Here is a 113,486-nt window from a genome sequence, read left to right as displayed (position 1 = left end):
GCCGCCGAACTGCGCCTTGCCACCGAGCGGCTGCTGGGTGACCAGCGAGTACGGACCGATCGAACGCGCGTGGATCTTGTCGTCCACGAGGTGGTTCAGCTTGATCATGTACATGTAGCCAACAGTCACCTTGCGGTCGAACTGTTCGCCGGTACGACCGTCGTAGAGAACGGACTGACCGGACGGATCCAGGCCCGCCTTGGTCAGCATCGCTGCGACGTCCGGCTCATGCGCACCGTCGAAGACCGGCGTTGCGATCGACAGACCACGCTTGGACTGCTCGGCCAGACGAACGAGGGAATCGTCGTCGAAGCTGGCAACTTCAGCGTTTGCCTCACTCTGATAGGCTTCGGTCAGCTCTTTCTTCAAGTCGGTGATATCGTTCGACTTGCGGTACTCTTCGAGCATAGCCCCGATGCGCTTGCCCATGCCGGCGCAAGCCCATGCCAGGTGGGTCTCGAGGATCTGGCCGACGTTCATGCGCGAAGGCACGCCGAGCGGGTTCAGAACGATATCGACATGCGTGCCGTCTTCGAGGAACGGCATGTCCTCGACCGGTACGATGCGCGACACGACGCCCTTGTTGCCGTGACGGCCGGCCATCTTGTCGCCCGGCTGGATCTTGCGCTTCACAGCGACGAAGACCTTGACCATCTTCATGACGCCCGGAGGCATTTCGTCGCCGCGCTGGACCTTTTCGACCTTGTCCATGAAGCGCTGTTCAAGGCGCGACTTGGATTCGTCGTACTGGCCGCGCAGAGCTTCGATCTCGCCCTGAACCTTCTCGTCCTCGACTGCGAACATCCACCACTGCGAGCGGGGATATTCGGAGATGACGGCGTTGGTGAGCTCGACGCCCTTCTTGAAGCCCTTCGGACCGGCAACCGACATCTGGCCGCGCAGCATGTCCGTCAGACGGCCATAGACGTTGCGGTCAAGAATTGCCTGTTCGTCGTCGCGGTCCTTGGCGAGGCGTTCGATTTCCTCACGCTCGATCGCCATGGCGCGTTCGTCCTTCTCCACGCCGTGGCGGTTGAAGACGCGAACTTCGACGATGGTGCCGAAGGTGCCCGGAGGCATGCGCATGGAGGTGTCGCGAACGTCGGACGCCTTTTCACCGAAGATGGCGCGCAGAAGCTTTTCTTCCGGCGTCATCGGGCTTTCGCCCTTCGGGGTGATCTTGCCGACGAGGATGTCGCCCGGCTGGACTTCGGCGCCGATGTAGACGATGCCGGCTTCGTCGAGGTTCTTCAGCGCTTCTTCCGAAACGTTCGGAATGTCGCGGGTGATTTCTTCCGGACCAAGCTTGGTGTCGCGCGCCATCACTTCGAATTCCTCGATGTGGATGGAGGTGAACACGTCGTCGGCAACGATACGCTCGGAGAGCAGGATCGAGTCTTCGTAGTTGTAGCCGTTCCAGGGCATGAACGCGACGAGCGCGTTGCGGCCGAGCGCCAGGTCACCGAGGTCCGTGGACGGGCCGTCGGCGATGATGTCGCCCTTGTTCAGAATGTCACCGACGGAAACCAGCGGACGCTGGTTGACGCAGGTGTTCTGGTTCGAACGCTGGAACTTCATCAGGCGGTAGATATCGACGCCAGACTTCGACGGATCGAGGTCTTCGGTGGCGCGGATAACGATACGGGTCGCGTCGACCTGGTCGACCACACCGCCGCGGCGGGCAGCAATCGCTGCGCCGGAGTCGCGGGCGACGACCGGTTCCATGCCGGTGCCGACGAACGGAGCCTCAGCCCGTACCAGCGGCACGGCCTGACGCTGCATGTTCGAGCCCATGAGGGCGCGGTTGGCGTCGTCGTTTTCCAGGAACGGGATCAGAGCGGCCGCGACCGAGACAAGCTGCTTCGGCGAGACGTCCATCAGGTTGATGGTGTCGCGCGGGGACAGCATGACTTCGCCGGCATGACGGCAGACAACGAACTCTTCGACGAAAGCACCTTCCGGCGTCAGTTCGGAATTCGCCTGCGCGACGTAATACTTCGCCTCTTCCATGGCGGAAAGGTAAAGCACTTCCTTCGTCACGATGCCGTCGACGATCTTGCGGTACGGGCTTTCGATGAAGCCGTACTTGTTGACGCGGGCGAAGGTCGCAAGCGAGTTGATCAGACCGATGTTCGGGCCTTCCGGCGTTTCGATCGGGCAGATACGGCCGTAATGGGTCGGGTGAACGTCGCGGACTTCGAAGCCGGCGCGCTCACGGGTCAGACCACCCGGGCCAAGTGCCGAAAGACGGCGCTTGTGGGTGATTTCCGAAAGCGGGTTCACCTGGTCCATGAACTGCGACAGCTGCGAGGAACCGAAGAATTCGCGAACCGCGGCGGCAGCCGGCTTCGCGTTGATCAGGTCCTGCGGCATGACGGTGTCGATCTCGATCGACGACATGCGTTCCTTGATGGCGCGCTCCATGCGGAGCAGGCCGAGGCGATACTGATTTTCCATCAGTTCGCCGACGGAACGGACACGGCGGTTGCCGAGGTTGTCGATGTCGTCGATCTCGCCCTTGCCGTCGCGCAGTTCGACGAGCATCTTGACCACGGCCAAGATGTCGTCCTTGCGGAGCGTGCGGACGGTGTCGGCGACTTCGAGGTCGAGACGCATGTTCATCTTGACGCGGCCAACGGCGGAGAGGTCGTAACGCTCCGCATCGAAGAACAGCGAGTTGAACATGGCTTCGGCCGATTCCATGGTCGGCGGCTCACCCGGACGCATGACGCGGTAGATGTCGAACAGAGCGTCCTGACGGTTCTCGTTCTTGTCGGCTGACAGCGTGTTGCGGATATAGGCGCCGACATTGATATGGTCGATGCCGAGAACCGGAATCTCGTCGAAGCCTGCATTGAGGATGATCGGCAGGGTTTTTTCGTCGATCTCGTCGCCGGCTTCCAGATAGATCTCACCGGTCTGGAAGTTGACGATATCTTCGGCCAGATAGTTGCCGTAGAGGTCGTCATTGGTCGCCTTCAGGGCCTTCAGGCCCTTGTCCGTCAGCTGACGGAGAATGCGCGGCGTGAGCTTCTTGCCGGATTCGACGACCACTTCGCCGGTATCGGCGTCGACCATGTCGGAAAGGGTCTTTGCGCCCTTGAGGGTTTCCGGCTGGAACGGAATCCGCCAGCCATCGCCGTCGCGCTGATAGGACGACTTCGTGTAGAAGGTCGACAGGATTTCTTCGCCGTCCATGCCCAGCGCCATCAGCAGCGAGGTCACGGGAATCTTGCGGCGGCGGTCGATACGGGCGTAGACGATATCCTTGGCGTCGAACTCGATGTCGAGCCAGGAACCGCGATACGGAATGACGCGGGCTGCGAAGAGCAGCTTGCCGGAAGAGTGGCTCTTGCCCTTGTCATGGTCGAAGAAGACGCCCGGCGAACGGTGCATCTGGGAGACGATGACGCGTTCGGTGCCGTTGACGATGAACGTACCGTTGTCTGTCATGAGCGGCATGTCGCCCATGTAGACGGACTGTTCCTTGATGTCCTTGATCGACTTTGCGCCCGTATCCTCGTCGATATCGAACACGATGAGACGCAGCGTCACCTTCAGCGGCGCTGCATAGGTCAGATCGCGCTGACGGCATTCTTCCACGTCGAACTTAGGCAGTTCGAATTCGTAGGACACGAATTCGAGCATGGAGGCGCCGGAAAAATCGGTGATCGGGAAGACCGACCGGAAGACAGCGTTCAGACCTTCGTCCGGACGACCGCCCTTCGGCTCATCGACCATCAGGAACTGGTCATAGGATGCCTTCTGGACCTCGATGAGGTTCGGCATTTCCGTGACTTCGGGGATTTTTCCAAAAAACTTGCGTACGCGCCTGCGACCATTAAAGGAAAGGGTCTGAGCCATCGTCGCTCCTTCAAACTTGCATCCGGGCCTGCAACGGACGGGGTTCGCTGGCCAGTCGATCCCGTCGATCAATGGGTATTCTCAATCTCGTCCCACCTCTCGAACACGCCAGGCCGGATTGCCTTTTCGGTTCGATTCGGGACCATCCTCTTGAGAACCCATTACCCAGGAACCGTTTTGACGGTTCCTGGGTAATATGTTCGGAGGAAACCGGCGGGAGAGGAGACCTCTCCCGCCGCATTCCGATATTACTTAACGTCGACCTTGGCGCCGGCGTCCTCAAGCTTCTTCTTGAGGTCAGCGGCTTCAGCCTTGTTGACGCCTTCCTTGACAGCCTTCGGAGCGGCTTCAACGAGATCCTTGGCTTCCTTGAGGCCCAGGCCGGTGATGGCGCGGACTTCCTTGATGACGTTGATCTTGTTGGCGCCGGCATCAGCGAGGATGACGTCGAACTCGGTCTTTTCTTCTTCAGCCGGAGCAGCAGCACCAGCAGCGCCACCAGCAGCAGCAACAGCTACCGGAGCAGCTGCGGATACGCCCCACTTCTCTTCGAGCAGCTTGGAAAGCTCAGCAGCTTCCAGAACGGTCAGAGCAGAGAGGTCTTCAACGATCTTTGCGAGATCAGCCATTTTACTAGTTCCTTATATTCGGTTCGAACTTGATTTGGGTATGAACAGCGAAAAACCGCCTTAAGCGGCTTCCTCGTCCTTCTTGGCGTAGGCCGCGAACACGCGGGCAAGCTGGCTTGCCGGTGCTGCAACAACCGTAGCGACGCGGGTGGCCGGGGCATTCAAGAGGCCCAGCAGCTTGCCGCGAAGCTCGTCCAGCGAAGGCAGGGTCGCAAGCGACTTGACCGCATCCGCAGTGAGCGTGGTTGCACCCATGGAACCACCCAGAACAATGATCTTGTCATTGGTCTTGGCGAAATCCATGACGACCTTCGGAGCCGTTACCGGGTCTTCGCTGAATGCGATCAGCGTCTGACCCTTGAAGAGATTTGACATCCCTTCCGACTCCGTACCCTGAAGAGCGATCTTGGCCAGACGGTTCTTCGCGACTTTGACGGTGCCGCCAGCAGCGCGCATCTTCGAACGAAAATCGTTCATCTGCGCAACTGTGACACCAGCATAGTGGGCCACGACAACCGAACCAGAAGCCTTGAAGACTTCGTTCAGCTCCGTGACAAATTCGCGCTTTTCCGCTCTTTCCACTGTCTGTCTCCAGTTGACGGGACCGCAATCCTGCAGGCCCCATCGGGTTGCCTTTGCCTCAAGGGATCCCTTGATTAGGACCCCAAGCGACGCTTGAGGATCCTGTCCCCTCGCTCTGTCGCCGTAAGGCTCCAGGCACAAGGCACACTAGGCTCGAACCGATTTTACGAGGCGCATGGCACCTCAAAAATCTCGGGTCTTACCCGTCTCATGCAGGCATCAAGTGATTAAGGTCGAAACCACCCGCAATCTCGGACAGGAATTCCCAGGTTTCCCTGGGAAATTCCCGGCCCCGAAGGACCGGGAATTCATGCGACCGGAGCCCGAAAGCTCCGGCAAATCTTTAAGCCGTGACCGTCGACGGGTCGATCTTCACGCCCGGGCCCATGGTCGAAGAAATGGCTACGCGCTTGACGTAGTTGCCCTTGGCGCCAGCCGGCTTGGCCTTGATGACGGCATCGGCGAAAGCCTTGATGTTCTCTTCGAGAGCCTTGGCTTCGAACGAGGCCTTGCCGATGCCGGCATGGATGATACCAGCCTTCTCGACGCGGAACTCGACGGCACCGCCCTTGGAAGCCTTGACGGCGCCCGCGACGTCCATGGTCACGGTTCCGACCTTCGGGTTCGGCATCATGCCGCGCGGGCCGAGGACCTTACCGAGACGGCCGACGAGCGGCATCATGTCCGGGGTGGCGATGCAGCGATCGAAGTCGATCTTGCCGCCCTGGACGATTTCGACGAGGTCTTCGGCGCCGACGATGTCCGCACCGGCAGCTTTCGCTTCGTCAGCCTTGGCGCCACGTGCGAAGACTGCGACGCGAACGTCACGGCCGGTGCCGTTCGGCAGGTTGACCACACCCCGGACCATCTGGTCTGCGTGACGCGGATCAACGCCGAGGTTCATGGAGATTTCGACGGTTTCGTCGAACTTCGCCGTGGCACGAACCTTGACCATCGAGATGGCTTCCGTCAGGGCGACCAGCTTGGTGGGGTCGACGCCTTCGCGGATCTTCTGAATACGCTTTGCAAGCTTTGCCATGTTAAGCCACCACTTCCAGGCCCATGGCGCGGGCGGAGCCCTCGATCATGGCCATTGCGCCTTCGAGATCGGCCGCGTTCAGATCCTTCATCTTCGCCTGGGCGATGGTCTGGATCTGAGCCTTGGTCAGGGTGCCAGCCTTGGCGCCCTTGCCCGGGGTCTTGGAACCCGAGGTGATCTTCGCTTCCTTCTTCAGCCAGTAGCTGACCGGAGGCTGCTTCATCGCGAAGGTGAAGGACTTGTCCTGGAAATAGGTGATGACGACCGGGATCGGCATGCCCTTTTCCATTTCCTGCGTGGCGGCGTTGAATGCCTTGCAGAATTCCATGATGTTGATGCCGCGCTGACCAAGTGCAGGACCGATCGGCGGGGACGGATTGGCCGACCCTGCCTTTACCTGCAACTTGAGCTGGCCCATAACTTTCTTAGCCATTACTCTCTGCCTTTCGTTAGAGACCGGTTTCCCGATCCGACATGCCGGTCTTCGCCGGCGGCTGCGGTTGCGTGGTTCGGCCAAAGTGCCCGGCTAAGGCACCGCTCCTCCCACGCGCTTGCGGCAAACGCCGCACGAGGCCCGCTGAACAAACAGCAGGCCCCATTTCGAAACTCATCAGACCTTTTCGACCTGAGCGTATTCCAGCTCGACCGGGGTCGCACGGCCGAAGATCGAGACTTCGACCTTGAGGCGCGAACGCTCCTCGTCGACATCCTGAACGGTGCCATTGAAGGACGCGAACGGACCGTCCGATACACGAACCTGCTCGCCGATCTCGAAAGTGATCGAGGACTTCGGCCGCTCGACGCCTTCCTGGACCTGGCCGAGGATGCGCTCGGCCTCGAAGTCCGGGATCGGAACCGGCTTGTTGTCGGAGCCAAGAAAGCCGGTGACCTTCGGCGTGTTCTTGATCAGGTGATAGGCTTCGTCGGTCAGATTTGCCCGGACCATGACGTAACCCGGAAAGAACTTGCGCTCGGAATCGACCTTGCGGCCGCGGCGCACCTCGACGACCTTCTCGGTCGGAACCAGGATCTTCTCAAACAGATGCTCAAGCCCCTTCTGGCGAGCCTTGTTCTCGATGTCCTCAGCCACCTTCTTCTCAAAATTGGAATATGCGTGGACGATGTACCAACGCGCCGCCATCTTTTTTATTCTCCAGAAATCAAACGCTGACGTTCAGTACGAGACGGAGCAACCATCCCATGAGCTGGTCTGCAGCGAAGAAAAACAGCGCAGCGAACACAACCATAACCAGAACCATGGCCGTAGAAATCATGGTCTCGCGACGCGAGGGCCAATGGATTTTCGACGCTTCGGATCGCACCTGGCGCAGAAACGTAACTGGATTGGTCTTGGATGCCATTGATTGCCCACGCAATTACGGCGCGTAAAGCTGAACTTGCTCAGCCCCACGCACCGCGTGTCTGTTTTGACCTACATAAACACCCCTTCCCCTTTACACAAGAGGGAAAACAGTGTTCGATGAAATTTCGCCGTTTTGCACGGCAGCCATTTCCCGACAATTCCGCTGCGGATAATTTCGCGCCAATCATCTGAAAATGGCAGGGGCGGCCGGGCTTGAACCGACGACCTGCGGTTTTGGAGACCGCCGCTCTACCAACTGAGCTACACCCCTTCAACCCTGGCGGAACCGAAAACCGGAAACTCCGGCTCGCCGCCAACTGGCTAGGCGCTCCCTTTAAGGGGATGCGCTGCGCTTTGCAAGAGCATTTTTGAATATCGGGACCGTTCTACCTGAGCTTTCGGCCGGACCGGTCGGATGCCTCTACAAAGCGAAGGGTCGGAAGCGCCGACTCGGCGCCGTCTGCGGGGATTTTCTTGCCCGCCAGCCGATCCGCAATGGCTTCGATTGATCGGCAGAGACTCCCGCAAGAGGTCTGGCCGGGAGGCGATTCGCAAGGGGAAGCAATCGTTTGCCCGGCGCTTCCACCAGTAGAAGTGATCGCCGACGGGCATTTACGCTTGCTCCCCACCCGGTCACCGGGCGGCGACTTGCCGACTCGGGTGGATGTCTGCCCGCCTCCCCTGCCGGCATCCGACAATTCCAAGGTCGGTCTGACAGCACCTAGCCTAGCTGCAGCGGGCCTGTCACCGCCTAAGGCTCGGCAGTCTGCGATGTGCCAGGCCGCGACAAGGTTCATTTCCGTTACGAGAGCAAGCTTTCCCACGAACCGACTCTGGGTGAGCCGCCTGGCTGACTCAGCGTCAGGGCCCAAAAGCGAAAGGCCCCGCCGTTGCCGGCAGGGCCTTTGCTATTTCGATGTCGCTATCGATTACTCGATGATCGAGGCGACGATGCCGGCGCCGACGGTGCGGCCGCCTTCGCGGATCGCGAAGCGCAGCTTTTCTTCCATCGCGATCGGAACGATCAGCTCGACGGCAACCGTGACGTTGTCGCCCGGCATGACCATTTCGGTGCCTTCCGGCAGCGACACGATGCCCGTCACGTCCGTCGTGCGGAAGTAGAACTGCGGACGGTAGTTGGTGAAGAACGGCGTATGACGGCCGCCTTCTTCCTTCGTCAGGATGTAGGCTTCGGCCATGAACTTCTTGTGCGGCTTGACCGAACCCGGCTTGCAGAGAATCTGGCCACGCTCGACGCCGTCACGGTTCACGCCGCGAACCAGTGCGCCGATGTTGTCGCCGGCCTGGCCCTGGTCGAGCAGCTTGCGGAACATTTCAACGCCGGTCACCGTCGTCTTCGAGGTCGGGCGGATGCCGACGATCTCGACTTCTTCGCCGACCTTGACGATGCCGCGCTCGACGCGGCCGGTCACGACCGTACCACGACCCGAGATCGAGAACACGTCTTCGATCGGCATCAGGAACGGCATGTTGATCGGACGCTCAGGCGTCGGGATGTAGGCGTCGACAGCGGCCATCAGCTCGCGGATCGAATCCTCGCCGATCTTCTTGTCCGAATCTTCAAGAGCGGCAAGCGCCGAACCCTTGATGATCGGGATGTCGTCGCCCGGGAAGTCGTAGGACGACAGAAGTTCGCGCACTTCCAGCTCGACGAGCTCGAGAAGCTCGGCGTCGTCGACCTGGTCGACCTTGTTCAGGAACACAACGATCGCCGGAACGCCGACCTGACGGGCGAGCAGGATGTGCTCGCGGGTCTGCGGCATCGGTCCGTCGGCTGCCGAGCAGACCAGGATCGCGCCGTCCATCTGCGCCGCACCGGTGATCATGTTCTTGACGTAGTCGGCGTGGCCGGGGCAGTCGACGTGCGCATAATGGCGGGCCGGCGTCTCATATTCGACGTGTGCCGTCGAAATGGTGATGCCGCGAGCCTTCTCTTCAGGAGCCGCGTCGATCTGGTCATAGGCCTTGTACTCGCCGAAGTACTTCGTGATCGCGGCCGTCAGCGACGTCTTGCCATGGTCAACGTGACCGATCGTGCCAATGTTGACGTGCGGCTTGTTGCGCTCAAACTTGCTCTTTGCCATTGAATGCTTCCTGTGAACATAAGGGTGGACCCGGCGACCGGGTTTGGTGTCGCCGTTTAAGGCTTTCCACTAGAATGCGCAAGACATAATTACGACGCGCGCCAGGACAAGGGGAGCAGGCGAAATCGGCCGGAAAATGCCCGAGGACGGCCCGGTTCAGCACGTACTGACTTCAAGATCCAGAACGGCTCTTAACTTCGGGCTTCAGCGAGTTTGCGAGCGCCAGTAGCGCAAATAGCCCCCCGGCAGGCCCGCTTCGACAGGGAGCCGGGGAGCGTTGCACCGACCGGCACGCATCTGTGTAAATCGCTGGAGATTATGGAGCGGGTAGCGGGAATCGAACCCGCGTATTCAGCTTGGAAGGCTGCTGCTCTACCATTGAGCTATACCCGCGGTGTGGTGTCCGATCAGAGACGAATGGTGGAGAGAGTTGGATTTGAACCAACGTAGGCTGAGCCAACGGATTTACAGTCCGTCCCCTTTAACCACTCGGGCATCTCTCCAGTTTTTCGTCCGGATCGTGAGACCAAGTTCGTCAGACCTTGAAGCTTGCCGCCCCTCGATCTGCGCCGCGTATATGACCGCCTCGTTCTCGTCTGTCAACACGAGGAAGAAGCAAAAATGACGAAAATAAATCAGTCGCTCTTTCGATCCGCCTCCCCGTCGAGGGCTTTGCCCGGAGAGCGAGGATGGCTATAAGGCCTGATGAGCAAGGACGACAAACAAGACAAATCCACCCGCGACACCCATTACGCAACGCTTCGGCGCGCCGTGCGCGATGCCAGGCGCGAACGCGGAGAAATTCCGACGCCGCCGCTGAAGCGGCCGAAATCCAACAAGGACTGGAAGCCGCCGCAGCTGCAGGCGGAACAGGTCTTCCTTTATGGCCTGCACACGGTGCGGGCGGCTCTCGACAACCCCGAGCGCAAGCTCATCAAACTGTCGGTGACGCAGAACGCCTTTGCAAGGCTCGAGATCGGCGAACCGGAGACGCTGTCCTTTCCGGTCGAATTCGTCTCGCCCCAGGATATCGACAAGGTGCTTGGCCCCGAGGCCATCCACCAGGGCGTGATGCTGGAAACACGGCCCCTGCCCATCCGCCGGCTGGAAGGCTTGAAAGAAAGTCCGCTGCTGCTGGTTCTCGACCAGGTGACCGACCCGCACAATGTCGGCGCGATCATGCGCTCGGCCGTCGCGTTCGGCGCCGGCGCCATCATCACCACCCAGAGACATAGCCCGACCGAATCCGGCGTGCTCGCCAAATCGGCCTCCGGGGCGCTGGAACTCATACCTTATATACAGATTACCAACCTCGCTGACGCGATCGAGGAATTGCACCGGCTCGGCTTCCAGACGATCGGGCTCGATTCGGAAGGCCCCGCCCCGCTCGAAGGCACGTTTGCCAGCGGCCGGATTGCACTGGTGCTCGGTTCGGAAGGCAAGGGCCTGCGCCAGAAGACCCGCGAGACGGTCACCGCGCTTGCCCGCCTCGACATGCCGGGCGCGATCAAATCGCTCAATGTCTCGAACGCCGCCGCGATCGCGCTTTACGCGACACGGCAACATCTCGCCAAGGCCGGTTGAGCCGAGCCGTTTTAGACTCCCATGCGCGGGGCAAACGTGTCATGGGAAGTCCAAGCAACCGACGTGACCAGCCGCCATGGAATTCATGCTCGCCACATTCGAAAAAGCCGCGCTGCTAGCGGGCAAGGCCATCCTGGACATCTACTGGGCCGGACCCAACACCAGCTACAAGGCCGATCGGTCCCCGGTCACGGAGGCGGACGAGCGGGCTGAAGAGATCATTCTTGCCGAACTCGCCAAAGCCTTCCCGGAGATTCCCGTCATCGCGGAAGAATCGGTGGCGATGGGGCGCATCCCGTCGATCGAAGGGCGTTCTTTCATCCTTGTCGATCCGCTCGACGGCACCAAGGAGTTCATAAACAACCGCGAGGATTTCACGGTCAACATCGCGCTGATCGAGAACGGCGCGCCGATCCTCGGCGCCGTTTATGCCCCCGCCCTCAAGGTCGCCTACCTCGGCGGCGGCGGACGGGCGGAAAAACTCGTCGTCGATGACCATTTCGTGGTGACGAGCCGGGAACAGATCGTCGCAAGGCCGGTCGGGAGCCGGCCGATCTGTGTCGCGAGCCGCTCCCACAATTCCGCAGAGACCGAGGCCTTCCTCGAGAAATCTGGCGCCACCGATATCCGCTCGATCGGTTCCTCGCTGAAATTCTGCCTGCTGGCGGAGGGTGTCGCCGATCTCTATCCCCGCTTCGGCCGTACCATGGAATGGGACACGGCCGCCGGAGACGCCGTATTGCGCGCTGCGGGCGGCAGCACGGTCACGCTCGACGGGGCGCCGCTGACCTACGGAAAGACCGGCCGCGCAGACATGCTGGATTTCGCCAACCCGGATTTTATCGCCTGGGGATCGCGGCCTGGAAAGGCGTAGCGTCGTCCTGTTGTCATCGCCCGGTAATATTGGCCAGTCAGGGCGACCGGCTGGGGTAACGCCTGGCCCGAGCCTGATACGGACAGCCAAGCCGACGCGTTGCATTCCCTTTCGGATGCGCTTAGGAAACCGCTGCGCGTGAGATTGCCGGACAAGGATGAGGATTATTGATGCGTATCGTGATGGTTGGATCGGGTTATGTCGGCCTCGTGTCGGGAGCCTGCTTTGCGGATTTCGGACATGACGTGATCTGCGTCGACAAGGCCGCCGAAAAGATCGAGGCCCTGAAAAAGGGCGTCATTCCGATCTTCGAGCCGGGCCTCGAGGCGCTGGTCGAATCAAACGTCAGATCCCGTCGCCTTTCCTTCACCACGGATCTCGGCCCGGCCGTGGCCGATGCCGATGTCGTCTTCATCGCGGTCGGTACGCCGTCGCGCCGTGGCGACGGCCATGCCGATCTCGGCTATGTCCATGCCGCAGCACGCGAAATCGCCGAAGCGCTGACCGGCTTCACCGTCATCGTCACCAAGTCGACCGTTCCTGTCGGCACGGGCGACGAGGTGGAGCGGATCATCCGCGAAACCAATCCGGATGCAGATTTCGCCGTCGTCTCCAACCCCGAATTCCTGCGCGAAGGTGCTGCGATCGAGGACTTCAAGCGTCCGGACCGGATCGTCGTCGGCCTTTCCGACGAGCGCGCCCGCGGGGTGATGACGGAAGTCTACCGTCCGCTCTATCTCAACCAGTCGCCGCTCCTCTTCACCAGCCGCCGCACGTCCGAACTGATCAAATACGCCGCAAACGCCTTCCTGGCGATGAAGATCACCTTCATCAACGAGATGGCCGACCTCTGCGAGCGTGTCGGCGCCGACGTCCAGGACGTTTCGCGCGGTATCGGCCTCGACGGTCGCATCGGCTCGAAATTCCTGCATGCCGGCCCCGGTTATGGCGGCTCCTGCTTCCCGAAGGACACGCTGGCGCTCGCAAAGACCGCCCAGGACTATGACAGCCCTGTCCGCCTGATCGAAACCACCATCGCCGTCAACGATACCCGCAAGCGTGCCATGGGCCGCAAGGTGATCGCAGCTGCCGGCGGCGACGTGCGCGGCAAGAAGGTCGCCGTGTTCGGGCTGACCTTCAAGCCGAACACCGACGACATGCGCGACAGCCCGGCGATCGCCGTCATCCAGACGCTGCAGGATGCAGGCGCGATCGTCTCCGGCTACGATCCGGAAGGCATGGCAAACGCCAGGCAGATGATGGATATCGAATTCGCCAGCGGCCCCTACCAGGCAGCGGAGGGCGCGGATGTCGCGGTTCTGGTCACCGAGTGGAACGAGTTTCGCGCACTCGATCTCGAACGGCTGAAGTCGGTCATGAAGAGCCCTGTCCTCGTTGATCTGCGCAACGTCTATCGCGCCCGGGAAGTCGAAGCGCACGGCTTTGCCTATTCCGGCGTCGGAAAACTGCGCTAAAGTCCTCCGGAAAACGCCGGGCCGGCGGCAACCTCGGGCTCGGCCCCAGGGTTGTGCCGCGCCGGGCCTGCCGATCTCTTCTGGAGCGATCCGGGCGATAGGCATTCCGGCCGCCTGTTCTTGTCGCGAAGGCTTTCAAGCCGGGACTTGATTAGGCATACTGCATGTCGATGATGTTTCGCCGTCTCATGCAGACAGGCTTCTGCTTGTCCTTGGCCGTTCTGCCCTTTGGCGGGAACATCGTTGCTGCGGACGAGCCCACCGCTCCGAAATGCCGATACGAGCGTGCGGTGTCGGACGGGAATGGCCGATTGTGCATCCGCCCCGAAACCTACAATGAGGATCTCTGCCACGTCATGGAGCGGCTGGCGGTCATGAACGGGCTGCCACCGGAATTCTTCGGGCGCCTGATCTGGCGCGAGAGCCTGTTCCGGCCGAACGCAGTGAGCCCGAAAGGCGCCGAAGGCATCGCGCAGTTCATGCCGGCGACCGCGAAGATCCGCGGCCTGCAAAACAGCTTCGATGTCATAGAAGCCCTTGCCGCGTCCTCGCTCTATCTGAGGGAGCTGCGCGACCGTTTCGGCAATCTCGGCCTCGCTGCCGCGGCTTATAATGCCGGCGAAGCCGGGCTGGAAACATTCCTGAAGGTCGGACGGCTGCCGATCGAGACGCGCGACTACGTGTTTGCGATCACCGGTCACCCGGCGGAGACATGGAGGGACAATCCGCCGAAGACGGCGGCTCAGGCCCTCGCCCCGCAAAAGAACTTCATCGACGGATGCCTACAGCTCGCCGCGACGAGGCGTCTCAACGAGACCGTTCTGATCGCATCGGCGGATTGGGCGCCATGGGGCGTGCAGCTTTCCGCGCACTACAATCCGAATATTGCCAGCCAGCTGTTTGCCAACACGATCGGCCGGCTGCCGGCGCCGCTCAACGCGGAACGGGCGCTCGTCGTGCGGCAGAAACGGGGCAATTTCGGCTATCGCCCGCGTTATGCGGCGCGGATCGGCCGCGCAACCAGAGCCGAGGCGACCGACTTGTGCAACAGGATCAGGGCACACGCCGTGCCCTGCACGGTTTTCAAGAACTGAGGCGGGATGCGGCAAGCGAAGGCAGGCCTTCCGCTTGCCGCACATGGTTCTCGGTCAGCAGTTCTGTGCCTGCCCAGGTGCAAGAGTTCCGTCCGCATTGGGCATCGCGGAGCCCGAACCCTGCGGCAAATTGTTGGTCGTGGCGGAGCCGGTACCCTGCGACAGATTGCCGGGCGGGCATTTGGAACCGCCGGAATTGCCGATCGTGCTGCCGGTCGTATTGGAATCAAGCGCACCGCTTCCAGCTCCATTCAGCGGAGTCGTGGTAGTGCCGTTGAGCGTGCCGGAGCCGCTGGCGCCCGAACCCGAAACGGATCCGCTGGTTCCTGCAGAACCTGAGCCAGAAGCGCCGCCGGATCCTGATCCGGTTCCCGAGCCCGACTGGGCGACCGCAGCAGTGGCGAGACCTAGCGACAGTGCGCCAATTGTGAGTATCTTTACAAACATTGGGTTTCCTCTCGTGGGACTTTGCAGACATGCCCTACAGCCATCTAACCCCGCCGACCGCAGAAGGTTTCCGAGGTTCGACCGCTTCCACCGAATAACGGCGGCGCGGGGTCAGTGCGGCCAGGTCCCGAAACTCGTGGGTCGCCAACCGGTCCGGCAAAGACGGAGCGGGAACAGGCGAGTAGGAACGCCGTCGGAATACGTTGGAACGTCTACTTGATTAAGCGATTGATTTTAATGGTGCCCCCGCCAGGGTTCGAACCCGGGACCCCCTGATTACAAATCAGGTGCTCTACCAACTGAGCTACAAGGGCACTTTCGAGTGGGGAGTTACCAGATTTTCCCCTCCTGTAAAGAGAAAATCGCTTTAACATCATACACCATGTATTCGACTTGCGTTGTTTCCCCCACCGGCGATGGCGCAAGGCGCTTGTCCAAAAGCCTGTTTTTCCTGTACTTAATGCCGTCCCGCCGGCATGGTCCTGTCACAGGCTCGTGTTAGCTCAACTGGTTACAGCGTCCCTTGCGCGGCCCCTCGGGCGGCGGCACCCTCAAAGGCCCGTTCATGTCGTCCCAGACGAACAAGCTCTCCATCATCGCCTCGACAGCCCCGGAAGCACAATCCGCACTGGAGGAACTTGTGCGGCTCTACGGCAACGTGCCGACCGCGGAGGCCGACGTGATCGTCGCGCTCGGCGGCGACGGTTTCATGCTGCAGACGCTGCACGATACGATCCATACGGGCAAAAGCGTCTACGGGATGAATTGCGGCTCGGTCGGCTTCCTGATGAACGATTTTCGCGCCGAGCGACTTCGTGAACGGGTGGCCGAATCGGTCGAAAACGAATTCCATCCGCTGAAGATGACCACGGAAAACGAGGATGGCTCGACGTCGGCGGCACTCGCCATCAACGAGGTCTATCTCTTCCGGCAATCCTACCAGGCGGCCAAGCTCCGGGTGGAGATCGACGGCCATGTGCGGCTGGAGGAGCTGATCTGCGACGGACTGATGATCGCGACGCCGGCCGGCTCGACCGCCTACAATTTGTCGGCACACGGGCCGATCCTGCCACTGGAAGCGCCGCTGCTCGCCATGACGCCGGTCTCGGCCTTCCGTCCGCGGCGCTGGCGCGGCGCGCTGCTGCCGAACCACGTCTGCGTCGATATCCACATCCTCGAACCGGAAAAGCGGCCGGTCAACGCGGTTGCCGACAATACCGAGGTGAAGTCGGTGCTGAAGGTGCGGGTGGCGCAATCGACCGAAATCACTGCGCGCATCCTCTCCGATCCGAACCACTCCTGGTCCGACCGGATTCTTGCCGAGCAGTTCAACAACTGACTCAGCGTCAGCGCGCCCAAATAGAGCCTCTTGCCCTTGCGTGAAGCTCAGCGCTTCGGGGTGAAGGCGCGCAAAAAAGTGCGGGTGGCGTTCGCCGCCATCTGGTCGATCTCCGATTCCGGCGTCTGGCGGCCAAGCTGCTGGTCGTAACGCAGGTCGGTTGCGAGAAGTGCCATATATTGGCGGGCCGCGAGCGCCGGATCTTCGATTTCGAGATAACCGCCATGGGCGAGCTGCGCCAGCCGCGCGGCGATGGCCGGATATTTCTTGCCCGGCCCGTATTCCTTCCAGGTTTCGAAAAGCTCAGGGAATCGTGCACCCTCGGTTTCGACCACCTTGCGCAGCCAGCGGCCGTTCGGGTCGCAGATCGCCTTGCGCAGGAGCTGGGCCGAGAAATGCGTCAGTTCCGCCTCGATATCCTGCGGCGCCACCGGGAAAGTATCGAGGACGCGGAAGAAACCGGCGCTGGAGCGATCGGTGATTTCGGCGACCACGACCTTGAAAAGATTATCCTTGTCGCCCAGCTGATTGTAGATCGTCTGGCGCGATACCCCTGCCCTTGCCGCGATCGCATCGATGCTGGCGCCGCCGAAGCCTTCCTGGGCAAAAACGTCGGCTGCAGCGTTGAGGATAGCCTGGCGCTTGCTCTGCGCCGGCGGCCAGGTGTCGTAATCGCGTGGAAGTTCGGCAGACGAATTTTTCATGACATCACTATAGCGGGGCTTGACGGATTGGACAATTGTGTCCAGAATATTTTACATGATTGTTTAGGCCTATCCTCCCAAACGCGGCCGGCTCTCATATTCTTCTCCCATAATCGTCCTCGCCCTGCCGTTACCACGGCAGATGTGGTGACGGGAAAGGTTTTTTCCAAATGCAAAGCAGAGCTCCTTCGCATGCCCTGTCGCTCGGGCTGCTCTCCGCTATCGGGCTTTTCGCCCTCGACATGTACCTCCCGGCATTGCCGACCATCAGCGCAAACTTGCAGGCCGACAGCCACGAGGTGCAGGCGAGCCTGATCTCCTTCTTCGTCGCCATGGCGGTTTCGCAGATCGCCTATGGTCCGCTCTCCGACATGTTCGGCCGCAAGCGGCCGCTCTATGTGGGCCTTGCCCTTTATGCCATCGGTGCGGTCGGCTGCGCCCTGTCGCCGTCGATCGAATGGCTGATCGCCTTCCGGTTCCTGCAGGGCATGGGCGCCTGCGCCGGCGTCGTCATCTCCCGCGCCATCGTCCGCGACCTGCATACCGGTCCGGCGGCGGCCCAGCTGATGTCGCGGCTGATGCTGGTGTTCAGCGTCTCGCCGATCCTCGCACCGCTTGCCGGCAGCATCGTCACGGTGTTCGGCGACTGGCGGCTGATCTTCTGGGTGATGGTCGGCGCCGGTGCCGTCGGCGCCGTCGTCGCGGTCTTCTTCCTGGAGGAAACCCGGCTGCCGGCTGCGCGCAGTGAAAGCAGCCTCGCCGGCGCGCTCAACTCCTATGGCACGCTGCTCCGGGATCCTTACTATCTCGGACTGGTGCTGATCGCGTCCTTCGGCATGTCGAGCTACATGATCTATGTGGCGAACTCGTCCTTCGTGCTGATCCAGCATTACGGCCTGTCACCGACCTTCTACAGCATCGTCTTCTCGTGCAATGCGGTCGCCTTCATCGGCATGTCGCAGCTGAACGGCTGGCTCTCCCGCAAGATCGGGCTGCGCAAAGTGATCCGCGGCGCGGTGTTCGGGTATTCCACGATGATGGTCCTTCTGGCACTCGTCACCTCGCTCGGCATCGATCGTCTCGACGTCATGGCGGCCTTCCTGTTCGGCGGCTACGGCTTCCTGGGCATGATCATCCCGACGGCGGCGGTGCTGGCGCTCGAACACCACGGCCGGATCGCCGGCACGGCGTCGGCGATGATGGGCACGATCCAGTTCGTGACGTCTGCGGTCGTGATCGGCCTCGGCGGCATGTTCGTCGACGGCACGTCGCTGCCGATGGTCACGGTCATCGCGGTGTGCTCGGTCGTGGTTTTCCTGCTGTCGCTGGTCGTGCTGCGCAGCCCGCGCGGTGCAATGGCGGCTGCGGCGGAATAATCTCCGCCTTACCTGACAAAAAGAAGCGGCCGGGCTTTGCAATCCGGCCGCTTTCGTTCGTGCTTCGTTAAAATCCTCAGTCGACGTCGGCGACGTCCACATCCGGCTTGCCGCTGATGCGGTGCGCCAGGGCCGCTTCCATGAACGGATTGATATCCCCGTCCAGCACGTCGTCGGGCGCCGTGCTGGTCACGCCTGTCCGCAGGTCCTTGACCATCTGGTAGGGCTGGAGCACATAGGAGCGGATCTGGTGGCCCCAACCGATATCGGATTTCGAAGCTGCTTCGGCATTTGCCGCTTCCTCGCGCTTCTTCAGCTCGGCCTCGTAAAGACGTGCACGCAGCATGTCCCACGCCTTGGCGCGGTTCTTGTGCTGCGAACGCTCCTGCTGGCATTGCACGACGATGCCCGACGGAATGTGCGTGATGCGCACCGCCGAGTCGGTCGTGTTGACGTGCTGGCCGCCGGCACCCGACGAACGGTAGGTGTCGATGCGGCAATCGCTTTCGTTGATCTCGATGTTGATCGAGTCGTCGATGACCGGATAGACCCAGATGGACGAAAACGAGGTGTGGCGGCGGGCGTTGCTGTCATAGGGCGAAATGCGGACCAGGCGATGGACGCCCGATTCGGTCTTCAGCCAGCCATAGGCATTGTGGCCCTTGACGAGGATGGTCGCCGACTTGATGCCCGCTTCTTCGCCGTCATGCACTTCCAGAAGCTCGACCTTGAAACGTTGGCGTTCGGCCCAGCGGGTGTACATGCGCAACAGCATGTTCGCCCAGTCCTGGCTTTCCGTGCCACCGGCGCCGGAATGGACTTCGACATAGGTGTCGTTGCCATCCGCCTCGCCCGAGAGCATGGCTTCGACCTGGCGCCGGCCGGATTCCGCCTTCAGCGCCTTCAGCGCATCCTCGGCTTCCTTGACGATCGCTTCGTCGCCCTCTTCCTCGCCAAGCTCGATCAGCTCGATATTGTCGTTGAGCTGTTGCTCCATCGCCTTGACGCCATTGATGCCGTCATCGAGCTGCTGGCGTTCGCGCATCAGCTTCTGCGCTTCGGCGGCATCGTTCCAGAGGTTGGGATCCTCCGACTTGTTGTTCAACCAGTCCAGTCGTCTTACCGCCTGATCCCAGTCAAAGATGCCTCCTCAGCAGGCTTATGGCCTGCTTGATTTCGTCGACTACATTGATGATTTCCGCACGCATGGCGCTTGTTCTTCGCTCTTTGTGTTGGGGTTTTAGGTGCCGTGGACATAGTTGCAGCGAGCCCGGATGTAAAGCCCGGGCCGGCCGCAAGCCATTCGCGTCCAACAGGATCAGAACAGGCCCGGCATGCCCGAGGTCACAGCCTGCTGCGCCTGGGGCGAATTGGTGAAGATCTGGTCCTGGGTCATGTATTCGCCGTCGCCGATGACCTGGAAGACGTCTGCCGGGCCGGTACCCGGCTTGAAGGCTTCGACGATCGTGTCCGGCTGGCCTTCCATGGCCGCCATGCCGGTCTTGCGGTTGACCGCGACGAGTTGCATGCCGTCCGGCACGTGGAATTTTTCGGCCGGCGTCAGCTTGGCTGCCTGCGCGAGGAACTCGCCAAAAATAGGTGCGGCAAGGCCGCTGCCGGTGCCGGCACGGCCGAGCGGGGCCGGCGTGTCGAAGCCGATATAAAGACCCGCGACCAGGTTCGGCGTGAAGCCGACGAACCAGGCGTCCTTTTCATCGTTCGTGGTGCCGGTCTTGCCGGCGACGTCGCGGTCCTTGACCGGAATCTTGCCGGCTGCCGTGCCGCGCTGGACCACGCCCTGCATCATCGAAGTAATCTGGTAGGCGGTCATCGGGTCGAGAACCTGCTCGCGATTGTCGACGATGCTCGGTTCTTCCTGGTTGGCCCAGTCATTGAAGTTGCAGCCGTCGCAGGCGCGCTCCTCGTGACGGAAGATCGTCTTGCCGTAACGGTCCTGGATGCGGTCGATGACGGTCGGCTTGATCTGCTTGCCGCCGTTGGCGATGACCGCATAGGCCGAGACCATTCGCATGACCGTCGTCTCGCCCGAACCGAGCGACATGGCAAGCACAGGCAGCATCTTGTCGTAGATGCCGAAACGCTCGGCATATTCGGCAACCAGTTCCATGCCCATGTCCTGCGCCAGGCGCACAGTCATCTGGTTGCGGGATTTTTCGATGCCGGTGCGCAGTGTCGACGGGCCGCCTGAATCACCGCCGTAGTTTTCCGGCCGCCAGACCTGACCGCCGGAGACGATCTCGATCGGGGCGTCCAGGATGACCGAGGCCGGCGTATAACCGTTATCGAGCGCAGCCGAGTAGACAAACGGCTTGAACGACGAACCGGGCTGGCGCATTGCCTGGGTGGCGCGGTTGAATTCCGATTGCGAATAGGAGAAGCCGCCGGCCATCGCAAGAACGCGGCCCGTGTTCGGATCCATGGCAACGAGGCCGCCCTGGACCTTCGGCGGCTGGCGCAGCCTGTAGGTCCTGGCCTGCGGATTGATCGGCTCTACGTAAACGACATCGCCCGGCTTCAGCACGCCGTCGGGCGATTTTGCCGGCTTGCGGGTATTGGTCGAGTCCCGATAGGCCCATTTCATGTCGTCGCCGTTGATCGTGCCAGTCTCGCGAGCCGGGTCGACCTTGCCGGCCGCATCCGCCGAGGGTTGCAGACCGATCGTGGCCGACTTCGCCGAAACCTCGGTGACGACCGCAAGCTTCCATTCCGGCACGTCCGCAAGCGACTTCTGCTTGGCGAGTTCCAGGCCCCAGTCGCCAATCATGGCGATCTGTGCAATCGGCCCATGGAAACCACGGCGCTCGTCATATTCCACCAGACCGTTCTGCAGGGCGGTGCGGGCGATAACCTGAAGGTCGGGATCGAGCGAGGTGCGGACCGAAAGACCGCCCTCATAGAGCGCCTTGTCGCCGTAACGGTCGATGATCTGGCGGCGCACCTCTTCCGAGAAATAGTCCGATGCGAAGAGATGGGTGCCGATGCGGCGCTGCTTGACGCCGAGCGGCTGCTTCTTGGCGTCGTCGGCATCAGGCTGGGTGATGTAACCATTCTCGGCCATGCGGTCGATGACCCAATTGCGGCGCTCGAGCGCCGCCTTTTCGCGGCGGAATGGATGGTAGTTCGCCGGCCCTTTCGGAAGGGCAGCAAGATAGGCGGCCTCGGCCGTCGTCAACTCCGTCACCGACTTGTCGAAATAGGTAAGTGCCGCGCCGGCGATGCCGTAGGAATTCAGGCCGAAGAAGATCTCGTTCAGGTAGAGTTCGAGGATCTTGTCCTTCGAATAGGTCTGCTCGATGCGGAAGGAGAGGATTGCTTCCTTGACCTTGCGGTCGATCGTCTGGTCGGCAGAGAGAAGGAAGTTCTTCGCCACCTGCTGGGTGATGGTCGAGGCTCCTTCGGGGCGACGGCCGGAACCGAGGTTCTGGAGGTTCGAGAGGACGGCTCGCCCAAGACCCGTGATGTCGATGCCGGGATGGCTGTAGAAATTCTTGTCTTCAGCGGACAGGAAGGCCGCCTTGACCCGATCCGGCACCGCCTGAATGGGCAGGAAGAGGCGCCGTTCGCGGGCATATTCCGCCATCAAGGCACCGTTGCCGGCATGAACGCGGGTGGCAACCGGGGGCTCGTAGGAGGCAAGCACCTCGTAGTTCGGCAGGTCCTTGGTCATCCCGGTGAGGTAAATACCCACGCCGGCAGCCACGACCAGAAACAGGACGCAGGCCAAACCAAAGAGATAACCAATCAATCTTACCATATCGGAGCTACCGTTCAGCTTTCATTCGGCGCGTGAAACACACCATCGCATGGTTAGAGGCGTTTTGCACGGTGATTGCACCAGCGCAAGGCGAAAACGGATCAATCGTCCGCCGTCCATTGCATCTGACAGATTATCGAGTAACCGCCTGAATGTGAGTAAAATAGGGCTCTTAGATCCGATTTCCGGCGTCCGCCCTCCCTCACGCGATATTCCCGATGCCTGTGGCACACGCGCCACGCGCGGCAGGCAGAATCAGCCGCCGTTCGCCATCGCGCGGTCACGATAGCGCTTGATAGCATCGACCATGCGGTCGATCACCTTCGAGCGCCACGACTCATCCAGCAGCAGCTTCTCATCTTCGACATTGGACAGGAAGCCGAGTTCGAGGAGCACCGACGGAATGTCCGGGGCGCGCAGAACTTGGAAGCCCGCATAACGGTGGGGATTGTTGATGAGCCCGATCTGCCCTTCGAAGGACTGGACGACATTGGTGGCGAGCGCGATCGAAAACGCCTGGGTCTCGCGCCGGGTCAGGTCGAGCAGGATATCGGCGACCTCGGGCGGGCCGCTCTGGAGTGTGTAGCCCGCAAGCTCGTCGGACAGGTTTTCGCGCGCCGCGAGGTTTTCGGCCATGCGGTCGGACGCCTTGTCGGACAGGGTATAGACGGTCGCGCCGCGAATGTCCTTCTGGCCGAGCGTATCGGCATGCAGGGATACGAAGAGATCGGCGTGGCCCTGGCGGGCAAGCGTCACGCGCTCGGAGAGCGACAGGAACGTGTCGTCGTCGCGGGTCAACAAGACCTTGATCCCCTCGACCCTCTTCAATCGTTCGGCAAGCGTCCTGGCGAACGCAAGCGTGATGGTCTTCTCCGGCGTCTTGGTGCCCGCCCCCGTCGCGCCGGCATCGATCCCACCATGCCCGGCATCGACAGCAACCGTAAAGACATTGTCCTTCTCGGCCATCGCCAGCGCGTCCGGAGCCGCCGCCGTCGGCGTCGCCCAGTTCTGGGTCTTCACCAGGTCGGCAAAAACCTCCTTGGAGGCCATTTCCGCATCCAGGACCAGCCTGTAGCTGCCGTTGTCGTTCGACTGAACCTCGGCGATCGACAGTTTCACCGGCCTCTTGGCGGTCAGCACGATGCGGGCGCTCGACTCACCCATCGCGCCGTAGCGGATGTCCCTGAAGAGACCACGTGCGGCCAGATCCTCGGCGGGGAAACCGAAGGCGGTCGCCGGCAGGTCGACGACTACCCGTTCCGGCGCAGCGACGTAATGGACGGAGAATTCCGGCTTTTTCTCGAACTCGATGACGATCCGGGTGCGCGCATCATCGCCGGCGACCCGCGCGCTGAAGGCGAGAAGCGGCGGCGGCGACGTAGCGCGGGCGGAACTCAGGGGAGGTGTCGCGACGAAGGCTACCAAGAGAAGAACCGCGCAAGCGATTCGCGCAAAAAAACGCTGCCGACTTCCGCCGCAGGCCGTCGCTGCGCTTGCCTTTAAATCCGCCCTCAAAACGCTACCCGCATTCAAAGCCCCGCCGCCTGTCGGGCAACCCGCATCAAAGTGCCCATTCTAGAAGGCATTTGCACGTCAAAAGATGCGAATCATCCGCCCGTTCCCTGCCATCCATAAGGGGTCTAATTCCATCGAGAATATGGCAAACTTGGCTTTTCCCTTGCTATTGTGACAGATAAACCATACAACGCCCGTGAGGGTTAAAGTGTTGACGGGATAGTCTGCCGATAGGCTGGCCAGCCTTTTCGGGACCTGGCGCCGACGACCGACAGTCATCCGCCGTCGCTACACTTTTTCCTGATACACGATCCAACCGGCGGTGGCCGGAATAGTACCGGGTGGCGTGCCACCCACCGCTCATGCGGAGCACATTCATCGGGCCCATGCGGGCCTATGGTATCGTCATTCTCGTTTGGTTTTTGATGTCGCGGCACAATTTGCAGAACCTGGAGAGACTGAGGGAGCAACGCTCCCCATCATCTTTCCGGTTGCCGTCACAACCGTGCCTGACGGGAACATCTTTATCCGGCGCAACGACCGCATTGCATGACGGGCCTGTCCTTGTGGCAGGCTTTTCTGCATTCTCCCGGCGGCGCCGAGGAGCAGAATTTCAATGGCAGACAAAATGCTTATCGACGCGTCTCACGAAGAGGAGACGCGCGTAGTTGTCGTTCGCGGTAACCGGATCGAGGAGTTCGATTTCGAATCGCAGCATAAAAAACAGATACGCGGCAATATCTATCTGGCGAAGGTGACGAGGGTCGAACCCTCACTGCAGGCCGCCTTCGTCGACTACGGCGGAAACCGTCACGGCTTCCTCGCCTTTGCCGAAATCCATCCCGACTATTATCAGATCCCGCTTGCCGACCGTCAGGCGCTGATGCAGCAGGAAGCCGAGGATCAGCGCAAGATCGCCGAGGCGGAAGCCGCTGATCCGGTGGTCGACCTTGCCCACCAGGAACAGCCGGATATCGGCATCGCTGCCCCGGCAGCCGCTGTCGAGCCCGCAAGCGAAGCCGGTGCGGAAGCAACTGAAGCAAGCCCGGTCGAGGCTGTCGCCACCGAAGAGGCTGAAAAGCCGAAAGCCAAGCCGCGCCGCAGCCGCGCCCGCAAGAAGCCGGCAGAAGAAGCAGCGGCTCTTGAAGCCGGAGCATCCGAGGGTGAAGGGGCTCCTTCCTCCGAAAACAATGACGACGACGGCTCGACGCCCGGCGAAATGGCCGCGATGGTCGAGACCGATTCGATCTCGGAAGACGTCGACGCCCGCCGCGGCGGCCGCAACGACGATTTCGACGACGACGACGATGACGATCACGGCGAGAAGGAAGTGATCGAGTCGGTCGGCGCCGAAGACGCCATGGAAGAAGTTCCGGACCGCGTCGTGCGCAAGCCGCGCAAGCAGTATCGCATCCAGGAAGTCATCAAGCGCCGCCAGATCCTGCTGGTTCAGGTCGCCAAGGAAGAGCGCGGCAACAAGGGCGCTGCCCTTACCACCTATCTTTCGCTCGCCGGCCGCTACTCGGTTCTGATGCCGAACACGGCGCGTGGCGGCGGCATTTCCCGCAAGATCACCCAGCCGCAGGACCGCAAGCGCCTCAAGGAAATCGCCCGCGAGCTCGACGTGCCGCAGGGCATGGGCGTCATCCTGCGCACCGCCGGTGCGAACCGCACCCGCGTCGAAGTCAAGCGCGATTTCGAATACCTGATGCGCCTGTGGGAAAACGTCCGCACGCTGACCCTGAGCTCGACCGCCCCTACCCTCGTCTACGAGGAAGGCTCGCTGATCAAGCGTTCGATCCGCGACCTTTATAACAAGGACATTTCCGAGATCATCGTGTCCGGCGAAGAAGGCTATCGTGAAGCGAAAGACTTCATGAAGATGCTGATGCCGAGCCATGCCAAGGTGGTCCAACCCTATCGCGACCTGCATCCGATCTTCGCCCGTTCCGGCATCGAGGCGCAACTCGACCGCATGCTGCAGCCGCAGGTGACGCTGAAGTCCGGCGGCTACCTGATCATGAACCAGACGGAAGCACTGGTTGCCATCGACGTCAACTCCGGCCGTTCGACCCGCGAACACTCGATCGAGGAAACCGCGCTCCAGACCAACCTGGAAGCGGCGGAAGAAGTCGCCCGCCAGCTTCGCCTGCGCGACCTTGCCGGCCTGATCGTCATCGATTTCATCGACATGGAAGAGAAGCGCAACAACCGCGCTGTCGAGAAGAAGCTGAAGGATTGCCTGAAGAACGACCGCGCCCGCATCCAGGTCGGCCGCATCTCGCATTTCGGCCTGCTCGAAATGTCGCGCCAGCGCATCCGCGCTTCGGTTCTCGAATCGACAACGCAGATCTGCACCCATTGCGGCGGCACCGGCCACGTGCGCTCGCAGTCGTCGGTCGCCCTGCACGTGCTGCGCGGCGTCGAGGAATATCTGCTCAAGAACACCACGCATGACATCACCGTGCGCACCACGCCGGAGATCGCGCTCTATCTCCTCAACCACAAGCGTTCCAGCATCGTCGACTACGAGAACCGCTTCGGCGTCTCGATCTTCATCGAATCGGATGTCAGCATCGGCTCCAGCCATTTCGCGATCGATCGCGGCGAGCCGGTCGAAAACCCGGTCAAGATCGAAAGCCTGATGCAGTTCGCGGCCATCCCCGTCGAAGAGGACGATGACGACATCATCATCGAGGCCGACGAGGAGGAAGAAGAAGAGACCGTCGCAGCGGCAGCGCAGCCGGCAGCTGCCAATGCCGAGCGCGCCCAGCAGCAGGGTGATGACCCGAACGGCCGCAAGCGCAAGCGCCGCCGGCGTCGTCGCAACCGTGGCGGAGAAAAGGGCGGAGACGTCCAGACCGCCCAGGGCGGCAACGACGACATGGCCGACGGCGACGAGGATGGCGATGAAGGCGAGGACGACGTTTCCGAAACCGGTGAAGCATCCGGCTCAACGGTTGCCGCCGATTCGGACTCGGAAGAAAACCGCCGCAAGCGCCGTCGCCGCGGCAAGCGCGGTGGTCGTCGCAATCGCAACGGTGAGGACGGACAGGAACTGAGTGCTTCGGAGGACGGCGAAGCGGCCGACGAAGACGCATCCGGCGAAGACGTCGCCGCCGTGCTGGTAGCGGCCGTAGCGGAAGCCTCTGAGGAGATCGCCGCCGAGGCTGTGTCGGCGCCCGCCGAGGCGGAAGCCGCATCTGGCGGCAAACCGGAAGCCAAACCGCGTCGTTCGCGTCGCGGCAAGGCAGCGACTGCGGCCGACGCACCGGCTGCGGAAGAGGTCCCGGCTGCAGAAGACGTTCAGGTGACTGTCGCCGCTCCGGCTCCGGTGGAAACCGTCGTCGAGCAGGTCGAGGCAGCACTCGGCGAAGAGCCGCAGGCTCCCGAGACAGCTCCGGTCGCAGAAACTCCCGTCGAGGAAGCTCCCGCCGCAGCAGCCGAGCAGGCAGATGCCGGCGAAGCGAAGCCGGCCCGAGCTAACCGCGCGTCCAACATCTCCTCCTCAGCCGAGGCGGTGGTGAAGAGTTCCGACCCGGTGGCAGCGCCCGAGGCCGAAAACGACCCGTCGAAGCCGAAGAAGGCCGGCTGGTGGCAGCGCCGCGGCTTCTTCTGAGCCGACTGACAATCCATGAAAAACGGCCGCGTTCGACGCGGCCGTTTTTGTTTTTACCCGCCTTCACACTGAGAAACTGCATCAACTTCCTGCCGAAGCGATTCCGGAAATGCCGTCAACCTGTTGAAACCAGACTCCATTCCACCATCCTGCCAAGCCTCATACGCAGTTGTGAACTGGCGGGAACCGCGCGGAAATGATTTTGAGGTTTTTTGGAAAGCCCGACTGGCTTACTTTGGGCACAAATCGCAACAATGGTGCGCGGGGATTCGTGTGCCCGACCCAAGAGGATATGGATGACCCGCCTGTTCAAGACGCTCATTTTCAAGACATTGGCCGCCGGCTCGATGCTGGCCCTGGCACTTTCCGCGGCCGCCCCGGCCGTCGCGCTCGACGACCAGCAGAAAAAGGAAATGGGCCAGTTCATCCGCGAATACCTGATCCAGAATCCGGAAGTGCTGGTCGAGGTTCAGAACGCGCTGGAAGCCAAGCAGCAGACACAGCGCGTCGAGCAGTCGACAAAAGCGATCGCGGACAACAAGCAGGAGATCTTCTCGTCGCCGACCGACATCACGCTCGGCAATCCGAAGGGCGACGTCACCGTCGTCGAGTTCTTCGATTACAATTGCGGTTACTGCAAGCGGGCGCTTTCCGACATGGACGACATCCTTTCCAAGGACAAGAACGTCCGCTTCATCCTGAAGGAATTCCCGATCCTCGGTCCGGACTCGGTCGCCGCCCACCGGGTCGCCAACGCCGTGCGTCTGGTCGCGCCGGATAAATATGCAGAGTTCCACCGCGAACTGCTCGGCGGCAAGCCTCACGCCTCGGAGGCGGCGGCCATCGCGGTCGCCAGCGCGCTCGGCGTCAAGGAGGCGGCGATCCGCAAGTCCATGGCCGACCAGCCGAACGACGACTTGGTGCGCGACGCCTACCGGCTCGCCAACGCGATCGGCATCACCGGCACCCCGACCTATGTGGTCGGCGACGAAGCCGTGTTCGGTGCCGTCGGCCTCGAGGCGATCGAGCAGAAGGTCGCCAACGTGCGTGCCTGCGGCAAGGCGACCTGCTGACAGGGTAAGCCCTGACCAATAGATGTTCCATCGCAGTGGACTCACGGGCTTTCGGCACGGCGGGGGCTTTCCCTTGCCGCCTCGCCGGTCTATAGGTGGCCCCTGAATTTCAGTGTGGAACAATAGAATAGTGATGAGCAAGACGGTCTTCGTCCTCAACGGCCCCAATCTCAACATGCTGGGCAAGCGCGAGCCGGGCATCTATGGCGCAGCCACGCTGAAGGACGTCGAGAACGACTGCATCGCAGCCGGCAAGGAACTCGGCTTTACGGTTGATTTCCGCCAGAGCAATCATGAAGGCGTGCTGATCGACTGGATCCACGAAGCCAATGAAAAAGCCGTCGGCGTCGCCATCAACGCAGGCGCCTATACACATACCTCGATCGCATTGCACGACGCCATCAAGGCGATTTCCGTGCCGGTGATCGAGCTTCATATCTCGAATGTCCACGCGCGGGAGGAATTCCGCCATCATTCGATGATCGCACCGGCGGTAAAGGGCGTGATCTGCGGTTTTGGCACCGCGAGCTACATTCTGGCGCTGCACGCCTTGAAATCCATTACCGCCTGACAAGATAAACAGAACAATAGGGTTTGCCATGTCTGACAAGAAGAACGGTATCGACAAGGGACTGATCCGCGACCTCGCGAACATCCTCAACGATACCGACCTCACCGAGATCGAAGTCGAACAGGACGATGTGCGTATTCGTGTATCGCGCGTCGGTACGACTCAATATGTCCAGGCCCCGGTCGCAGCGCCCGCCTATGCCCCGGCTGCAGCTCCCGTAGCCGCAGCAGCGCCCGCAATCCAGGACAACAAGAACGCGGTCACTGCGCCGATGGTCGGCACCATCTACCTCTCCCCGGCCCCGGGTTCGCGCGCCTTCGTCGAAGTCGGCGCCACCGTCAAGGAAGGCCAGACGCTGCTGATCATCGAGGCCATGAAGACGATGAACCAGATCCCGTCGCCGCGCTCCGGCAAGGTCACGGAAATCCTGGTCAACGACGCTCAGCCCGTCGAGTATGGCCAGCCGCTCGTCGTCATCGAGTAAGGCGCATCCATGATTTCCAAGATCCTCATAGCCAACCGCGGTGAAATCGCGCTTCGCGTGCTTCGCGCCTGCAAGGAACTCGGCATCGCGACCGTCGCGGTCCATTCCACTGCGGACGCCGACGCCATGCATGTCCGGCTCGCCGACGAAAGCGTGTGCATCGGCCCGCCGCCGTCGCGCGACAGCTATCTGAACATCCACCAGATCGTCGCCGCCTGCGAGATCACCGGCGCCGACGCCGTGCACCCGGGCTACGGCTTCCTGTCGGAAAACGCCAAGTTCGCGGATATCCTCGACGCGCACGGCATCACCTTCATCGGCCCGACCGCCGACCATATTCGCATCATGGGCGACAAGATCACCGCCAAACAGACCGCGCAGGAACTCGGCATTCCCGTCGTTCCCGGCTCCGATGGCGAGGTGAAGCCCGAGAACGCGATGGAAATCGCCCGCCAGATCGGTTTCCCGGTGCTGATCAAGGCGACCGCCGGCGGCGGCGGACGCGGCATGAAGGTCGCCAAGACCGAGGCCGACCTGGATGAGGCCGTGTCGACGGCCCGTTCCGAAGCGCTCGCCGCTTTCGGCAACGATGCCGTCTACATGGAAAAATATCTCGGCAAGCCGCGCCATATCGAAATTCAGGTGGTCGGCGACGGGGAAGGCAATGCCATCCATCTCGGCGAGCGCGACTGCTCGCTGCAGCGCCGCCACCAGAAGGTCTGGGAAGAAGCCAATTCCCCTGCCCTCAACGTCGAACAGCGGATGAAGATCGGCGAGATCTGCGCCGATGCCATGCGCAAGCTGAAATATCGCGGCGCCGGCACGATCGAATTCCTCTACGAGAACGGCGAGTTCTATTTCATCGAGATGAACACCCGTCTGCAGGTCGAGCACCCGATCACCGAAGCGATCACCGGTATCGACCTCGTGCACGAACAGATCCGCGTCGCCTCCGGCGCCGGCCTGTCCGTCCGCCAGGAAGACATCGTGTTCTCCGGCCATGCCATCGAATGCCGCATCAATGCCGAGGACCCGCGCACCTTCGTGCCGTCGCCCGGCACGATCACGCATTTCCATGCGCCCGGCGGGCTTGGTGTGCGCGTCGATTCCGGTGCCTATGCGGGCTACCGCATCCCGCCCTATTACGACAGCCTGATCGGCAAGCTGATCGTGCACGGACGCACCCGCGTCGAGTGCATGATGCGGCTGCGCCGCGTGCTGGACGAGTTCGTCGTTGACGGCATCAAGACAACGCTTCCCCTCTTCCAGGATCTCGTCGATAATCCGGATATCGCCAATGGCGATTACGACATTCACTGGCTGGAAAACTACCTCGCCGGCGACAAGACGCATTAGGGAGATCGATGGCAGGGCGACGCGGCAGATATTACCCGGCGATAACCCCGGAAATCCTGTTGCGCGCCTATTCTATCGGCCTTTTCCCGATGGCCGAATCCGCCGACGACCCGGAAATCTTCTGGGTCGAGCCGGAAATGCGCGGCATCCTGCCGCTCGACGGCTTCCATATTTCGAAAAGCCTCGCTAAGGCGGTCCGCAAGAGCCCGCTCGACATCCGCGTCGATACGGCATTCGAACGGGTGATGGCTTTCTGTGCCGAGCCCGCCGGCGACCGGCCAAGCACTTGGATCAACTCCACGATCCGCAAGCTCTACAACGAATTGCACCGCATGGGCCACGCGCACAGCGTCGAGGCCTTCGAGGGCGATGAACTGGTCGGCGGTCTCTATGGTGTTTCGCTCGGTTCGGCCTTTTTCGGCGAGAGCATGTTTTCCAGGCGCACGAACGCCTCCAAGATCTGCCTCGTGCATCTTGTCGAGCGGCTCCGAAAAAACGGTTTTACCCTGCTCGACACACAGTTCACGACCGAACATCTGAAGACGTTCGGCGCAATCGACGTCCCCAAGGACGACTATCTCAAGCTCCTGAGAATCGCGGTCGATTCACCGCACCTGAAATTCTAAGGGAAAATCAGTTGGTCGCCTTTGGCGGCGGCACGTCGGACTTCTGTTTGCAGCCGGTCAGCCAGACGTCGTAGATCGGATGCTCGACGGCGTTGAGGCCGGGGCTGTCGGCGAACATCCAGCCGGTGAATATCCGGCGGATCTTGCGGTCGAGGGTGATCTCGTCCACTTCCACGAAACCGTCGATCTTCTGGGCTTCCGTCTCGTCGCGGGAATAACAGACCTTTGGCGTCACCTGCAGCGCGCCGTATTGGACGGTCTCGTTGACATAGACGTCGAACGTGGTGATGCGGCCGGTGATCTTGTCGATGCCGGCGAAAACCGCGACCGGGTTGTTCAGCCGCGCCGCAGATACACCATCCGCCGCAAGCACGGATGCCAGCGCGATCAACGCACCGATCATTTGCTTGCGTGGAGAAACCGTCATCAATCCCATATGCTTCCCGTCCCGGCGATCCCGTCGGCGTCGAGACCTAGAGTGCGATTGTGGCCAAAACAGGTGTCAGTTTCCAGGCGTCCAGGCGTCGTAATCGCCGGTAACGCGAGGGCGCTCGCCGGTCGCGGCAAGCGAGCCCTGCGGACGATAGGCGAACGGCGTGCCCGTGCCGTTCAACTTGTGCGCCTTTTCCCATTCGCGGGCCTTGTAGTCTTCCTGCGAGGGAGCGATGTCGGTGCGGTAATGCATCCAGCCGTGCCAGCCGGGCGTGATCGCGGAGGCTTCGGCGTAATCCTTGTAGATCACCCAACGCTTCGGCTTGCCCCAGGAGGTCATCGGGCCTTCGTAATAGACATTGCCGAGTTCGTCTTCGCCGACCTTCTTGCCGAAACGCCAGGTGAAGAACCTGGTGCCCATGGTCTGTCCGTTCCACCAGGTAAAGATCTGCAGCAGGAGGTTTTTCATGGATGTTCCGTCGGCTTGGCAAACAGGATGACGATCGAAGTCGCTGATCCGCTTATGCCGCTTGGCGCCTTCGATGTCCAGTGATTCCAAATGTCGCGCACGGTCATTTGAGCTTCATCTTGAAGCCGAAATGGCTTTTGGCGAAGCCTAGCCGTTCATAGAAACGATGGGCATCGGTGCGCGCCATATTCGAGGTGAGCTGGACAATCCGGCAGTCGCGGCGCCTGGCTTCCTCGATCGCATGATGGATCATTTGACCACCGATACCCTTGCCGCGCATGTCGCTGCGCGTCTGTACCGCCTCCAGGATCATCGACAGCGATCCCCTGCCGGTCAGGGTCCGGTTGAAGAGGATCTGGAACGTGCCGACCACCTCGCCTTCCAGTTCGGCGACGAAGAGCTGCTCGTTCTGCGAGGCATCGATGACGTTGAAGGCCCGCAGGTAGTCTTCATAAGCGTCGTCGTCCGTCGTGTCGCCGTGACCACCCGTCTCGTCGGCGGCAAAAAGTTCAATGAGCGCCACAAGATCCGTTTCGCGAGCTCGGCGGATAATAAGGTTGTCCGTCATCTCTTTCCTTTCAACGCAGAATCGGCATGATCCCGGCCGAACCTTAGAAGGGCTGAGGCGATGACACAAAGACTTGGGATGATTTTATTGGCAGCCGTCTTGGCGGTATGGCCAATGGCGGTCTTTGCGGAAGGCCGCGGAGCGGTCGGTTTCTCTCAGGCGCCGGAAATGAGCAGCGGCGTATGCTTTGCATCCTCGATCCGCAAGGCACTCGACTGCGCCAAGAACAAATGCATCAAGGAAGGTGGGACGGCCGAGGACTGCCTTGAGACCACTGCCTGTTTCCCGGCCGGCTGGAGCATCGACATTTTTGCGCAGTCGAAGGAGGGGCCGCATTGGCACGAGACCTTCTGCGGCTTCGACAGCAAGGAGGCCGCCATCCAGGCGTCCAAATCCGTTTGCAACACGAAGCGCCGCAAGGACCTGATGGAGTGCAGCCTAGTGGCGATCTACGACGAGGGCGGCAAGAAATTCGAGCCTGCGCAGTGACGGCGGCCGTCAGACGGGTAGCCGCTTCTCCATGATGATCGCCGGCAGGCCGGAATTGGGGGCACCCCATTCCTCCATCCGATCGACCTCGGAAAACCCGAGCCGCTCGTAGAAGGACATGGCGCGCACGTTCGGCAGCGCCACTTCGACCCGCATGATCTCGGCATCCGGAAAACAGGTTTCGAGTTCGGCGAAGATATCCCGCCCGATGCCCTCGTTCTGGCAGGACGGCTTGACGTAGAGCTGGTGCAGCATCGCCGTCTTCACCATTTTCGGATACATGGCGGCATAACCGATGCCGCCGATGTTCCTGCCGTCGTCAGCGACCAGGAACTCGCCGCCGCGCTTCTGGATGCGCGCCTTGACGGCGCCAGCAGAATGCCAGCCGTCGACCATTCTCCTGACCTTGTCGGCCCCGTAGAACGGATCATAGGTATCGTGAAAGGTCGCCGCCAGCAGGGCGCGGATCTGCTCCACGTCAGCTTCACCGGCAGTGCGGACGAAGTAGACCATCGGGCCTACTCCTCTTCGATCCCGAGCTTCGCCTTGACGAGCGCCTGGACCGCCTGCGGGTTGGCCTTGCCGCCGGTCGACTTCATGACCTGGCCGACGAACCAGCCGGCAAGCGTGGGCTTCGCCTTGACCTTGGCGACCTGGTCCGGGTTGGCGGCGATGATCTCGTCGACGGCGGCCTCGATCGCGCCGGTATCGGTGACCTGCTTCATGCCGCGTGCCTCGACGATTTCCGCCGGATCACCGCCCTCGTTGAGGACGATCTCGAACAGGTCCTTGGCGATCTTGCCGGAAATCGTCCCGGCCTTGATGAGGTCGATGATGGCGCCGAGCTGAGCGGGAGAAACCGGAGTCTCTTCAATGTCTTTGCCGGTTCTGTTCAAGGCGCCCAGCAGGTCGTTGATCACCCAGTTGGCAGCAATCTTGCCGTCGCGGCCTTCGGCAACCGCCTCAAAATAATCGGCGATCGCCTTTTCCGACACCAGCACCGAGGCGTCGTAGATCGACAGGCCGAGCTCGCGCACGAAACGCGCCTTCTTGTCGTCCGGCAGCTCAGTTAGGCCCGCACGCAGCTCCTCGATGAAGGCATCGTCAAATTCGAGCGGCAACAGGTCCGGATCGGGGAAGTAACGGTAGTCGTGCGCGTCTTCCTTGGAGCGCATCGAACGCGTCTCGCCCTTGTTCGGGTCGAACAGCCGAGTTTCCTGGTCGATCGTGCCGCCGTCCTCCAGGATGCCGATCTGGCGGCGGGCTTCGTATTCGATCGCCTGCCCGATGAAGCGGATCGAGTTGACGTTCTTGATCTCGCAGCGCGTGCCGAATTCGGCGCCCGGACGGCGCACCGAGACGTTGACGTCGGCGCGCATCGAGCCTTCGTCCATGTTGCCGTCGCAGGTGCCGAGGTAACGCACGATCGAGCGCAGCTTGGTCATATAGGCCTTGGCTTCGTCGGAAGAGCGCATGTCGGGCTTGGAGACGATCTCCATCAGCGCCACGCCGGAGCGGTTGAGATCCACATAGGACATGGTCGGATGCTGGTCGTGCATCAACTTGCCGGCATCCTGTTCGAGATGCAGGCGTTCGATGCCGATCTCGATATCCTCGAACTGGCCCTGGCGGTCCGGACCGAGCGAGATGACGATCTTGCCTTCGCCGACGATCGGATCCTTGTACTGGGAGATCTGGTAGCCCTGCGGCAGGTCCGGATAGAAATAGTTCTTGCGGTCGAACAGCGAACGCTTGTTGATCTGCGCCTTCAGGCCGAGCCCGGTGCGCACCGCCTGCTTGATGCATTCCTCGTTGATAACCGGCAGCATGCCGGGCATGGCGGCATCAACGAGAGAGACGTTGGAATTGGCCGGCTTGCCGAACTCGGTCGAGGCGCCGGAGAAGAGCTTGGAATTGGAGAGAACCTGGGCGTGCACCTCCATGCCGATGATGACTTCCCAGTCGCCGGTGGCGCCGGGAATGAAGCGTTTCGGATCGGGCGTGCGGACGTCGACAAGGGTCATCTGATGCTCGTGAAATGGTCTCGATTGGGTTTTCTGGAGGTAGAGCAATTGGCGTTGCGGTGCAAGGCTGGTGCGCGAAAGCATCGCTGTAGAATGCTGTCGTTCATTCAGCCGGTTTTAACCGGACTCTGGTGAAATTACGGAATGGAGCTTTCAATCCCACTCACGCTGTTTATCCTATATCTACTCCTGAACGTCATCGTATTCTGCGTTTATTGGTGGGACAAGCAGGCGGCCATCGATGGCACATGGCGGATCAGCGAGCGCACGCTCCTGAGCGTAGCCTTCATCGGCGGCAGTCTGGGCGCGGTGGCCGCGCAGCAGATGCTGCGACACAAGACCCGCAAGGAACCTTTCCGCACGTTGCTGATGATTATAGTCGCCCTCCACACGCTCGGCGCAGCGTCATGGCTGCTTGCTCCGGACTTGACGCGGCGGGTGATCGCGGTCATCGCCGGGGCGATTTAGAAGCTCGGTCCGTAAGTGTCCGGCGCTTCCGCGACGAGGCGCTTCGACAGGCCGACCGATTGCACGTCCCGGTCGATCTTGGGCGAATAGATGGTCGAGAGCCAGTTGATGGAATAGCCCTGCTTTTCGAAGAAGCCGACCGCCTCGGCATTACGGGCGTGGGTCTCGATGCGGGCGACTTCGAACCCCTGGTGGACGATCTCTGCCTCGATCTCGAGGAGAAGCGCCCGGCCGAAGCCGTGGCCCTGGAAGGCCGGATCGATCCAGAAGTCGGAGATCAGCTCGTCGAGCTTTTCGCGCGCCGCCCAGCCGGCGAGATTGCCGCCTTGTTCGACGACGGTGATGGTGAGCCAGGTGGAGCGCGTGAAATTCTGGAAGGCAGTGCGGGCGCTGGAACGCATATCGGTCATCTCGCCGATAGAAATCATGGCCTTCTCCCAGGAGCGGAAGCCGATTTCCGCCAGGATATCCACCTCGTCCTCGCGCGCATTGCGAATATGGGCCATAGTTTCCCCTGTTGCAGTTGCAGTAGACCACTGAGTCCGCGCTTTGACCAGTGCAACAAATAGGGCGTTTCCGTCCGGCGCTTGACGGTTAGGGAAAACCCGCCTAGTGCGGATTTCGCATTGATGGAGTTTTGATGTTCTCCTCCGTAGAGACCCGCTAAGGGGCCGGCCCCGCGTCAAGCCGCGCCGGCCCAGACAAAAACGAGAGCCCCGACGTTTCGCGACGCCGGCAACGTTTTTGCGCGCTCGTCTCCGAGCGCTTCTCCGGACATCAAGACAATGGATATTTCCCGCGCCGAACAGCGCATCCTCCACCTGCTCGCCCAAGGCGGCAGGATCGAGATCACCCGCGACGACAACAGAAAAATCGAGAAACTGCAGCTCGTCACCCGCGAAGGCTGGGCCTTCTCGGGGCTGGACCTCGTCACCTTCCGCAAGCTCAAGCAGAAAGGAGCGATCAAATCCCAGGGCGGCAAACCCTACCGCATCACAGAACGGGGATTGGTACTGGTGAGGGCCGAGCAGGACAATCGATAAAATCAAATGACGGATGCGCGTCGCAATGGCGCGCGTCCGGGCCTGTCAGAGGAGTGCTTCAAGCTCCGCGCGCATGGCTGGCCATTCTTCGGCAACGCCCCCTGCCGAGCGCCGTTTGCCCGCACGGCGATACCAGTAGTCAGCGTTCCAGTCGTCGCCTTCGATGCGGTGGCAAAGCGCGTGGCCCCAGTCGAACGGCGGTTCTCCCTCATGGGCCTGGCAGATGTTATGGGCCGCCTCCCATTCGGCGCCCATGGTGAAGCCGGAGGTTGCGAGGCGGTCAAACGCCTCGATCAAACGTGCGAGATCCGGCTTATCCATGAACCACCTCCCCGGCGACCGCCTGAGATCGGCGGCCGTCATCGTATGGATTGCAATTACCTTACCACCACTTCGCCGGCGTGAACCGGCCGGCGGCCTGTTCGATGACATGGGCGGTGCGGAACAGCGTTTCTTCCTCGAACGGCTTGCCGATCAGCTGCAGGCCGAGCGGCAGGCCCTTGGCGTCGAGGCCGGCGGGAACCGCGATGCCCGGCAGGCCGGCCATGTTGACCGTTACCGTGAAGATGTCGTTCAGGTACATCTTGACCGGATCGGAAGCGAGGTCCTCGTCGGCGATGCCGAAGGCGGACGACGGCGTGGCCGGCGTCAGGATCGCATCGACGCCGGCGTCGAAGACGATCTCGAAGTCGCGCTTGATCAGCGTGCGGACCTTCTGGGCCTGCAGGTAATAGGCGTCGTAATAACCGGCCGACAGAACGTAGGTGCCGATCATGATGCGGCGCTTGACCTCGGTGCCGAAGCCGGCGGCGCGGGTCTTCTCGTACATGTCGACGATATCCTTGCCATCGACGCGCAGGCCGTAGCGAACGCCATCGTAACGGGCGAGGTTCGACGAAGCTTCGGCGGGGGCGACGATATAATAGGCCGGCAGCGCGTATTTGGTGTGCGGCAGGGTGATGTCGACGATCTCGGCGCCGGCATCCTTCAGCCAGGCGATACCCTGAGCCCAAAGCTTCTCGATCTCTTCCGGCATGCCCTCTACGCGGTATTCCTTCGGAATGCCGATCTTCATGCCCTTGAGAGACTGGCCGAGCGAGGCCTCGTAATCCGGCACCGGCAGATCGACGGAGGTGGTGTCCTTCGCATCGACCGACGCCATCGACCTCAGCATGATCGCCGCATCGCGCACGTCGCGGGCGATCGGGCCTGCCTGGTCGAGAGATGAGGCAAAGGCGACCGTTCCCCAGCGCGAGCAGCGGCCATAGGTCGGCTTGATGCCGACGGTGCCGGTGAAGGCGGCCGGCTGGCGGATGGAGCCGCCGGTATCGGTGGCGGTGGCGCCGGCGCAGAGGAAGGCGGAGACGGCCGCGGCCGAACCGCCGGAGGAACCACCCGGAACGAGCTGCTGGTTGGAACCGTTCGCCCGCCACGGGTTGACCACCGCGCCGTAATGGGAGGTCTCGTTGGAGGAGCCCATGGCGAACTCGTCCATGTTGAGCTTGCCGAGCATGACAGCGCCATCGTTCCAAAGGTTCTGGGTGACGGTCGATTCGTATTTCGGCTTGAAGCCGTCGAGGATGTGGCTGCAGGCCTGGGTATGAACGTCGCGGGTGGCGAACAGATCCTTGATGCCGAGCGGAATGCCTTCCAAGGCACCGACCTGACCGCTGGCGCGGCGCGCGTCAGAGGCCTTCGCCATGTCGAGCGCCTTTTCCGGGGTCACGGCCACATAGGCGTTGAACACCGAGTTGGCGGCATCGATCGCGGAAAGATAGGCCTCGGTCAGCTCGACCGAGGTGAACTCCCCGGCTTCGAGCTTTTCGCGGGCTTCGGCAATGGTAAGGCTGGTGAGTTCGGTCATGGTCTCTTCAAACGGTTCGAATGCGAGCAGAGGAAGTTCGGCGGGGGCGCTATGCAGCGCTCACTCGACGACCTTCGGCACCAGGAAGAAATTGTGGTCGGTCGACGGCGCATTGACGACGATATCCGCGGCCTTGTCGCCGTCGGTGACATTGTCGGCGCGCTTGCGCATGTCCATCGGGGTGACCGAGGTCATCGGCTCGACGCCGGTGACATCGACTTCGGAAAGCTGCTCGACGAAATTGATGATGCCATTCAGCTCGCCGACCATGCGATTGGCATCTTCCTCGGTGACCGCAATGCGGGCAAGGCGCGCGACGCGCTTGACGGTGGCGAGATCGACGGACATGGCATGACTCCGGGCAAGAAAATTCCTACCCGCTATAATCGCCGCGTCCGCCCTTCGCAACAGGGAGCACGCCTCAATTTGAAGAGGCGCACCGCCCGGTGCCGGTGACGATCAATAGTTCAGGCCACCACCTACAGGTGGGATCTCGACGCGGGTGCGCGAGCCTTCCATGCCCCTGACGAACTTTTCCGGGGTCTGGTCGACGATCGGGAAGCCGCCGTAATGACACGGAATCACATGTTTGAAATCGAAGAAACGCTGGCAGGCAAGCGCGGCGACTGCGCCGCCCATGGTGAAGCGGTCGCCGATCGGAACAAGACCGATATCCGGTTGATGTAATTCGTTGATCAGCGCCATGTCGCCGAAGATATCCGTATCGCCCATATGCAGCACGGAAGGCTCGTCGTCGAAATGAAGCATCAGGCCGTTGGCACTACCGAGACTATGGGAAACGCCATCATCGGTGATCTGGGCCGAACCGTGATGCGCCTGGGTCAGCGTCACGGTAAATCCCGGCAAGGCTACCGTGCCGCCGGTGCCAGCAACGTCCACCTTCGCGACGCCCTTTTTCATCAACCACATTCCAAGATCATAGTTGGCGAAAACCGTGGCTCCGGTGTCCTGGGCGATCTGGATGGTGTCGCCCACGTGATCTCCATGGCCGTGTGTCAGGAGAATATGCGTCAGACCTTCGGTGGCCGCTTTGACATCATGGCCTGCAAAAGCCGGGTTTCCTGTGAGCATCGGATCGATCAAGATCTTGGCGTGGGCGGTCTCGATGCGGAAGGCGGCATGGCCGAGCCAGGTGATCTTCATGGAAAACTCTCCTTCAATATGATGCGGGATGGTAACGACACATAGCCGATATGGGTCTAAAGGGAAGTGGGACAGAAGATGGGACAAAACCCTCTCCGACCACCCTATTGGATCCCCGGGATGAAGAACGCATGACAGTGATGACCATCGAGGAACTGGCTGAGGCCCTTAAACCTGGACAGGCGATTGCCGGGCTCGACCTTGGCACCAAGACGATCGGGCTCGCCATGTCGGATCTCGGCCGAAAGTTTGCCTCTCCCCGTCCGGTCATCAAGCGGGTGAAATTCACCAAGGATGCCGAAGTGCTGCTCGCCTTTGCCGGGAAGGAAAAAGTGGCGGGCTTCGTCATCGGCCTGCCGACGAACATGGACGGCTCGGCCGGTCCACGCGTGCAGGCGACGAGGGCGTTCGTGCGCTCGATGTCGGAAAAGACCGCCCTGCCCTTCGTCTACTGGGACGAACGGCTGTCGACGGTTGCCGCCGAGCGGGCGCTTCTGGAAATGGACGTATCGCGCGCCAAACGTGCCGAGCGGATCGATTCCGCTGCGGCAAGCTTCATTCTTCAAGGCGCTCTGGACAGGCTCTCGTCGCTCGGCAGGGAGACGGATTTCGCCAGCTGACGCTTCCCCCACCAGGCGGCGATCTCGCGGCGCTTGCGGAAGGCGACAATCGCAAACACGACTAGGCTGTCGAATGCGATGGCGCGCGCCACCAATGGCGGAATGGTTTCCGGCGGGATACCGAGGATATTGCCGTAGATCTGAAAGACCAGATCATGTGTCTGGCGGGTCAGCATGAAGAAGCCGAAGCTCATGTCGTAGTAGGAAAGCCCGTACCAGCTGGACAGCAGCAGGACCGGACCGGCCCACAAAATCAGGAACCACTTCATGCAGTTCTCCCCCTCGGCTCTACCGGATACAGTTCCAGAGACACGAGCCATCTCGATAGAGCCATAAGGCTCAAGGCCACGGCAGGGATGGCAATGTCCATAGCTAGCGCCGCGAAGATCGTCGTCATGACGATCAGCAATGCTATATTCCGGATTTCAGTTCCCATACGCGGATACTCGGCGAACGTCGTAGTTAACAGTGCGTTAACGCCGAACTTAAGCCCGCAGGGATTTACCGCAACGGAAACCGGGGGAGATGGTTAATTTCGCAAGGCCGCCTGTGGATAAAGCAGGTCAGGCTGCCGGCGACTTCGGTTTCCTCGGAATATAGGGACCGCCGGTTTCGCCCCATCCCCATTGCGGCATCGGCGCATGTTCGTAAACCTTGGCTCCGGGCTGCGAATTGGCGACCGCAAGCCGCGTTCCCCATTCGAGATAACCGACCAGCGCGGATGTGAACTCCGGGTCTGCCGGAAGTTCCAGATCCGTATAGGTATCCAGCAGGATATTGATCCATCGCCGACGCATCGGCTCGGTCAGGTGCCTTTCAAGATGATGGCGTACCATCGCCGGATGACCGCCACGCTGCTCCGAGTAGAGCTTTGGTCCGCCAATGACCTCGGCGATGAACATGGCAACGTGCCGTGGATGTTCCTGGTCCATCCCGGAAAAGACCGGACCGAGCAGTTCATCTGCCGGAACGCGCCGATAAAATTCGGTCGTGAGACGCAAGAGTGCGTCGAAGCCGCCGATCCATTCATAAAGCGTTGGCACCGTCATGGCGCTCCCTCCCGTATCTCTACAAAAGATACTGAGCGCCGCTCACCGCTTCAATCCCTGACTTCCAGCAGGACGAACGTCTGCGGCGAAAAGGTCAGCCGTAGATGGCGCGGACCAGGCGGCGGAGCGCGTTGCCGACCTTGTCCCAGTCCTTCTCGGTCTTCAGCGCCAATCCGGCGAACTGGCCGCTGACCGCGGCTGATATAACCAGGTGCTGGATGGCTGCAAACAGCAGCGCATTGGTGGTCGCGGCATCGACGCCCTTGGGCGGCGTCAGCGAGCCGCGCATCTTTTCGAGCCATTTGCCGAGCGCCTTTGTGCGCGCTTCCGATAACCGGCGGACCTGCGGCGTATCCTGCGAGACCTCCCAGGCGACGATCTTGCAGACCAGCGGGTCGTCGCGCAGCGCTTCCATGAAATAGATGGAGAGCTTTTCCATCAGGTCGCCATAGGTGAGCAGGAACATGCCGCCCGTATCTTCGGGAATGCGATCCTTGACCCAGGTACCGAGATCGGCGCCGATCGCCTCGATCAGCCCGTCGAGGCCGCCATAATAGCGGTAGATGAGTTGCTTGTCGCAGCCGGCCCGGCGCGCCACCGCGTTGATGCCGAAACCCTGGAACCCCTGTTCCGCAAGCAGATCGCGGGCCGCCAGGAAGATCGCCCGCTCGGTGCCGGCGCGGCTGCGCACTTTGGCGACCGAACCTTCTTGCGCTGTGACTTCAGGGATCTGGAGCATTTTCCGCCTGTTTCGGTTTCGTCTTGACCCACCGCGATAGTCCGAGCCATCCGCCGCCGCAAGCGGTCTCAGCCGCCATGCACAGGATTGCACACCCTGCACCTGAATTCGGGGGGCCGCGCATTGCACTCTCGGGATGGGAGGACTAACGAGATCGTATTCTCCCACCGACGTGTCCTCCCTAATGCTCATCGTATTCCAAAGCGTTCTGCCGATTTTCCTGCTGGTTCTTCTCGGCATGGGATTGAAACGCGCACCGATCATCAATGCCGATTTCTGGGACGGGCTCGAACAGTGCAGTTATTGGGTCATGTTTCCCGCCCTGTTGTTTTCGACCATGGCGAAGGCGGATTTTTCGAATACCGAGAACCTGACAGTCAGTTTTGCGGCGATCATCTCCGTGCTCGTCATGTCGGGCGGGTTGCTGCTGGCATGGCCGCTGCTGCGGAACCTGCGCGTCGGCGGGCCGGCCTATACCTCGCTCTTTCAGACCGCGACGCGCTGGAACGCGTTCATGGCGCTGGCGATCGCCGCCAAGACCTACGGCCAGCAGGGGCTGACCATGGTCGGCCTGGTGATGGCTGCGATCATCATCCCGCTCAACTTCATCAATGTGACCGTGCTGCTGTGGTTCTCCGGCCATGACCGGAACTACAGGGCGATCCTCTATAGGGTCTGCACCAATCCGCTGATCCTCTCGACGGCGCTCGGCATCGTCGTCAACGTTGCCGGCATTCCGATCTACGAACCGGTGATGGTGGCGGTCGACCTGTTGTCGCAGGCGTCGCTCAGCCTCGGCCTGATCACGGTCGGCGCGGGCCTGCGGATCATGGACGCACTCAAACCGAGGCCGATCACGCTCCTCGCCGTCTTTTTAAAGCTGATCGCCTTTCCGATCGTCGCCGTCGGTGTCGGAGCCCTGTGCGGAATCCAGGGCAACGCGCTTGTCCTTCTGGCACTGAGCGCCGCGGTGCCGACCGCGATGAACGGCTATCTGTTGGCGAAGCAGTTGAACGGCGATGCGGACATGTATGCCGCGGCGGCGACCCTGCAGGTCGTCGCCTCGTTCCTCACCATTCCGGTCGTGATGACGGCTGTCGCCTACGCGGCTGCAGGATAGAGCAGATCGACGATATAGCGCGCGTCGAACCGGGCATCGAGCATGCCATAGGTCGAGCGCCAGCCGCCGGCGAGCCGCGTTTCCAGGAAGGCATCGGCGATCTTTCCGGCTCCGAGCCGCACCAGTTCGGATGCCGCTGCCGCAAGTGCCAGCTGCTCGACCAGAAGGCGGGCTGCGCCCTCGTCGGTTTCGCAGAGCGCCATCGCGGCGCGCAGAACCTCGACCGTCTTGCGGCCCGCGGGACCGAGATCCCGTTCGAAACCGGCAAGCACCGTGTCGAACAGGTCCTTACCGCGTGAGAGGACCCGGAGCACGTCGAGCGCCATCACATTGCCCGAGCCTTCCCAGATCGCGTTGACCGGCGCCTCGCGGTAATGCCGGGCGATCGGCCGTTCCTCGATATAGCCGTTGCCGCCGATGCACTCCATCGCCTCGTAGATCAGCGCAGGTGCGATCTTGCAGTTCCAGTATTTGATGACCGGCGTCATGACGCGGGCAAAAGCGGCGTCGGCCGGGCTGCTGGCGGCCCTGTCGAAGGAATCGGCCAGCCGGAAGCTCAGCGCCGTCGCCGCGGCAACATCGAGCGCCATGTCAGCGAGCACCCGAGTCATGAGCGGCTGATCGACGAGCTTCTTGCCGAACACGCTGCGGCCGCGGGTGTGGTGGACCGCCTCGGCAAGCGAGGCACGCATGATGCCGGCGGAGGCGAGCGCGCAATCGAGGCGCGTCAGGGTGACCATGTCGAGGATGGTGCGGATGCCGCCGCCCGGTTCGCCCAAGAGATAACCGAACGCGTCGGTGAACTCGACTTCTGAAGACGCGTTGGAGCGGTTGCCGACCTTGTCCTTCAGGCGCTGGAACTGCAGGCCGTTCGCCGACCCATCTTCCAGCAGCCGCGGCACCAGGAAGCAGCCGATCCCGTCGCCGGTCTTGGCCAGCATCACGAAACCGTCGCTCATCGGCGCCGACATGAACCACTTGTGGCCGGAAAGCCTGTAGATGCCTTCGCCGACGCGCTCGGCGGTCGAGCGGTTGGCGCGCACGTCGGTGCCGCCCTGTTTTTCCGTCATGCCCATGCCGAGCGTGACCGCGCTCTTCTGCAAGGCCGGCCGATTCGTCGAATCGTATTTGCGCGACAGGATTTTCGGCGCCCACTCCTTCTGGACGCGGGGCGAGGCCATCAGCGCGGCAATCGAGGCGCTGGTCATGGTCAGCGGGCAGAGATGACCGCATTCGAGCTGCGCCGACAGATAAAAACGCGTCGCACGCGCCTTGTGCTCGTGGCCCTTGGCCTCCGGGATGTTCTCCCAGACGGAGGAATGCAGGCCGGTCTGCATCGAACGGCGCATCAGCGCGTGCCAGGCCGGATGGAACTCGACAACGTCAAGCCGCTCGCCGCGCGGACCATGGGTCTTCAGCTTCGGCGGGTTCTCGTTCGCCATGCGCGCCAGTTCCTGCGCCTCCGGCGAGGTGACGTAACGGCCAAGCTGGTCGTATTCCTCGCGGATGGTGCGGTTCAGCGTGCTCGTCAGGTCGACGACCAGCGGATCGGATCGGTAGGCATTGATGCCCGACCAGGGTTTAGGCTGGTTCAGTTCGGCAAATTTTTCTTCGGCGCGCGACATCTGGTTCATGAAACGGGTTCTAGCGGAAGTTACGGGGCCTGGGAACGGCGCCGGTTCAGGATTTCTGGCGTTCTCAACAAAAGGCCGCACCCACGTCGAGAAACCACTGTGAGCATCAATGGACGCGAGATATGTCCCGCGCCCGCTTGCGGCTCCTGCCGCCAGACCTTATAGACCGCCGAACGCAAGCGGAGACGTGTCCATGGTCTTCTTCCCTCACCGCCATCTGATTGGCATCAAGGGCCTTACCGAACAGGATATCACCTTTCTTCTCGACAAGGCCGACGAGGCCGTGAAGATTTCCAGGCAGCGGGAGAAAAAGACCTCCACGCTGCGGGGGCTCACCCAGATCAACCTGTTCTTCGAAGCTTCCACCCGCACCCAGTCATCCTTCGAGCTCGCCGGCAAACGCCTCGGCGCCGACGTGATGAACATGTCGGTCGGCAATTCCTCGGTGAAGAAGGGCGAAACGCTGATCGATACGGCGATGACGCTCAATGCGATGCGCCCGGACGTACTGGTGCTGCGCCATTCCTCGGCCGGTGCCGCCGCACTCCTGGCGCAGAAGGTCGCCTGCTCTGTCATCAATGCCGGCGACGGCCAGCACGAGCATCCGACCCAGGCGCTGCTCGACGCACTGACCATCCGCCGCTCCAAGGGCAAGCTGTCGCGCATCATCGTCGCAATCTGCGGCGACGTGCTGCATTCGCGCGTCGCCCGCTCCAACATCCTGCTGCTCAACGCCATGGGCGCGCGGGTTCGGGTCGTGGCGCCTTCGACGCTGCTTCCCTCGGGCATCAAGGACATGGGCGTCGAGGTTTTCCACTCGATGGAAGAGGGTCTGAAGGATGCCGACGTGGTGATGATGCTGCGCCTGCAGCGCGAGCGCATGGCCGGCGCCTTTGTGCCGTCGGTGCGCGAATATTTCCGCTTCTACGGGCTCGATGCCGAAAAGCTTAAAGTCGCCAAGCCGGACGCGCTGGTCATGCATCCCGGCCCGATGAACCGCGGCGTCGAGATCGCCTCCGAGGTCGCCGACGGTCCGCAGAGCGTCATCGAGCAACAGGTGGAAATGGGGGTCGCGGTCCGCATGGCCGTGATGGAGGCCCTGCTCGTCTCCCAAAACCAGGGAGAACGCGCATGACCCCGACCGTGCTGAAAAACCTGCGCATCATCGACCCGTCCCGCCAACTCGACGAGACCGGCACGATCATCATCGGCGCTGACGGCCGCATCCTCGCCGCCGGCAAGCAAGCCCAGAACCAGGGCGCACCGGAAGGTGCGACGGTCCGGGATTGCAAAGGCCTCGTCGCGACGCCGGGCCTCGTCGATGCCCGCGTCTATGTGGGCGAACCGGGCGCCGAACATACCGAAACGATCGAATCGGCGAGCCGGGCTGCGGCTGCCGGCGGCGTCACCTCCTTCATCATGATGCCCGACACGGATCCGGTACTCGACGACATCGCATTGGTGGAATTCGTGCAGAAGACGGCGCGCGACAAGGCCGTCGTGAACGTCCATCCCGCCGCCGCTCTCACCAAGGGGCTCGCCGGCAAGGAGATGACGGAGATCGGCCTCCTGCAACAGTCGGGTGCGGTGGCCTTCACCAATGGCCGGCAGGGGCTTTCCGACACGCTGCTCCTGCGCCGGGTGATGACCTATGCGCGCGAATTCGACGCCGTGGTTTCTCTGGAACTGCGCGAAAAATATCTTGGTAACGGCGTGATGAACGAAGGCCTGTTCGCTAGCTGGCTGGGCTTGTCCGGCGTGCCCAAGGAAGCCGAGATCATCCCGCTCGAACGGGATCTACGCATCGCTGCCCTGACACGGGCGAAATATCATGCGGCGAAGATTTCCGTGGCGGAATCGGCCGAGGCGATGCGGGTCGCCCGCGCCCGCGGCGCCAACGCCACCTGCGGCGTCTCTATCAACCATCTGGCGCTCAACGAGAACGACATCGGCGAATACCGGACCTTCTTCAAACTGTCGCCGCCACTGCGTACCGAAGACGACCGCGTGGCGATGGCCGATGCGGTGGCCGACGGTACGATCGACATCATCGTCTCCTCGCATGATCCGCAGGACGTCGATACCAAGCGGCTGCCGTTTGCGGACGCCGAGGACGGCGCGATCGGCCTCGAGACGCTGCTCGCCGCCGCGCTCCGCCTGCATCACGACGGCCGCGTGCCGCTGATGCGGCTGATCGATGCGATGTCCACCCGCCCGGCGCAGATCTTCGGCCTCGATGCCGGCACGCTGAAGCCCGGCGCCAAGGCGGATATCACGCTGATCGACCTCGACGAGCCTTGGATCGTGTCGAAGGATATGATCTTGTCGAAGTCGAAGAACACGCCGTTCGAGGACGCGCGATTCTCGGGCCGCGCCGTCTCGACGTATGTGGCCGGCAAGTGCGTCTACACGCTTTAAGGGGAGCAAGGGCGTGAGTGAACTCTTCAACTGGCAGATCAGCCTGCCCATCGCGCTGGCCGCACTGGCATTCGGTTATCTGCTTGGCTCAGTTCCTTTCGGCCTGATCCTCACCCGCGCCGCCGGGCTTGGCGACATCCGCTCGATCGGATCGGGCAATATCGGCGCCACCAACGTCCTGCGCACCGGCAACAAGAAGCTCGCGGCGGCCACCTTGCTGCTCGACGCGCTGAAGGCAACCGTCGCAGCGCTGGTCGCCTGGTATTTTTTCGGAAAGGAAGCGGGGCTGCTGGCCGGTTTCGCGGCGTTCATGGGCCATCTCTTCCCGGTCTGGCTCGGCTTCAAGGGCGGCAAGGGTGTCGCCACCTATATCGGCACGCTGCTCGGCGTCGCCCCCTGGATGGTGCTGGTCTTTGCCGCAATCTGGCTCGGCGTCGCCAAGGTCAGCAAATATTCGTCGCTCTCCGCCCTGGTTGCAACTCTTGTCATTCCGGTTGTGCTGTGGTTCTTAAACGAGCCGAAGATTGCGCTCGTCATGGCCGTCATGACCGTGATTTCCTGGTGGAAACACGAGGAGAATATCAAGCGGCTGATCGCCGGCACCGAAAGCAGGATCGGCCAAAAGGGATAGACCGGGGGAAACAATGCCGGATGGCAGCGCAAGGCGAACGGGAATTGCGCTGACGGAGAGGCAGAGGATCGCCTGGCTGAGGCTTATCCGCTCCGACAATGTCGGCCCCGCCACGTTTCGAGATCTCATCAATCACTGTGGCTCGGCGGAAAACGCTCTTGCCATGCTGCCCGAACTTTCCGCCCGCGGTGGAGCAACCAGGGCGATCCGGATTGCCGGCGTGCAGGAGGCCGAGCGCGAACTCGAAGCCGCCCATCGCTTTGGCGCTCGCTTCGTCGGCATCGGCGAACCCGATTATCCGCCGGCGCTGCGCCAGATCGAAGGCGCGCCACCGCTTCTTGCGATGAAAGGCGAACTTTCCGCCGCAACACGTCCGTCGGTCGGGGTCGTGGGGTCGCGTAATGCCTCGATATCGGGCGCCAAGTTCGCCGCGATGATCGCGAGAGATTGCGGCCGTGCCGGTTATACGGTGACGTCAGGTCTTGCCCGCGGCATCGATACCGCCGCCCACCGCGCCAGCCTCGATACCGGAACGATCGCAGTGCTGGCCGGCGGTCTCGACCAGCCCTATCCGCCGGAGAACGTACCTCTGCTCGACGAGATCACAGAGGGCGCAGGCCTTGCCGTGAGCGAAATGCCCTTCGGCTGGGAGCCCCGCGCACGGGATTTCCCCCGCCGCAACCGGCTGATATCCGGCATTTCGCTCGGCGTCGTGGTAGTCGAGGCAGCGGAGCGTTCCGGCTCCCTGATTACCGCCAGGATGGCGACCGATTTCGGACGGCTTGTCTTCGCCGTTCCCGGCTCGCCGCTTGATCCGCGTTGCCACGGCACCAACGGGCTTCTGAAACAGGGGGCGATCGTCACCACCGGGTCGGCCGACGTCATCGAAGCGCTGGCGCCGCTCTCGCAACTTGATCTGTTCAACGGTTCTGTGGTGGAAGAACCAAAGAAATTCAGCGACATACTGCCGCCCAATGACGACGACCGGGCGATCATCGTTTCGGCGCTGGGGCCGACGCCGGTCGAGGTGGACGACATCATCCGCCATACGGGACTGCCCGCCTCTACCGTTTATCTCATCCTGCTGGAACTCGATCTCGCCGGTCGACTGCATCGGCATGTCGGCGGTCTCGTCTCAATCGCGATGGATGCCTGAGTCGCGATGGAAGACCGAGCGGGGACGTCGGCCTGCCTGTACATCCCCCGCCTCCACATAGGCCATCTCGATAAGATAACAGAGCATATCGGCTCCCTCCCCCAGGGCAACCTGCCGGAGTTCTCCGAGCATCTGCCTTATATAAGCGATATTTTCCCTGGTATCGTCCTCGCGCCGGCCGTTTGTCTCGCTCCGAGAAATCATATTCTATCCTGTCAAAAAAAGTCGGCCACCAGTCCAAATAAATTCACCTTGAGGTATGTGGCGGACCATATCGCATTTATTTAAGATTGCAACCAATTGCAAATCTTCTTCAGGTTGCACCTCGTTGTACCCTATAATTTGGCATACGCCCCTTGACCGCGAGGCAAACGCCCTCCATGTCGGGAGGTCAAGATTTCCGCCTGGACCGCAAGGGTTCCGGGCCAAGCCTCTATTGCAGAGAAGCAAAATGAATGTTGTCGTCGTAGAATCTCCCGCCAAGGCCAAGACAATCAACAAGTATCTCGGCTCCGGCTACAAGGTTCTCGCCTCGTTCGGCCATGTGCGCGATCTCCCAGCCAAAGACGGTTCCGTACTTCCCGACCAGGACTTCGAAATGCTGTGGGAAGTCGATAGCGCCTCCCAGAAGCGCATGAAGGATATCGCCGACGCCCTGAAAGGCTCGGACGGCCTGTTCCTCGCGACCGACCCGGATCGCGAAGGGGAAGCCATTTCCTGGCACGTGCTCGATCTCCTGAAGAGGAAGAAGCTGATCGGCGACAAGCCGGTCAAGCGCGTCGTCTTCAACGCCATCACCAAGAAGGCCGTGCTCGATGCGATGGCCAATCCGCGCGATATCGACGTGCCGCTGGTGGACGCCTATCTCGCCCGCCGAGCGCTCGACTATCTGGTCGGCTTCAATCTGTCGCCGGTTCTGTGGCGCAAATTGCCGGGCGCCCGCTCCGCCGGCCGCGTGCAGTCGGTTGCGCTGCGCCTCGTCTGCGACCGCGAGTCGGAGATCGAGCGTTTCGTCTCGGAGGAATACTGGAACCTGTCGGCGCTCCTGCGCACCCCGCGCGGCGACGAGTTCGAGGCGCGCCTCGTGTCTGCCGACGGCAAGCGGCTGCAGGGCCGCTCGATCAAGAACGGCGAGGATGCCAACCGCCTGAAGGCACTGCTCGACGGCGCGACCTATCTGGTCGACACGGTCGAGGCCAAGCCCGTCAAGCGCAATCCCGGCCCGCCCTTTACCACCTCGACGCTGCAGCAGGCCGCCTCCTCCAATATCGGCTTCAACGCCTCTCGCACCATGCAGGTGGCGCAGAAGCTCTACGAAGGCGTCGATATCGGCGGCGAGACGGTCGGTCTCATTACCTATATGCGTACCGATGGCGTGCAGATGGCGCCGGAAGCGATCGATGCCGCCCGCAGCGCCATCGTCGACCAGTTCGGACAACGTTACCTGCCGGAAAAGCCGCGCTTCTATTCCACCAAGGCGAAAAACGCCCAGGAAGCCCACGAAGCGATCCGGCCGACCGATTTCACCCGCACGCCGGACCAGGTGCGCGGTTACCTCGATTCCGACCAAGCTCGTCTTTATGAACTGATCTGGAAGCGCGGCATCGCCAGCCAGATGGCATCCGCCGAAATCGAGCGCACCACGGTCGAGATCCTCGCCGACAACAAGGGCGAGAAGGCGGGCCTGCGCGCCGTCGGCTCGGTCATCCGTTTCGACGGCTTCCTCGGCGCCTATGTGGACAGCCGCGAGGATGCCGAAAAGGGCGAGGACGACGATGAAGACGGCCGCCTGCCCGAGATCAATGCCCGCGAAAAACTCGACAAAAACAAAGTGAATGCCAGCCAGCACTTCACCGAGCCGCCGCCGCGTTATTCGGAAGCCTCGCTGATCAAGAAGATGGAAGAACTCGGCATCGGCCGGCCGTCCACCTATGCCGCGACGCTGAAGACGCTGAGCGACCGCGAATATGTGACGATGGACAAGCGCAAGCTGATCCCGCATTCCAAGGGCCGGCTGGTGACGGCCTTCCTCGAAAGCTTCTTCACCAAATACGTGGAATACGACTTCACCGCCGATCTTGAGGAAAAGCTCGACAAGATCTCGGCCGGCGAACTCGACTGGAAGCAGGTGCTTCGCGAATTCTGGCAGGATTTCTTCGCCCAGATCGAGGACACCAAGGAACTGCGCGTCACCAACGTGCTCGATGCGCTGAACGAGACGCTGGCGCCGCTGGTCTTCCCGAAGCGGGAGGACGGCAGCGATCCGCGCATCTGCCAGGTCTGCGGCACGGGCAACCTGTCGCTGAAGCTCGGCAAATACGGCGCCTTCGTCGGCTGCTCGAATTATCCGGACTGCAATTACACCCGCCAGCTTTCGTCCGAAGGCGGCGCGGATGCGGAAGCGAACGGCCTCAACGAACCGAAGGCACTCGGTGCCGATCCGCATACCGGCGAGGAACTGACGCTGCGTTCGGGCCGGTTCGGACCCTATATCCAGCGCGGCGACGGCAAGGAAGCCAAGCGTTCGTCGCTGCCGAAGGGCTGGAAGCCGGAGGACATCGACCACGAAAAGGCGCTGGCGCTCATCAATCTGCCGCGCGACGTCGGCAAACATCCGGAATCGGGAAAGATGATCTCGGCCGGGCTTGGCCGTTACGGACCGTTCCTGCTTCATGACGGCAGCTATGCCAATCTGGAAAGCATCGAGGACGTGTTCTCGATCGGCCTCAACCGCGCCGTGACCGTGCTTGCCGAAAAGCAGAGCAAGGTAGCGGCCGGCGGCGGCCGCACTCGTGGCACGCCTGCGGCGCTGAAAGAACTCGGGGATCACCCGGACGGCGGTTCGATCACCGTGCGCGACGGCAAATACGGCCCCTATGTCAACTGGGGCAAGATCAACGCCACGCTGCCGAAGGGGCTCGATCCGCAGTCGGTGACGATGGAACAGGCGATGGCCTTCATCATCGAAAAGGGCGGCAAGGCACCGTCGTCCAAGGCAAAGCCGAAGAAAGCCGCCGCCAAGACAGCCACCGACACGAAGAAGGCGGCACCGAAAGCCAAGACGGCAGCCAAGGCGAAAGCTCCGGCGAAAAAGGCCGCCGCACCCAAGGCGAAGAAGACAGGCACGTGAGAGAACCACGCGATAGATCGAGACATCAGGGAAAACGCCCCGACAAGGTTGCCCGCAGTCACGCCGCTTCCGCAACGGAGAAGCCGGTGATCATCCACGGTGCCGTGCCGCCGCGTGACGTCCTGCTCGAATTCATCGCCGAAAATCCCGACAAGGGATCGAAGCGAGAGATCGCCAAGGCTTTCGGGCTGAAGGGCGATACCCGCGTCGAACTGAAGGACCTCTTGCGTACGCTGGAAGAGGAAGGCCTTCTCAAGAAGAGCCGCAAGTCGCTCACCCGTCCCGATGCGCTGCCGCCGGTTACCGTGCTCGACATCACCACCCGCGACAAGGACGGCGAACTGATCGCCCGGCCCGCCGAATGGCCGGAGGAGCTGGGTGCGGCGCCGGCAGTGCTTGTCCGCCAGTCGTCGGACACTCGCGGCAAAGGCAGGGTGGCCGCCGCAGGGCTCAACGACCGGGTGCTGGCAAAAATCTTCCCGAACAAGGACCGGACCGGTCCTGCGTATACCGCCCGCGTCATAAAAATCATCGACAAGCGCCGCGGCGCCTCGCTCGGCATCGTCCACAAGCTCGCCGATGGCGAACTGCGCCTGCTGCCGATCGACCGGCGCGGCGAGGAAATGGTGATCGAGCCCGCCGATATCGGCGAGGCCAAGGACGGAGACCTGGTCGAGACGGAAGTCGTTCGTTCCGGGCGCTTCGGCCTTCCCCGCGCCCGGGTTCTGTCGATCGTCGGCACGATCGGCTCGGAAAAGGCGATCTCGATGATCGCCGTCTATTCGCACGGCATCCCGCACATCTTCCCGAAACAGGTGATGGACGAGGCCGAGGCGGCGAAGCCCGCCACCATGGCGCAACGCGAGGACTGGCGTTCGCTGCCGCTGATCACCATCGACCCGGCCGACGCCAAGGACCATGACGACGCGGTCTATGCCGAGCGCGACCCCTCGCCCGACAATCCGGACGGCGTGATTGTCACCGTCGCGATCGCCGACGTCTCATGGTATATCCGCACCGGCTCTCCGCTCGACCGCGAGGCGCTGAAGCGCGGCAACTCGGTCTATTTCCCGGACCGCGTCGTGCCGATGCTGCCCGAACGTATCTCCAACGAACTCTGCTCGCTGCGCGAGGGCGAGGACCGGCCCGCACTTGCGGTGCGGATGGTGTTTTCGAAGGAAGGCCGCAAGGCCGGCCACACCTTCCACCGGATCATGATGAAGAGCGCCGCCAAGCTGTCCTACCAACAGGCGCAGGCCGCGATCGATGGCAAGCCGGACGACAAGACCGGGCCGCTGCTCGAGCCGATCCTGAAGCCTCTCTGGCATGCCTATGAGGTGATGAAGCGCGGTCGCGACCGACGCCAGCCGCTCGAACTCGACATGCCGGAGCGCAAGATCATCCTGAAACCCGACGGCACCGTCGATCGGGTCCATGTGCCGGAACGGCTCGATGCGCACAAGCTCATCGAGGAAATGATGATCCAGGCGAACGTCGCCGCTGCCGAGACACTGGAAAAGAGACGGCAGGCGCTGATCTACCGCATCCACGACACGCCCTCGCTCGCCAAGCAGGAGACGCTGCGCGAGTTTCTCGCGACGCTCGGCATTCCGATGGCCAAGGGCGGCCAGATGCGCGCCAACTCGTTCAACGGCATTCTCGCCAAGGCCGAAGGCACAGCGCATCAGGTGATGGTCAACGAGATGGTGCTGCGCTCCCAGAGCCAGGCGATCTACAGCCCCGAGAATATCGGCCATTTCGGCCTCAACCTGATGAAATACGCGCATTTCACCTCGCCGATCCGCCGCTACGCCGACCTCATCGTGCATCGCGCGCTGGTTGGCTCGCTGGGCTTGGGCGAAGGCGGCATCAAGCCGGAAGAAGAGGCGCAGCTCGACGATATCGCCGCCGAGATCTCGACCTTCGAGCGCCGCGCCATGGCCGCCGAGCGCGACACGATCAACCGGCTGATCGCCCACCACTTGAGCGAGCGGATCGGCGAGGAATTCGTCGGCCGCGTCTCCGGCGTCACCAAGGCGGGACTATTTGTCTCGCTTCCGACCTATGGTGCGGACGGATTCATCCCTATATCCACGCTCGGCAACGACTACTTCATCTACGACGAGGCGCATCAGGCGCTTTCCGGAGAGAAGACCGGTCTCGGCTACCAGATCGGCGATACGGTCGATGTGCGGCTGAAGCAGGCGATCCCGCTTGCCGGCGCGCTGCAGTTCGAAATGCTGAGCGAGGGCAAGAAATTGCCGACCGCGATCCGCTCCTTCCATAAATCGGGGCGGCGCGGCCGGGCACAACCCGGCACGCGGCCTCCGCGGAGTGGCCGAAGGAGATAGGAATGCAGAAACAGGGCGAACAGACAGTCCGATATGGTGGCGCACAGGAGGCCGAAAGGCCGCTCGGCCGCTCCATCAAGCGGGGCTTGCTCTCTACCTGTCCTGCCTGCGGCACCGGCCGCCTGTTCCGGGCTTTCCTCAAACCGGTCGATACCTGCGCCGTCTGCGGCGAGGAAATCCATCATCACCGCGCCGACGACCTGCCGGCCTATCTGGTCATCGTCGTCGTCGGCCATGTGCTGATGACCGGTTATCTGCTGACCGACATGGCCTTTCGGGCCTCCCCCTGGGTGCATCTCGCCATCTGGGTGCCGCTGGCGATCCTCGCGGCGCTTTTGACCATCCAGCCGATCAAGGGCGGCGTCATCGGCTTCCAGTGGGCGCTGAAGATGCACGGCTTCGGGGGCAAGGAGGATGAGGCGGTCGACCCAGGCCGGGGCGGACCGATCGGATGACATCGTCTGCCGAGGAACAGGCTCCGTTCGCAATGGACGCGCCGAAGCATGCGCGCGTGGCCGGCGTGGCGCCCAGGGACGCAGCTTCCCTGATCCTGATCGATCGCTCGGATGTGGCTCCCCGGGTCCTCATGGGCCGGCGCGGCAGCGGCCATGTGTTCATGCCGGACGTCTACGTGTTCCCGGGCGGAAAGCGCGATGCCCGCGACCATGCGCTTCCCTTCAGCGCCGATCTCGATCCGCTCGTTCTCGAAAAGCTGGTTACCGGCACCGCGGCCCGCATGACCTCGGCCCGCGCCCGGGCCTTGGCGCTCGCGGCCCTCAGGGAACTCCACGAGGAGACCGGGCTTGCCGGCGGCGGCGCTGCAAACCTCTCCCGCCTGCGCTACGTCGCCCGCGCCATCACGCCACCTGGCAATGTCAGACGCTACGACACGCGCTTCTTTCTCGCATTCACCGACGAAACCGTCTTCGACATGGCGCTTCTCGGCGACTCAAACGAACTTCAGGACGTGCGCTGGCTTGACATTGCCGAGCTTTCGGGTCTGAAACTCCCGCGCATCACCCAGGCGGTTATGGAGGACGTGAAAAACCTGATGGCATCCGATCCGTCTTTACCGTTTGGAAGCCCGGTGTCCTTCTACTTCATGCGTCATGGACGATTCGTCCGCAGCCGACTGTAAGGAATATTGAATGGCTCAGCCGACGACAGACGCCAACGGCCATGTCGAAAAGATTCACTGGCCATCGCTGATCGCCGCCATATCCGCCATCAGTGCAGTGGGCATCGCCATCGGCCTCGGCCTGCCGCTCCTCAGCATCATTCTTGAAAAGCGCGGAATTTCCTCCACCCTGATCGGCCTCAACGCCGCCATGGCCGGCGTCGCCTCGATGGTCGCGGCCCCGATCACCACCAAGATCGCCCATGACTGCGGCGTGGCGCGGACCATGATGTTCGCCGTGCTCGTCGCTGCCATCAGCGCCATCGGCTTTTATTACGCGGATGCCTTCTGGATGTGGTTCCCGCTGCGCTTCACCTTCCACGGTGCGACGACGACCTTGTTCATCCTGTCGGAATTCTGGATCAACGAGGCAGCCCCGCCACGCCGCCGTGGGCTCGTTCTCGGCATCTATGCCACGGTGCTCGCCATCGGCTTCGCGATCGGCCCCCTGCTCTTCTCCGCGCTCGGCAGCGACGGCATCCTGCCCTTCCTGGTCGGGGCGGCGATCATCATGCTGGCCATCATCCCGATCTTCATTGCCCGCAATGAAAGCCCTGTCCTGAACACCAAGCCCGACCGGCATTTCTTCCACTATATCTTCCTGGTCCCGACAGCGACGGCGGCGGTGTTCGCCTTCGGCGCGGTGTCGGCGGGCGGACTGTCGCTGTTCCCGATCTATGCATTGCGTTCCGCACTGACCGAACCTCAGACCGCGGTGCTGCTGACGGTGATGGGGATAGGCAACATGGCCTTCCAGATCCCGCTCGGCCTCTATTCCGACAAGCTGAGGGACCGGCGGCCGCTCCTGACAGCCATGGCCGTCCTCGGCGTTGCGGGATCGCTGGCACTGCCCTTCCTGATCCAGAACTGGATCATGATGGCGGTGGTCCTGTTTTTCTGGGGCGGCTGCGTCTCCGGCCTCTATACGGTGGGCCTTGCGCATCTGGGGTCGAGACTCAGTGGCGCCGACCTTGCCGCCGCCAACGCGGCTTTCATCTTCTGCTATGCGGTGGGCACCGTGGCCGGTCCGCAGGGCATCGGCGCTGCCATCGATATCGCCGGCAATGACGGTTTTGCCTGGGCACTGGCGGGATTCTTCGGCTTCTATGTGCTGGTTTCCCTCTGCCGAATGCTTTTCCGGTCAAAACGGAGTTGACTTTTCGGGCGCGATTTGTAATTTCGCGCCAGATTTCGCCGTGGACCCAACCCGCGTCCGCGGCTTCATTTTTTCTTAGAGGCAGAACACCATGGCGAAAGCTACGACCATCAAGATCAAGCTGCTGTCGACGGCTGACACCGGTTTCTTCTACGTCACCACGAAGAACAGCCGCACGATGACCGACAAGATGACCAAGACCAAGTATGACCCGGTCGCCAAGAAGCATGTCGAGTTCAAGGAAACCAAGATCAAGTAAGTCTTGACCTAAGGGTTTGTCGAAGGGCGCCAGCCGATAGGGCTTGGCGCCTTTTCTTTTGCGTTTCACCCTGCCGGGTGATCCAGAACATGACAGGCTGCGTAGAAACGGAAAAGCGCCGCTCCAGAGGCCTGGAGCGGCGCTTCCAAATGGGGGTCGACCAGCCTGCAATCACGGCACGAGGAACCGCTTTGGTATGCCTGCCAGTCGACCGACCCCACGACCCAGGAGATGCGGCGGACCTGAGCATCATGGGGTATCTATGTACCATTTCAGGTACACTGTCTGGTCGGGGCCAAAATTGCGCAAAACGAAAAGAAAATCAACACAATCTTAATCTCGAACCGAATTCTTCACTGTTGTTGGTTAAAATCCGCGGCCGCTACTGATATTTTTCCGGTTTTCCTGCCATAAATCCAAAGTTACTCCGGGCGCTTTATGTGCTTACTTTGATCTAGCCCTTAGAAAGGCCTTCTAGGTTTCAAGCACATCCTCGGCGAGCGCTGTCTATCTTCTCAGCCATGCAAAAAGATCAACGCCAATTCAAACAGCTATTCTCCGCCGGCAGATCTGAAAAATGCGCGGATACATTCGAAATTTCTTGAATGCGCTGCAGCAGTCCCCTTAACTGACTGCTGTTCATAAAATTCTTCCATTAATTCGTACCTGTAAAAAATTGGGTTCCATCCAGAAATAACTGGGGACCGGATGCCTTGTCTCGGTGTTTTCGCCGTCCGGGAAGGCGGGCGGGAATTTCAGGATTTACTGATTCTCTACGCGGCTGCGGCAACCACTCGGTTGCGCCCGCCGTTTTTCGCTTCATACAGCGCGCGGTCCGCCTGCTTTAGGAGCTGTTCCGGCGTCTCGGCGCCCTGCGTGCTGCAGGCAAGGCCGAGCGAGGCGGTGATATTGAGCATGATACCGGCCGTCTTCAGGTGGAACGGCTGGCTCTCGATGATGCTGCGCAGCCGTTCGGCAATCGCAGCGGCCGACATGGCGTCGGTATCGGGCATGACGACCACGAATTCCTCGCCGCCGTAGCGGCAGGCAAGATCGGCCCCCCTGACGGTCGAGCGGACGCGGGCTGCGAACTCCTTCAGCACCTCGTCGCCGGCATCATGGCCGTAGGCGTCGTTGACCGACTTGAACCGGTCGATATCGGTGATGCAGACGGACAGCGGCCGTGAGCGTGCAGCAGACCGGTTGAACAGCACCTTCAGGTGATTGTCGAGATAACGCCGGTTGTTGAGGCCGGTCAGCCCGTCGGTGACGGCAAGCTCGATCGTCTGGCGAACACTCATGCGCAGGCGATCGTTGTAGCGCTTGCGCTTGATCTGGGTGAGCACGCGCGCCATGAGTTCGTTCGGGTCGATCGGCCTGACGATATAATCGTTGACGCCGAGGTCGAGCGCCCGCACGATCAGATCGTCGGCGCCCATTTCAGTCACCAGCAGCAGCGGCAGGAAGCGCGTGCGCTCCAACGAGCGCAGCTGCGAGCAGAGCCTCAGCGGATCATATTCGTCGAAATTGGCGTTGACGACCACCAGATCGACCGGGCTCTCCGCCGCTTCGAAAAGTGCTGCCTGCGGATCGGACATGGCAATGACGCCGGCGACCGGCTTCAGCGCCTTGATGATGCGTTCCTGCGAGCTTGCGCGTCCGTCGACGAGCAGGACCTGGGCCGTCTCTTCGCGGCCGTCAGCCCCCTTCAGCATGTCTTCCAGGCCGATATTGCTGGCGGTGTCGGCGCGGATGCGCAGTTCGTCGCTGAGCGTCTTCAGCCTTACCAGGCTTTTCACGCGCGAAATGAGCTGCAGGTCGTTGACCGGTTTGGTCAGGAAATCGTCGGCACCGGCCTTGAGGCCACGCACGCGGTCGGAAGGCTGGTCGAGCGCGGTGACCATGACGACCGGAATATGAGCGGTGCGCGGATTGGCCTTCAGCCGTTCGCAGACCTCGAAACCGTCGATGCCGGGCATCATGATGTCGAGCAGGATCAGGTCCACATGCGTGCTGTCGCAGATCGCCAGCGCCTTGTAGCCGTCATCGGCGGTCAGGACGTCGAAATACTCGGCGAGAAGCCTGGCTTCGAGCAGCTTCACATTCGCCGGAATATCGTCGACTACCAGTATCCGCGCCGTCATGAGATCCGTCCCGTTTTCACGCGTCGCCGAGATATGTTTTAATCGTCTCGATGAACTTCGGCACCGAGATAGGTTTCGAGACATAGGCCTCGCAGCCACCCTGGCGAATGCGCTCCTCATCGCCCTTCATGGCAAAGGCGGTGACCGCGATCACCGGAATGACGTGCAATTCATCGTCTTCCTTCAGCCATTTGGTGACTTCCAGACCCGAAACCTCGGGTAGCTGGATATCCATCAAAATCAGGTCGGGGCGATGTTTGCGTGCAAGATCAAGCGCTTCCATACCATTGCGGGTCTGGATGGTATCGTATCCCGATGCTTCGATCAGGTCGCGGAAGAGCTTCATGTTCAGCTCGTTGTCCTCGACGATCATGACCCGTTTGGGCATGGCGATCCGTTCCTTAAATCCCGGCTTGCATGAGTGCCTTCAGTATATAAGCTCCCGGAACGGCCGATTCCACAGAGCGCCTATCAGGCACGGTAAAGCCATTTAGTTGAAAAAGAGGTAACTCGGCAGACAATGCGGCGCGACCCCGGTAATACTCGAAACAACAGAACCCAGGCGGAAGAGACCGCGGCCGCCATTCTCGGATGGCTCGCCAGCGAACCCGATATGCTCGGCCGTTTCCTCGCCCTTTCCGGCGTCCAGCCCAACCAGTTGCGCAATGCGGTAAACGATCCGGGCTTTCTCGCCGGCATGATCGATTTCTTGATGGGGCATGAGCCGACTCTGCTGGCCTTCTGCGAGGCGACGGATACAAAGCCTGAAGCCGTGGCAGCAGCCTCGCATCACTATTCCGGCCCCGGGCTCGATTCCGGCGACTATTGAGATGACCGAGATCCTCGACCTTTCGCATGTGCGCCTCGGCGACCGGCCGCTCGTCGTCTGCGATATCGACGATGTGGTGCTGCACTTCGTGGCCCCCTTCCAGGAGTTTCTGCGCGGCGAAGGCCATGAACTGCTGCCGCGCTCGTTCCGGCTCACCGGCAATATCGTCTCCGTTGAGACCCAGATCGCGCTTGAGCACCCGGATGTGCGCCGGCTGATTGAGGCTTTCTTCGAGGCCCAGGAGAACTGGCAGATCCCCACCGACCTCGTCGTCCAGACGCTCGACGCGCTGTCGAAGGATGCCGACGTCGTGTTTCTCACCGCGATGCCGCCGCGCTATCGGGAACACCGCCGCCGGCTTCTCGACCAGATCGGCCTCACCTTCCCGATGATCGCCAGCGAAGAGCCGAAGGGGCCGATCATGCAGCGCCTGCATGCCGGGCGCCCCCTGCCCTCCGTCTTCATCGACGACATGGCGCATAATCTTCATTCGGTGCGGGATCATGTCTCTGAGTGCCTCCTCCTCCACATGATGCCCGACTCGCCCCTGCATCTGCTTGCGCCGAAACCCGCCGAAGGCATCGTCCGGGCAACCGACTGGGCCCATGCCGCCGAGCTGATCCGTAGCCATATCCAGCCCAAAGCCGCCTGACATCTAGAGTTCCAGCCGCATCAGCGGCCGTCCGTCCTTGCGGCGTTCCACCACGTCGAAGCCGGCGGCGTCGAAGATCGCCGTCGAGCCGATGCACAGCGTCACCGATTTCGACTGTTTCACATGATCGATCGGACAGGCATCGACGAAACGCGCTCCCATCCGGCGCGCATAGTCGATGGCACCCGACAGCAGACGGTGGCTCAGCCCTTTGCCCCTGAGCTTCGGCGTCAGGAAAAAACAGCTGACCGCCCAGACGGAGGGATCGGTTGCATCCGCCTCCTCCAGCGGGCGCGAGACGGTGCGTGGCGAATTGAACTGCGGCACGTCGTGCCGCGGTCCCACCTGCACCCAGGCCACCGGTTCAGCCTTCGAATAAGCCAGAATGCCGGGCGGCGGACCGGCGGTTATGCGGCCGCGGATATGGTCCTTCCGCTCCTGCGGCTGCATCTTCGTGCGCACCGCCTGGGGCAGGCGCAACGCGACGCACCAACAGTGATAGAAGGCCCCCTGCGGGCCGAAGAGCATTTCGAAATCCTCCCAGCGTTCCGCCGTCACGGGCTCGAACCGAAGATCGATATCCACGCCAAACCTCTACGCTCTCCCTTGTGACTCACAAGCTTAGGCTTTAACGTCACAATGTTCAATCTTTGTTCTCAGCCATGACGCCTACGCCTGACAAGACACCCGGCTTCTGTCGCGACTGCCTTGCGGAGCAGAAGGCGGAAGTGCGCCGTTGCCGCGCCTGCGGCAGCCCGCGCCTCGTCTATCACAAGGAGCTCTATGGCCTGACGCTGGCGCATATCGATTGCGACGCCTTCTACGCGACGATCGAAAAACGCGACAATCCGGAGCTTGCCGACAAGCCGGTGATCATCGGCGGCGGCAAACGCGGCGTCGTCTCGACGGCCTGTTACATTGCCCGCATCAACGGCGTCCGCTCGGCAATGCCGATGTTCAAGGCGCTGGAACTCTGCCCCGACGCCGTCGTGATCCCGCCGAACATGGAAAAATATGTGACGGTCGGGCGGCAGGTGCGCGCCATGATGCACGACCTGACGCCGCTGGTTCAGCCACTGTCGATCGACGAGGCCTTCCTCGAACTCGCCGGCACCGAACGGCTGCATCATGCTCCCCCGGCCCGCATCCTCGCGAAATTCGCCAAGCGGGTGCAGGACGAGATCGGCATCAGCGTTTCGGTCGGCCTCTCCTATTGCAAATTCCTCGCCAAGGTCGCTTCCGACCTGCAGAAGCCGCGCGGCTTTTCGGTGATCGGCCAGGAAGAGGCGCTGGAATTCCTGGCGACCCGACCCGTCACCACCATCTGGGGCGTCGGCAAGGCGTTCAACGCGACGCTGGAGGCGGACGGGATCCGCACCATCGGCCAGCTCCAGACCATGCAGGAAGCCGACCTAATGCGCCGCTACGGCTCGATCGGCCAGCGGCTCTACCGCCTCTCGCGCGGCATCGACGATCGCGAAGTGCATCCGAACGAAGCGGCGAAGAGCGTTTCGGCCGAGACCACCTTCTTCGACGACATCTCGCGTTATGACGACCTCGTGCCGATCCTGCGCCGGCTTTCCGAGAAGGTCTCGGCGCGGCTGAAGAAACACGGCATCGCCGGGCAGACCGTCGTTCTCAAGCTGAAGACCGCCGACTTCAAGAGCCGCACCCGCAACAAGCGGCTCGAGGACCCGACCCAGCTCGCCGACCGGATTTTCAGGACCGGCCTGTCGCTGATGGAACGCGAGACCGACGGCACCAAATTCCGCCTGCTCGGCATCGGCGTCACCGATCTCGGCGACCCCGCGCGTGCCGATCCGCCCGATCTGGTCGACCGCCAGGCAGGCCGCCGGGCGGCCGCGGAAGCGGCGATGGACAAGCTGCGCGACAAGTTCGGCAAGGCTGCCGTCGAGACCGGATATACTTTCGGAAGCCGCCGCCGGGATCAATGAAATGTGATCCGTTATTAACCATAACGTTAAAACTACTCGCGGCGCGGATAACCTTCCTTAAACCTCGTGCGCTAATATGCGGGTCTTGTATTGCGTATGGGGTCGGTCATGTTGCGTCGCCTGGTGTTCGGGTTAGGTCTTTTGTCTGCGACCATGCTGTCGCATGCGGCTTTTGCGGAAGGTGCCCGCACGCTGCAAATCATCGTTTCCAAGGACAAGCAGTCGCTCGTCGTCTATGACGGCGAAACGGTTGTCACCACCTCGAAGGTTTCGACCGGCAAGCAAGGTCATTCGACGCCGAGCGGCATCTTCTCGATCCTCGAAAAACAGAAATATCACGAATCCAACCTCTATTCGAACGCGCCCATGCCGTGGATGCAGCGCCTGACCTGGTCCGGCATCGCGCTTCATGAGTCGAACAGCGTACCGAACTATCCCGCCTCGCACGGCTGCGTGCGGATGCCGGGCGCCTTTGCCAAGTCGCTCTTCCAGATGACCGAGCGCGGCGCGCATGTGATCATCACCGATGCGCCGGTCGTGCCGCAATTGATCGAGAACGCCAACCTGTTCCTGCCGCGCAAGCCGCTGCCGACAGGACCGCTGCTTTCCGACGTGCAGCTGAGGACCTCGTCGATCAGCAGTAGTTCCAAACCGGTCGATTCCAAGCCGGTCGAAGTGGCGATGAACGTGGTGCCGAACAACCCGTCGATCGTCCATCCGACGACAGACGCGTCGCCGACAACGACCAAGCCGGCCGCTGTTGCCGCAGAGGATGTCGCACCGCTGCGCATCCTCATCACCCGCCGAGGCGAGCGCGAGGCGCTAATGGACGCACAGATCCTGCTGCAGCAGCTCGGTTTCGACACCGGCGGCGGCGACGGTTTCGCCGGTCCGATGACCCGCAGCGCGATTGCCGGTTTCAAGCGCTGGAAGAACCTGTCGCCCAAGGGCGCGCTGGTGACGCCGGAATTCCTCGACTCGCTCTATGAGACCGCCGGCCAGCCGCGCCCGCCGATGGGCCAGATCATGGTGCGCCAGAATTTCCAGCCGTTGTTCGAGGCTCCGGTCGGCATCAAGGATCCCGAAATCGCGCTCGGCACGCATTTCTTCAGCGTCGACAAGGTCGAGCGCAAGGAAGAGACGGCCGAATGGCACAGCGTCACGGTTCCCAACGGCCTCAGCGCTGCGATGAAGCAGCGGCTCGGGATCACGGTCGCCGACGATCCCTATGCGCCGGGCGCCGCCGCAAAGGCGCTTGCCCGCATCGAAATCCCGGCCGACATTCGCGACCGGATCGAGACGCTGATCAGCGACGGCTCATCTCTCACGATCAACGACCAGGGCATCGGCGCGGATACCGGCGATGGCACCGATTTCATCACTGTCACCCAGCCGGTACAGCGGGTGGCCGAAGCGCAGGCCTCCATCATCAGGCCGCAGCCGGTCAGCCAGCGGCGGACGGAGGCGAAGCCCCGCGCCTATGGTCTCTACTGAGTCGCGTATTTCTACGCATGTCATTATCGCAAAACCGCTGCACACTTTTGCGCGACATGCGCGTTAGACCAGCTCGACATCGAGAACGCCCGGCGCTGTGCGAAGCGCCGCGGCGATTTCCGGCGAGATGCGGTATTTCTCCGTCAGCTCCACCTCGATCTCCCGCTTGCCGTCATCCTTGATGACCACGAAGGATACCAGCCCGTCGCCCCGGGCATTCAAGTGCCGCGCGACAGTGCGCAGCGGGCCTGAATCGCGCACGAAGACGCGCAGCGCCTTCTGCATCTGCACCGATTTCTCCTCGAGCGACTGCGCCGTCTGGATGCGCAGGCCGATGCCTTCCGGCCGTTCCTCCGCCTGCACGGTGATGACCAGCGACTTGCCGGGCTCGAGCAGGTCACGATATTGCGCCAGCCCCTCCGAAAACAGCACCGCCTCGAACTGGCCGGTCGCATCCGAGAAGGTGACGATGCCCATCTTGTTGCCGGTGCGGGTCTTGCGTTCCTGCTTGCCGGTCACCGTCCCGGCCAGCCGGCCGGCGGTGGCGCCCTGTTTCACGGCCGCCGAAAAGTCCGCGAAATTCTGGACGCGCATCTTGGCGAGCACATTGGCATAGGCATCGAGCGGGTGGGCGGAGAGATAGAAGCCGAGCACCTGATATTCGCGCATCAGCATTTCGGACGGCATCCACGGCGTAAACGACGGGAAGATCAGCGTTTCCGGCCCGGAGGCGGAGGACGAGCCGAACATGTCGTGCTGGCCGCTGACCTTTTCCCCTTGTGCGCGCTGCGCATAACCGATGATGCGGTCGAGACCGCCGATCAGCTCGGCGCGGTCGCGGCCGAAACAATCGAAGGCGCCGGCCGAAATCAGGCTTTCCATGACGCGGCGGTTGACCTGTTTCGGATCGATCCTGAGGCAGAAATCCTCGATGCTGGCAAACGGCACATCGCCGCGCACTTCGGTGATGTGGTCGACCGCCGACTCGCCGACGCCCTTGATGGCGGCGAGCGCATAATAGATCCGGTTGTCGCCGGTCTCGAAATGCCGGAACGACGTCTGCACCGACGGCGGAATGACCGCGATGCCGAGGCGGCCCGCATCCTGCCGGAAATCGTTGAGCTTCTCGCTGTTCGCCATATCGTAGGTCATCGAGGCCGCGAGGAACTCGACCGGGTAATGCGCCTTCATGAAGGCCGTCTGGTAGGAGACGATGGCGTAGGCCGCGGCGTGCGATTTGTTGAAGCCGTAGTTGGCGAACTTGGCGAGCAGTTCGAAGATATTGTTGGCCTGCGGCTTGGAGACGCCGTTCTTGATGGCGCCATCGACAAAGCGTTCGCTCTGCTGGTCCATCTCCGCCTTGATCTTCTTGCCCATGGCGCGGCGCAGCAGGTCGGCCTCGCCGAGCGAGTAGCCCGAGAGCACCTGGGCGATCTGCATGACCTGCTCCTGGTAGACGATAACCCCTTGGGTCTCCTTCAAGAGATGGTCGATCATCGGATGGATCGACTCGATCTCCTCCTCGCCGTGCTTGCGGGCGTTGTAGGTCGGAATGTTCTCCATCGGGCCCGGACGATAAAGCGCCACGAGCGCGATGATGTCCTCGATGCAGTCTGGCCGCATGCCGATCAGCGCCTTGCGCATGCCCGCACTTTCCACCTGGAACACGCCGACCGTCTCGCCGCGCGAGAGCATTTCGTAGGTCTTGGTGTCGTCGAGCGGGATCTTGGCGAGATCGACCTCGATGCCGCGCTTGCGGCAGAAATCGACGGCGGTCTTCAGCACGGTCAGCGTCTTCAGGCCGAGGAAGTCGAACTTCACGAGGCCCGCCTGCTCCACCCATTTCATGTTGAACTGGGTGACCGGCATGTCCGAGCGCGGGTCGCGATACATCGGTACCAGCTTCGACAGCGGCCGGTCGCCGATGACGATGCCGGCGGCGTGGGTCGAGGCGTGGCGGTAGAGGCCTTCGATCTTCTGGGCGATATCGAGGAGGCGGGCGACGACCGGTTCCTTGTCGGCCTCCTCCTGGAATTTCGGATCCTCCTCGATCGCCTTCGACAGGGGCGTCGGGTTGGCCGGGTTGTTCGGCACCAGCTTGCAGATCTTGTCGACCTGGCCATAGGGCATCTCGAGCACGCGGCCGACGTCGCGCAAGGCGGCGCGCGCCTGCAGCGAACCGAAGGTGATGATCTGCGCCACCTGCTCGCGGCCGTATTTCTGCTGCACGTAACGGATCACCTCTTCGCGGCGGTCCTGGCAGAAGTCGATGTCGAAGTCCGGCATCGAGACGCGGTCGGGATTGAGGAAGCGCTCGAACAGAAGCGAGAAGCGCAGCGGATCGACGTCGGTAATGGTCAGCGCGTAGGCGACCAGCGAGCCCGCACCGGAACCACGGCCGGGACCAACCGGGATGCCCTGCTGCTTGGCCCATTTGATGAAGTCGGCAACGATCAGGAAGTAGCCTGGAAACTTCATCTTCTCGATGACGCTGAGCTCGAAGTCCAGCCGTTCGCGATAGTCCTGTTCGGTATAACCGCGCGTGATGCCGAGCGTCGCGATGCGCTCTTCGAGACCTTCCACGGACTGGCGGCGCAGTTCCTCCGCCTCGGCGCGCTCGGCTTCCGCCGGATCGTCCGTGGCGCCGGTGAAGCGCGGCAGGATCGGATTGCGGGTTTTCAGCACGAAGGAACAGCGGCGGGCGATCTCGACCGTGTTTTCAAGCGCCTCCGGCAGGTCGGCGAACAGCTTTGCCATCTCGGCGCGGCTCTTCAGATAATGGTCCGGCGTCAGGCGGAATCGGGTGTCGTCCGAGACGATCGCGTTATGGGCAACAGCCATCAGCGCGTCATGGGCATCGTAATCGGCCTTAGTGGGAAAGAAGGCTTCGTTGGTCGCGACTAGCGGCAGGTCGTGATCGTAGGCGAGCGTGACGATCTTGTGCTCGTGGCGCCGGTCATAGGCGCCGTGGCGCTGCAGTTCGACATAAAGCCGGTCGCCGAAGATTTCCTTGAGCTTCAGGAGCCTTGCTTCGGCAAGCGTGGCATTGCCTTCCTTCAGAACGGTATCGACCGGACCGGTGCCGGCGCCGGTCAGCGCGATCAGACCTTCGGTGCCGCCGTCCTCCAGCCAGGAGCGGCAGATATGGATGGACTGATGCCCCTCACCGCCCAGATAGGCCCGGCTGATAAGGTCGACCAGCCGTTCGTAACCGGTGGCATTGGCCGCCAGCACGACGATCGCCGGCAGCTTGGCGAGCTGCTGGTGGCTGTTGCGGCGCTCGTCGGACTGGTCTTCCATATCGATCGACAGCTGGCAGCCGATGATCGGCTGCAGGCCGTCGCCGATCGCCTTCTGGGCGAATTCCAGGGCAACGAAGAGATTGTTGGTATCGGTGATCGCGATCGCGGGCTGATTGTCCGCGATTGCCTTCGAGAGGATCTTCTTGAGCGGCAGCGCGCCTTCAAGCAACGAATAGGCGGAATGGACGCGAAGGTGAACGAATTGCGGGGTCGCCCCCAGCGCTTCCGATCCCGATTTTACGTCCACTGTATCTGCCATATCTGCGCCATATCCATCTCATGAATCAGGCTATTGTCCGGCGCAGGGACTTCAGAGTCCAGTTCGGATTTCCCCCCTCAACCGCTTTCGGCCGGAGGGCTCCGATTACATGGCCATCATGATCATCGAAAGGCTGGCCACGAAGGTGGCGATTGAAGCGAATGCGGCAATGTCACGAAGCAGGTCAGTCATCGTCGTCTCCCGTGTTCTCTTATGTTTTTATTTTGTTCTCATTTTGTTTGAGAGTCAACAAAAGAACAGACCGGAAACAAAACATGCCCCGATATCCTCCGTCACCTGGTAAACGATCCGTTAACTTGAGATTGAACGCATGCGGGCACGTCCGGACTTGGATAACCAATCCGGGTACGCAATGGTTCGGACGAGGCGCTGAAAGCTGCCTCGTAAGATAAGTAATAGGTGACACCTCTCAGCGCCCCGTTCGGCGGTTAATATCCGCGACTTCGGTCCCTCTGCGATGACGGGGGTTATGGGAACGGTTGCGTGCCCCTCAAGAGAGGGCGTCATGCACGCTCTCAGGCGACGATGCCGCGGGCCATGACCGCCGCCCGGCATCGTCTTCCACCTGCGCCGCACATCCGGGTCCTTGAAAAACCCTCGGACGCCGCACGGCGCGGCCCCGATCACCCTGTGTGCCTCACAGGCACGCCCGGCGCTCCATGATGGAAAACGAGAAGAGAAGTCGGTCCGACAGCTTCTCACCGGTCCCACGTCGCCGGAGGGAGACCATTTTCCGCGAACCCCGAAGGGAAGGACTTACGTCGTTTCCTGCCACCCGGCGCCGGTCCCGCCTCGCCGGCACGCCTGCCGGTGTATCCGTGACGGAACGGGGAGATTGTAGGCACGGGTCGGGAAGGCGGGGATGAAGGGGAGGCTAAGTGCTTGATGGGGCTGACGGGGAGGTGCCGATTGTGCCCGGATAGGTCGGCGTCTGGAGTGTAGATCCTCGGGTCAAGCCCGAGGATGACGACCTTGGACGTCAGATGACGACCTTGGGTGTTGTACCCTCTCCTCCGTCATCCGCCGCTCTCTCCGTCATCCTCGTCCTCGGGTTAAACCCGAGGATCCAGACAGCACGTGGGTTATCCAGCGGAAGTCCGCCTCTTCACATCTCGACGACCTTGCCGCCCTCGATCGTCACGCGGCGGTCCATGCGGCTGGCGAGGTCGTGGTTGTGGGTGGCGATCAGGGCCGCGAGGCCCGACTGGCGTACCAGCGCCTCCAGCGCGTCGAAGACGTAGGATGCGGTCTTGGGGTCGAGATTGCCGGTCGGCTCGTCGGCGAGAAGCACGCGCGGGGCGTTGGCAACCGCGCGGGCGATCGCTACCCGCTGCTGCTCGCCGCCGGACAGTTCGGAGGGACGGTGCTCGGCGCGGTGGCCGATCCGCATGTAGTCCAGAAGCTGGCTTGCCCGTTCCTTCGCTTCGGCCTTGGAAAGGCCGGCGATCAGCTGCGGCATCATGATGTTCTCGACGGCGGAAAACTCCGGCAGGAGATGGTGGAACTGATAGACGAAACCGATCTGGTTGCGGCGCATCGCAGTGCGCTCCGCATCAGGAAGCCCGTTGCAGGCCTGCCCGGCGAGGAAGACCTCCCCGGCGTCCGGATGTTCGAGCAGGCCGGCGAGATGCAGAAGGGTCGATTTACCGGTGCCCGACGGGGCGACCAGCGCGACGATCTCGCCGGTCTTCAGGTCGAAATCGGCACCCTTGAGGATCGAAAGCGTGGTCTCGCCCTGGCCATAGTGACGTTCGACGCCCGAGAGCTGCAAGACGGTTTTGCGTGCCATGAAGTATGCCAAGTCCTATTCGTATCGAAGGGCCTGGACAGGATCGAGCCGGGAGGCCCGCCATGCCGGGAAGATGGTGGCGATGAAGGAGAGAACCAGCGCCATCATGACGACCGAGAAGGTCTCGCCAAAGCTCATTTCAGCCGGCAGCTGGCTGAGGAAATAAAGCTCCGGATCGAAAAGGATGGTGCCCGAGATCCAGGAGAAGAACTGGCGGATCGATTCGACGTTCAGACAGACGACGACACCGAGCAGGACGCCCGCGAACGTTCCGACGAGGCCGATCGCCGCACCGGTCATGAAGAAGATGCGCATGATCGCGCCCGCGCCCGCGCCCATGGTGCGCAGGATGGCGATATCGCTGCCCTTGTCCTTCACCAGCATGATCAGGCCCGAGATGATGTTGAGCGCCGCCACCAGCACGATCAGGGTCAGGATCATGAACATGACGTTGCGCTCCACCTGGAGGGCGGAAAAGAAGGTCTGGTTGCGCTGGCGCCAGTCGGTGATGAAGATCTGGCGGCCGGCCGCAGCTTCGATTTTCGGGCGAAGACCGTCGATATCGTCGGGATTGTCGACAAACAGTTCGATCGACTGAACGAGGCCTTCGGCATTGAAATAGAGCTGCGATTCCTCGAGCGGCATGTAGATGATCGTCGCGTCGTATTCCGACATGCCGATCTCGAAAATGCCGGAGACGGGATAGGATTTGACGCGCGGATTGACGCCCATCGGCGTCACGTCGCCTTCCGGCGAGATCAGGGTGATTTGGTCGCCGGCCGACAGGCCGAGCTGGGCCGCGAGTCTCGAGCCGACCAGCACGCCCTGCCCCGAGGCAAAACCGACCATGTCGCCCGACTTGATGTTGCCGGCGACTTCCGACAGCTTTTCGAGGTCCTCCGGGCGCACGCCACGCACCAGCGCGCCGGAACCCGCACCGCCGCGGCCCGACGCCAGCGTCTGGCCCTCGACCAGCGGCAGCGCCATCCGCACACCCGGCACGCCTGAGAATTTCTGGGTGAGTTCCGCGTAATCCGTCAGCGGCCCGTCGATCGGCTGGACGATCATGTGGCCGTTGATGCCGAGGATGCGCGAGATGAGCTCGGTGCGGAACCCGTTCATCACGGCCATGACGATGATCAGCGTCGCGACGCCGAGCATGATGCCGATGAAGGAAAAACCGGCGATGACCGAGATGAAGGCCTCGCGGCGGCGCGACCGCAGATAGCGCCAGGCGACCATCCGCTCGAAGGCCGAGAAAGGACCGGCCGCACGCGCCGCGTCCGCCTTTACCGCTTCACCATTCGCCGCGACGCTCGCCATGCCGTCTCCTCAACCTGCCGTCGGCGGTAGATCCGCCCTGTAGCCCGACCGGCTTATCGGCCGGCGAGCCTGTTCATGGCCGCTTCGACGGTCAGCGTTTCGCGCTCGCCGGTCTTGCGGTCCTTGACCTCCACTTCGCCGACTGCGGCGGAGCGAGGCCCGACAATCACCTGGACCGGCACGCCGATCAGGTCGGCGGTCGCGAACTTGGTGCCGGCGCGTTCGTCCGTGTCGTCGTAGAGCACGTCCTTGCCGATCGTTTCGAGGCCGCCATAGAGCGTTTCGCAGATCCGGTCGCAGGCCTCGTCGCCCGGCTTCATGTTGATCACCACGACGTCGAACGGTGCGACCGATGCCGGCCAGATGATTCCATTGTCGTCATGCGATGCTTCGATGATGGCGGGAACAAGGCGGGTCGGGCCGATACCGTAGGAACCCATGTGGACAGGGTGTTCCTTGCCGTCCGGACCCTGCACCTTGGCGCCCATCGGTTCAGAATACTTGGTGCCGAAATAGAAGATATGGCCGACCTCGATGCCGCGGGCGGACAGCCGGTCCCCTTCGGGAATGACGTCGAAAGCGGCCTCGTCGTGCATTTCCGAGGTCGCGGCATAGATGGAGGTCCACTTGTCGAAAACCGCCTGCAGACCGGCGACGTCGTCGAAATTGGTCTCCGCGCCGGGAATGTCGAAATCGATGAAGTCCTTGTGGCAGAAAACTTCCGACTCGCCGGTATCGGCCAGGATGATGAATTCGTGGCTGTGGTTGCCGCCGATCGGACCGGTATCGGCGCGCATCGGGATGGCGCGCAGGCCGAGACGCGCGAAGGTACGCAGATAGGCGACGAACATCTTGTTATAGGCGTGCAGCGCACCTTCCTTGGTGAGATCGAAGGAATAGGCGTCCTTCATCAGGAATTCGCGCGAACGCATCGTGCCGAAACGCGGACGGATCTCGTCACGGAACTTCAGCTGAATGTGATAGAGGTTGAGCGGCAGGTTCTTGTAGGATTTGACGTAGGACCGGAAAATGTCCGTGATCATTTCCTCATTGGTGGGGCCGTAGAGCATGGGGCGCTCCTGGCGGTCCTTGATGCGCAGCATTTCCTTGCCGTAATCGTCGTAACGGCCGCTTTCCTGCCAGAGCTCAGCCGACTGCAGCGTCGGCATCAGCACCTCGATCGCGCCGGAGCGGTTCTGCTCCTCGCGGATAATAGCGTTGACCTTGTCGAGCACGCGCTTGCCGAGCGGCAGCCAGGAATAGATGCCCTGGCTCTGCTGGCGGATCATGCCGGCACGCAGCATCAGCCGGTGGGACACGATTTCCGCTTCCTTGGGGTTTTCCTTCAGGATGGGCATAAAATAGCGGGACAGGCGCATCGAGATTTCCGCGGTTGCCGGGCCTATCCTTCAATCCAGGAATCGCCCGTTTCTTCAGTGATATGGCGAGGGTACATAGCCGTTCCGGGGCTCCAAGGGAACCCGCCCCCGCATGAATCGCACGATGTCACGATTCCGCGCCGGGCATCTGCAGACCCGCTAAAAACGGGGATTTCGTGGCAAACGTGCGACATTTTTGTCAACTCAAAAATTTTATCGAAGTGTAGCAAAAATACAAAAAAAGCGGATGACAAAGCACATCCTTTGAGCTAGGTTCAGCCCACAAAAGAGGCAAGGAGTTCAAATTCTTGCCATTTCGCGGTCAAGTCTTGGGAGGATCAGATCTTAGGCGCGCTTGTCGCTGCCCCGGTAACGGTTACAGATCACGCGAAACTAGAAACAAGGCTTAACCGCCTTGTTTTTTTTTGCTTTTTCACCAGCCGAACAGCTGCGCCAGCGTCTTCGCCGCCGCTCCTATGCCCTCAAATGATGACAGGGAAATGACAGGCTCCCGATGATCCTGCCTTATTCTTGCGCTTCAGTCGAAGGTCGGCACGATGACGGGAATATCGGCAATGCCGACGCCGAAATAGACGGATGCGACGTGGTAGCCGGCATAGAGCACTGTCGAGATCACCGTCGTCAAAAGCACGACGCGGCCGCCGCGAAACTTGCTCGGGGCGCTTTCCACGGTCCCACTGGTCACTTCACCATCTTCCTGCTGGCTGCGATAACCGAGCGGAAGGACGATGAAGAGCACGGTCCACCAGATGATGAAATAGATGGCCGCGACCGTCAACAGAGGCATGATTTCGACTCGATTCCGGTTCGAAGAATTGGCGCCTTATAGGCTGAAAGGCAGGCAAGCTCAAACCTGAAGGCCCTGACGTGATGTCACAGCTGTGGGAATCATACCTGTTCGAGCTCGACCAGGGTGCCGTTGAAGTCCTTCGGATGCAGGAAAAGCACGGGTTTTCCATGAGCTCCGGTCTTCGGATTGCCGTCTCCGAGGACCCGCGCACCGGCCGCCTTCAACTGGTCGCGGACAGCGATGATATCATCCACTTCGTAGCAGATATGGTGCATGCCGCCGGACGGATTCTTCTCGAGGAAGGCCGCAATGGGAGAATCGGCGCCCAGCGGTTCCAGGAGCTCCACCTTGGCGTTGGGGAGTTCGACGAAGACCACGGTGACACCGTGCTCGGGCAGGGCTTGTGCCTGCGAGACGCGGGCGCCGAGCGTGTCGCGGTAAGTCGAGGTCGCGGCGGCAAGATCCGGGACGGCTATAGCGATGTGATTGACGCGTCCGAGCATGGTTTGGTCCTCCCAAGTGCAGGTTAGGCGGTTTTGGAGCAGCTGCCTATAGAGATGCGGACGGTGCCGCGGGCTCCCTATGATCTCCCCCCTTGAGGGGAGATGTCACCGAAGGTGACAGAGGGGGATGGCGACGGTGCGGCAAATACGGTTGCCGATGAATATGTGGAGGTCCCCCCTCTGCCCTGCCGGGCATCTCCCCCTCAAGGGAGGAGATCGACTCGTGGCACCATCTCACTCCAAAACGGACGTCCGACCCCCGCCCCTCAGAGGCGAGTAACAAACACCGTCACGATCGGTTTCTTGCCCCAGGCCTCGTTGGCGGCGGAGCGGACGGCGCGGCGGATCGCCTCGCGGACCATGTCGAGATCCTTGCGGCGGGCGCGCGGGATGCTTTCGACGGCGCCGAGAACGGCGTCGTAGAGCGTATCCTCCATGTCCTCGCCCTCGTCGTCGAATTCCGGCAGGCCGAAGGCGATGAGATCGGGGTCGGTCACGAAGTCATAGCGGGTGTCGAGCAGGACGTTGACGGAGACGTGGCCGACGAAGGAGAGCTTGCGGCGGTCGCCGATGCCCATTTCCTCGAAATCACCGATCAGCTTGCCGTCCTTGAAGATGCGACCATGCGGCGCCTCGCCGATCACCTCGGCGGGGCCGGGTGCCAGACGCAGGATATCGCCGTTGCGGACACGCGGAATGGTCTTGATGCCGGCGGAGGCGCCGAGTTCGGCCTGGGCGGTCAGGTGAGCCGCTTCGCCGTGGACCGGCACGAGGATCTGCGGGCGGGTCCATTCGTACATCTGCACCAGTTCGCTGCGGCGCGGGTGGCCGGAGACGTGGACGAGCGCGTCGCTGTCGGTGACGATCTTGATACCCTGCTCGATCAGGCCGTTCTTGATCTCGATGATCGCCTTCTCGTTGCCGGGAATGGTACGCGAGGAAAACACCACCGTATCGCCCGATGTCAGCGCCACATGGCGCATCTCGTCGCGGGCGATCTTGGCGAGCGCTGCGCGCGGCTCGCCCTGGCTGCCGGTCAGGATCACGACGATCTTGTCGCGCGGGATATAGCCGTATTCGTCCTCGGCGATGAAGGGTTTGAGGCCTTCCATGATGCCGATGTCGCGGGCGACGCCGACGACGCGCTTCAGCGAAGAACCGAGCAGCAGCACTTCGCGGCCTGCAGCGTCCGCTGCCTGGGCGATCGAGCGGATGCGGCCGACATTCGACGAGAAGGTGGTGATCGCCACCCTGCCCTCGGCCGCTTCGATGATCTGGCGCAGGCCCTCGGAGACTTCCTCTTCCGATGGCGAAACGCCCTCGCGCATGGAATTGGTGCTGTCGCACATCAGCGCCAGCACGCCCTCGTCGCCGATCTTGCGGAAGCGCGCCTCATCGGTGAACGGTCCGAGAGACGGCGCATGGTCGATCTTCCAGTCGCCGGTATGGACGACATTGCCGAGCGGGGTGCGGATCACCAGCGACATCGGCTCGGGGATCGAGTGGTTGACGCCGATCGCCTCGATCTCGAACGGGCCGATATTGATGCGGTCGCCGGCCTTGAAGATCGTCACCGGAATTTCGGCGCGCGACCCTTCGTATTCGCGCTTCGCTTCCAGCATGCCGGCGGTGAACGGCGAGGCATAGACGGGCACGTTGAGGCCCGGCCAGAGGTCGTTCATCGCGCCGTAGTGATCCTCGTGCGCATGGGTGATGATCATCGCCTTGAGATGGCTGCGCTGGCTGGCGAGGAAGCGGATATCCGGCAGCACGAGATCGACGCCCGGCAGCTCCGGCCCCGGAAAGGTCACGCCGCAATCGACCATGATCCACTGGCGCTTCTCCGGCGTTCCATAGCCGTAGAGGGCGAGGTTCATGCCGATCTCGCCCACGCCGCCAAGCGGCAGAAACACCAGTTCTTCTTGGTTTGCCATTTTCTTTGTCTATTCCATTCCTTGAAAAAATACATCACCGGCGGCGATCGACATCAGCGCGCCCAATCCGGTATCGAGCAGCAGAAATCCCTTGTCATCGATACCTGCGAATGTGCCAACAAGCGAGCGGTCCGGCAGGTTCACGGTGATTTTTTCGCCGATGCCGCAGGCGACTTCGCGCCAGCGCCGGCTGATTTCGGGCGTGCCCCGGCCCTCGTCCCAGGCTTCCAGAACTTGTGCCATCTCCCTGAAAAGATGCGCGAAAAGCTCTTCCGGCGAGATGTTGGCGCCATGGTCGGCAAGCCGGGTTACCGCGTAAGTCGCACTGTCGGGCATGTGGCGGATATTGATGCCGATGCCGATGACGAGCGCGCGGCGGCCGTCCGGCAGCCCCTCGCCTTCCAGCAGAATACCACAGGTCTTCTTGCGGCCGATCAGGATATCGTTCGGCCATTTGACGTCGAGCGGCTCGCCGCCCGGCGGCAAAACCGACCTGACGGCGGCGTGGACGGCGACTGCGACCGCGAGCGGCAAAGAGCCGATCCTTTCCGGTGGCGCAGGATCGATCAGCAGCAGCGATGCGTAGAGATTGCCGGGTTCCGACGTCCAGGCCCGGCCACGGCGGCCACGGCCGGCGAGCTGGCGCATCGCGGTCAGCCACAACAAACCGGAATCGCCCGCGCGAGCGCGGGCGAGACATTCGCTATTGGTGGATCCGACTTCGTCGAGCGCCTCGTGGCGGAACGCATCGAGCGAAAAGCGGCCCCTTGCTCCCGGCATTCTCAGAAGAAGGACTTCGCGGCCGCGCTCGCCGCCGTGCCGATCGGTCCGCCGATCAGTACATAGGCGACGACGAAGAGACCGGAGAGACCAAAGACCAGGCGCAACTCGCCGGAGATGCGGGCGAACTCGCCCTTGGCTTCATCGAACCACATCAGCTTGACGATGCGCAGGTAATAATAGGCACCGACGACCGAAGACAGCACGCCGATGATCGCCAGCGCATAGAGCTTGGCTTCGATCGCCGCGACGAACACGAAATACTTGGCGAAGAACCCTGCCAGCGGCGGAATCCCGGCCATCGAGAACATCAGCGCGGTCAGCACCACGGCCATGAACGGCTTGGTGGAGGAGAGGCCGGCGAGATCGTCGACATTCTCGACATTGCCACCTTCCTTGCGGCGCATCGCCATGATGCAGGCGAAGGTGCCAAGCGTCATGACCATGTAGATGGTCATGTAGAGGACGACGCCGGAGACGCCGGTCTCGGTGCCGGCTGCGAGGCCGACGAGCGCATAGCCCATGTGGCCGATCGAGGAATAGGCCATCAGTCGCTTGATGTTGCGCTGGCCGATCGCGGCGAACGAGCCGAGCAACATCGAGGCGATCGAGACGAAGACGATAATCTGGCGCCAGTCGGCGACGATCGGCAGGAAGGCGTCGGAGACGATGCGCACCAGGATCGCCATGGCGGCGACCTTCGGGCCGGCGGCGAAGAAGGCGGTGACCGGGGTCGGGGCGCCTTCATAAACGTCCGGCGTCCACATGTGGAACGGTACGGCGGAGATCTTGAAGCAGGCGCCGGCAAGTACGAAGACCATGCCGAAGATGAGGCCCATGCCGCGAGTTTCGGCCGAGAGAACCTTGGCGATGCCTTCGAAGCCGGTATTGCCGGTGAAGCCGTAGACCAGCGACATGCCGTACAGCATCATCCCGGAGGAGAGAGCGCCGAGAACGAAATATTTCAGGCCGGCCTCGGTCGAGCGCAGGCTGTCCCGGTTGAAGGCGGCGATGACGTAGAGCGCCAGCGACATCAGTTCCAGCGCGAGATAGAAGGCAATCAGGTCGTTCGCCGAGATCAAGAGCAGCATGCCGAGGGTCGAGAGCACCAGCAGGACCGGGAACTCGAAGCGGTTGAGGTGGTCCGACTTGGCATGGCCGACGGACATGACCATGGCGGTGATCGAGCCGACCAGCGCCAGCACCTTCATGAAGCGGCCGAAGGCATCGAGCTTGAAGGCGCCGCCATAGGCCACGCCCTCGCCGGGCATGAAGATCAGCCAGAGGCCTGCGACCGCAAGCAGCGCCACCGCAAGCCCCGTCACCGTCGGCGCGGACTTGTCGCCGGAAAAGACGCCGATCATCAGAAGAGCGAGCGCGCCCACGGCCAGGATGATCTCCGGCATCGAGAGCTGCAGGCTTAGGGAGAGAATTTCAGCGGTCATGTCCAGTCGTGTCCCGTCTCAGTGCGCGTTGAGCGCAAGCGTTTTCGCTGCTGCCAAGGCTGCGGAATAATTGTTCACCACGAGGTCTACGGAGGCCGCCGTCGCATCGAAGATCGGCGCTGGATAGAAGCCGTAGAAGATGGTGACCGCGATCAGCGGATAGAGGATGAGCTTTTCGCGGCCGGAAAGGTCGAGCAAGCCTTTAAGGCTTTCCTTTTCGAGCGCCCCGAAGATCACCCGGCGGTAGAGCCAGAGCGCGTAGGAGGCCGAGAGGATGACGCCGGTGGCGGCGAACAGAGCCACCCAGGTGTTGACCCGGAAGACACCGATGATCGTCAGGAATTCGCCGATAAAGCCGGACGTGCCGGGCAGGCCGACATTGGCCATGGTGAAGATCATGAAGGCGACGGCGTATTTCGGCATGTTGTTGACGAGGCCGCCATAGGCCGAGATTTCACGGGTGTGGAGCCGGTCGTAAACGACGCCGACGCAGAGGAAGAGTGCGCCGGAAACGATGCCGTGCGACAGCATCTGGAAGATCGCACCCTGCACGCCCTGCACGTTGGCCGCAAAGATGCCCATGGTGACGTAGCCCATGTGGGCGACCGAGGAATAGGCGATCAGCTTCTTGATGTCGTCCTGCATCATCGCCACCAGCGAGGTGTAGATGATGGCGATGACCGACAGCGAGAAGACCAGCGGCGCGAAATGTTCCGACGCGATCGGGAACATGGCGAGCGAGAAACGGATCATCCCGTAGCCGCCGAGCTTCAGCATGACGCCGGCCAGGATGACCGAGCCTGCGGTCGGTGCCTGGACGTGTGCGTCCGGAAGCCAGGTATGCACCGGCCACATCGGCATCTTGACCGAGAAGGCCGCAAAGCAGGCGAGCCACAACCAGGTCTGCATGCCGGCCGGGAAGCCGTATTTCAGGAGTTCGGTCATGTCGGTCGTGCCGGCCTGCCAGTACATGGCCATGACGGCGAGCATCATCAGCACCGAGCCGAGCAGCGTATAGAGGAAGAACTTGTAGGATGCGTAGACGCGGTCCTTGCCGCCCCAGACGCCGATGATGACGAACATCGGGATGAGGGTCGCTTCGAAGAAGACGTAGAAGAGCACGACGTCAAGCGAGACGAAGACGCCGGTCATCACCACTTCCAGAAGCAGGAAGGCGATCATGTATTCCTTGAGGCGCTTCTCGATCGTATTCCAACTGGCGAGCACGCAGAAGGGCATCAGGAAGGTCGTCAGGATAACGAACAGCATGGAGATGCCGTCGACGCCGAGATGGTAGGAGATGCCGGTGCCGAGCCAGTTGTGCTTCTCGACCATCTGGAAGCCGGCATTCGAATTGTCGAAGCCGATCCAGATGAAGAGCGAGACGATGAAGGTGAAGACCGTCGTGAACAGCGAGACGTTGAGGATGTTGCGGCGCCCGAAGGGGCCGTCTTCCCGTGTCAGAAGCAGCAACAGCACGCCGACCAGCGGCAGGAAGGTGACCGTCGAGAGAATTGGCCAGTCGGTCATTAGATTGAGCTCCCGAGCATCATCCAGGTGACGAGGGCGGCGATGCCGATCAGCATCGCGAACGCGTAGTGATAGAGGTAACCGGACTGCAGCCTGACCACCCGGTTGGTGACGTCGACCACGCGGGCGGCAACGCCGTTCGGGCCGTAGGTATCGATGACGCCGACATCACCCTTCTTCCAGAGGAACCGGCCGAGCGCCTTGGCGGAGCGGACGAACAGGAAGTCGTAGAGTTCGTCGAAATACCACTTGTTGAGCAGGAACTCGTAGAGGACCTTCTGCGAAGCGGCCAGACGACGGGGCGTCGAGGGCGACTTGATGTAGAAATACCAGGCGGTGACGAAACCGATCAGCATGGCGATGAAGGGGCTGAGAGCCACCAGCGCCGGCACATGATGGAATTCGTGCAGCAGCTCGTTGTGTTCGGAGGTGAACAGCGCGCCCTTCCAGAATTCGAGATATTCCTCGCCGTAGAAGTAACCTTCGAAGAGGACGCCGGCCAGAACCGCGCCGAGCGCCAGGAGATAGAGCGGGACCAGCATGACGCTTGGCGATTCATGCACATGGTGCATGACATCGGCGGACGCGCGCGGCTTGCCGAAGAAGGTGAGGAAGGCAAGACGCCAGGAATAGAAGCTAGTGAAGAGAGCGGCGATCACCAGAAGCGTGAAGGCAAAACCCGAGACCGGCGAATGCGAGGCATAGGCGGCTTCGATGATCACGTCCTTGGAGAAGAAGCCGGCGAAACCGATCGGCGTGAACGGGATGCCGACGCCAGTCAGCGCCAGCGTGCCGATCGTCATCATCCAGAAGGTGATCGGGATGTGCTTCCTGAGGCCACCCATGTAGCGCATGTCCTGCTCGCCGTCGACGGCATGGATGACCGAGCCGGCGCCCAGGAACAGCAGCGCCTTGAAGAAGGCGTGCGTGAAGAGGTGGAAGATCGCCGCGCCATAGGCTCCGACGCCGAGCGCCACGAACATGTAGCCGAGCTGCGAGCAGGTCGAATAGGCGATGACGCGCTTGATGTCGTTCTGGACGAGGCCGACGGTCGCCGCGAAGAAGGCGGTGATCGCGCCGATGACGGTGACGACCAGCAGAGCGTTGGGCGACAGTTCGAAGATCGGCGACATGCGGGCGACCAGGAAGACGCCGGCGGTGACCATGGTCGCGGCATGGATGAGCGCCGAAACCGGGGTCGGGCCTTCCATGGCGTCAGGAAGCCAGGTGTGCAGCAGGAACTGCGCCGACTTGCCCATCGCGCCCATGAACAGCAGCAGGCAGACGACGGTAACGGCGTTCGCCTTGTCGAGCGACATGCCGAAGATGTTGACGACCGCCTGGGCCGCTTCCGGCGAGCCTGCGGCCGGAAGATAGGTGGCGGCAGCTGCGAAGATCGTCTCGAAGCTGATCGAGCCGAACAGCACGAAGACGCCGGCAATGCCGAGCACGAAACCGAAGTCGCCGACGCGGTTGACGATGAAGGCCTTCATCGCCGCGGCCGAGGCCGACGGCTTCTTGTACCAGAAGCCGATGAGCAGGTAGGAGGCCAGACCGACGCCTTCCCAGCCGAAGAACATCTGGGCGAGGTTGTCCGACGTGATCAGCATCAGCATCGCGAAGGTGAACAGCGACAGGTAGGCGAAGAAGCGCGGGCGATGCGGATCGTGGTGCATGTAGCCGATCGAATAGACATGCACGAGCGTCGAGACTGTGTTGACGACGACGAACATGACCGCCGTCAGCGTGTCGACGCGGAACGCCCATTCGACGTCGATGCCGCCGGACTGGATCCAGCGCATGACCGGGACCTTGATCACCTCGCCTGCTTCGCCGTGGGCGAGCGCGACGTTGAAGAAGACGATCCAGGAGAGCACGGCGGCGATGATCATCAGGCCGCTGGTGACGTATTCGGACGCCTTCGCGCCGATCGAACGGCCGAACAGGCCGGCGACCAAGAAGCCGATCAGGGGTAGGAAGACGATTGCCTTGTAGATCATGACCCGATCAGCCCTTCATCATATTGACGTCTTCGACGGCGATCGAACCGCGGTTGCGGTAGAAGACGACGAGAATTGCAAGACCGATCGCCGCTTCGGCGGCCGCGACGGTCAGAATGAACAATGCGAAGACCTGGCCGACGATGTCGTTCAGGAAGGAGGAGAAGGCCACCATGTTGAGGTTGACCGAGAGCAGGATGAGCTCCACCGACATCAGGATGATGATGACGTTCTTGCGGTTCAGGAAGATGCCGAAAACGCCGAGCGTAAAGAGGATGGCGCTGACCGTGAGATAATGGGAAAGACCGATTTCCATTTTTCTGTTCCTTGTTCCCGCCTCAGACGCCCTGGCCCGGCTTGACCTTGACCACCTCGACGGCGGTCGCGGGCGTGCGGGCAACCTGCCTGGAAATATCCTGCCGCTTGATGTTGGTGCGGTGGCGCAGCGTCAGCACGATCGCGCCGATCATCGCCACCAGAAGCACCAGGCCGGCGATCTGGAAGAAGTAGACATAATTCGTATAGAGCACGTCGCCGAGGGCGGCCGTATTGGTGCGGCTCGCCGGGTTCGGGATCGGCATGGTGATCGCCTTCGCCGCTCCCGGGGTCAGCACGCTGCCGCCGACGACGACCACCAGTTCCGCAGCCACGATAAGGCCGACCAATATGCCGATCGGGGCATATTGCAGCACGCCCGAGCGCAGTTCCGCAAAGTCGATATCGAGCATCATGACGACGAAGAGGAAGAGAACCGCCACCGCGCCGATATAGACGACCAGCAGGATCATCGCCAGGAACTCGGCGCCCGTCAGCAGGAAGAGACCGGCGGCGTTGAAGAACACCAGGATGAGGAACAATACCGAGTGCACCGGGTTCTTGGCCGAAATGACCATGAACGCCGACGCCACCGCGATGAACGCGAAGAGATAGAAGAAGATTGCCTGCAGACCCATCGTGGTGCCTTTTCGTCCCTCACCGGGATCGGGGCGATTGCCCCTACCCGTCGAAACCCGGCCTTGTGATATGCGCCGGGCATTTCATCCAGATGTCACCGGCGCGCTGCCCGCTGAATGGGGGCGGCGCCGGATAAATCACCCCGCCTCAGCGGTAGGGCGAATCGATTGCGATGTTGCGAGCGATTTCGCGCTCCCAGCGGTCGCCGTTTTCCAAGAGACGCGCCTTGTCGAAATAGAGTTCTTCGCGCGTCTCGGTCGAGAATTCGAAATTCGGGCCTTCGACGATCGCATCGACCGGGCAGGCTTCCTGGCAGAAACCGCAATAGATGCACTTCACCATGTCGATGTCGTAACGCACCGTGCGGCGGGTGCCGTCATTGCGGCGAGGACCTGCCTCGATGGTGATCGCCTGGGCAGGACAGATCGCCTCGCAGAGCTTGCAGGCGATGCAGCGTTCCTCGCCGTTCGGATAACGGCGCAGCGCATGCTCGCCGCGGAAGCGCGGGGAGACTGGGCCCTTCTCGAACGGATAGTTGATCGTCGCCTTCTGCTTGAAGAAGTAGCGCATCGACAGGAAGAACGCCCCGACGAACTCCTTCAGGAACAGCGAATTCACGGCCTGGCCGAGACTTGCCATATTATTCTCCAATGATGCCGGAAGCGTGGACGGTCATGGTCATGCCCATCCCATCAGCTTCAGCACGAATGCGGTGATGACGACCATGGCGAGCGACAGCGGCAGGAAGATCTTCCAGCCGAGGCGCATGAGCTGGTCGTAGCGGTAGCGCGGTACGAAGGCCTTGACCATGGCGAACATGAAGAAGACGAGCATCGACTTCAGCATGAACCAGACGATGCCCGGCACCCAGTTGAGGATCCAGATATCGACCGGCGGCAGCCAGCCCCCGAGGAACAGGATGGTCGTCAGCGCGCACATCAGGCAGACGGCCGCGTATTCGCCGAGCATGAACATCATGTATGGCGAGGAGCCGTATTCGACCATGAAGCCGGCGACCAGTTCCGATTCCGCTTCGGGAAGATCGAAGGGCGGGCGGTTGGTTTCAGCCAGCGCCGAGATGAAGAACACCACGAACATCGGGAACAGCGCCAGCCAGTGCCAGTCCAGGAACGAGGCCGGCAGGCCCATCATCGTGCCGAGGCCGTCATGCTGGGCATTGACGATGTCGGTCAGGTTCAGCGAGCCGACGCAGAGCAGAACGGTGACGATGACGAAGCCGATGGAGACTTCGTAGGAGACCATCTGCGCCGCCGAGCGGAGCGCGCCGAGGAACGGGTATTTCGAGTTCGAAGCCCAGCCACCCATGATGATGCCGTAGACTTCGAGCGAGGAGATCGCAAAGATATAGAGGATGCCGACATTGATGTTGGCGATCACCCATCCGTCCGCGAGCGGCACAACGGCCCAAGTCGACAGAGCCAGAAGCACGGCAACCAGCGGTGCGAGCAGGAAGACGGCCTTGTTGGCGCCGGCGGGAATGATCGGCTCCTTGAAGACGAACTTCAAAAGGTCGGCGAAGGACTGGAACAGGCCGAAGGGGCCGACGACGTTCGGGCCGCGGCGCAGCTGCACGGCTGCCCAGATCTTGCGGTCGGCGAGCAGGACATAGGCGATGAAGACGAGCAGGCAGACCAGCAGCAGCAGCGACTGCGCGACCATGACGATGCCCGGCCAGACGTAGATGGAAAAGAACGAGTCCATGTTCAAAATTACTCCGCCGCAGCCTGGAAATTGTTGCGGGCCAATGCCGAGCATTCAGCCATGACGGCAGACGCGCGAGCGATCGGGTTCGTCAAATAGAAGTCTTTGATCGGCGACGCAAACCCGGACTTCGTCATAGCAGCAGCTTTTTGGCCGAGTGCGGCAATTTCGTTCACCGAACCTGCCGCGATCTCGTCGATGGCGGCGAAATGCGGATAGTCCGCATAGAGTTTTGCACGCAGGGCGCCCAGCGAATCGAAGGACAGTTTCTTGCCGAGTACGTCGGAGAGCGCGCGCAGGATTGCCCAGTCTTCGCGAGCCTCGCCCGGCGCGAAGCCGGCGCGGTTGCCCATCTGGACGCGGCCTTCGGTATTGACCCAGGTGCCCGATTTTTCGGTATAGGCCGCACCTGGCAGGATGACGTCGGCATTGTGCGCGCCGGCATCGCCATGGCTGCCGATATAGACGGTGAACTTGGCGCCCTTCTTCGAGAAGTCCAGTTCATCGGCGCCGAGCAGGAAGAGAACGTCCATGCCGGCAAGCTGGGCAGCGGCATTGGCGCCGTTCGCACCCGGCACGAAGCCGAGATCGAGGCCGCCGACGCGGGCGGCGGCGGTGTGGAGAACGGCAAAGCCGTTCCACTCTTCGGTCAGCGCGCCGACCGAACCGGCAAGCTGGGCAGCGGCTGCGAGAATAGCCGCACCGTCCGGAGGGGAGAGAGCCCCCTGCCCTACGATGATCATCGGGTTCTTGGCAGCGCGGAGCTTGTCGGCAAAACCGTTCGCACCGGAAGCGAGATCGGAGAGCGTTTCAGCGCCGGCACCGAGATAATCGTAGACATAACGCAGCTCGCTGACTTCGCCGATCACGCCGATCGGGAAATTGCCGCGGCGGAAGCGCTTGCGGATGCGGGCGTTGAGGACGGCTGCCTCGAGGCGCGGATTGGCGCCGATCAGAAGCAGGGCGCCGGCCTGTTCGATGCCCTCGATGGTGGGGTTGAAGAGGTAGCTTGCGCGGCCGAGCGACGGATCAAGCGCCGTCCCGTCCTGGCGACAGTCGAGGTTTTCCGACCCGAGCGAGCGGATCAGCTCCTTCAGAGCATACATTTCTTCGACCGAAGCCAGATCGCCGGCGATCGCGCCGATCTTTGCGGCAGAGGTGCCGGAAACGGCTGCCCTGATGGCGCCGAAGGCTTCGCCCCAGGAGGCTGCCTGAAGGCGGCCGTTTTTGCGCACGTACGGGCGGTCGAGGCGCTGGGTCTTCAGGCCGTCCCAGATGAAGCGGGTCTTGTCGGAAATCCACTCCTCGTTCACCTGCTCGTTGACGCGCGGCATGATGCGCATCACTTCGCGGCCGCGGGTATCGACGCGGATCGCCGAGCCGACGGCGTCCATGACGTCGATCGATTCGGTCTTGTTGAGTTCCCACGGACGGGCGGTGAAGGCGAAGGGACGCGAGGTCAGCGCACCGACCGGGCAAAGGTCGATGACATTGCCCTGCAGTTCCGAGGTCATGGCGCTTTCGAGATAGGTGGTGATCTCGGCATCCTCGCCGCGGCCGATCAGGCCAAGCTCGGAAATGCCGCCGACTTCGGTGGTGAAGCGGACGCAGCGCGTGCAGTGGATGCAGCGGTTCATCACGGTCTTGACCAGCGGTCCGATATACTTGTCTTCGACGGCGCGCTTGTTTTCCGTGTAGCGGGAACTGTCGATGCCGAAGGCCATGGCCTGATCCTGCAGGTCGCATTCGCCGCCCTGGTCGCAGATCGGGCAATCCAGCGGATGGTTGATCAGCAGGAATTCCATCACGCCTTCACGGGCCTTCTTGACCATCGGCGTGTTGGTGAAGACTTCCGGCAGCTCGCCGTTCGGGCCGCCGCGGATATCGCGCACGCCCATGGCGCAGGAGGCTGCCGGCTTCGGCGGGCCGCCCTTCACCTCGATCAGGCACATGCGGCAATTGCCGGCAACCGAAAGACGTTCGTGGAAACAAAAGCGCGGTACCTCGGCGCCGGCTTCCTCGCATGCCTGAAGCAGCGTGAAATGATCCGGAACTTCGACCTCTTTGCCGTCAACCTTCAGCTTAACCATCGTCTCACTTACGTCCTTGGTTCCATCCTTTGGGTCTCCTGGGGGTCAGGCGACTCGGGGACATATTCTTTTATTTCAACAGGGCTTTCGCCTGGCCGACCCAATCGTCGCGGCTAATGCGTCCGTCGAGCCCCAATTCCTTGTCGAAGCGGGCAATATCGGCTTCGCTCCAGGCTGCGACCTGCGCGAGGTTCGTCACACCCAAACCGTTCAGCACTTCCACCAGTTTCGGACCGACGCCCGAAATCTGCTTCAGATCGCCGCCGGCAGGCGCCGTCGCTACCTTCGCTTTGGGCGCCTTTACCGTCTTCGCCGCGACTACCGGCTTCGCAGGAGCCTTCGGAGCGGCGGCCTTTGCCGTCGCAACCTTGGCCTTGGCAGCCGGCTTCGTGACCGGTTCGGCCTTCGGCGCCGGTGCAGCAGCCCTGGGCGCCGGGGCAACCGCCTTGCGAGCCGGTGCGGCCGGCTTTTCAGCGATTGGCGCGGGCTTTGCGGCTGCAGCCGCAACGACCGGTGCCTGTACTGGAGCCGGTGTTTCCGCAGCCCTGGGCGCTTCAAACGGAGCCTCGGCAAGCGGAGCCTCGCCGGCAGCCTTCTGGCGATTGCCTGTTTCGATCGCGCCCTGCAGCGCACCGAAGAAGGCACCGGCCATCTGGCTGGCGATACCGAAGCTGATCGCGGTTGCGGCAGCCATGTTCGCCATCAGCGGATTGAGCTTCATCGCGTCCGAAAAATCGGGCAAACGTGCTGGATCGAACGCCGGACGATCCGCCGCCTTCCCTTCATGCTCCTGGCCCGGCTTTGTCACTTGACTACTCCGCAGCTTCCAGGACGGCGCCGTGCGCCGTCGCGTTTCGGGTATACTGGTCGATACGCGCTTCAATCTCCGGACGGAAATGCCGGATCAGGCCCTGGACAGGCCAGGCCGCCGCATCGCCGAGCGCGCAGATGGTGTGACCTTCGATCTGCTTGGTCACCTGGAACAGCATGTCGATTTCGCGCTTCTGGGCATTGCCCTTCACCATGCGCTCAAGCACGCGCCACATCCAGCCCGTGCCTTCGCGGCACGGCGTGCACTGGCCGCAGCTCTCGTGCTTAAAGAAGGCCGAGATGCGGGCGATCGCCTTGATGACGTCGGTGGACTTGTCCATGACGATGGCGCCTGCCGTGCCGAAGGACGAGCCGACGGCGCGCAGGCCGTCGAAATCCATCTGGCAATCCATGATGTCCTTGGCCGGAACGATCGGGCAGGATGCGCCGCCCGGAATGACCGCCAGCAGATTATCCCAGCCGCCGCGGATGCCGCCGGCATGCTTGTCGACCAGTTCGCGGAAGGTGATGCCCATCACTTCTTCGACGGTGCACGGCTTGTTGACGTGACCGGAGAGCATGAACAGCTTGGTGCCGACATTGTTCGGACGGCCCATGGACGAGAACCAGCCGGCGCCACGACGCAGGATGGTCGGGGCGACCGCGATCGATTCGACGTTGTTGACCGTGGTCGGGCAGCCGTAGAGGCCCATGTTCGCCGGGAACGGAGGCTTCAGGCGCGGCTGGCCCTTCTTGCCTTCGAGGCTTTCGAGCAACGCGGTCTCTTCGCCGCAGATATAGGCGCCGGCGCCGTGGTGAACGTAGATGTCGAAATCCCAGCCGAGCTTGTTGTTGCCGCCGAGCAGGCCGAAATCATAACATTCGTCGATCGCCGCTTGCAGCGCTTCGCGTTCGCGCATGTATTCGCCGCGCACGTAGATATAGGCGGTATGGGCGCCCATGGCGAAACCGGCGATCACGCAGCCTTCGATCAGCGTATGCGGATCGTGGCGCATGATATCGCGGTCCTTGCAGGTGCCGGGCTCAGATTCGTCGGCATTGACCACGAGGTAATGCGGACGGCCGTCCGATTCCTTCGGCATGAAAGACCACTTGAGACCGGTCGGGAAGCCTGCGCCGCCACGACCGCGAAGGCCGGACGCCTTCATCTCGTTGATGATCCAGTCCCGGCCCTTCTCAAGGATTTCCTTGGTGCCGTCCCAATGGCCGCGGCTCATCGCGCCTTTCAGGGACTTGTCCTTGAGGCCGTAGATATTGGTAAAGATGCGATCCTGATCTTTCAACATGATCTATTCCACAAGTCCGTCGCGATTAAGCCGGTTGTCAGTCGATATATTGCAGCCTTTTTCAAAGGCCGCACACAAATTCTCAAATGTCACGACTCACCTTCAGTCGTGGTCTTGCGCCGCGTGCGCTTCGGCTTCAAGTCGCCGGAGACCGCGCCGGGTTCCGGCGGGGCGCCTTCCGCGGCACTGCCGGGCGTCTTCGGAGCCGGTTTGCTCTTGGCGGTCGCCGGGAGCGGCTGCTTTTCCGCAGCCTTGGCATTCTCGGCGGAAGCCGCCGGCGCCGTTGCCGGCGTCTTCAGCGACGGATTGGTTTCAGCCGCCGTGTCCTTCGGACGGGCGGCATCGGCCGGAGGAACGCTTGCAGCGGCAGCGACCTCTTCGGCGCTCGGATGCGGGTCGAGATTGGTGCGAACCGGCTTGATCTCGTCGTTCAGCGTCTGCGGGCCACCTTCGGGGGCCGAGAAGATGCGGTCGATCTGCGGGCCGGGCTTGATCTCATGGCCCCTGCCGGCTTCAAAAGCATCGATGATCTCTTCGAGGCGCTCGGGCGTCAGATCCTCATAGGCATCCTTGAAGATGATGACCATCGGCGCGTTGACGCAGGCGCCCTGACACTCGACCTCTTCCCACGACAGCGTGCCGTCGGCGTTCAGCGCGAACGGATCGTGATGGATCTTGTGCTGACAGACCTTCATCAGGTCTTCTGCGCCGCGCAGCATGCAGGGCGTGGTGCCGCAGACCTGGATATGGGCGCGGGTGCCGACCGGCTTCAACTGGAACTGGGTATAGAAAGTCGCGACTTCGAGGACGCGGATATAGGGCATGTCGAGCTTGCCCGCGACGAACTCGATCGCCGCGCGGGTCACCCAGCCATCCTGTTCCTGCGCACGCATCAGAAGTGGGATGACAGCCGATTGCTGCCGGCCTGCCGGATATTTCCTGATCGTTGCCTCGGCCCAGACGGAATTCTCGTCATTGAAGGCGAAAATTGCCGGCTGCACCTGGTCTTCGGCTAATCGACGAACGGACATTCTTTTCCACGCCTTATCAGTTTATGGATCCACACCGCGATCTCGTGAGCGACACGAATTCGCAGGCATAGGCAGACTTGTCTTTCTGCATGAACACTATGAACTTTGTTCCACTGGGAACGGAGGTTTTGATCTCGTATCCGTCGGACAGGAGATCCTTCATCGACTTCGATCCGCCGCTTTGCGTCGTAATCGGGCCATCCGTCTGGGCCTGCTGCGCGAACGCAGCCGGAGCAGCAGACAGAAGGCCCATGAAAACGACGGCGCGGATCATTAGCGGTCCACCTCGCCAAAGACGATGTCGAGCGAGCCCAGCACCGCCGAAACGTCGGCCAGCTGGTGTCCCCGACAGATGAAATCCATCGCCTGGAGATGGGCGTAACCCGGCGCGCGGATCTTGCAGCGATAAGGCTTGTTGGTGCCATCGGCGACCAGGAAGACGCCGAACTCGCCCTTGGGGGCTTCGACGGCCGCATAAACCTCGCCGGCCGGCACGTGATACCCTTCGGTATAGAGCTTGAAGTGATGGATCAGCGCTTCCATCGACCGCTTCATCTCGCCGCGCTTCGGCGGCACGACCTTGCCGTCCGTTGACGAGAACGGGCCGGTCCTGGCGTCGCCGAGCAGGCGGTTGACGCACTGCTTCATGATCTTCACCGATTCGCGCATCTCGATCATGCGGATCAGGTAACGGTCGTAGCAGTCGCCGTTCTTGCCGATCGGAATATCGAATTCCATGTCCGAATAGCACTCGTAGGGCTGCGCGCGGCGCAGGTCCCAGGCAGCGCCCGAACCACGCACCATGACGCCCGAAAAACCCCAGGCCCAGGCGTCTTCGAGCTTGACGACGCCGATATCGACGTTGCGCTGCTTGAAGATGCGGTTGCCGGTCAGCAGTTCGTCGATGTCGTCGAGCTTGGCCGGGAATTGGTCGCACCACTTGCCGATATCCTCGACCAGTTCCGGCGGCAGATCCTGATGGACGCCGCCCGGACGGAAATAGGCCGCGTGCATGCGAGAACCGGAGGCGCGCTCGTAGAACACCATCAGCTTTTCGCGCTCTTCGAAACCCCAGAGCGGCGGCGTCAGCGCGCCGACGTCCATAGCCTGCGTGGTGACGTTCAAGAGATGCGAGAGGATGCGGCCGATTTCCGAATAGAGCACGCGGATCAGCTGGCCGCGGATCGGGATCTGGATATCCAGGAGCTTTTCGACGGCAAGCGCGAAAGCATGTTCCTGGTTCATCGGCGCGACGTAATCGAGGCGGTCGAAATAGGGAACCGCCTGCAGATAGGTCTTGGTCTCGATCAGCTTCTCGGTGCCGCGGTGAAGCAGGCCGATATGCGGATCGACGCGCTCGACGATTTCACCGTCAAGCTCCAGCACAAGGCGCAACACGCCATGCGCCGCCGGATGCTGCGGTCCGAAATTGATATTGAAATTGCGGACGTTATGTTCGGTCATTCTGCTTACTCCATGCCGGGCGGAGTGACGCACCGGGCGGGAAAGAAGTGCGGACGGACGGCGCGGCTGCGCCGATCCTTAAGCTTTCGCCTTTTCATCCCCGGGCAGCACGTAGTCGGTGCCTTCCCACGGGCTCAAGAAATCGAAACTGCGGAATTCCTGGCGCAGCTCGACGGGTTCGTAGACGACGCGCTTGGCGTTGTCGTCATAGCGAACCTCGACGAAACCAGTGGTCGGGAAATCCTTGCGCAGCGGGTGGCCCTCGAAACCGTAATCCGTCAGGATGCGGCGCAGGTCCGGGTGACCGGTGAAGAGGATGCCGTACATGTCCCAGGCTTCGCGTTCGAACCAGTCGGCGCCGGGATAGACCGGGCAGGCCGACGGAACGGGCTCGTCCTCGGCGGTCGCGACCTTGATGCGGATGCGCTGGTTCTGGCGGGGCGACAGGAGATGATAGACGACGTCGAAACGCTTTTCGCGCGCCGGATAGTCCACGCCGCAGATATCGATGAAGCTGATGAACCCGCACTGCACATCGTCGCGCAGGAAGGTGAGCAGCGGCAGCAAGGTTTCCGCCGTCGCAGTCAACGTCAGCTCGCCATAGGCGATCTGCGCATCCGCCACGAGGGACGGGCGCGCTTCGCGAATGTAGGTCGAAAGCTCGTTCAGGGCTTCACTCATGATCTTGTCCAATTACCCTTGGCCTGTGGCCCTCAGCGCTCGATCGTGCCGGTCCGCCGGATCTTCTTCTGCAGCAGAAGCACGCCGTAGAGCAGCGCCTCTGCCGTGGGGGGACAGCCCGGAACATAGATGTCGATCGGCACGACGCGGTCGCAGCCGCGCACCACCGAATAGGAATAGTGGTAATAACCGCCGCCATTGGCGCAGGAGCCCATGGAGATGACGTAACGCGGCTCCGGCATCTGGTCATAGACCTTGCGAAGCGCCGGCGCCATCTTGTTGGTCAGCGTGCCGGCGACGATCATCACGTCCGACTGGCGCGGCGAGGCACGCGGGGCAAAACCGAAACGCTCGACGTCGTAGCGCGGCATCGAGAGCTGCATCATCTCGACCGCGCAGCAGGCAAGGCCGAAGGTCATCCACATCAAGGACCCGGTGCGGGCCCAGGTGATCAACTCGTCGGTCGAGGTGACGAGAAAACCCTTGTCGGCGAGCTCATTGTTGATCTCGCCGAAGAACGCGTCGTCGCTGCCGATGGGCTTGCCGGTATTCGGATCGATAATGCCCTTGGGTTGCGGCGCAACGAGAGTGCTGCCGGTGTCGACTACTCCCATTCCAGCGCTCCTTTCTTCCATTCATAGATGAAACCGATCGTCAGAACGGCGAGGAATACCATCATCGACCAGAATCCGAACCAGCCAATCTCACCGAAGGACACGGCCCACGGGAAAAGGAAGGCGACTTCGAGATCGAAGATGATGAAGAGGATCGAGACGAGGTAGAATCGGATGTCGAACTTCATGCGCGCATCGTCGAAGGCGTTGAAGCCACATTCGTAGGCCGAAAGCTTTTCCGAATCGGGCGCCTTGTAGGCGACGGCGAACGGCGCAACCAGAAGCGCGATGCCGATCACCAGGGAAATGCCGATGAAAATCGCGATCGGGATATAGGAAGTGAGGAGTTCACTCATTGTATTCGATCCCAGCTTGCCTGAAGCGTCGGGAGACGACGCCTAATATCAATGCACAGGCAAAGCGAACGTGCATTGCAACAAGCCGTGGTTAGCGCAGCCGAAGCCCCGGCGCAAGCGTTTTGAATGTCGCATCCTGTGCCAAAATAGAGCATCTCAAACGATTAGCGGCGGCTGTATCACAGCGACAACCAAAGACGGCGAGCAGGAAGGCCGATCAAAGCCGGATCATTTTCAGTGAATACGCTTTTCCGTGTGGTAAATGGCGCGAGTGACGGGGCTCGAACCCGCGACCTCCGGCGTGACAGGCCGGCACTCTAACCGACTGAGCTACACCCGCGCATATTGCCGACTGTCGGCACGCCCTTTACGCGAAAAGCGCAAAAAGCGGATTGTTCGAGAAGAGAATGGCGCGAGTGACGGGGCTCGAACCCGCGACCTCCGGCGTGACAGGCCGGCACTCTAACCAACTGAGCTACACCCGCGCATTTCTCTTGAGGCCGAAACCTCCTCACCGGGCGACCTCGATCGCTCGGTTGAGCGGCTAACTAAGAGGTTCGGGATCGGGTGTCAAGCGCGTTTCAAGACAAAAGGATGACGTCCCGTCGCTTTACCCTCCCCTGCCCCATGAACGCGTCGGTCCAGTCGGCTCTTCCCCAAAATTTTCAAAAAAACATCATGAAGGCCCTTGCGGTTTTTCCGCGATCCGCATAGATCACGGCCACCGACGCGGCGGGCCCTGAGGCTCCGCAATCGCGAACGGGCGATTAGCTCAGTTGGTAGAGCGCCTCGTTTACACCGAGGATGTCGGGAGTTCGAGTCTCTCATCGCCCACCATTCCCACTCTCTTTCCTGCTTCTGATCCGAGTTTTCTCTCTTCCGGGAGATCAAATCACTGCGTCTCGCGTTCGGTCGAGCGCGCGCAATCTCATTCAATTCTTTTGGCTATCGCGGGGAAGAACTTCCGCCGTGAGCGCGACAGCTCGCTCCATTCCGGCCGCCTCATAACCTCCGGGTCCGTGAGACATATCAAGCATTTGGTCGATACGCCCTTCCTCACGGCAGCAGCCATTCTGTGAATCTTTACCGCCACTTCGTCCCCGCTCCTCAACCCGTTCCTAAAATCAGGTTCTGAAACGCCCGCCTACGGAAAACCGTTTGGTGCGGCTTGGAACCCGAGGAGACAGGAATGGGAAAACATCACCTCAGACACAGCATCCACGCAGCGGGCGCCGGATGCGCTCGGCTCTTCTGGCGCCGGACGGCGCACGTTCGCGGCGGGAGGGGATGATGCTGGATCTCGGACTTTCCCTGACAGGCGCCGGCACTTTTCCCATCAGCAGCGGCGAGCCGCCCGAGGAGGACGGGCTCGTCCTGACGGATGCCGAAGGCAACACGCTTGCCGACGCGGAAAACAATCAACTCACGATCAGCCGATTCATCGGCCTGGAGGACTGACACGATGCCATCGCGCCAAATACCGAAACTCTACATCCCCTCCAATGCCACCGAAGCGGCGATCCGGGCCGTCCATGCGGCAGCGGTCGCGGCGGGGGGCGGCACTATCCTGCTGCCGGATGCGGTGATCACGCTCACGGAACCGCTCCCGGTCGCCTCCGGCATCGGTTACCGGGGGGTGCAGCCGGTGCTCGACTATCTCAACGACACCCTCCCGGACAGCGGGTGGGATTTCGTCGGCGGCACCGTGCTTGCCGGCGACGGCTCGTTTCCGGCTTTTGCCGCCAATGACGCAGACCTTGGCTCGCCGTCTGGAACGATCACCGCCGATTGCATTACCGGCTGGCGATGCGAGCATATCGGCTTTACCGGCTTCACACGCGCCATCAGCATCGGCGCGGTGAACCATATCGGCCTGCAGTTTTCCGCCGTCCGCGATCTGTTCATCTGCGACTGCAGCGACTGGGGCATATTCCTTGCCAATTTCATGCACACGGACGTTTCCCGGGTCTGGACGCATCTCTGCGGGAACGGCCAGTATTACGCGTCGTTGCTGCCGGGCTCGACGCTGATGCCCGGAAACAGCCGCTTCGATTCGCTCTTCAACATCATTCCCGCCGATGGACGAGACAATCGGCTCTGCCGGGGTATCGTATTCGAAGCCGGCGGGGACGGCGCCCGTCTGAACGAGATGTATGCCGACCGCCTGCAGAACAACGCCTTCAACAGAACCGAACTTCTGGCCAGTGCGACCTTCTCGAACGGTTCGGCGAATATAGCCGTTCCCGACGGCGGCAAGTTCCGCGCGCGCATGCCGGTCGCGTTCACGAGCAGCAATTACGGGGTCACCGCCGGGCGGATCTATATCGTCAAGTCGGTGAGCGGCAATACGATACAGATCGGCAACGCCTTCACCTCCACGGCCATGATCGCGTCCGGCAACGGCTCGCTGACGCTCTCGTCCTGGGGCATGCCCTGTTTCGAACTGGCCGCCCGCAATGGAGGCGCATTCGTCTCCAACTCACGCTTTCTCGGCGTCGATGCGGAAGGCGGCTCCGGTGCGGGAATTTACGTGGAGAACGCGCAGGGCTGCGATCTCAACATTTCCGAAGTGCCCGGGGACAAGAATGCCGATATTGTGGGGCGCCGCGTGGGCTTCAGCCGGTTCTACAGCAGCAACACCACGGTGACGGATTTCGATACGGCTTCGGCGACCAGCCAGTTTCACGGCGCACGGGGGATTGGCCGTCAAGCACTGTTGTCGGGCATGTGGACAGACCAGACCCGCGGCGGATTGGCGGCGTTCAACATTCGTGGCGACGCTTGGGAGAACCAGGGTGACCTGGAAGTCAGGGGCGGCAACAGCTTCATCTATCCCCGCTTCGGAATGGGCATGAAGTCGACGCTCAAGACCGCAAACACCGTGCTCCATCCACTGGATGCCGGCCTCGTCACTTTCGACGGCTCATCGACGCTCCTCTGCACGCTGCCCGCGATCACGAATTCGTCGGATGCGTCGTCGCTGGTAGGATTGCCGTTTCATATCGTCAACGCCGGATCGGCAGATCTGGCGGTCAATACCAGCGGCGCACAGCTCTTCAACAAGATCTCGGGCAAGACCGGCTATACGTTGAATGCCGGCGAAAGCCTGCTGGTGGTCGCCGCCGAAGGAGCGGGCTCGACGCTTTTCTGGGCCGCCTTCCCGAGCGCAGGGGTTGCCTGAACCGCTGCGCTTCACGGGCTGTCGCTTCAGAGCGGCAGCCCCGTCAATCGCGCCAGCGCCGCGCGCCTTTCCTCCGGCGTTGTCAGCGCGTGGAGCGACCGGTCGAATTCGATGACCTTCGCGCCGACGAGGAAACGGTACCAGTAACCTTGCAGGACATGGTAGATCAGCCCTTCGCGGCCATCGAGGAAGCCCAACTGGCCGACATAGCGGAATAGGAAATAGCAGAGCGCAGCGACCTGAAACGGGAGCCGGTTATAGATCTGCTCTTTGATGCGCCGTTTAATGGAGGCCTGACGTGAGGAGACGGCTTGCGAACCGGCAGGTTGTTTCAAAAACAGGCCATGGCGTCGGCCGAGCACGTCAACGGCCTCAAGGGTTGCATAGGCGTTATGCTTGCCCGTGAAGAAGCTGAGATCGTTGAGATTGTGATCCGAAAACGGCGCATCGAAAAGCACCGTACGTCCCTTCACGACGATGTGCTCGTCCATCCAGCGGTCCTCGACATGTCCCTGCCCCCGCCGCCAGATGCGGGTGAGGATAAGTGGATAACGCCCGCCATGGCGAATCCAGCGCCCCAGAAAAATGTGCTTTCTCTTCAGGTTCACCCCCGCGACATCGGCAGCGAGAGAGGGGAGCTTCTTGGCGATCTCGACCGCCAGTTCAGGTTCGATCACCTCATCCGCATCGAGCCTCATGATCCAGTCGGCGGTGATCGGTGCATTATCGAGCCCCCACTGGAACTGCCTGGAATAGTTGATCCAAGGGTTGCTGAGCACGGTTGCGCCGAGCGACCGGGCAATCCCGACCGTGCCGTCGGTCGAAAAACAATCGATGACGAAGACCTCGGACGCGAAGGGTGCGACGCTTTTCAGCGCGCGAGCGATATGGAGCTCTTCGTTATAGGTGAGGATGAGGACGGCGAGGCTGGCCATTCGACGAGGTGTCCCAATCAGGAGTTCAATCGCGCCGGAAAGATGCCGGGCCAGTCCTGCTCGAAGCGCCGCCGCAGTTTCCGGGCGGGATTGCCTGCGTAGATCGTCCAGGGATCGAGGTTGCGGAACGTGACGGCGCGGGCGCCGAGCACGGCGCCCTCCCCCACGGCAACGCCCGGCCCGACAAACGCTTCCGCCGCGATCCAGGCATTCGCACCGACGACGATGGGTCTCGTAACCAGCTGGAAATCGGCACCGTCGACATCATGCGTGCCGGTGCACAGATGGGCGCCCTGGGAGACTGTCGCGTGGATGCCAAGTTCGACGCCATCCATGCAGTAACAGTTCACACCCCTTCCGAGACAGGAATACGCGGCCATGGCAAGGTTCGGCGGATACCAGACATCGACGCCGGGATAGATCCGCGCCGTGCGGTCGATCCGGGCTCCGAAACGGCGCAGCAGGAACCGGCGCCATGCAAACAGCGGCACCGGCGTCCAGCGGCCGAAAAGGCTCCAGACGAGGTTCCATGCGAGCCGGAACAACCGATGTCTCAGCGAGAAGCTCGGGGCTCCCGCCCGCGGACTGTACGTCTTCGCGTCAAGCGGCTTCATGAAGGCCTCGTGCGGAGATGGAGTGCAGGATGGCGATGAGATCGCGCGCCGCCGTCTCGATGCGGAAATGCCGTTCGAAGCCCGCGCGGGCATGGGCGCGCATGGCGCTTTTACCGTCGTCGGAGAGAGCGAGCCATGACCGGAGCAGGCTTTCGATGCCCTGCGATGTATCGGCCCCGACGAGACCGCCTCCGCTCGCCTTCACGTCGCGCCAGATATTGACCTTGTCGGTCAGCAGGACCGGCGTTGCGCAGGCCATGGCTTCCGCGACGACGATGCCGAAGTTCTCCTGATGCGACGGCAGGACAAGGGCCTCGGCGGCCCGCAAGGCACCCCACTTGGCATCACCTGCGACCATGCCCGGCCAATGAATGCGATCGGTCATGCCCGCCTTTGCGGCTTGCGCCAGCAGTTTCGACTTCAGCCCGGATTGATCCGGCCCCGCCATCACCAAGTCGAGATCAGGCTCGATCGCGGCGATCTTCGCGAAGGCTTCAATAAGAAGATCGCAGCCCTTCTTTGCATGGAAACGGCCGAGGAACAGCAGGAACCGTTTGTCCTTCAATTCCGGCAAAAGCCGGTGAAATGCGGCAAGCTGGCTCTCCGCCCCGGCTGGCGGATCGGCCGTGCCGAAGGCGACGACACGCTCCGGGTAACCATGCCCCCGAAAAACGCCGCGCGCCCGGCACCTCTCTTCTTCGCAGGTAAAGAGCACCGCCGCCGCATCCCGGAGAACCCTGCCCTGCCAGGCAAGCCAGAACGCCTGCTTGGCAATGTGCTTGAACGGATGGGTTTCGCGGAACCATGGATCCATCATGCCGTGGGCGAAGACGACATAAGGCAGGTCCGCCCGCCGCAAGGCCGACCATCCGCCGACGGAAGCATGGTTCCACAGCCCGTGGACGACTGCGGCATCGAAACGATGAGCGTTCGCGGCGATCCAGCGAGCCAATTCCGGCGTATAACAATACCTCGGGGTCCATCGCCCGCAGGCATGAACGGGAAAGGGAAACTCTCCCGCATAGGGCGTCGAGGGCTTGTCCAGCGTAACGACTTCCACCGCATGGCCCAGACGCGCCATTTGCAGTCCGGTCAGCCGCAGCGCCTCGATCGGGCCTCCGGTTTCGGGATCGGCGCTGGCGATGATATTGAGGATTCTCATGGCAGCTCCGCGATGATCTTTTCGAGATTTCCTTTGAAGTGCTCCATGAGATAGCCGGAGCGAACTTTTTCGGCCCCCGCCTCTCCCATTGCCGCTGCCATGCCTGGTTGGGCGAGGAGCATCGCCATTTTCCGGGCAAGCGTTTCGATATCTCGCGGGTTCACGGCAAACCCGTCGATACCCTCGCGAACGATCTCCGCCGCGGCATCCTCGGTGCCGCAGATCACCGGCAGGCCGTGCAGCCAGGCTTCGAGAAAGACGATGCCAAATCCTTCCTTGGACGAGGGCATCGCGAAGAGAGAGGCTTGGGCATAAATCCCGGCCAGCCCCGCATCCGAGACACGGCCAAGGAATTCGACCCTGTCTTCGACCGCAAGCTCACGGGCCAGCGACGCCAGTTCCCGCTTGAGAGGCCCCTCTCCGACGACCTGGAGAACGCATTTCACATTCCGGTGCTTGAGCAGAGCCACCGCCTTGATCAGGGCGTCGATATTCTTGCCGCGGTCATGCCGGTCCAGCCGAGCGACCGTCAGAATGTTGCGAACGCTCTTTCCGGGCTGCCGGTCGATGCGGTCAACTGCGTTCGGAAAGAGCCTGAACGTCTCGGCGGGAAGCGCGAACGCCTTCCGCATCCTGTTTGCAGTGAAGGCGCTGACGGAGGCAATGCGATTGAGCGCTCTCGCCATAAGCGGTTCATAGAAGCGCATGCGGCGATAGGCAGGGTCGTCCCAGACCTCGTCGCCGTGGACGAAAAGCACGAGCTTGATTCTCGGAGCGGCCAGCTTGCAGATGAGCCCGACAGGCAGGAGGTTGATATGCCCGAGAAACAGGATGCTGCAGTTACGGGAAGCGGCAGCGGAGCGAACGATGAAGTCCAGGCGCCGAGAGCCGAAGGCGCGGATTGCGGCCGACGCGACTTCGGGGATGTCGGCGTCGACATCGCGCATGATGTGCATGACCGGCCGCCTCCAGCCTCGGTCGCCGGAAATCTCCGCCAGGGCAGCGACAACTCTTCGATTGAAGCGCTGGATTCCGCCTACCCGGCCATAGGTGTCCAGGGCCAGGAACAGAATGCCGCGATTGTGGGCCTCCACCTTCCTCATCGCGCGCCGCCTTGCTTTATCTCGGCGACCTGCTCGGCGATCCGGCGGGCTAGGACCTCGTTGTAGGTCCCGTTCGCGAACGTCCGCCGGTGCCCGGCATCGGCGATCGTTTGGCGCCTGCTGTCATCGGCCAGAAGCCGTTTGCAAGCCTCTGCGCAGTCATCCGCTCCGTCGAAGAAGACGGCTTCCTCACCCTCTTTGTAAAGCCGTTGATGATGCGGAGTGCGGGGAGCGCACATGGCGGTGCCGATGGCGGGGATTTCGGCGGATCGCGTCGTGTGCAGGTCGGCATTTTGGCCGTTCAGCAGAACCAGGGCGATCTTCGCGCCGGCGACTTCTCGTGTGTAGTCGGCGCCTTCAAGATAACCGGATCCGATAAACCGGCGGAGCAGCCGATATTCCGGTGCCCTGTTCCAGCGCGGGCCGTGGATCATCAGCGGCACGCCCTTTTCGATCAGACGCGCCATGACGGCGCCGCGGCCGGGCATCCAGGTGCCGACAAAGACGACATTTGACGACCGGCCGCTTTTCTCCTCCAGCGTCGGAGAGAGAGGGCGGTGCACGACCTCGTCCGCACACTGCCAGATCGTGTCGATCCGTCTTGCACCCCTCCTCGCCATCATCGCCTCGATGCCGTCACGGCGCACGGTGACGACCAGATCGTAGTACGGGAGGGCGCGGTGAAGGATACTCCAGCGGAGGCGCTCCGGAGACGGGTCCAGATAGGGATTGTCGGCGTTGTAGTTGACGATGATCGGTGCCGTCTTGCGGATGACGTCCAGGGCGGCTGGTCCGACCACGTCGCCACAATCGACCAGGGCAAAATCGAGGCGCTGGCCGCCGATCCGCCGACCGAGCCCGTTTGCCACGAGGCGGTCGATGCCGGGGCCGCCGGTCCTGTTCAGCCACGACGCCCAAGGGGGCGGCAGGTGGGCATAGGGCGACAGATGCACAACATCGAAGCCGATACGCCCGAACGCCGCTGCCCGCTGCAGGCTGGTCCCCGATTCCGCGCCGACATAGAGGAGCCTCATAGCAGCTTCACGCCCCTCGTCAGCCAGAACATCAGAACGTAGAGCAGCACGATCTGCGGCAGCGCCCGGACCAGGTTGCCGGCCTGGACCGCGACGGATTCATCCATGAGGCCGTTCATGAAGAAGCGGACGATGCAGATGCAGGCCAGAGCCGAAAACAGCACGTGTCCGCCCTGCATCCGGATCGTGAGCGCGTCGCCGATAGTGAAATTCGCAAAGGCGAAGATGGCGAATACGACCACATAAAACGCGCCTAAAACCACGAAGCCATCGGCGATCGACGAGCCGGTGCGGTACCCTCCCAGCTCGTCGCCGGTGACGAGAAAATTGTAATAGTCGCCGGATGAGAAGGCGTTGCTGGATTTGTCGAGTTCGGGCGCGAAAAGATTGAGAACCGGCGTCGGAAGCAGCAACAACAGCTGATTGATGGCGTTCTCCCGCGCCAGCCCCTCGCCGGTCTGCGACAGCGCAAGTCCGAGCGCGACGTTCCGATCGATGTATTTTGTGGACACGAAGCGCGCCAGAAGCGGGTTGTCGATGTAGATTTCGTTATAGCTGCCGCCGGTCAATATCCGCTCCATCTCTCGCCGGGACAGCAGCGCCTCCTCGTCGAAATACGTGGCAATTGTCGAGAGGACGAGATCTTGCGACGGGATGTCGGAGCGTTCGTCACGGGCAATGACCATGGCGGTCGCGAGATCCGAGAGGATGCCGGCCGGGATGGGGCTGAGCAGGACGGCGACCGCTAGCCAGATCATACGCCGCCTCGTCAGGATGAAGCGCCCGATCACTGTCGCAACGAAGAGGCAGATCAGCACGATCAGGACAGCGACCGCGAAAACGCCGCGGCTGTTGCGCGCCAGCGCGATATAGAGCGCCAGGGCGCAATAGGCGGTCAGCGCCAGCCAGTTGACCGAGCGTTTCCGGTCCGGCGGGTCGATGAGGTAGCCCGCAACCGGGATCAGGAAGGGGGCGACCGAGAAGTGCGACAGGCCGGCGAGCAGCTTGAAGGCGATATCGCCGAAATTGTCCTCGCCCCAGCGGTCGGCATGCGTATACCAGGAGGCGAACGATCCGAGCAGCCCCATCCACCATAACTGCCGGTTTGTCGGAGCGAGATAGAGGCCGAGCGGCGTGGAGATTTTTTGGCGGATCGTGGCGGTGATCGCCTGCATGGCCCGCGACTGCGTATAGAACCAGTGCAACGCCACCGCCCATACCTGCAGAAGTGCCAGGACGGAAAACGTCGTTACCGGTACTTCGAGGTTGAAGGTAAGCGGTTTCCAGGCGAATGTCTGGACGATCAGGGCGGCCAGGCTCGAATGGACCTGAAAGCCGAGCACCATCAGCGTCGAGATCGGGCATCGTTCGATCCGTCTCGGCTTGGTGCAGTAGGAAAACACCAGGATGCCGATCAGTCCGACTGAAACGGCACAGAACATGTTGGCCGTATCAGGCGATATGGCCAACTGGCTTGCCGTACAGAGCAGGACCGCAATCGCCACGCCCCAGCGGGCTTGGGTGACGCAGCGGGAATTGCCGCGAGGTTGCCGTTGTACCGAACGCCTGCCGAATACCGCATCGCCGTCCGCCAGACCTCCGGTCCCCATCATGGCTTGTCTCCCGCGAGAGCGGCACGCTTCCGGGTGAGATTTGGAAAATGATGCGAGAGAGTGGTCCGCATTTTGGCTGGCAAGGACCGATAGGCCATCCACGCCGCCAGCAGCGAGCCCATCACAGCCGGAATGGATGTCCAGCCGACCGATCGAGGCCAGACCGCCAAGGCGAACAGTCCGACGATAGCCGAGATGCAGCCGCAAACGGATGCGGCGAAGGCATGGATTGGTGGGCTCAACCGCAGCTTTCGGAGCACGGAGCCGGCGGCCACGGCATAGATCAGGACGCTGGTGATTTCGGCCGTCAGAAGCGAGAAGCCGGCGCCGGGCAGCCCCCATGAGGTCAACGTCAGATAACACCCGATCACCGTGACCAGCAGAGACATGCCGCTCGCGGCGACCTGCGGCAGCAGGGTATTGGTTCCCCGGACGATCGAAACCAGCGGCTGGGCGAAACCGTAGACGATGATGCAGGCGCAGAGCGAGCCGAACAGCAGCGGGTCCAGGTGGAAGTGGCCACGGGTCCACCAGAGGAAAAGGCCGGGCGCCGCCCACTGGAGCAGAATGCAGGAGGGGCCGATGACGACCAGCACGAAAATCCAGCTCAGAGTGACCGCGGTTTCCGCCGGCCCACTCTCCCGGTCCCTCAGATAACGCAGAAGCTCGGGTTCGACCGGGCCTGCCAGGGCATTGATACCCTGCGTCGCGATATTCGACAGCGTCCGGGTCGCGGTAAACGCACCGAGAAGGCCAACGCTGGCGAGCGGTGCGATCAGCAGCCGGATGCCCTGCTGGTTTCCGATGGCGAGCAGTTCGCGGAGCGATACGATCAGGCTCCGCACGAGGTTCGACCAGCTCCTGCGCAGATCCGGCACGGCAAAGCCGATTTCTTCGCGCCGCCAAAGACGAAAACAATCGAGATGAATGGCGATGTTGACGGCCACATTGGCGAACGACGAGAGGATCACGGCGTCGAGGACGTTACCGCCGGAAAGGACTGCCGCGAGGGCCGCGAGGTTGACGGCGATCAGCAAGGCAAACCGCCACCACGCCATCCTCGCGTAATAGCCGAAGGGGACGAGCGCCCGCCCGAGAATGCCGCCCACGGAGCTGGTGACGAGCCAGGTGAGCGCATAGACGATCATCGAGGCCGTAAGCTCGTCCACCAGTTCCGCAGGAACGAAATCTCCGAACACCGTGTCGGCCAGTCCGAAGGTCGGGACAGCCGTCCAGAAGCACAGGAGTGTGCTTCCAAGGAGAAGGGCGATGGGAATGGACGAGGCGAAGTCGCGCCTTACGGCATCCCTGGTGGCGAGGCGTTGGAACTCGTAACCGAGGTAGTTCTGATGGCCGAGGTCGAACACGACAGACAGGGAATGGAGCGTCTGCAGCAGGATCCAGAGCCCGAATTGCTGCGCCGACCACCAGCCGAGCATGATCGGCACGCTGATCGCCTGGATCAGGATATTGGCGGCAATGAACGCCCCATTGGCGATCGAGCCCGAGATTAGCCGTACTGACACACTCATCGAAAACGCGACCTACGGCTACACGGTTGACCTTCTCAATAATTTCCGCGCGACGATGCGGACGTCCGTCGCACGGTCGGCAAGCATGTTTTCCAGGAAATCGACAAAACCGAGCGGCGCGGTTTCCTGGGTCAGGTTCATGAAAGAAGAGGCGAAGGCCGGCTGCCTGCCGGGAAAGCGGATCGCCTTCGGCCAGAACAGCGGTGTGACCGGATGGAGGTAGGAATGGGCGGGCGTCCATCCCAGCCATTTCAGGCGGAACCATTTTTGCGCATTCACCTGATGCGCGTGTCCCCAGCTGGTGATCTTTTCCCACATCTCGGCATCGCTCATGACGTAACCGTAGTGGTAGCAGGGCGCATCGACGAGAATTGTCGCAGCCGGGGTAGTCTTTCGCGCCGTATCGAAGCGAACGCCGCTTTTGCAGCGGATAGCAAAACCCGCGTTCACATCCCTGATCGAGCCATCGCCGCCGGTCAGCACCAGCTCGGGCGTTTTCCAGAAATTATGCCATGGAGTCAGGATGCGGTCATGTCTGCGGTCCGCCGCCATGAATTTCAGCAGTGTTTCCCAGCCGCTATCCAGATAGAACTCGTCGGCGTCCTGGATGACCAGCCAATCGAAACCTTCGATCATCGCCCGATCGAGGCAGTCGTTGCGGGTGTCCTCCTCGGTCTCGAAGTCGGTGCAGATCACCTCGATCTCGCAACTCACGCCTTTTGAGCGGGCGAAGGCGATCGCTTCATCCACCTTGTCCCTGGTCGTCGGATTTGTCCTCGTGGCGCGAGAACCGGGAGCATAGGCCCAGGGACGCTCCGGCCGGACGATGAAGATCTTGTCGACGAAACGGCCGCAGTTCTCGACGACGTGCGGCAGAAAACGATCGACGTTGTAGGCGAGGATGTGACCGGCGATCCTCATGGCTCACCGCCGTCGATGAGCTGCCTTATTGCGATGATGGCCGGCCGTTTCGACAGGCTCTGCACGAGAGCATCCTGAGAATGCGGCTGCCATGCGTCCCGCTCGGACATCGCACGGAGAATACAGACCGCCAGGTTTTCCGGATCATTCGGCGGCGTCAGATAGACCGCGTCCTCGACGAACCGCGCAAGTTCCGTTCCCGCGTCGGCGGTGACAAGGACAGGCCGTCCGGAAGCAAGCATGCCGCCGAGTTTCGACGGCAGTGTCAGGTCGGCGGCACTCCTGTCCTGCGGCAGTACGTGCAGATCCGGCATGTTGAGGAACGCGTTCAGCCTGGAATAGGGCTGGAAGGCCAGGAAACGGAGATTCTCGAGATGGCCGTAGCGGGCTTCGAGTTCCGGCTTCTGCGGCCCCTCGCCGGATATCACGAAATGGATGCGCCGCTCGCCTTTGAGACGCTCGGCCGCATCGAGCAGCACGTTCAGGCCCTGCTTGGCGCCGATACTGCCCGAATAGAGGACGACGAAATCGTCGCGGCCGAAGCCAAGCTCCGCACGGTAGGGGCTGACGTCTTCCATGGGGTGGATATGCGCCAGATCCACCCAGTTGCGGACGACGGACAGTTTTGCGTCCGGAACGCCTTTCCCGACAAGGCTTTCCGCCATGCGGTTTGAAATGGTGACCAGCCGGTCGAACCTGGCAAGCACACCGCGCTCGAAAACGTGGCCGACCGTCTTCAGCCAGGCCCTGGAGCTCAAATGCCCGACCGCGAATGCGGCATCCACCTCAAGGTCGTGAACATGCAGCACGGTCCGCGCGCCGACGCATTTGGCGGCAAGCTGCGCGACGGGAGCGGCAAACAGCGTCGGCTCGACGCAGAAGACGGTGACCGGGCGGCGGCGCAGGATCTGCCAGAAGACCAAAGGCGCCGAGGTGAGCGCGAAGGAGAGCGGCGCGAGGAGCCGCCAGATGCCGCCCATCTTCCGCCGCAGCATCAACGGCGCTCTCAGCACCGAGATACGGCCTTCCATCTTCGAGGAATAGCGGTTCCGATATCCGGGCTGAACCGCCCAGCCGGGGTAATGCGGCGGGGTGGTCACCACCGTGACGTCCATGCCCTCGGCGGCGAGATATTCAGCGATCTCACCGGTATATTTGCCGACGCCCGCCGTTTCGGGGGCGTAGTTCATCGCATAAACGACCACGCTTTTTCGTGGCGATGTGGCAGCTGCCGTGGCCAGCCCCGGTGCGGCGTCGAACGTTTGTTCGCATTCGCTGAGGGGCTGGGCGGTTGCTGTCATCAGGCAGCATCTCCGCGTTTGCGCTCGAGATACTCGCCCTTGAGGAAGGCTCGGTAGGCATCCGTTATGCCTTGCTCCAGCCCGATCCTCGGCGACCAGCCGAGCGCCCGCAGCTTGGCCGCGCTCATCAGCTTGCGCGGCGTGCCGTCGGGCTTGGTGAGATCGTGGGAGATATCCCCCTGGAAACCGACGACCTTCGACACCAGTTTGGCGAGCTCCAGGATGGTCACGTCCTCGCCGGAACCCACATTGACATGGGTCTCGGCCGAATAGGTCTTCATCAGATGGACGCAGGCGTCGGCGCAATCGTCCACATGCAGGAATTCGCGGCGCGGCGTGCCGGTGCCCCATACGGTGATGTCCGGAAGGTGGCCGGTCTTCGCCTCATGCGCCTTGCGGATCAGTGCCGGCATGACATGGCTGGATTTAAGGTCGAAATTGTCGCCGGGGCCGTAAAGGTTGGTGGGCATGGCCGAGATGAAGTCGCTGCCATGCTGCTTGCGATAGGCCTGGCAGAGCTTGATGCCGGCGATCTTGGCGATCGCGTACCATTCGTTGGTCGGCTCCAGCGAGCCGGTCAAAAGCGACTCCTCGACGATCGGCTGGTCGGCGAATTTCGGATAGATGCAGGAGGAGCCGAGGAACATCAGCTTTTCGACGCCGACCTTGTGGGCGGCCTGGATGATGTTCGCCTCCAGGATGAGATTGTCGTAGAGGAAATCGGCCGGATAGGTGTCGTTGGCGAGGATGCCGCCGACCTTGGCGGCCGCCAGGAACACCGCGTCCGGGCGGTTCTTCTCCATCCAGGCCTCGACATCCGCCTGGCGCGTCAGATCGGCATCACCGCGCGACGCCGTCAGGATCTCGCAGCCTTCCGCGGCCAGGCGGCGGACGATCGCCGAGCCGACCATGCCGCGATGTCCCGCGACATAGACCTTCTTCCCCGCAAGGCTGTAGATCGTCTCAGGCATGGGAGAGGCCCTTGTTGCCGCCCGAGGTCGGTACATTGCGCGCCATCACCTTCAGGTCTTCCCGGACCATTTCGGCGATCAGCTGATCGAGGTTGGTCTCATGCTTCCAGCCGAGCTTCTGGTGCGCCTTGGTGGGGTCGCCGATCAGGAGATCGACCTCCGTCGGGCGGAAATAGCGCGGATCGATCGCCACGACGCATTCGCCCGATGTCGTGTCGTAGCCCTTCTCGTCTACACCCTCGCCGCGCCACTCGATCGGCATGCCGACCTTGGCGAAGGATTTTTCGACGAAGGAGCGCACCGTATGGGTCTCGCCGGTCGCCAGGACATAGTCGTCCGGCTCGTCCTGCTGTGTCATCAGCCACATGCCGCGCACGTATTCGCGGGCATGACCCCAGTCGCGCTTGGCGTCGAGGTTGCCGAGAAAGAGGCGTTCCTGGAGGCCTAGATGGATGGCGGCGGCGGCGCGGGTGATCTTGCGGGTGACGAAGGTTTCGCCGCGGATCGGGCTCTCGTGGTTGAACAGGATGCCGTTCGAGGCATGCAGGCCATAGGCCTCGCGGTAGTTGACGACGATCCAGTAGGCGTAGAGCTTGGCGACTGCATAGGGCGAGCGCGGATAGAAGGGCGTCGTCTCGCTCTGTGGCACTTCCTGCACCTTGCCGTACAGTTCCGAGGTCGAGGCCTGGTAGAAACGGGTCTTCTTGGAAAGGCCGAGGAGCCTGATCGCCTCGAGCAGGCGCAGCGTGCCGGTGCCGTCGGCATTGGCGGTATATTCCGGCGTCTCGAACGAGACCTGCACGTGGCTCTGGGCGGCCAGATTGTAGATCTCGTCCGGCTGGGCTTCCTGCACGACGCGGATGAGGTTGGTCGAATCCGTCATGTCGCCGAAATGCAGGATGAAGCGCGGGTCCGCCACATGCGGATCTTCGTAGAGATGCTCGATGCGGTTGGTGTTGAACGAGGAAGAGCGCCGTTTGATGCCGTGGACAGTATAGCCCTTGGATAGCAGCAGTTCCGCAAGGTAAGCGCCGTCCTGGCCCGTTACCCCGGTGATCAATGCTACCTTGCCGTTGCTCTTCACATTTCCAGTCATCATATCCCCCTAACGGAACCCGTCAGTCTTTAAGTGAAACGTGCACGTCGATGCGCGCAATGTGCCAGTCGCAAGCACTGGGAACACCGTTGTGATGCCCCCCGGAATGCGGCGAATCCGAGACATACAGTGATTCGTAGCATCCCGGGCTTATGCCAAACATTGCGATCAAACGCTTCAGAAAAGATCGTCGGCTGTTGCTAGGTTCCTTAATCCTCGTTTTCATTCTGGTTGCGGCATCGACGGAAACCCGCCTCGGATCAGGATGGGCCTTCATGATAATAGTGCGAGTAGCGCGATGCATAATAATCCGAGGAACCATATCCCTCATAAAGCTTCATCCTGGCGGCATCGACCTTGTTGAGGATTACCCCGAGGCAACGGCCGGCGACCTGCGGTTCGGCATTCAAGGTATCCTTGACGGCTTTCCGGGATGTCCCGCCCCATTCGACGACCATGATGAAGCCATCGACGCGCGGAGCGATGGCCCTCGCATCGACGACGGGGCCAAGCGGCGGCAGGTCGAGAACGATATAGTCGACTTCACCGGCCACCTGAGCCAGCAGCCTGCCCATAGCAGCCGATGCCAGCAGTTCCGATGAATGGGGTATCCGTCGCTTTACGACCGCTGGGAGAAATCTCAGGCCGGTATCGGGATCGGTCAACATCGCGGAGGCAGGTGCACGCCCTTCCAGCAGAACTTCGAGCAGCCCCTCTTGCGCATGCGGGCCCAGCGTCCTCGTGGCACCCGGGTTGCGAAGATCCGCATCGATCAGCAGCGTCCTACCACTCCCGGCCAGCGTCTGGGCGAAATTCATGGCGATCGTCGATTTACCCTCGCCCGGCAGCATCGAGACAATGCCGATGACCTTGTAGGCCCTGTCGATATGGACGTCCGTCGCGATCCGGGCGCTGCGCAACGTTTCGGCAAAGGCGGAAGACGGATGCTCCAGCGCAAAGGCGGACACCCTGTTTTTCCTCCAGACCTCTCCCTTTACCGGCTCGGCGGGAGGCCTCCTGTCCGGTGGCAGCTCCACGAGCGGTACTGACCCGAGATATTCCAACCCCAGAACGTCCCTCACCTGTTCGCCGGTGCGGAAGAACCGATCCCTGAACTCGCGGAATGCTCCGAGAACTCCGCCCGCGCCGCAGCCAAGCGCGAGGCAGAGCGCCAGGACCAGCGACGGCCGCGGCTCGCTGGCAGCCGCCGGCGGCGTGGCACGGGAAATGATCCGCGCCTCCGTGACGGGGAAAGACTGCTGCTGCAACGCCTCCTGATAACGCTGCAGAAAAGTCTGGTAGAGGTTCCGGTAGGTTTCGGCGGCCCGTTCGAGCTCCCGCAACTGCACCTGCGTTTCTCCCGCGGCGACGCTGATATCGGTGGCGTTTCGCACCCCTTGGGTGATCTGGCGCTCACGCGACCGTGCGACTTCCAGCTCGCTTTGGTAGCTCCTGGCGATCCGCCTGATCTCGTCGAACATCAGCCGGTCATATTCCGCCATATCCTGGCGAAGGCGGCCTGCCTGGACATGGTCCGGCCCCAGCCGCCTCGATATCTCGGCTTCCCGCTTCGACGACTCCAGGTACTTTTCCCGCAACGAGCTGATCACGGAACTGTCCAGCGCGTCGGTGACGATCGCGTCCCTCTCGCCGCTCGCGATGATCGCTTCGATCCGCTCGGAACGCGCTCGGGTTCTGGCCGTATCGGCGCGCGCTACCGTCAGGGCGCTGTTCATTTCGGTAAGCTGCTGGTCGGAGACGAGCTTGTCATTGGCAACAACGAGGCCGTTGGCAGCGCGAAATCTCTGGACTGCGAGATCCGATTCCAGCGAGCGCTGTCGCAGTTCCTCGATGCGCTCCTGCAGCCAGTTGCCGGCTCGCCGGGTGGCATCGTATTTGGCGTCCAGCTTGTCGGTCAGATAGGCATCCGCGATCGCGCCGGCGACGGCTGCTGCAAGCCCGGGCGATGTCGCCGTGAAAGAGATTTCCAGGACATAGGAACGTCCAACGCGCGAAACCCTCATATTACCGAGGAGCGTGGTGAGCGCCTGACGGCGATTTGCCTCGATCTGATCGGGACGTGACTGGCCATCCCCTCGCAGCCATCGCCCGACATGGAGGATCGACCGCAAGTCTGAAGCCACGGCAAGTATCAGGTCGCGGCGACCGGCCATGAATTCCGGATCATCCTGCAGCTTCAGCCTATCGACCACCGACAGGCCTATCGTTTCGGAGCGCAACAACTCGACCTGGCTGAGAACTGACGCCTCGTCGTCCATGACCCCGCCGATCGTCGACAATTGCTCGACGACCTGCCGGTTGCCGCGGTCGATCAGGACGCTGGTCCTGGCGGTATATCGAGGCACGGCAGTGAGGAGGTGCCCGATGCCGAGTGCCAGGAAGACCGCGATGCAGAGGCCGACCACCCGCCATTGGCGCCGGACGATGGCGATCAGGCCATCCATGTCCAGCTCCGGGGCTTCCTCGTCGCGAGGTTCTTGCTGGTGGCGAGTGAGAAAAACGGGCCGCTGGTTCATCGCGTCACCCAACCGATGTGCGCTAGGCTTCTAACCCACCCGGGGCGGCCGCAAGCGGCCTGAATGTCAGTCGCGCCAGGCATCATGACTGCTCGCAATATCCCGGGTGGAGGCGGTGACCGAATTGAGGATGGTAAGGAATTTCACGAGTTCGACCGCGTCGGCCGTCGATACGTAGATCACGTCCTTGTCCTGCATGGGAAATTGCTGGACGGCGAAGAACGCGGCGGGATCGCGCAGATTGGCGCGGAAGATCACCGGCACGTCCCGCGCCTTGAACCGGCTGACGTCGAGGCTGATATTGCGCAGGATATCGCGCTCCACGAGGCGGTAGAGCAGGACCGATTGCGGCTCGGCCTTGTCATCGAGCAACCCGCCGGCCTTCGCCAAGGCTTCCCCGAGCGACAGATTGGAATCGTCGAAATCGAAGCGTCCACTTTCGCCCGTCAGGCCGAAGGCCAAGAAGGTCCGGCGATTGCGATCGACGAAGATCGTGTCGCCCGGCTGCACATAAATATTCTCCTGCGGACGCTCGCTCAGCGTCCGATAGGCGACGGTGACGCTACGGCCTCGACGCTGGAGCGTCACCGTCGCCTCCTCCTTGGGGACGCTTAAACCGCCGGCCTCGGAAATGACATCGATGATGCGTTCGCCGGCCGGGCTGAGTTCGATTTTTTTCGCCTGCTTGACGTCGCCAAGGACCGACGCCCCCATCGAGCGGCTCACCACCGTCGAGATGACCACCTGGGGCTCGATAGCGCGGTTGGCGAGCCGCTCGGCGATATCGAGTTGCACGGCATCGACCGGACGGCCCGCGGCCTTGACCTTGTTCGCGTATGGGATGCTCAATGTGCCGTCGCGGCCGATCGTCTGGTTCGGCAGGGTGATATAATTGCCCGGGCGGGCGCCGGCATCGGCGGGAATGAACAGGCCGCCGCTCTGCGCCTCGAAGACGGAGACCTGAACGACATCGCCAACACCGAGCATAATCGGCGGCGGGATGTTGCTTCCACCGTTGAAACCGGTGCTCAAGCTCGGGCTTGCTGACTTCGGCAAACCGGCCAGGACGGCCTTGTTGATATCGACGAGCGCGTAGTCGATGCCGGCCCTGTTGCCGGCGGCGGAAAAGGCCTTTACGGTTGCATTGGCTTCAACGGCGTGTGGATCCGGACCGGACCTCGGCAGTGCCGTGCAGCCGGACAAAAACACAATAGTAGCAAGCGTTAAAATAACATCCAAGGAACTAAGCATACGCCCCGCCATACAACCCAAAGTATGGTATCGGTTTAGCCGATGGGCGAACCCGGTGATTCTAAGGGGTAAGCCGGGGGCGAATCAAAAATCTCCGTGCTGTGGCAGATCAACAACATGGCTGGTTAATTATTTATTATCCACAGGATACAGATCCTTCGCTGCCAACGCTGTCGAACGGCCTTGTCCGGCTGCGGAATTGTCACACAGATGGCGGCGACGATCGCCGGTATCCGTGTTCAAAAGTCCGGCGTTTCGGACGTTGTTAACACTCCATGGGGCATCCACTTCTCATTGGCGGCGGGATCGTACATATCAGGCGGATGGCGGTAAGCATGCGAAAGTTGACGGACTGGTTTTGGGGACGCCGCCCGGCCCGACAGCCGAGGCCTCGCCGCCGCCGGATCGATCTCGGTCAGAACCCGCCCTCCTATCCGATCTATGCGATCGGCGATGTGCACGGCTGCCTCGACCTGCTTCGGGATGCCGAGGCGCGCATCGCTCACGACATCGAAGAGAACCGACGTCCCGGCATGGTCATCCTGCTCGGCGACTATGTCGATCGGGGGCCGGCTTCGAGCCACGTCCTCGAGCACCTGATCAGGCCCAGCGAGCACGGCCTGAGGCGGATAGCGCTCTGCGGCAATCATGACGACATCTTCATGAGGTTCGTGGACGATCCGGAGCGTTATTCCGAATGGTTGGGAATGGGCGGCGAACAGACGCTGCTATCCTACGGCCTGGACCCCTACCAGTTCGGCGCGCGCGGCAGGAAGCGCGGCGCCAGGTTCGGCGACCTGCTGATGGAAGCCGTGCCGGTGCCGCACAGGAAATTCCTCGCCAGTCTCCCGGCCAGCCTGACGATCGGCAAGCTCGTCTTCGTCCATGCGGGCCTGAAGCCGGGAATACCGCTCAAACAGCAGACCGAGGAAGACATGCTCTGGATCCGCGACGCCTTTCTTGAGACCGGACCGCGGCTGCCGCTTCTCGTCATCCACGGACATACGCCGCAGCCGGAGCCGGATTTCGGACCCGGCCGGATCGGCATCGATACGGGCGCCTATTACTCCGGCAGGCTTACGGTCCTCAAGATCGACGGGGGCCGCTTCTCGTTCCTTTAAGAGACGGAGGATACCCGGCGAGCCAAAGCCGATGCCGCCGGAACAGCAGAGGCTTGCAGTGCCGCCCGATCGGCATAAGATTCCGCTTACCGCATAGTGATTGAGCAGTTTCAGGTCGGCCCGTGTTATGTAGTGGAGGGGGCCGAACGCGGGCCGTCCTCGATCGGAAACGGAGCCATGCCGGAAGAGGATAAGGCAGACATACGGACGCCAGCCGATCGCCGCCGCAGGCAGCGTTCGACGGTTCTGGTATTCGGCTTTTTCCTTGCGGTCGTGCTGGCCGCCCTCGCGACGACCGTGCTCGCCGTCAACAACGGCCGGAACTACAAGCGGCTGGTCCGTCAATTCGCGCTGGAGCAATACCTTCTTCCCGCGCCACCGGCACCGCCCTTGCGGGTCGGCAGGCATAAATCGCTCCCGCCGGCGAAACACTATCCGCCCTGGCTTCTCAAGGCGAGCCTCGAGCGGATGGCGATGTTC

The 113,486-nt window shown here is 61.9% G+C and carries 103 protein-coding genes and 7 tRNA genes (2 of these 110 running past the window's edge); 36 read left to right on the top strand and 74 right to left on the bottom strand.

Annotated elements, in window-relative coordinates; all coding sequences use genetic code 11:
* The 11 genes from rpoB to J2857_RS18745 form a co-directional block, all read right to left on the bottom strand.
* Window positions 1-3,864: the 5' portion of a DNA-directed RNA polymerase subunit beta gene (gene rpoB / locus J2857_RS18795; RefSeq protein ID WP_210011565.1), read on the bottom strand. Its footprint begins 273 nt before the window's first position; the window shows 3,864 of its 4,137 coding nt (coding positions 1-3,864); it begins with the start codon at window positions 3,862-3,864; its stop codon lies off the left edge, out of view.
* Between the two features lie 248 nt (window positions 3,865-4,112).
* Entirely contained in the window at window positions 4,113-4,493 is a 381-nt protein-coding gene (rplL, locus tag J2857_RS18790; RefSeq protein ID WP_210011564.1) for a 50S ribosomal protein L7/L12, read from the bottom strand.
* A 60-nt stretch (window positions 4,494-4,553) separates the two neighbouring features.
* On the bottom strand, window positions 4,554-5,111 hold the full coding sequence (gene rplJ / locus J2857_RS18785; RefSeq protein ID WP_245363563.1) for a 50S ribosomal protein L10: 558 nt from the start codon (window positions 5,109-5,111) through the stop codon (window positions 4,554-4,556).
* A 307-nt stretch (window positions 5,112-5,418) separates the two neighbouring features.
* Complete coding sequence (gene rplA, locus J2857_RS18780) at window positions 5,419-6,114, bottom strand: 50S ribosomal protein L1 (RefSeq protein ID WP_210011563.1); 696 nt, start codon at window positions 6,112-6,114, stop codon at window positions 5,419-5,421.
* 1 nt (window position 6,115) lies between these two features.
* Complete coding sequence (rplK, locus tag J2857_RS18775; RefSeq protein WP_046635350.1) at window positions 6,116-6,547, bottom strand: 50S ribosomal protein L11; 432 nt, start codon at window positions 6,545-6,547, stop codon at window positions 6,116-6,118.
* Between the two features lie 177 nt (window positions 6,548-6,724).
* Window positions 6,725-7,255, bottom strand: coding sequence for a transcription termination/antitermination protein NusG (gene nusG / locus J2857_RS18770; protein ID WP_007770615.1), 531 nt, complete (start codon window positions 7,253-7,255; stop codon window positions 6,725-6,727).
* A gap of 19 nt (window positions 7,256-7,274) precedes the next feature.
* Window positions 7,275-7,475, bottom strand: a complete 201-nt coding sequence (secE, locus tag J2857_RS18765) for a preprotein translocase subunit SecE (RefSeq protein WP_037088459.1) — start codon at window positions 7,473-7,475, stop codon at window positions 7,275-7,277.
* A gap of 197 nt (window positions 7,476-7,672) precedes the next feature.
* Window positions 7,673-7,748 (bottom strand) — tRNA-Trp (locus J2857_RS18760).
* A 658-nt stretch (window positions 7,749-8,406) separates the two neighbouring features.
* Window positions 8,407-9,582 carry an elongation factor Tu gene (gene tuf, locus J2857_RS18755; protein ID WP_037088622.1) on the bottom strand — a complete coding sequence of 392 codons (1,176 nt, stop codon included), beginning with the start codon at window positions 9,580-9,582 and terminating at the stop codon, window positions 8,407-8,409.
* A gap of 319 nt (window positions 9,583-9,901) precedes the next feature.
* Window positions 9,902-9,975, bottom strand: a tRNA-Gly gene (locus J2857_RS18750).
* Between the two features lie 25 nt (window positions 9,976-10,000).
* Window positions 10,001-10,085 (bottom strand) — tRNA-Tyr (locus J2857_RS18745).
* Between the two features lie 202 nt (window positions 10,086-10,287).
* On the opposite strand from J2857_RS18745, the gene rlmB reads away from it, so the two are divergent.
* The 4 genes from rlmB (at window position 10,288) to J2857_RS18725 (ending at window position 14,609) form a co-directional block, all read left to right on the top strand.
* Window positions 10,288-11,166 carry a 23S rRNA (guanosine(2251)-2'-O)-methyltransferase RlmB gene (gene rlmB, locus J2857_RS18740; protein ID WP_210011562.1) on the top strand — a complete coding sequence of 293 codons (879 nt, stop codon included), beginning with the start codon at window positions 10,288-10,290 and terminating at the stop codon, window positions 11,164-11,166.
* 85 nt (window positions 11,167-11,251) lie between these two features.
* A complete protein-coding gene (cysQ, locus tag J2857_RS18735) occupies window positions 11,252-12,040 on the top strand; it encodes a 3'(2'),5'-bisphosphate nucleotidase CysQ (protein ID WP_210011731.1) in 789 nt (262 codons plus the stop codon).
* Between the two features lie 170 nt (window positions 12,041-12,210).
* Window positions 12,211-13,515: a UDP-glucose dehydrogenase family protein gene (locus tag J2857_RS18730; protein ID WP_210011561.1), complete on the top strand. Its 1,305-nt coding sequence runs from the start codon at window positions 12,211-12,213 to the stop codon at window positions 13,513-13,515.
* Window positions 13,516-13,679: 164 nt separating this feature from the next.
* Window positions 13,680-14,609, top strand: coding sequence for a transglycosylase SLT domain-containing protein (locus J2857_RS18725; protein WP_210011560.1), 930 nt, complete (start codon window positions 13,680-13,682; stop codon window positions 14,607-14,609).
* Window positions 14,610-14,663: 54 nt separating this feature from the next.
* Here the strand turns inward: J2857_RS18725 and J2857_RS18720 are convergent, their stop codons facing one another.
* Entirely contained in the window at window positions 14,664-15,056 is a 393-nt protein-coding gene (locus J2857_RS18720) for a hypothetical protein (RefSeq protein WP_210011559.1), read from the bottom strand.
* Window positions 15,057-15,294: 238 nt separating this feature from the next.
* Window positions 15,295-15,370, bottom strand: a tRNA-Thr gene (locus J2857_RS18715).
* A 251-nt stretch (window positions 15,371-15,621) separates the two neighbouring features.
* On the opposite strand from J2857_RS18715, the gene J2857_RS18710 reads away from it, so the two are divergent.
* A complete protein-coding gene (locus tag J2857_RS18710) occupies window positions 15,622-16,395 on the top strand; it encodes an NAD kinase (protein ID WP_210011558.1) in 774 nt (257 codons plus the stop codon).
* Between the two features lie 47 nt (window positions 16,396-16,442).
* Here J2857_RS18710 and J2857_RS18705 read toward each other — a convergent pair whose 3' ends face one another.
* On the bottom strand, window positions 16,443-17,099 hold the full coding sequence (locus J2857_RS18705) for a TetR/AcrR family transcriptional regulator (RefSeq protein WP_210011557.1): 657 nt from the start codon (window positions 17,097-17,099) through the stop codon (window positions 16,443-16,445).
* A 170-nt stretch (window positions 17,100-17,269) separates the two neighbouring features.
* Here J2857_RS18705 and J2857_RS18700 point away from each other — a divergent pair, with 170 nt between their 5' ends.
* Entirely contained in the window at window positions 17,270-18,475 is a 1,206-nt protein-coding gene (locus J2857_RS18700) for a multidrug effflux MFS transporter (protein WP_210011556.1), read from the top strand.
* Window positions 18,476-18,551: 76 nt separating this feature from the next.
* On the opposite strand, the gene prfB is transcribed toward J2857_RS18700, so the two are convergent.
* The 3 genes from prfB to J2857_RS18685 all read right to left on the bottom strand — a co-directional run bounded on the left by prfB (window position 18,552) and on the right by J2857_RS18685 (window position 23,696).
* Window positions 18,552-19,683, bottom strand: a protein-coding gene (prfB, locus tag J2857_RS18695; RefSeq protein WP_210011555.1) for a peptide chain release factor 2 whose coding sequence is annotated in 2 segments (ribosomal slippage) — window positions 18,552-19,613 and window positions 19,615-19,683 — 1,131 coding nt in all. Because the reading frame shifts where the segments join, the coding sequence is not laid out codon by codon here.
* 110 nt (window positions 19,684-19,793) lie between these two features.
* Complete coding sequence (locus J2857_RS18690; RefSeq protein WP_210011554.1) at window positions 19,794-22,250, bottom strand: penicillin-binding protein 1A; 2,457 nt, start codon at window positions 22,248-22,250, stop codon at window positions 19,794-19,796.
* Window positions 22,251-22,505: 255 nt separating this feature from the next.
* Complete coding sequence (locus tag J2857_RS18685; protein WP_210011730.1) at window positions 22,506-23,696, bottom strand: N-acetylmuramoyl-L-alanine amidase; 1,191 nt, start codon at window positions 23,694-23,696, stop codon at window positions 22,506-22,508.
* A 685-nt stretch (window positions 23,697-24,381) separates the two neighbouring features.
* Between J2857_RS18685 and J2857_RS18680 the strand changes: the two genes are divergently transcribed.
* The 6 genes from J2857_RS18680 (at window position 24,382) to aat (ending at window position 31,494) form a co-directional block, all read left to right on the top strand.
* Window positions 24,382-27,384, top strand: coding sequence for an Rne/Rng family ribonuclease (locus J2857_RS18680; RefSeq protein WP_210011553.1), 3,003 nt, complete (start codon window positions 24,382-24,384; stop codon window positions 27,382-27,384).
* Between the two features lie 296 nt (window positions 27,385-27,680).
* A complete protein-coding gene (locus tag J2857_RS18675; protein ID WP_432420160.1) occupies window positions 27,681-28,457 on the top strand; it encodes a DsbA family protein in 777 nt (258 codons plus the stop codon).
* A gap of 133 nt (window positions 28,458-28,590) precedes the next feature.
* Window positions 28,591-29,028, top strand: a complete 438-nt coding sequence (gene aroQ / locus J2857_RS18670; RefSeq protein WP_210011552.1) for a type II 3-dehydroquinate dehydratase — start codon at window positions 28,591-28,593, stop codon at window positions 29,026-29,028.
* Between the two features lie 28 nt (window positions 29,029-29,056).
* Window positions 29,057-29,512 (top strand): acetyl-CoA carboxylase biotin carboxyl carrier protein, encoded by a 456-nt coding sequence (gene accB / locus J2857_RS18665; RefSeq protein WP_037080403.1) that lies wholly within the window; start codon window positions 29,057-29,059, stop codon window positions 29,510-29,512.
* Between the two features lie 9 nt (window positions 29,513-29,521).
* A complete protein-coding gene (gene accC / locus J2857_RS18660; protein ID WP_210011551.1) occupies window positions 29,522-30,868 on the top strand; it encodes an acetyl-CoA carboxylase biotin carboxylase subunit in 1,347 nt (448 codons plus the stop codon).
* A gap of 8 nt (window positions 30,869-30,876) precedes the next feature.
* On the top strand, window positions 30,877-31,494 hold the full coding sequence (aat, locus tag J2857_RS18655; RefSeq protein ID WP_210011550.1) for a leucyl/phenylalanyl-tRNA--protein transferase: 618 nt from the start codon (window positions 30,877-30,879) through the stop codon (window positions 31,492-31,494).
* Window positions 31,495-31,501: 7 nt separating this feature from the next.
* On the opposite strand, the gene J2857_RS18650 is transcribed toward aat, so the two are convergent.
* The 3 genes from J2857_RS18650 to J2857_RS18640 form a co-directional block, all read right to left on the bottom strand.
* Window positions 31,502-31,930 (bottom strand): DUF2155 domain-containing protein, encoded by a 429-nt coding sequence (locus J2857_RS18650; protein ID WP_210011549.1) that lies wholly within the window; start codon window positions 31,928-31,930, stop codon window positions 31,502-31,504.
* 66 nt (window positions 31,931-31,996) lie between these two features.
* Window positions 31,997-32,395, bottom strand: a complete 399-nt coding sequence (locus tag J2857_RS18645) for an NADH:ubiquinone oxidoreductase subunit NDUFA12 (RefSeq protein WP_210011548.1) — start codon at window positions 32,393-32,395, stop codon at window positions 31,997-31,999.
* A gap of 103 nt (window positions 32,396-32,498) precedes the next feature.
* Window positions 32,499-32,963, bottom strand: a complete 465-nt coding sequence (locus J2857_RS18640; protein WP_210011547.1) for a GNAT family N-acetyltransferase — start codon at window positions 32,961-32,963, stop codon at window positions 32,499-32,501.
* Between the two features lie 168 nt (window positions 32,964-33,131).
* Between J2857_RS18640 and J2857_RS18635 the strand changes: the two genes are divergently transcribed.
* A complete protein-coding gene (locus J2857_RS18635; protein WP_210011546.1) occupies window positions 33,132-33,452 on the top strand; it encodes a hypothetical protein in 321 nt (106 codons plus the stop codon).
* Window positions 33,453-33,461: 9 nt separating this feature from the next.
* Here J2857_RS18635 and J2857_RS18630 read toward each other — a convergent pair whose 3' ends face one another.
* Together J2857_RS18630 and gatB are read right to left on the bottom strand one after the other, a co-directional pair.
* The gene (locus J2857_RS18630) at window positions 33,462-33,965 is read right to left on the bottom strand and encodes a GNAT family N-acetyltransferase (RefSeq protein WP_210011545.1); all 504 of its coding nucleotides are present in this window, start codon (window positions 33,963-33,965) and stop codon (window positions 33,462-33,464) included.
* Window positions 33,966-33,970: 5 nt separating this feature from the next.
* Window positions 33,971-35,476, bottom strand: a complete 1,506-nt coding sequence (gatB, locus tag J2857_RS18625) for an Asp-tRNA(Asn)/Glu-tRNA(Gln) amidotransferase subunit GatB (protein WP_210011544.1) — start codon at window positions 35,474-35,476, stop codon at window positions 33,971-33,973.
* Between the two features lie 144 nt (window positions 35,477-35,620).
* Here gatB and J2857_RS18620 point away from each other — a divergent pair, with 144 nt between their 5' ends.
* Window positions 35,621-35,944, top strand: a complete 324-nt coding sequence (locus J2857_RS18620; RefSeq protein ID WP_210011543.1) for a DUF1294 domain-containing protein — start codon at window positions 35,621-35,623, stop codon at window positions 35,942-35,944.
* On the opposite strand, the gene J2857_RS18615 is transcribed toward J2857_RS18620, so the two are convergent.
* Window positions 35,941-36,450 carry a GNAT family N-acetyltransferase gene (locus J2857_RS18615; RefSeq protein WP_210011542.1) on the bottom strand — a complete coding sequence of 170 codons (510 nt, stop codon included), beginning with the start codon at window positions 36,448-36,450 and terminating at the stop codon, window positions 35,941-35,943. The two genes, J2857_RS18620 and J2857_RS18615, sit on opposite strands and share 4 nt — an antisense overlap.
* Before the next feature lie 279 nt (window positions 36,451-36,729).
* Between J2857_RS18615 and J2857_RS18610 the strand changes: the two genes are divergently transcribed.
* The gene (locus J2857_RS18610; RefSeq protein WP_210011541.1) at window positions 36,730-36,987 is read left to right on the top strand and encodes a YjhX family toxin; all 258 of its coding nucleotides are present in this window, start codon (window positions 36,730-36,732) and stop codon (window positions 36,985-36,987) included.
* A 45-nt stretch (window positions 36,988-37,032) separates the two neighbouring features.
* On the opposite strand, the gene J2857_RS18605 is transcribed toward J2857_RS18610, so the two are convergent.
* The 4 genes from J2857_RS18605 to J2857_RS18590 all read right to left on the bottom strand — a co-directional run bounded on the left by J2857_RS18605 (window position 37,033) and on the right by J2857_RS18590 (window position 40,015).
* Complete coding sequence (locus tag J2857_RS18605; protein ID WP_210011540.1) at window positions 37,033-37,308, bottom strand: hypothetical protein; 276 nt, start codon at window positions 37,306-37,308, stop codon at window positions 37,033-37,035.
* Window positions 37,309-37,369: 61 nt separating this feature from the next.
* Complete coding sequence (gene gatA / locus J2857_RS18600) at window positions 37,370-38,851, bottom strand: Asp-tRNA(Asn)/Glu-tRNA(Gln) amidotransferase subunit GatA (protein ID WP_210011539.1); 1,482 nt, start codon at window positions 38,849-38,851, stop codon at window positions 37,370-37,372.
* Between the two features lie 60 nt (window positions 38,852-38,911).
* Window positions 38,912-39,199, bottom strand: coding sequence for an Asp-tRNA(Asn)/Glu-tRNA(Gln) amidotransferase subunit GatC (gatC, locus tag J2857_RS18595; RefSeq protein WP_210011538.1), 288 nt, complete (start codon window positions 39,197-39,199; stop codon window positions 38,912-38,914).
* A 111-nt stretch (window positions 39,200-39,310) separates the two neighbouring features.
* Window positions 39,311-40,015 carry a metal-dependent hydrolase gene (locus J2857_RS18590; RefSeq protein ID WP_210011728.1) on the bottom strand — a complete coding sequence of 235 codons (705 nt, stop codon included), beginning with the start codon at window positions 40,013-40,015 and terminating at the stop codon, window positions 39,311-39,313.
* 131 nt (window positions 40,016-40,146) lie between these two features.
* Between J2857_RS18590 and ruvX the strand changes: the two genes are divergently transcribed.
* Window positions 40,147-40,635, top strand: a complete 489-nt coding sequence (ruvX, locus tag J2857_RS18585) for a Holliday junction resolvase RuvX (RefSeq protein WP_210011537.1) — start codon at window positions 40,147-40,149, stop codon at window positions 40,633-40,635.
* Here ruvX and J2857_RS18580 read toward each other — a convergent pair.
* The 3 genes from J2857_RS18580 to J2857_RS18570 all read right to left on the bottom strand — a co-directional run bounded on the left by J2857_RS18580 (window position 40,578) and on the right by J2857_RS18570 (window position 42,423).
* A complete protein-coding gene (locus tag J2857_RS18580) occupies window positions 40,578-40,904 on the bottom strand; it encodes a DUF6105 family protein (protein WP_210011536.1) in 327 nt (108 codons plus the stop codon). The two genes, ruvX and J2857_RS18580, sit on opposite strands and share 58 nt — an antisense overlap.
* Before the next feature lie 294 nt (window positions 40,905-41,198).
* A complete protein-coding gene (locus J2857_RS18575; RefSeq protein ID WP_210011535.1) occupies window positions 41,199-41,684 on the bottom strand; it encodes a group II truncated hemoglobin in 486 nt (161 codons plus the stop codon).
* Between the two features lie 94 nt (window positions 41,685-41,778).
* Complete coding sequence (locus J2857_RS18570) at window positions 41,779-42,423, bottom strand: TetR/AcrR family transcriptional regulator (protein ID WP_210011534.1); 645 nt, start codon at window positions 42,421-42,423, stop codon at window positions 41,779-41,781.
* Window positions 42,424-42,607: 184 nt separating this feature from the next.
* Between J2857_RS18570 and J2857_RS18565 the strand changes: the two genes are divergently transcribed.
* Complete coding sequence (locus J2857_RS18565) at window positions 42,608-43,543, top strand: AEC family transporter (RefSeq protein ID WP_210011533.1); 936 nt, start codon at window positions 42,608-42,610, stop codon at window positions 43,541-43,543.
* Here the strand turns inward: J2857_RS18565 and J2857_RS18560 are convergent.
* Entirely contained in the window at window positions 43,525-45,177 is a 1,653-nt protein-coding gene (locus tag J2857_RS18560; RefSeq protein ID WP_210011532.1) for an acyl-CoA dehydrogenase family protein, read from the bottom strand. The two genes, J2857_RS18565 and J2857_RS18560, sit on opposite strands and share 19 nt — an antisense overlap.
* Before the next feature lie 193 nt (window positions 45,178-45,370).
* Here J2857_RS18560 and J2857_RS18555 point away from each other — a divergent pair, with 193 nt between their 5' ends.
* Genes J2857_RS18555 through dprA form a run of 4 tightly spaced genes read left to right on the top strand, consistent with a single transcriptional unit; the run spans window position 45,371 to window position 49,382 of the window.
* Window positions 45,371-46,312 (top strand): aspartate carbamoyltransferase catalytic subunit, encoded by a 942-nt coding sequence (locus tag J2857_RS18555; protein ID WP_037080450.1) that lies wholly within the window; start codon window positions 45,371-45,373, stop codon window positions 46,310-46,312.
* On the top strand, window positions 46,309-47,595 hold the full coding sequence (locus tag J2857_RS18550) for a dihydroorotase (protein WP_210011531.1): 1,287 nt from the start codon (window positions 46,309-46,311) through the stop codon (window positions 47,593-47,595). Before J2857_RS18555 ends, J2857_RS18550 begins: the two co-directional genes overlap by 4 nt.
* Window positions 47,596-47,608: 13 nt before the next feature.
* Window positions 47,609-48,226: a glycerol-3-phosphate 1-O-acyltransferase PlsY gene (plsY, locus tag J2857_RS18545; RefSeq protein WP_348635685.1), complete on the top strand. Its 618-nt coding sequence runs from the start codon at window positions 47,609-47,611 to the stop codon at window positions 48,224-48,226.
* A gap of 13 nt (window positions 48,227-48,239) precedes the next feature.
* Window positions 48,240-49,382: a DNA-processing protein DprA gene (dprA, locus tag J2857_RS18540; protein WP_210011529.1), complete on the top strand. Its 1,143-nt coding sequence runs from the start codon at window positions 48,240-48,242 to the stop codon at window positions 49,380-49,382.
* Here dprA and J2857_RS31000 read toward each other — a convergent pair.
* Entirely contained in the window at window positions 49,362-49,586 is a 225-nt protein-coding gene (locus J2857_RS31000) for a hypothetical protein (protein WP_245363419.1), read from the bottom strand. The two genes, dprA and J2857_RS31000, sit on opposite strands and share 21 nt — an antisense overlap.
* Window positions 49,587-49,833: 247 nt before the next feature.
* Here J2857_RS31000 and topA point away from each other — a divergent pair, with 247 nt between their 5' ends.
* The 6 genes from topA (at window position 49,834) to rpmG (ending at window position 57,455) form a co-directional block, all read left to right on the top strand.
* Window positions 49,834-52,512: a type I DNA topoisomerase gene (gene topA, locus J2857_RS18535; RefSeq protein WP_210011528.1), complete on the top strand. Its 2,679-nt coding sequence runs from the start codon at window positions 49,834-49,836 to the stop codon at window positions 52,510-52,512.
* Window positions 52,509-54,863, top strand: a complete 2,355-nt coding sequence (gene rnr, locus J2857_RS18530; RefSeq protein WP_210011527.1) for a ribonuclease R — start codon at window positions 52,509-52,511, stop codon at window positions 54,861-54,863. Before topA ends, rnr begins: the two co-directional genes overlap by 4 nt.
* A 2-nt stretch (window positions 54,864-54,865) precedes the next feature.
* Window positions 54,866-55,318, top strand: coding sequence for a DUF983 domain-containing protein (locus J2857_RS18525; RefSeq protein ID WP_210011526.1), 453 nt, complete (start codon window positions 54,866-54,868; stop codon window positions 55,316-55,318).
* On the top strand, window positions 55,315-56,001 hold the full coding sequence (locus J2857_RS18520) for an NUDIX hydrolase (protein ID WP_210011525.1): 687 nt from the start codon (window positions 55,315-55,317) through the stop codon (window positions 55,999-56,001). Before J2857_RS18525 ends, J2857_RS18520 begins: the two co-directional genes overlap by 4 nt.
* 10 nt (window positions 56,002-56,011) lie before the next feature.
* On the top strand, window positions 56,012-57,196 hold the full coding sequence (locus J2857_RS18515) for an MFS transporter (RefSeq protein ID WP_210011524.1): 1,185 nt from the start codon (window positions 56,012-56,014) through the stop codon (window positions 57,194-57,196).
* A 91-nt stretch (window positions 57,197-57,287) separates the two neighbouring features.
* Window positions 57,288-57,455, top strand: a complete 168-nt coding sequence (rpmG, locus tag J2857_RS18510; protein ID WP_003547442.1) for a 50S ribosomal protein L33 — start codon at window positions 57,288-57,290, stop codon at window positions 57,453-57,455.
* Window positions 57,456-58,228: 773 nt separating this feature from the next.
* Here the strand turns inward: rpmG and J2857_RS18505 are convergent.
* Window positions 58,229-59,599 (bottom strand): PleD family two-component system response regulator, encoded by a 1,371-nt coding sequence (locus J2857_RS18505; protein ID WP_210011523.1) that lies wholly within the window; start codon window positions 59,597-59,599, stop codon window positions 58,229-58,231.
* 16 nt (window positions 59,600-59,615) lie between these two features.
* Window positions 59,616-59,987: a response regulator gene (locus J2857_RS18500; RefSeq protein WP_007765577.1), complete on the bottom strand. Its 372-nt coding sequence runs from the start codon at window positions 59,985-59,987 to the stop codon at window positions 59,616-59,618.
* A 132-nt stretch (window positions 59,988-60,119) separates the two neighbouring features.
* On the opposite strand from J2857_RS18500, the gene J2857_RS18495 reads away from it, so the two are divergent.
* Complete coding sequence (locus J2857_RS18495; protein ID WP_007765574.1) at window positions 60,120-60,428, top strand: DUF3572 domain-containing protein; 309 nt, start codon at window positions 60,120-60,122, stop codon at window positions 60,426-60,428.
* 1 nt (window position 60,429) lies between these two features.
* A complete protein-coding gene (locus tag J2857_RS18490) occupies window positions 60,430-61,080 on the top strand; it encodes a hypothetical protein (protein ID WP_210011522.1) in 651 nt (216 codons plus the stop codon).
* Between the two features lie 3 nt (window positions 61,081-61,083).
* Here the strand turns inward: J2857_RS18490 and J2857_RS18485 are convergent, their stop codons facing one another.
* Window positions 61,084-61,665 carry a GNAT family N-acetyltransferase gene (locus tag J2857_RS18485; RefSeq protein ID WP_210011521.1) on the bottom strand — a complete coding sequence of 194 codons (582 nt, stop codon included), beginning with the start codon at window positions 61,663-61,665 and terminating at the stop codon, window positions 61,084-61,086.
* 77 nt (window positions 61,666-61,742) lie between these two features.
* On the opposite strand from J2857_RS18485, the gene J2857_RS18480 reads away from it, so the two are divergent.
* Together J2857_RS18480 and J2857_RS18475 are read left to right on the top strand one after the other, a co-directional pair.
* Window positions 61,743-63,035: a DNA polymerase IV gene (locus J2857_RS18480; RefSeq protein ID WP_210011520.1), complete on the top strand. Its 1,293-nt coding sequence runs from the start codon at window positions 61,743-61,745 to the stop codon at window positions 63,033-63,035.
* Window positions 63,036-63,143: 108 nt separating this feature from the next.
* Window positions 63,144-64,529 carry a L,D-transpeptidase gene (locus J2857_RS18475; protein ID WP_210011519.1) on the top strand — a complete coding sequence of 462 codons (1,386 nt, stop codon included), beginning with the start codon at window positions 63,144-63,146 and terminating at the stop codon, window positions 64,527-64,529.
* Window positions 64,530-64,592: 63 nt separating this feature from the next.
* Here the strand turns inward: J2857_RS18475 and dnaE are convergent, their stop codons facing one another.
* The 26 genes from dnaE to J2857_RS18345 form a co-directional block, all read right to left on the bottom strand.
* On the bottom strand, window positions 64,593-68,090 hold the full coding sequence (gene dnaE, locus J2857_RS18470) for a DNA polymerase III subunit alpha (protein WP_210011518.1): 3,498 nt from the start codon (window positions 68,088-68,090) through the stop codon (window positions 64,593-64,595).
* Between the two features lie 1,126 nt (window positions 68,091-69,216).
* On the bottom strand, window positions 69,217-69,900 hold the full coding sequence (locus J2857_RS18465; protein ID WP_210011517.1) for an ABC transporter ATP-binding protein: 684 nt from the start codon (window positions 69,898-69,900) through the stop codon (window positions 69,217-69,219).
* Window positions 69,901-69,915: 15 nt separating this feature from the next.
* A complete protein-coding gene (locus tag J2857_RS18460) occupies window positions 69,916-71,223 on the bottom strand; it encodes a lipoprotein-releasing ABC transporter permease subunit (RefSeq protein WP_210011516.1) in 1,308 nt (435 codons plus the stop codon).
* Between the two features lie 53 nt (window positions 71,224-71,276).
* A complete protein-coding gene (gene proS / locus J2857_RS18455) occupies window positions 71,277-72,602 on the bottom strand; it encodes a proline--tRNA ligase (RefSeq protein WP_210011515.1) in 1,326 nt (441 codons plus the stop codon).
* 538 nt (window positions 72,603-73,140) lie between these two features.
* Window positions 73,141-73,410 (bottom strand): DUF1467 family protein, encoded by a 270-nt coding sequence (locus tag J2857_RS18450; protein WP_210011514.1) that lies wholly within the window; start codon window positions 73,408-73,410, stop codon window positions 73,141-73,143.
* A 101-nt stretch (window positions 73,411-73,511) separates the two neighbouring features.
* A complete protein-coding gene (mce, locus tag J2857_RS18445; RefSeq protein ID WP_210011513.1) occupies window positions 73,512-73,916 on the bottom strand; it encodes a methylmalonyl-CoA epimerase in 405 nt (134 codons plus the stop codon).
* A gap of 266 nt (window positions 73,917-74,182) precedes the next feature.
* Window positions 74,183-75,850, bottom strand: a complete 1,668-nt coding sequence (locus J2857_RS18440; RefSeq protein ID WP_210011512.1) for a ribonuclease J — start codon at window positions 75,848-75,850, stop codon at window positions 74,183-74,185.
* 9 nt (window positions 75,851-75,859) lie between these two features.
* Complete coding sequence (locus tag J2857_RS18435) at window positions 75,860-76,630, bottom strand: biotin--[acetyl-CoA-carboxylase] ligase (RefSeq protein ID WP_210011511.1); 771 nt, start codon at window positions 76,628-76,630, stop codon at window positions 75,860-75,862.
* Window positions 76,631-76,632: 2 nt separating this feature from the next.
* Window positions 76,633-78,075, bottom strand: a complete 1,443-nt coding sequence (gene nuoN, locus J2857_RS18430) for an NADH-quinone oxidoreductase subunit NuoN (protein ID WP_210011510.1) — start codon at window positions 78,073-78,075, stop codon at window positions 76,633-76,635.
* Window positions 78,076-78,093: 18 nt separating this feature from the next.
* On the bottom strand, window positions 78,094-79,605 hold the full coding sequence (locus J2857_RS18425) for an NADH-quinone oxidoreductase subunit M (RefSeq protein WP_210011509.1): 1,512 nt from the start codon (window positions 79,603-79,605) through the stop codon (window positions 78,094-78,096).
* Window positions 79,605-81,605, bottom strand: a complete 2,001-nt coding sequence (gene nuoL, locus J2857_RS18420; RefSeq protein WP_210011508.1) for an NADH-quinone oxidoreductase subunit L — start codon at window positions 81,603-81,605, stop codon at window positions 79,605-79,607. The genes J2857_RS18425 and nuoL overlap by 1 nt, the downstream gene beginning before the upstream one ends.
* Window positions 81,606-81,612: 7 nt before the next feature.
* Window positions 81,613-81,921, bottom strand: a complete 309-nt coding sequence (gene nuoK, locus J2857_RS18415) for an NADH-quinone oxidoreductase subunit NuoK (RefSeq protein WP_007772674.1) — start codon at window positions 81,919-81,921, stop codon at window positions 81,613-81,615.
* A 22-nt stretch (window positions 81,922-81,943) separates the two neighbouring features.
* Window positions 81,944-82,558, bottom strand: a complete 615-nt coding sequence (locus J2857_RS18410; RefSeq protein WP_210011507.1) for an NADH-quinone oxidoreductase subunit J — start codon at window positions 82,556-82,558, stop codon at window positions 81,944-81,946.
* A 148-nt stretch (window positions 82,559-82,706) separates the two neighbouring features.
* Entirely contained in the window at window positions 82,707-83,198 is a 492-nt protein-coding gene (gene nuoI / locus J2857_RS18405) for an NADH-quinone oxidoreductase subunit NuoI (protein ID WP_113131579.1), read from the bottom strand.
* A gap of 39 nt (window positions 83,199-83,237) precedes the next feature.
* Window positions 83,238-84,281 (bottom strand): NADH-quinone oxidoreductase subunit NuoH, encoded by a 1,044-nt coding sequence (gene nuoH / locus J2857_RS18400; RefSeq protein ID WP_037081100.1) that lies wholly within the window; start codon window positions 84,279-84,281, stop codon window positions 83,238-83,240.
* Between the two features lie 8 nt (window positions 84,282-84,289).
* Window positions 84,290-86,371 carry an NADH-quinone oxidoreductase subunit NuoG gene (gene nuoG / locus J2857_RS18395; protein WP_210011506.1) on the bottom strand — a complete coding sequence of 694 codons (2,082 nt, stop codon included), beginning with the start codon at window positions 86,369-86,371 and terminating at the stop codon, window positions 84,290-84,292.
* Between the two features lie 70 nt (window positions 86,372-86,441).
* The gene (locus tag J2857_RS18390) at window positions 86,442-87,179 is read right to left on the bottom strand and encodes a 5' DNA nuclease (protein WP_210011505.1); all 738 of its coding nucleotides are present in this window, start codon (window positions 87,177-87,179) and stop codon (window positions 86,442-86,444) included.
* A 4-nt stretch (window positions 87,180-87,183) separates the two neighbouring features.
* Window positions 87,184-88,488 carry an NADH-quinone oxidoreductase subunit NuoF gene (gene nuoF / locus J2857_RS18385; protein WP_113131581.1) on the bottom strand — a complete coding sequence of 435 codons (1,305 nt, stop codon included), beginning with the start codon at window positions 88,486-88,488 and terminating at the stop codon, window positions 87,184-87,186.
* An 89-nt stretch (window positions 88,489-88,577) separates the two neighbouring features.
* Window positions 88,578-89,519: an NADH-quinone oxidoreductase subunit NuoE gene (gene nuoE / locus J2857_RS18380; protein ID WP_245363416.1), complete on the bottom strand. Its 942-nt coding sequence runs from the start codon at window positions 89,517-89,519 to the stop codon at window positions 88,578-88,580.
* A gap of 16 nt (window positions 89,520-89,535) precedes the next feature.
* Entirely contained in the window at window positions 89,536-89,793 is a 258-nt protein-coding gene (locus J2857_RS18375; protein WP_210011504.1) for a hypothetical protein, read from the bottom strand.
* Window positions 89,793-90,983, bottom strand: a complete 1,191-nt coding sequence (locus tag J2857_RS18370) for an NADH-quinone oxidoreductase subunit D (protein WP_037080532.1) — start codon at window positions 90,981-90,983, stop codon at window positions 89,793-89,795. The genes J2857_RS18375 and J2857_RS18370 overlap by 1 nt, the downstream gene beginning before the upstream one ends.
* 78 nt (window positions 90,984-91,061) lie before the next feature.
* Window positions 91,062-91,664, bottom strand: coding sequence for an NADH-quinone oxidoreductase subunit C (locus J2857_RS18365; RefSeq protein ID WP_210011503.1), 603 nt, complete (start codon window positions 91,662-91,664; stop codon window positions 91,062-91,064).
* Between the two features lie 32 nt (window positions 91,665-91,696).
* Entirely contained in the window at window positions 91,697-92,278 is a 582-nt protein-coding gene (locus J2857_RS18360; RefSeq protein ID WP_210011502.1) for a NuoB/complex I 20 kDa subunit family protein, read from the bottom strand.
* Window positions 92,269-92,634, bottom strand: a complete 366-nt coding sequence (locus J2857_RS18355; RefSeq protein ID WP_210011501.1) for an NADH-quinone oxidoreductase subunit A — start codon at window positions 92,632-92,634, stop codon at window positions 92,269-92,271. Before J2857_RS18355 ends, J2857_RS18360 begins: the two co-directional genes overlap by 10 nt.
* A 263-nt stretch (window positions 92,635-92,897) precedes the next feature.
* Window positions 92,898-92,974: transfer RNA gene (locus J2857_RS18350), tRNA-Asp, on the bottom strand.
* Window positions 92,975-93,042: 68 nt separating this feature from the next.
* A tRNA-Asp gene (locus J2857_RS18345) sits at window positions 93,043-93,119 on the bottom strand.
* A 276-nt stretch (window positions 93,120-93,395) separates the two neighbouring features.
* On the opposite strand from J2857_RS18345, the gene J2857_RS18340 reads away from it, so the two are divergent.
* From J2857_RS18340 to J2857_RS18330, 3 genes are all read left to right on the top strand, one after another.
* Window positions 93,396-93,471, top strand: a tRNA-Val gene (locus J2857_RS18340).
* Window positions 93,472-93,921: 450 nt separating this feature from the next.
* On the top strand, window positions 93,922-94,092 hold the full coding sequence (locus J2857_RS18335) for a hypothetical protein (protein WP_210011500.1): 171 nt from the start codon (window positions 93,922-93,924) through the stop codon (window positions 94,090-94,092).
* A gap of 4 nt (window positions 94,093-94,096) precedes the next feature.
* Window positions 94,097-95,815 (top strand): hypothetical protein, encoded by a 1,719-nt coding sequence (locus J2857_RS18330; RefSeq protein WP_210011499.1) that lies wholly within the window; start codon window positions 94,097-94,099, stop codon window positions 95,813-95,815.
* Window positions 95,816-95,841: 26 nt separating this feature from the next.
* Here J2857_RS18330 and J2857_RS18325 read toward each other — a convergent pair whose 3' ends face one another.
* From J2857_RS18325 to J2857_RS18265, 13 genes are all read right to left on the bottom strand, one after another.
* Window positions 95,842-96,750 (bottom strand): glycosyltransferase family 2 protein, encoded by a 909-nt coding sequence (locus J2857_RS18325; protein ID WP_210011498.1) that lies wholly within the window; start codon window positions 96,748-96,750, stop codon window positions 95,842-95,844.
* A gap of 17 nt (window positions 96,751-96,767) precedes the next feature.
* Complete coding sequence (locus tag J2857_RS18320) at window positions 96,768-97,364, bottom strand: putative colanic acid biosynthesis acetyltransferase (RefSeq protein WP_210011497.1); 597 nt, start codon at window positions 97,362-97,364, stop codon at window positions 96,768-96,770.
* Window positions 97,351-98,526, bottom strand: coding sequence for a glycosyltransferase (locus tag J2857_RS18315; protein ID WP_210011496.1), 1,176 nt, complete (start codon window positions 98,524-98,526; stop codon window positions 97,351-97,353). Before J2857_RS18315 ends, J2857_RS18320 begins: the two co-directional genes overlap by 14 nt.
* Window positions 98,523-99,629 carry a glycosyltransferase family 4 protein gene (locus tag J2857_RS18310; protein ID WP_210011495.1) on the bottom strand — a complete coding sequence of 369 codons (1,107 nt, stop codon included), beginning with the start codon at window positions 99,627-99,629 and terminating at the stop codon, window positions 98,523-98,525. Before J2857_RS18310 ends, J2857_RS18315 begins: the two co-directional genes overlap by 4 nt.
* Window positions 99,626-100,663, bottom strand: a complete 1,038-nt coding sequence (locus J2857_RS18305) for a CgeB family protein (protein WP_210011494.1) — start codon at window positions 100,661-100,663, stop codon at window positions 99,626-99,628. Before J2857_RS18305 ends, J2857_RS18310 begins: the two co-directional genes overlap by 4 nt.
* On the bottom strand, window positions 100,660-102,276 hold the full coding sequence (locus J2857_RS18300; RefSeq protein ID WP_210011493.1) for a hypothetical protein: 1,617 nt from the start codon (window positions 102,274-102,276) through the stop codon (window positions 100,660-100,662). Before J2857_RS18300 ends, J2857_RS18305 begins: the two co-directional genes overlap by 4 nt.
* Window positions 102,273-103,808 (bottom strand): lipopolysaccharide biosynthesis protein, encoded by a 1,536-nt coding sequence (locus tag J2857_RS18295; RefSeq protein WP_210011492.1) that lies wholly within the window; start codon window positions 103,806-103,808, stop codon window positions 102,273-102,275. Before J2857_RS18295 ends, J2857_RS18300 begins: the two co-directional genes overlap by 4 nt.
* A gap of 18 nt (window positions 103,809-103,826) precedes the next feature.
* Complete coding sequence (locus J2857_RS18290; protein ID WP_210011491.1) at window positions 103,827-104,729, bottom strand: hypothetical protein; 903 nt, start codon at window positions 104,727-104,729, stop codon at window positions 103,827-103,829.
* The gene (locus J2857_RS18285; protein WP_210011490.1) at window positions 104,726-106,030 is read right to left on the bottom strand and encodes a WcaI family glycosyltransferase; all 1,305 of its coding nucleotides are present in this window, start codon (window positions 106,028-106,030) and stop codon (window positions 104,726-104,728) included. Before J2857_RS18285 ends, J2857_RS18290 begins: the two co-directional genes overlap by 4 nt.
* Window positions 106,030-107,001, bottom strand: coding sequence for a GDP-L-fucose synthase (gene fcl, locus J2857_RS18280; RefSeq protein WP_210011489.1), 972 nt, complete (start codon window positions 106,999-107,001; stop codon window positions 106,030-106,032). Before fcl ends, J2857_RS18285 begins: the two co-directional genes overlap by 1 nt.
* Window positions 106,994-108,100: a GDP-mannose 4,6-dehydratase gene (gene gmd, locus J2857_RS18275; protein WP_432420159.1), complete on the bottom strand. Its 1,107-nt coding sequence runs from the start codon at window positions 108,098-108,100 to the stop codon at window positions 106,994-106,996. Before gmd ends, fcl begins: the two co-directional genes overlap by 8 nt.
* A gap of 257 nt (window positions 108,101-108,357) precedes the next feature.
* A complete protein-coding gene (locus J2857_RS18270) occupies window positions 108,358-110,562 on the bottom strand; it encodes a polysaccharide biosynthesis tyrosine autokinase (protein ID WP_245363414.1) in 2,205 nt (734 codons plus the stop codon).
* Window positions 110,563-110,700: 138 nt separating this feature from the next.
* Window positions 110,701-111,885, bottom strand: a complete 1,185-nt coding sequence (locus tag J2857_RS18265) for a polysaccharide biosynthesis/export family protein (RefSeq protein WP_210011487.1) — start codon at window positions 111,883-111,885, stop codon at window positions 110,701-110,703.
* Between the two features lie 335 nt (window positions 111,886-112,220).
* Between J2857_RS18265 and J2857_RS18260 the strand changes: the two genes are divergently transcribed.
* Both J2857_RS18260 and J2857_RS18255 read left to right on the top strand, forming a co-directional pair.
* Window positions 112,221-113,006, top strand: a complete 786-nt coding sequence (locus tag J2857_RS18260; protein WP_210011486.1) for a metallophosphoesterase — start codon at window positions 112,221-112,223, stop codon at window positions 113,004-113,006.
* Between the two features lie 177 nt (window positions 113,007-113,183).
* Window positions 113,184-113,486, top strand: the 5' end (the start) of a protein-coding gene (locus J2857_RS18255) for a DUF6030 family protein (protein WP_210011485.1). 546 nt of this gene lie beyond the right edge of the window; 303 of the gene's 849 nt are visible here — the first part of the coding sequence; its start codon is at window positions 113,184-113,186; its stop codon lies off the right edge, out of view.

Origin of the sequence: Neorhizobium galegae (assembly GCF_017877055.1) — a bacterium.
Classification (GTDB): domain Bacteria; phylum Pseudomonadota; class Alphaproteobacteria; order Rhizobiales; family Rhizobiaceae; genus Neorhizobium; species Neorhizobium galegae_D.
The sequence above is the reverse complement of the archived record's forward strand: the minus strand, read 5'-3'. Positions and strand labels throughout refer to the sequence as shown.

What these genes read in the sequence shown, in the direction of transcription:
- rplL (WP_210011564.1), bottom strand. Translation starts at nt 4,493, where the DNA reads ATGGCTGATCTCGCAAAGATCGTTGAAGACCTCTCTGCTCTGACCGTT.
- rplA (WP_210011563.1), bottom strand. Translation starts at nt 6,114, where the DNA reads ATGGCAAAGCTTGCAAAGCGTATTCAGAAGATCCGCGAAGGCGTCGAC.
- rplK (WP_046635350.1), bottom strand. Translation starts at nt 6,547, where the DNA reads ATGGCTAAGAAAGTTATGGGCCAGCTCAAGTTGCAGGTAAAGGCAGGG.
- nusG (WP_007770615.1), bottom strand. Translation starts at nt 7,255, where the DNA reads ATGGCGGCGCGTTGGTACATCGTCCACGCATATTCCAATTTTGAGAAG.
- secE (WP_037088459.1), bottom strand. Translation starts at nt 7,475, where the DNA reads ATGGCATCCAAGACCAATCCAGTTACGTTTCTGCGCCAGGTGCGATCC.
- tuf (WP_037088622.1), bottom strand. Translation starts at nt 9,582, where the DNA reads ATGGCAAAGAGCAAGTTTGAGCGCAACAAGCCGCACGTCAACATTGGC.
- rlmB (WP_210011562.1), top strand. Translation starts at nt 10,288, where the DNA reads ATGAGCAAGGACGACAAACAAGACAAATCCACCCGCGACACCCATTAC.
- cysQ (WP_210011731.1), top strand. Translation starts at nt 11,252, where the DNA reads ATGCTCGCCACATTCGAAAAAGCCGCGCTGCTAGCGGGCAAGGCCATC.
- J2857_RS18730 (WP_210011561.1), top strand. Translation starts at nt 12,211, where the DNA reads ATGCGTATCGTGATGGTTGGATCGGGTTATGTCGGCCTCGTGTCGGGA.
- J2857_RS18725 (WP_210011560.1), top strand. Translation starts at nt 13,680, where the DNA reads ATGTCGATGATGTTTCGCCGTCTCATGCAGACAGGCTTCTGCTTGTCC.
- J2857_RS18720 (WP_210011559.1), bottom strand. Translation starts at nt 15,056, where the DNA reads ATGTTTGTAAAGATACTCACAATTGGCGCACTGTCGCTAGGTCTCGCC.
- J2857_RS18710 (WP_210011558.1), top strand. Translation starts at nt 15,622, where the DNA reads ATGTCGTCCCAGACGAACAAGCTCTCCATCATCGCCTCGACAGCCCCG.
- J2857_RS18705 (WP_210011557.1), bottom strand. Translation starts at nt 17,099, where the DNA reads ATGAAAAATTCGTCTGCCGAACTTCCACGCGATTACGACACCTGGCCG.
- J2857_RS18700 (WP_210011556.1), top strand. Translation starts at nt 17,270, where the DNA reads ATGCAAAGCAGAGCTCCTTCGCATGCCCTGTCGCTCGGGCTGCTCTCC.
- J2857_RS18690 (WP_210011554.1), bottom strand. Translation starts at nt 22,250, where the DNA reads ATGGTAAGATTGATTGGTTATCTCTTTGGTTTGGCCTGCGTCCTGTTT.
- J2857_RS18680 (WP_210011553.1), top strand. Translation starts at nt 24,382, where the DNA reads ATGGCAGACAAAATGCTTATCGACGCGTCTCACGAAGAGGAGACGCGC.
- J2857_RS18675 (WP_432420160.1), top strand. Translation starts at nt 27,681, where the DNA reads ATGACCCGCCTGTTCAAGACGCTCATTTTCAAGACATTGGCCGCCGGC.
- aroQ (WP_210011552.1), top strand. Translation starts at nt 28,591, where the DNA reads ATGAGCAAGACGGTCTTCGTCCTCAACGGCCCCAATCTCAACATGCTG.
- accB (WP_037080403.1), top strand. Translation starts at nt 29,057, where the DNA reads ATGTCTGACAAGAAGAACGGTATCGACAAGGGACTGATCCGCGACCTC.
- accC (WP_210011551.1), top strand. Translation starts at nt 29,522, where the DNA reads ATGATTTCCAAGATCCTCATAGCCAACCGCGGTGAAATCGCGCTTCGC.
- aat (WP_210011550.1), top strand. Translation starts at nt 30,877, where the DNA reads ATGGCAGGGCGACGCGGCAGATATTACCCGGCGATAACCCCGGAAATC.
- J2857_RS18650 (WP_210011549.1), bottom strand. Translation starts at nt 31,930, where the DNA reads ATGGGATTGATGACGGTTTCTCCACGCAAGCAAATGATCGGTGCGTTG.
- J2857_RS18645 (WP_210011548.1), bottom strand. Translation starts at nt 32,395, where the DNA reads ATGAAAAACCTCCTGCTGCAGATCTTTACCTGGTGGAACGGACAGACC.
- J2857_RS18640 (WP_210011547.1), bottom strand. Translation starts at nt 32,963, where the DNA reads ATGACGGACAACCTTATTATCCGCCGAGCTCGCGAAACGGATCTTGTG.
- J2857_RS18635 (WP_210011546.1), top strand. Translation starts at nt 33,132, where the DNA reads ATGAGCAGCGGCGTATGCTTTGCATCCTCGATCCGCAAGGCACTCGAC.
- J2857_RS18630 (WP_210011545.1), bottom strand. Translation starts at nt 33,965, where the DNA reads ATGGTCTACTTCGTCCGCACTGCCGGTGAAGCTGACGTGGAGCAGATC.
- gatB (WP_210011544.1), bottom strand. Translation starts at nt 35,476, where the DNA reads ATGACCCTTGTCGACGTCCGCACGCCCGATCCGAAACGCTTCATTCCC.
- J2857_RS18620 (WP_210011543.1), top strand. Translation starts at nt 35,621, where the DNA reads ATGGAGCTTTCAATCCCACTCACGCTGTTTATCCTATATCTACTCCTG.
- J2857_RS18615 (WP_210011542.1), bottom strand. Translation starts at nt 36,450, where the DNA reads ATGGCCCATATTCGCAATGCGCGCGAGGACGAGGTGGATATCCTGGCG.
- J2857_RS18610 (WP_210011541.1), top strand. Translation starts at nt 36,730, where the DNA reads ATGGATATTTCCCGCGCCGAACAGCGCATCCTCCACCTGCTCGCCCAA.
- J2857_RS18605 (WP_210011540.1), bottom strand. Translation starts at nt 37,308, where the DNA reads ATGGATAAGCCGGATCTCGCACGTTTGATCGAGGCGTTTGACCGCCTC.
- gatA (WP_210011539.1), bottom strand. Translation starts at nt 38,851, where the DNA reads ATGACCGAACTCACCAGCCTTACCATTGCCGAAGCCCGCGAAAAGCTC.
- gatC (WP_210011538.1), bottom strand. Translation starts at nt 39,199, where the DNA reads ATGTCCGTCGATCTCGCCACCGTCAAGCGCGTCGCGCGCCTTGCCCGC.
- J2857_RS18590 (WP_210011728.1), bottom strand. Translation starts at nt 40,015, where the DNA reads ATGAAGATCACCTGGCTCGGCCATGCCGCCTTCCGCATCGAGACCGCC.
- ruvX (WP_210011537.1), top strand. Translation starts at nt 40,147, where the DNA reads ATGACAGTGATGACCATCGAGGAACTGGCTGAGGCCCTTAAACCTGGA.
- J2857_RS18580 (WP_210011536.1), bottom strand. Translation starts at nt 40,904, where the DNA reads ATGAAGTGGTTCCTGATTTTGTGGGCCGGTCCGGTCCTGCTGCTGTCC.
- J2857_RS18575 (WP_210011535.1), bottom strand. Translation starts at nt 41,684, where the DNA reads ATGACGGTGCCAACGCTTTATGAATGGATCGGCGGCTTCGACGCACTC.
- J2857_RS18570 (WP_210011534.1), bottom strand. Translation starts at nt 42,423, where the DNA reads ATGCTCCAGATCCCTGAAGTCACAGCGCAAGAAGGTTCGGTCGCCAAA.
- J2857_RS18565 (WP_210011533.1), top strand. Translation starts at nt 42,608, where the DNA reads ATGCTCATCGTATTCCAAAGCGTTCTGCCGATTTTCCTGCTGGTTCTT.
- J2857_RS18560 (WP_210011532.1), bottom strand. Translation starts at nt 45,177, where the DNA reads ATGAACCAGATGTCGCGCGCCGAAGAAAAATTTGCCGAACTGAACCAG.
- J2857_RS18555 (WP_037080450.1), top strand. Translation starts at nt 45,371, where the DNA reads ATGGTCTTCTTCCCTCACCGCCATCTGATTGGCATCAAGGGCCTTACC.
- J2857_RS18550 (WP_210011531.1), top strand. Translation starts at nt 46,309, where the DNA reads ATGACCCCGACCGTGCTGAAAAACCTGCGCATCATCGACCCGTCCCGC.
- dprA (WP_210011529.1), top strand. Translation starts at nt 48,240, where the DNA reads ATGCCGGATGGCAGCGCAAGGCGAACGGGAATTGCGCTGACGGAGAGG.
- J2857_RS31000 (WP_245363419.1), bottom strand. Translation starts at nt 49,586, where the DNA reads ATGATTTCTCGGAGCGAGACAAACGGCCGGCGCGAGGACGATACCAGG.
- topA (WP_210011528.1), top strand. Translation starts at nt 49,834, where the DNA reads ATGAATGTTGTCGTCGTAGAATCTCCCGCCAAGGCCAAGACAATCAAC.
- J2857_RS18525 (WP_210011526.1), top strand. Translation starts at nt 54,866, where the DNA reads ATGCAGAAACAGGGCGAACAGACAGTCCGATATGGTGGCGCACAGGAG.
- J2857_RS18520 (WP_210011525.1), top strand. Translation starts at nt 55,315, where the DNA reads ATGACATCGTCTGCCGAGGAACAGGCTCCGTTCGCAATGGACGCGCCG.
- J2857_RS18515 (WP_210011524.1), top strand. Translation starts at nt 56,012, where the DNA reads ATGGCTCAGCCGACGACAGACGCCAACGGCCATGTCGAAAAGATTCAC.
- rpmG (WP_003547442.1), top strand. Translation starts at nt 57,288, where the DNA reads ATGGCGAAAGCTACGACCATCAAGATCAAGCTGCTGTCGACGGCTGAC.
- J2857_RS18505 (WP_210011523.1), bottom strand. Translation starts at nt 59,599, where the DNA reads ATGACGGCGCGGATACTGGTAGTCGACGATATTCCGGCGAATGTGAAG.
- J2857_RS18500 (WP_007765577.1), bottom strand. Translation starts at nt 59,987, where the DNA reads ATGCCCAAACGGGTCATGATCGTCGAGGACAACGAGCTGAACATGAAG.
- J2857_RS18495 (WP_007765574.1), top strand. Translation starts at nt 60,120, where the DNA reads ATGCGGCGCGACCCCGGTAATACTCGAAACAACAGAACCCAGGCGGAA.
- J2857_RS18490 (WP_210011522.1), top strand. Translation starts at nt 60,430, where the DNA reads ATGACCGAGATCCTCGACCTTTCGCATGTGCGCCTCGGCGACCGGCCG.
- J2857_RS18480 (WP_210011520.1), top strand. Translation starts at nt 61,743, where the DNA reads ATGACGCCTACGCCTGACAAGACACCCGGCTTCTGTCGCGACTGCCTT.
- J2857_RS18475 (WP_210011519.1), top strand. Translation starts at nt 63,144, where the DNA reads ATGTTGCGTCGCCTGGTGTTCGGGTTAGGTCTTTTGTCTGCGACCATG.
- dnaE (WP_210011518.1), bottom strand. Translation starts at nt 68,090, where the DNA reads ATGGCAGATACAGTGGACGTAAAATCGGGATCGGAAGCGCTGGGGGCG.
- J2857_RS18465 (WP_210011517.1), bottom strand. Translation starts at nt 69,900, where the DNA reads ATGGCACGCAAAACCGTCTTGCAGCTCTCGGGCGTCGAACGTCACTAT.
- J2857_RS18460 (WP_210011516.1), bottom strand. Translation starts at nt 71,223, where the DNA reads ATGGCGAGCGTCGCGGCGAATGGTGAAGCGGTAAAGGCGGACGCGGCG.
- proS (WP_210011515.1), bottom strand. Translation starts at nt 72,602, where the DNA reads ATGCGCCTGTCCCGCTATTTTATGCCCATCCTGAAGGAAAACCCCAAG.
- J2857_RS18450 (WP_210011514.1), bottom strand. Translation starts at nt 73,410, where the DNA reads ATGCCTCTGTTGACGGTCGCGGCCATCTATTTCATCATCTGGTGGACC.
- mce (WP_210011513.1), bottom strand. Translation starts at nt 73,916, where the DNA reads ATGCTCGGACGCGTCAATCACATCGCTATAGCCGTCCCGGATCTTGCC.
- J2857_RS18440 (WP_210011512.1), bottom strand. Translation starts at nt 75,850, where the DNA reads ATGGCAAACCAAGAAGAACTGGTGTTTCTGCCGCTTGGCGGCGTGGGC.
- J2857_RS18435 (WP_210011511.1), bottom strand. Translation starts at nt 76,630, where the DNA reads ATGCCGGGAGCAAGGGGCCGCTTTTCGCTCGATGCGTTCCGCCACGAG.
- nuoN (WP_210011510.1), bottom strand. Translation starts at nt 78,075, where the DNA reads ATGACCGCTGAAATTCTCTCCCTAAGCCTGCAGCTCTCGATGCCGGAG.
- J2857_RS18425 (WP_210011509.1), bottom strand. Translation starts at nt 79,605, where the DNA reads ATGACCGACTGGCCAATTCTCTCGACGGTCACCTTCCTGCCGCTGGTC.
- nuoL (WP_210011508.1), bottom strand. Translation starts at nt 81,605, where the DNA reads ATGATCTACAAGGCAATCGTCTTCCTACCCCTGATCGGCTTCTTGGTC.
- nuoK (WP_007772674.1), bottom strand. Translation starts at nt 81,921, where the DNA reads ATGGAAATCGGTCTTTCCCATTATCTCACGGTCAGCGCCATCCTCTTT.
- J2857_RS18410 (WP_210011507.1), bottom strand. Translation starts at nt 82,558, where the DNA reads ATGGGTCTGCAGGCAATCTTCTTCTATCTCTTCGCGTTCATCGCGGTG.
- nuoI (WP_113131579.1), bottom strand. Translation starts at nt 83,198, where the DNA reads ATGGCAAGTCTCGGCCAGGCCGTGAATTCGCTGTTCCTGAAGGAGTTC.
- nuoH (WP_037081100.1), bottom strand. Translation starts at nt 84,281, where the DNA reads ATGGACTCGTTCTTTTCCATCTACGTCTGGCCGGGCATCGTCATGGTC.
- nuoG (WP_210011506.1), bottom strand. Translation starts at nt 86,371, where the DNA reads ATGGTTAAGCTGAAGGTTGACGGCAAAGAGGTCGAAGTTCCGGATCAT.
- nuoF (WP_113131581.1), bottom strand. Translation starts at nt 88,488, where the DNA reads ATGTTGAAAGATCAGGATCGCATCTTTACCAATATCTACGGCCTCAAG.
- nuoE (WP_245363416.1), bottom strand. Translation starts at nt 89,519, where the DNA reads ATGTCCGTTCGTCGATTAGCCGAAGACCAGGTGCAGCCGGCAATTTTC.
- J2857_RS18375 (WP_210011504.1), bottom strand. Translation starts at nt 89,793, where the DNA reads ATGATCCGCGCCGTCGTTTTCATGGGCCTTCTGTCTGCTGCTCCGGCT.
- J2857_RS18370 (WP_037080532.1), bottom strand. Translation starts at nt 90,983, where the DNA reads ATGACCGAACATAACGTCCGCAATTTCAATATCAATTTCGGACCGCAG.
- J2857_RS18365 (WP_210011503.1), bottom strand. Translation starts at nt 91,664, where the DNA reads ATGAGTGAAGCCCTGAACGAGCTTTCGACCTACATTCGCGAAGCGCGC.
- J2857_RS18360 (WP_210011502.1), bottom strand. Translation starts at nt 92,278, where the DNA reads ATGGGAGTAGTCGACACCGGCAGCACTCTCGTTGCGCCGCAACCCAAG.
- J2857_RS18355 (WP_210011501.1), bottom strand. Translation starts at nt 92,634, where the DNA reads ATGAGTGAACTCCTCACTTCCTATATCCCGATCGCGATTTTCATCGGC.
- J2857_RS18335 (WP_210011500.1), top strand. Translation starts at nt 93,922, where the DNA reads ATGATGCTGGATCTCGGACTTTCCCTGACAGGCGCCGGCACTTTTCCC.
- J2857_RS18330 (WP_210011499.1), top strand. Translation starts at nt 94,097, where the DNA reads ATGCCATCGCGCCAAATACCGAAACTCTACATCCCCTCCAATGCCACC.
- J2857_RS18325 (WP_210011498.1), bottom strand. Translation starts at nt 96,750, where the DNA reads ATGGCCAGCCTCGCCGTCCTCATCCTCACCTATAACGAAGAGCTCCAT.
- J2857_RS18320 (WP_210011497.1), bottom strand. Translation starts at nt 97,364, where the DNA reads ATGAAGCCGCTTGACGCGAAGACGTACAGTCCGCGGGCGGGAGCCCCG.
- J2857_RS18315 (WP_210011496.1), bottom strand. Translation starts at nt 98,526, where the DNA reads ATGAGAATCCTCAATATCATCGCCAGCGCCGATCCCGAAACCGGAGGC.
- J2857_RS18310 (WP_210011495.1), bottom strand. Translation starts at nt 99,629, where the DNA reads ATGAGGAAGGTGGAGGCCCACAATCGCGGCATTCTGTTCCTGGCCCTG.
- J2857_RS18305 (WP_210011494.1), bottom strand. Translation starts at nt 100,663, where the DNA reads ATGAGGCTCCTCTATGTCGGCGCGGAATCGGGGACCAGCCTGCAGCGG.
- J2857_RS18300 (WP_210011493.1), bottom strand. Translation starts at nt 102,276, where the DNA reads ATGATGGGGACCGGAGGTCTGGCGGACGGCGATGCGGTATTCGGCAGG.
- J2857_RS18295 (WP_210011492.1), bottom strand. Translation starts at nt 103,808, where the DNA reads ATGAGTGTGTCAGTACGGCTAATCTCGGGCTCGATCGCCAATGGGGCG.
- J2857_RS18290 (WP_210011491.1), bottom strand. Translation starts at nt 104,729, where the DNA reads ATGAGGATCGCCGGTCACATCCTCGCCTACAACGTCGATCGTTTTCTG.
- J2857_RS18285 (WP_210011490.1), bottom strand. Translation starts at nt 106,030, where the DNA reads ATGACAGCAACCGCCCAGCCCCTCAGCGAATGCGAACAAACGTTCGAC.
- fcl (WP_210011489.1), bottom strand. Translation starts at nt 107,001, where the DNA reads ATGCCTGAGACGATCTACAGCCTTGCGGGGAAGAAGGTCTATGTCGCG.
- gmd (WP_432420159.1), bottom strand. Translation starts at nt 108,100, where the DNA reads ATGATGACTGGAAATGTGAAGAGCAACGGCAAGGTAGCATTGATCACC.
- J2857_RS18270 (WP_245363414.1), bottom strand. Translation starts at nt 110,562, where the DNA reads ATGGATGGCCTGATCGCCATCGTCCGGCGCCAATGGCGGGTGGTCGGC.
- J2857_RS18265 (WP_210011487.1), bottom strand. Translation starts at nt 111,885, where the DNA reads ATGCTTAGTTCCTTGGATGTTATTTTAACGCTTGCTACTATTGTGTTT.
- J2857_RS18260 (WP_210011486.1), top strand. Translation starts at nt 112,221, where the DNA reads ATGCGAAAGTTGACGGACTGGTTTTGGGGACGCCGCCCGGCCCGACAG.